We start from the raw sequence: 112858 nt of genomic DNA on the forward strand, positions 1-112858 counted from the left end.
GGTCGCTGGCTGACCATGGTCGGTCAGCATAACGGACCTATCCGTCCTCACTGACGTTTGTCCTGAAAGATCAGGAGAGCGCGATGACTAGTCCGCATGCCGAACCCCGCGACGTCTTCCATGAAGATGGCGAGGTCGTGATCGACGGGCCGGACGGGGCAGTCATCGCGATGACGCCCGAAGCGGCGTTGCGCACGGCGGGTCGGCTGGATGAGGCAGCGCTTGATGAACTTATCGCGCGGGCGCAGCGATCTGTCGCTGGCTGACCATGGTCGGTCAGCATAACGGACCTATCCGTCCTCACTGACGTTTGTCCTGAAAGATCAGGAGAGCGCGATGACTAGTCCGCATACCGAACCCCGCGACGTCTTCCATGAAGATGGCGAGGTCGTGATCGACGGGCCGGACGGGGCAGTCATCGCGATGACGCCCGAAGCGGCGTTGCGCACGGCGGGTCGGCTGGATGAGGCAGCGCTTGATGAACTTATCGCGCGGGCGCAGCGATCTGGTGATGCGGATTGAGCCGGTCGTTCGTGCCGGTCAGCGAGACGTAACAGCCAGTCGACCGTCTGAAGTGATCGTGGCGGTCACGTCCAGATAATCGTCTATCCGCGGATAACGCGTATCGAGCCGGTGGCTCGTTCCATGGGTCGCCGTGATCACCAGGACATCCGCACCCGCTGCCTCGCCGGCCGTGATGCCGGCAGGGGCATCTTCGAACACCAGGCAATCGCTCGCCGAGACGCCGAGTCGTTCGGCTGCGACCAGGAAACAGTCTGGTGCGGGCTTGCCGTTGGGGATGTCGTCGGCGGCAATCATCGTCGCGGGGATCGGCAGGCCGGCGGCCTTGAGGCGGACTTCCGCTAGCGCCCGAGGGGCAGACGTGACGATCGTCCAGCGCTCCGGGGGCAAGCTGGCTAGGAATGCGGCGGCACCGGCGATCGGCTCGACGTCTCCGACGTCGAGCATTTCGGCGGCGGTAATCGCGGCGGCCTCGGCGACCGGGTCGACGCCGGGGAGGTTGAGGCGCCGGACCGTCTCGACCGATTGCACGCCGTGGATCGTCGGCACGAACGTCGCGGCGTCGAGGCCGTGTGCGATCGCCCACTTCGTCCAGGTCCTCTCGGCGGATGCGATCGATGTGAGGATCGTGCCGTCCATGTCGAACAGGAATGCGGCGTAGCTGCGGGTCGGGAGAGTCATGCGGGTGCTCGTGAGGGAGGTTGGCGGGTTGGGCAAGGCGATTTGATTCGGCTCTCTGCACCACCCCGGCGAAGGCCGGGGCCCAACTGGCATGTCAGAGGTAACGACGCGCTGCCCTTAATGAGCATCGTTCCCCAATTGGGCCCCGGCCTTCGCCGGGGTGGAGGCAGTTCTGATAATGGCGGCAGCAAAAACCTATCACACAAAGAAAAGGCCGCCTCGGTTTCCCGAAGCGGCCTGTATTCCTGCATCAAGCTAAAGCTTAGATGTCGTCGCCGAGTGCGCCTTTGACGCTGCCCTTGACGTTCTGCGCAGTGCCCTTAGCCTGCTGCGCTTCGCCTTCGGCTACCAGCTTCTCGTTGTCGGTCGCCTTACCGACGGCTTCCTTGACGTTGCCTGCAACCTTGTTGCCTGCTGCTGCGACCTTGTCGGTGAACTCGCCCATCAGAGCCTCCACTTGCTTTGCGGGCCCGCCAACCGGGCCGCTTGAACTTGCTCTGGTATAACGGCCGTCTTTACCGAGGGTTCCGTGACGTTTGCGTCATGACCTGCTTTGCGATCAGGCGGGTCAAATCAACCCCGCCAGCGGGCTCGACGGATCGGCATAGCGGCGCTGGCCCATCCGCCCCGCGCGATACGCGAGCCGCCCCGATTCGACCGCCGCCTTCATCGCCGCCGCCATCATCAACGGGTCCTTCGCCTCGGCGATCGCGGTGTTCATCAGCACGCCGTCGCAGCCCAGCTCCATCGCCACCGCCGCATCCGACGCGGTGCCCACGCCGGCGTCGACCAGTACGGGCACCCCTGCCCCCTCGACGATCAGCCGGATCGTCACGCGGTTCTGGATGCCTAGCCCCGAACCGATCGGCGCGCCCAGCGGCATGATCGCGACCGCGCCGGCGTTCTCGAGGCGCTTGGTGGCGATCGGATCGTCGACGCAATAGACCATCGGCTTGAAGCCCTCGTTCGCCAGGATCTCGGTCGCGCGCAGTGTCTCGATCATGTCGGGATAGAGCGTCTTCGCCTCGCCGAGGACTTCGAGCTTCACCAACTCCCAGCCACCCGCCTCGCGCGCCAGTCGCAGCGTGCGAATCGCCGACTCGGCGTCGAAGCAGCCGGCGGTGTTGGGGAGGTAGGTGATCTTCTTCGGGTCGATGAAGTCGGTCAGCATCGGCGCGTTGCGATCTGACACGTTGACGCGGCGGACGGCGACCGTGACGATCTGCGCGCCAGACGCCTCGACCGCGGCGGCGTTCTGCGCGAAGTCCTTGTACTTGCCGGTGCCGACGATCAGCCGCGACTTGAAGGTCTGGCCGGCAACCGTCCAGCTGTCCTCATGGTCGCCACCACCGACGAAATGCACGATCTCGAGATCGTCGCCGTCCTCGACCATCACGTTGGCCAAGGTCGAGCGCGGCACGACTTCCATATTCCGCTCGACCGCGATCTTCTCGGGTACGAGGCCGAGTTCGGTCGCGAGTCCGGCCAGCGAGAGCCCGGCGGAGACGCGCTTGTGCTCGCCGTTGACGGTGATCGAGACGGTGCCATCGGAATGGGGCATGGTGCGTGATCCACTATATAGCGAAGGCGCGGCTCGACTTGTCGCGAGACGGGCCTGTAAGGAATGGCGTGACGCGCATATAGAGACCGCTCCGCAGCACCCGCAACCGACCCGTAACCGAAAGGCCGCCCTTGCCCGATACGATATTCGTCCTGAACGGCCCCAACCTCAACCTGCTGGGAACGCGCGAGCCGGAAATCTATGGCGACGAGACGCTCGACGACATCGCCGGGATGCTGGAGGACCGCGCCCGCGAGCTCGATCTGGAGATCGACATGCGCCAGTCGAATCACGAGGGGCACCTCGTCGACTGGATTCAGGAGGCGCAGGCGCGCGGTGCCAAGGCCGTGATCCTCAACGCGGGCGCATTCACGCACACCTCGGTTGCGGTGCACGACGCGATCAAGGGCGTGAAGACGCCGGTGATCGAAGTGCATCTTTCCAATCCCCACAAGCGTGAATCGTTCAGGCATGTGAGCCTGGTCGGTCAGGCGGCGAAGGGTACGATCGCGGGTTTCGGCGCGCTTTCGTATCTGCTCGCGCTTGAAGCCGTCGCACGGTTCTGACAGGAGGCCCCGCCATGAACGATACACCAGAAACAACAGGCGCCATGCAGGTCGATGTGACCCTGGTGCGCCAGCTCGCCGAACTGCTCGACACCACGCAGCTGACCGAGATCGAGGTCGAGGACGGCTCGCGCCGGATTCGCGTCGCGCGCAAGGCCGCCCAGGCTGCACCCGTCGCGCATTACGCGCCGCCCGCCCCGGCCCCCGTCTCGGCACCGCTGTCGATCCCGCAGGCCGAAGTCGGCGCGTCCGCCCCAGCGATCAGCGCGAGCGCGGTCAAATCCCCGATGGTCGGCACCGTCTATCTCGCCGCCAACCCCGAGGCGAAGCCGTTCTCGACCGTCGGCCAGAAGGTCGCGGCCGGCGACACGCTGCTGATCATCGAGGCGATGAAGGTGATGAACACGATCGTCGCGCCGTCGGCCGGCACCGTGACCGCGATCCTGGTCGAGAACGGCCAGCCGGTCGAGTTCGACCAGCCGCTGGTCGTGGTGGAATAATGCCGCAAATCAAGAAGCTGCTCATTGCGAATCGCGGCGAGATCGCGCTGCGGATTCACCGCGCCTGCCATGAGATGGGCATCAAGACGGTCGCGGTGCACTCGACCGCCGACGCCGACGCGATGCACGTGCGGCTCGCCGACGAGGCGATCTGCATCGGACCGCCGTCCGCCGCGGACAGCTATCTGAACATCCCGAACATCATCTCGGCCGCCGAAATCTCCGGCGCAGACGCGATTCATCCGGGCTACGGCTTCCTCAGCGAGAATGCGCAGTTTGCCGAGATCGTCGAACTGCACAACATCCTGTTCGTCGGGCCTAAGCCCGAGCACATCCGGACGATGGGCGACAAGGTCCAGGCCAAGCGCACCGCGGGCGCTCTCGGGCTGCCGCTCGTCCCCGGTTCGGACGGTGCGATCAGCGACATCGCCGAGGCGAAGCGCATCGCCGAGGACATCGGCTATCCGGTGATCATTAAGGCCGCTAGCGGCGGCGGCGGTCGCGGGATGAAGGTCGTCAACAACGCCGACGATCTCGAAACGCAGATGCAGCAGGCCGGCAGCGAGGCGAAGGCCGCGTTCGGCGACGCCACCGTCTACATGGAAAAATACCTCGGCAATCCGCGGCATATCGAATTCCAGATCTTTGGCGACGGCAACGGCAATGCGATCCATCTCGGTGAGCGCGATTGCTCGTTGCAGCGCCGCCACCAGAAGGTGCTTGAGGAAGCGCCCTCGCCGATCATCACCGCGGAAGAGCGCGAGCGGATGGGTGGGATCGTCGCCAAGGCGATGGCCGACATGGGCTATCGCGGCGCGGGGACGATCGAGTTCCTGTGGGAAGCGGGCGAATTCTACTTCATCGAGATGAACACCCGGCTCCAGGTCGAGCATCCGGTGACCGAGATGATCACCGGGCTGGACCTGGTTCGCGAGCAGATCCGGGTGGCCGAGGGTCATCCGCTGACGCTCCGCCAGGAAGACGTCCAGTTCCGCGGCCATGCCATCGAATGCCGCATCAACGCCGAGGACCCGCGCACGTTCGCGCCGTCGCCGGGGCTGGTGAAGGTGTATCACGCACCGGGCGGGATGCACGTGCGCGTCGATAGCGGGCTGTATGCCGGCTATCGCGTGCCGCCTTATTACGACTCGATGATCGCCAAGCTAATCGTTTACGGGACGACTCGGCAGGGCGCGCTGCGCCGGTTGCGGCGTGCGCTCGAGGAGATGGTGATCGAGGGCGTCACGACGACGATCCCGCTGCACCGTGCGCTGCTCGACGATCCTGAGTTCCAGGAAGGCGCGTACACGATCAAGTGGCTGGAAGAGTGGTTGGCCAAGCAGGGGGCGTAACTTCCCCACGGTACTAAGCTTGTTCTCCCGCGAAGGCTGGAGCCTAGACTGGGCTCCCGCCTTCGCGGGAGAACAAGAAGTGGGTAAGACCTCCGTCCAGGCCGGGGCTAGTTCGAGATGACGGAGCATTCGTGAAGGCGACGATCTACCACAACCCGCGTTGCTCCAAGTCCCGCGAGGCGCTCGCGCTGCTGCAAGAGGCAGGAGCGGACGTCACGATCGTCGAATACCTCAAGAACCCTCCATCCCGCGCGGAACTCGTCCGCCTGTACGACCGCGCGGGCATGACGCCGCGCCAGGGGCTTCGCATGGCCGAGGACGGCGCCAAGGCGGTCAAGCACGGCAACGCCGAGGCGATCCTCGATGCGATGATGATCGATCCGCTGTTGATCGAGCGCCCACTGGTCGAGACCGACAAGGGCGTCAGGCTCGGCCGCCCGATCGCGCGGCTGCACGAGATCCTGTGATCGGCTCGCCTGCCCTTACATTGCGCACGCACCGTCCAGGTGCCGCAATTTCGGGCAGTGAAATGAACGATATTCCGCGGTTGCCCGAGGGCGCCGCGGCTGGCACGCTTGGTGCAAGTCGCCCTTCAGGGCGGACGGCTCGCTCGCAAGGGCGAGGGTTTCAACAATCGGGGGCGTACCTGTGAAAAAGATCGAAGCCATCATCAAGCCGTTCAAGCTGGATGAGGTGAAGGAAGCGCTGCACGAGATCGGCGTGAGCGGCATCACCGTAACCGAGGCCAAGGGCTTCGGCCGGCAGAAGGGCCACACCGAACTGTATCGCGGCGCGGAATATGTCGTCGACTTCCTCCCGAAAGTGAAGCTCGAGGTCGTCGTCGAGGACGGCCTTGCTCAGCGCGTCGTCGAGGCGATCGCGGCCGCCGCGCAGACCGGCCGGATCGGCGACGGCAAGATCTTCGTCATCCCGGTAGAGAGCGCGCTTCGCATTCGCACCGGCGAGCGCGACGACGACGCAATATAGTTCTTACCCACGCATGAGGCGTTGACGACGAGTGACGACATCGTCATTTGACGCGACGCAACATTGTGTGGAAATCCCGTTCCATACCGCAATTAGATTCCCCGCATGACGCGGCGGAAATCTCAAAAACGAAGGGCAAGCATCATGGCGAATTCGGCCTCCGACGTTCTCAATATGATCAAGGACCAGGAGATCGAGTGGGTCGATCTGCGGTTCACCGATCCCAAGGGCAAGTGGCAGCATCTGACGATGGTCGCGAGCCTGATCGGCGAAGACGAGCTGACCGACGGCCTGATGTTCGACGGCTCGTCGATCGAGGGCTGGAAGGCGATCAACGAGAGCGACATGACGCTCAAGCCCGATCTCGACGCGGTCTATGTCGATCCGTTCTCGGCGACGCCGATGATGATCCTGATCTGCGACATCAGCGACCCGTCGACCGGCGAGCTCTACGCACGCGATCCGCGCTCGACCGCCAAGCGCGCCGAGGCGTATCTGCTGACCACCGGCGTCGGCGACACCGTGTATGTCGGCCCCGAAGCCGAATTCTTCATGTTCGACGACGTCCGCTTCGAGAACAGCTATTCGACCAGCTACTACAAGATCGACGACATCGAGCTGCCGGGCAATTCGGGTCGCGAATATGAGGGCGGCAACCTCGGCCACCGTCCGCGCGCCAAGGGTGGGTACTTCCCGGTCGCGCCGGTCGACAGCGCCGTCGACATCCGCGGCGAGATGGTTTCGACGATGATCGAGATGGGCCTGCCGTGCGACAAGCATCACCACGAAGTCGCCGCCGCACAGCATGAGCTGGGCCTGACGTTCGGCACGCTGACGCAGACCGCGGATCGCATGCAGATCTACAAGTATGTCGTCCACCAGGTCGCGCATGCGTACGGCAAGACGGCGACGTTCATGCCGAAGCCGATCAAGGAGGACAATGGTTCGGGGATGCACACGCATTTCTCGATCTGGGAAGGCAAGACGCCGCTTTTCGCCGGCAACGGCTATGCGGGCCTGAGCGACATGTGCCTGTATTTCATCGGCGGCATCATCAAGCACGCCAAGGCGGTCAACGCGTTCACCAACCCGTCGACCAACAGCTACAAGCGCCTCGTCCCCGGCTACGAAGCGCCGGTGCTGCTCGCTTACTCGGCGCGCAACCGCTCGGCATCGTGCCGCATTCCGTACGGCACCGGCCCCAAGGCGAAGCGCGTCGAAGTGCGCTTCCCCGACGCGCTGGCCAACCCGTATCTCGCTTACGCGGCGCTGATGATGGCGGGCATGGACGGCATCCTCAACAAGATCCATCCGGGCGAAGCGATGGACAAAAACCTGTACGACCTGCCGCCGGCGGAGCTCGCCCAGGTCCCGACCGTCGCGGGTTCGCTTCGCGAGGCGCTCGAATGCCTGCTGGCCGACCACGACTTCCTGCTGAAGGGCGACGTGTTCTCGAAGGACCAGATCGAGAGCTATGTCGAGATCAAGTACGCTGAGGTTGCGCGCTGGGAGATGACGCCTAGCCCGGTCGAGTATGACATGTACTACAGCGGCTGAGGCGCGACCACGCCCGCGCCGATCCGCGCAGCGGATATCCGCTGTCGGCCGGCGTCGTGTAGCGACGACCGACGGCGTGGCTTTGCCACGTCGCTGAATTGGAAGAGGGCGCGCGGAGCAATCCGGGCGCCCTTTTTCGTAAATTCTCCCCTTGCAGGGGAGGATCAAGTTTCGTGCGTCTGCGCCAAGCTTGTTTCCCCGCGAAGGCGGGGATCCAGTCTGGGCTCCCGCCTTCGCGGGAGAACAAGCTTTGCGGGAGAACAAGGGTAGCCTTGGTTAACTTGAGGGTGGGCTCAGATTGATCGACCGTGACCGCCACCCATATCCTTCCCGAGAGCTCTCCCGAAGAAACCCAAGGAACACCCGTGAGCGAAGACAGCGGCAACAGCGCCGGACGCGCGATCCCGAGTGGCCGCCTCGCCCGTCTCGGCGTCTTCGGCAAACTCGCGGGCGGTGTCGCCGGCGGAGTCGTGGCCGAAGGCGCCCGCCGTCTCGCCAACGGCGAACGCCCCAAGATCGGCGACCTTCTCCTCACCCCCGCCAACGCCACGCGCGTCGCCGACCAGCTCTCGCACCTTCGCGGTGCCGCGATGAAGCTGGGGCAGATGATCTCGATGGATGCGGGCGACATGCTCCCTCCCGAACTCGCCACCATCCTCGCGCGCCTGCGCAACAACGCGAACCACATGCCGCCGCAGCAACTCGACCGCGTGCTCGCCGCGGAATGGGGCAAGGACTGGCGCCGCCGCTTCGCACATTTCCAGGCGCACCCGGTCGCCGCCGCCTCGATCGGCCAGGTCCACCGCGCGCGCCTGCCCGACGGCACCGAACTGGCGATCAAGGTCCAGTATCCCGGCGTTAAGGAGAGCATCGACGCCGACGTCGACAACGTCGCGACACTGCTGCGGGTGTCCGGCATGCTCCCCAAGTCGCTCGACATCGCGCCGTTGCTCGCCGAGGCGAAGAAGCAGCTCCACGAGGAAGCCGATTACCTCCGCGAGGCGCAGATGCTGGTGCGCTACGGCGACCTGCTCGCCGATCAGTCGCAGTTCGTCGTGCCCGCGCTCTATTCGGAGCTGACCACGCCACGCGTTCTCGCGATGAGCTTCGTTACCGGCGTGCCCGTCGAGACGCTGGAGACCGCGCCGCAGGACATCCGCGACCGCGTGATGCACGACCTGATTTCGCTCGTGCTGCGCGAGTTGTTCGACTGGCGGCTGATGCAGACGGACCCCAACTTCGCCAACTACCGCTGGCAGCCCGAGACGGAAAAGCTCGTCTTGCTCGATTTTGGCGCTGCCCGCCCCCTCCCCGCCGAGACCGGAGAAGGCTATCGTCGCCTGCTTACCGCAGCCCTCGCCGGCGACCGTGACGCGGTGCGCGAAGCGGCCATTGCCGCCGGTTTCCTCGGCGAAGCGGCCGTTCTCCAGCACCGCGCACTCGTTGATCGGATGATCGACGTCATCCTCGCCGAGCTCGCCAAGCCCGGCCCATTCGACTTCGGCGACCGCGCGTTCGTCGGGGTCCTGCGCGAACAGGGTACCGAGATCGCGCGCGACCGCGATACCTGGCACCTGCCGCCGATCGACACGCTGTTCGTCCAGCGCAAGATCAGCGGCACCGCTTTGCTCGCTGCTCGCCTCAAGGCGCAGGTCGACATCCGCACGATGGTCGCCGCCTATTGCGACGGCGCGCCGTCGTGAGGATCAGCGCAGTTTGAGCGCGCGCTTCACGCCGGCCCAGCTGACGTATTTGAAGTTCTGCGTGGCCGGCGCATTGTCGCCGTCCTGAGCGACCAACAGGCCTTGGGGGTAGGCAGGGCCGAAGTTGCCGAGCATCAGTTCGATCCCGTCGGTATCGCTCGTACCGTCGATCGCGCCGCCGCCGATCCGGAAACGCCCGGCATAGGTGACGCTCGGCAGGCGGTAGAGCGTGTAGGCGTTGTCGCCTTGGCTCGACACGACGAGATAACCGCCGTTTCTACCCGACGGGGCGAGCGCTAGGCCCTCCGCGTCTGCGACCAGCGTCTTGCCGTCGACCTTGGCGATCGCGGTTGCAGTGACCGGCGCGGATGGGTCTGCGTCGAACCGCCAGAGGCCGACATCTTCCTCGGCGACGTAGAGCTGCCCGGTGCGATCGTCGACGACGCAGCCTTCGGACTGGGTGCCGAGCTTCATCGAGCGGACCGTCGTGACCTTGGGCGCTGCGCCGGAGAGGTCGATCGCGACCTGGTCGATGCGGCCGTCCTTCAACACGACGAAGCCGAACAGCGCGTGATCGCGCGCGCGGGTCCAGAGGCACATGCCGTAGGCCTCGCCCGGACCGACCGGGAAGCGGCCTAGCGGGACGAGCCTCGCCGCCGCCGTGTCGAGCGTGAACAGCGAGACATGTGCGGTGGCGATGTCGGCCCGGTCGCTGGCCGCGGCGATCACGCGCGTCCCCATATCGCGCAGGTCGACGTTGTTGAGCCGCGCGGCGGGGGTAAAGCTGAGGCGCTTGCCGGTCAGGCTGTAGACGTGGATGCCGGCCTTCTTGTCGGTGCCGATGACGAGACTCTTCGCCGGATCGCTCGCGTTGCGCCAGATCGCGGGATCGTCCGCGGCGTCGGCGGCGGTGTCGACCGGATCGGTCTCAGCGGTTGCCGCGACTGTCGGCGCCTCGACCGCCACCGGGACCGATGTCGTTGCACACCCCGCGAGCAGCAACGCAGCAAAGGGAAGCGCGCGCATCAGAACGTCACCCGCACGCCGCCGGTGTAGCGCCGGCCGAACGTCTCATGCTCGATCGTGTAGGCCGACGATCCGACATAGCGACGGCCCGGACCGTTCAGCAGGTTGGCGAAATCGCCGTAGATCTCGACATTGCCGTTGATCGCATAGCGGACGGACGCGTCGAGTTCGTTGTCCTTGGCCCAGTAGAAGTCACCGCCGTCGACGCCGCGGACCGTGCCGCCTACGTCCGCCACCGCACCGATCGCATCGAGCCACGCCGACCGGTTCTGGTAGGAGACGCGGGCCGAGAAACCGTATTTTTCGTAATAGGCGATCAGATTGTAGATCGCGTCCGATGCGCCGGGCAGGCGAACTTTCCGCGACGGGATCGCGCCGGTTGCCGGCGTATCGGCGCGGCTCTTGTTGATCGTCGCGTTGAGCTGGACGCCGAAGCCGCCCATCCAGTCGGGCAGGCCGAGATCGGCGGTGAAGGGGTCGAGCTGCTGCTGGATCGCGCCCTCGATCCCCATGATATAGCCTTTGCCGCCGTTGATGATGGTCGAGTAGACATAGCCCGACCGATCGACGCCAGCGGCGTTCAGGTTCGTCTGGCCGTAGGTCCGGGTCGAGTCGAACAGGACATCGGTGACGTCCTTGTAGTACGCGCCGATCGACAGGAAGCCGCGGGGCATCGTGTAATATTCGACGTAGAGATCGACGCCCTTGGCCTTTTCGGGCTTCGCGTCGGGGTTGCCGCCAGAGATGGTCGCATTCGCGTCGTTGATGCTCAGATTGGGGCGCAACTGATCGTAGTCCGGACGTGCGGCGCCGGTGTTGAACGACAGCCGCGCCTTCATCCGATCGTTGACGTCCCAGTTCACGTGCAGGCTTGGATAGACGAGCGTCTGGCTCGATTTCACGTCGATCAAGCCGAGCGACGAGAATGCACGGGCATCGTTGCGGATATGCTCGACGCGCGCGCCGCCAATGACGCTGCCCCAGTTGGTGGTGGTCGTCGCCATCGCATAGGCGGAATAGACCTTCTCGCCGACATCGTAGAAATTCGCGTCGGTGGACACGAACGGGCTGACCGCCTTGGCTTGCTCGACCAGCGCCAGGATCTTGTCCCGATCGAAATACTGGAAGGTGTAGCCGAGCGGGATCTCGCCCTGGAACCCGCCCGGCTTGGCGATGGCGGCGTACCCCGTCGGAATGCCCGCCGCGGCGAACTGGGTCGGCGTGCTCAGCTCGAGCAGATACTCGTTCGCGGTCTTGGTACGATCGTCGTAGCGGAGACCGGCCGCGAACACCGTCTGCGCGCCGAACACCGAGGCCTCGCGGCTGATGTCGAGCTTTGCGGTATAGGCCTCGGTAACGTCCTGCGCCTTCAGCGACCGCAAGCGGGCCAGCGTGCGCGGGAAGTCCTCGATCGAGGTTACCTGTGCGCCGCGCGAGAAGGTGCCGTCGGCGTTGCGGATCGTGCGGAACAGCTGAACCTTGGCGAGCTGCGGGTCGGTCAGGTCATAGCCGACGGTCAGGCGGTTGGCGGCGTTCGCGCCGTTGGTGCCGAACGACGGGCTGTCATAGTTCAGCTGTGCAGGCTGCGAGCGATCGTCGATCGAACGCGTGAAGTTACCACGCCATTTCACGTTCCAGGCGCCGAGTTCGTGATCGCCGCCGACCGTGTTGGTGAACACCGACTGCTTGTATTTGCGTACGGTGAAGTTCGAGTTGAGATCGATGCCGTAGACCGTGCCGAGCAGCGGCGTGTTGCCGGTGCACACGTCCGCGTAACCGGTCGTGCCGGTCGCGGGGCGCGCGTTGACGGTGCAGGCAGCGGTGCCGTTGGGCGTGCGCGACTGCTGATCGTCGAGATCGAAGATGTAGTTGTTGCGCTGTTCGTCGTCCTGGAACGCCGAGTAGATCGACTCCGCGAACAGCTTGTGGCCCGGCGCCGGGCGCCAGTCGAGCCGGGTCGACAGCGAGTAGTTCTTTCGCGTCAGCCGATACAGCTTGTTCTCGGTCTCGCGCGCCCAGTTGCGCGTCTCGAAGCCGGGGCGGCGATCGCGGTCGACCGCTTCGAAGTCGGTCTCGAAATTGTCTGTGACCATGCCGCGGCGATACAGGCTGGCGGACGAGACGATGCCGAACTCGCCGATACCGGTGTCGATCCGGTCGGAGATGACGAGCGAGCCCTCATATTCGGTCTTCTTGCCGAGTTCGACATGGCCCACGCCGCCCTTGGCCTGCACCTTCATGCCCGGATAGTCGAATGCCGAACGCGTGATGATGTCGACGTTGCCCGCGATCGTCTCGCCGGTCATGTCGGGGGTGACGGCCTTGCGCACGATGATCTGCGAGGCGATCGCCGAGGGAATGGAATCGAAGCGGGCGTCGCGGCCTTCGGGGCTGACGACGTTGATGCCGTCGATCGACAGCGTGGTCCAGTTGATCGGTGCGCCGCGCAGCGTGATGTAGCGCGCCTGGCCCTGGTCGCGCTGGACGCCGACGCCGGGGAGGCGGCTGACCGCCTGCGCGATGTTCTGGTCGGGGAGGCGACCGATCGAATCGGAGGCGATGACCGAAACGAGCGAAGGGCTGGTCCGCTGGATCTGGAGCGCAGCGGCTTCGGACTCCGCGATCGGGCGCGAACCGGAAACGACGATCTCGTCGCCCTCGCCCGGATTCGCGCCGACTTCGGTGGTCATCGCGACGTCGAGCGTCACGGCGGCATCGGCGACCGTCACGGTCCGGTGCGCGTCGGGGAAGCCGACATAGCGGATCACGAGTTCGTGCGTGCCGGCGGGGACGCCGACCAGCGAGAACCGTCCGGTGCGATCGACCACGGTCGACAGTTCGAGCGTCGGGATCGAGACCGATGCACCGTCGAGATAGTCGCCGCTGCCTGCCTGGGACACGGTACCGGTGATGCTCCCAAGCGCACGCGGCGCGCCGACCGGGGTCGCGGCGTCGGGACGCGCATAGGCGCTGGTGGCGGTCAGCGAAGTCAGCGCGCAGCCGGTGAGCAGCACATGCGCCAGGACGCGACCGCGGACGCGGGTAGACAGGTTCGATTTCATGGTATTCCCCCGGTGGTCCCGACTTCTTCAGCCGGCTTGGGAGGCGCGGTAGCGGCCGTGCATGGCACCGACGTTACTTTTGCATGACATTCACATGACAGCGACGTCATCTGAACTCGTCTCACGTACGCGCGAGGATAAACCCACATTAAACCAACGTTAAAATCGCCGGACACGCGATTCTTATATTCGTAACGGACGTGCCACGACCGCCGCCTATCGCGCCCTTCAAGGCAAAGACTGCCGAAAAAGGGAAACTCTCGATGTTGAATTCAGCAAGCCTGCGCTTGCGGCTGCTGGCCGGCGCCGCCCTGACGGTCGCGATCGCGGCGCCAGTGCTCGCAGCCCCCGCGCCGACCGCCGCCAAGGATACGGCGCCCGCTGCCACTGCCGCAGACCCCGTGATCGATCCGGCTCCCGCCACTGCGGAACCCGTCGACCAGACCGGTCTCGGCGAGATCGTCGTCACCGCGACCAAGCGCGAGACGAACCTGCAGAAGACGCCGATCGCGATCAACGTCCTGAGCAGCCAGGCGCTGACCGACCGCCACGTCCAGAGCCTGTATGATCTCGCCGACGGCGCAGTGCCGTCGTTGCGCGTCGCGACGTTCGAGGCGCGCCAGTCCGCGCTGACGATCGGTATCCGCGGCATCGTTCCGCTCGACGCCAACCAGCCCGCGCGCGAGCAGGGCGTCGGCGTCTACATCGACGGTGTCTATCTCGGTCGCCAGCACGGCCTGAACGCCGCGCTGTTCGACGTCGACCGGATCGAAGTGCTCAAGGGCCCGCAGGGCACACTGTTCGGTCGCAACACCGAAGGCGGCGCGCTCAGCATCGTCACCAAGGGCCCGAGCGGCAAATGGGGCGGCAGCGCGACCGGCGGGATCGCGAACTACGGCAGCTATAACGGTACGCTGCATGTCGACCTGCCCGAAACGTACGGCGTGTCGCTGAAGCTCGACGGCGTCATCCAGCACCAGGATGCGACCACCAAGAACCCGCTCGCGGACCAGACCGGCTTCAATTATTATCATCGCCGCGGCTTCAAGGCGACCGCACGCGTCCGCCCGATCTCGGGCATGACTGCCGATTTCAGCTACGATAACGGCTACGACTCGAACAGCCCGTTCTACAGCCAGTTGCTCAACGTGAACCCGAACGGGTGCAAGGCCGGTGCGCAATCCGCGTCCCCTGCTTGCGCGCTGCCGGGCACCAACTACACTTCGCTGACCGGCAGCGTGAAGCCGCTGCCCAGCCAGGTCGTCGTCAATGGCGACAGCCGGATGAAGGTCGCCGACATCGGCGTCCCGCAGCAGCCGAGCATCGACAAGACGCACGGCTTCACCTCGAACATCCGCTGGGACGTCGCGCCTGAGATCGAACTCCGCTCGATCACCGCGTGGCGCGGCGTGAACGCGACCCAGTATGACAACAGCGGCGGCTATCACCGCGTCCCCGTCGTTGCCGCCGGTTGCGTCGGCAGTGCGTGCAACTTCAGCCGCTACAGCCTTGCCGACCTCCACCAGAACCAGTTCAGCCAGGAATTCCAGGCAGTCGGTACGGTCGGCCAGTTCGACTACGTCGCCGGGCTGTATTACTTCAACGAGCACATCAGCGACGACGCGGCGACGCCGAACTCGCTGGCGTTCAATTCGGCGCTGACGACGATCTCGGTGCTCGATCCCTGCACCGGGTCGGGCGGGTTCGGCTCGCTCGTGGGCTGTCGCTCGATCGATCGTGCGTCCGAAGTGCATTCGAAGAGCTATGCCGGCTACGGCCAGGTCACCTGGAACGCGACCGACCGCGTTCACCTGACCGCCGGTGGCCGCTACACGCGCGACGAGAAGCAGGGCGTGCTGCATTTCTCGCGTAACCTGAACTACGACACGGCGACCCAGGCCCAGTTGACCGCGGCCGGCTATGCGCCGCTCGACGCCACCTGGAACCGCTTCAATCCGATGGCGACGCTCGCCTATGACGCCAGTGACTCGGTCCACGTCTATGCCAAGTACGCGACCGGCTACCGCGCCGGCGGTGCCAGCTCGCGGACGTCCAACTACCAGACGTTCAACCCCGAGGACGTGAAGTCGTACGAGATCGGCGCGAAGACCGATTTCTGGAACCACCGTGCGCGCCTGAACCTTGCCGGCTACATCATGGATCGCAAGAACAGCCAGGTCGACATCAGCTCGATCCAGACGACCGCGTCGGGCAGCTTCAACAACCTGGTGACGATCAATGCGCCCGGCATCACCAAGATCCGTGGGATCGAGGCCGACCTGACCGTGCAGCCGGTCGACGGCCTGACGCTGACCGCGGGCTATGCCTATACCTACACGAAGATCCCGCCCGTGCTGATCGCGTCGACCGGCGTGTACCAGAACTTCTACATCGTGTTCACGCCGCGCAATGCCGCCAACGGATCGGTCGACTACACGATGCCGGTCGGCGACATGGACCTGAAGTTCCACCTCGACGGCAACTACTCGCAGGCCACACAGACCTTCGACCAGTTCGCGACCAAGAACGACCCCGCGTTCATCGCCAACGCCCGCCTCGCATTGGCGAACATTCACGTCGGCGGCAGCAACGCGGTGACGATCTCGGCCTGGGTCCGCAACCTGTTCGACAAGCAGTACGTGTTCCGCCGCGACCCGTCGAACAGCCTGCCGGGCGCTCCGACGACCAACCTCACGTCGGGCAGCGTCAACAACGTGCTGGGCGACTACGGCAATTTCAACGCGCCGCGCACCTACGGCATGGAAGCTTCGGTCAAGTTCTGATTGCGGTGACCGTGTAGAAAGACGAACCCGGACCGGTGCCAAGCCTGTCCGGGTTTCGTCGTTTCAGCCCTTGGGTAGGGCGATGACGACGCGCAGTCCGGGCGCCGCGTCTTCGAGCAGGATGGTGCCGCGGTGAAGCCGGACTATCGCCTGGATCAGCGGCAGTCCGAGGCCGTGACCTTCGTCGTGGCGGCTGGCGTCGAGCCGCCCGAACCGCCGCAACGCCAGCTTGCGCTGATCCTCCGGAATGCCGGGGCCGGTATCGGTCACCGTGAGCGTGGCAGTCTTGCCGGTGGTCGTGACGCCGATCTCGATGCGGGTACCGGGTGGGGTGTGGCGGAGCCCGTTCTCGATAAGGTTCACGAGCATCTGGCCGAGCAGTTGGCGATCGCCGACGATCTCCGCCACGGGCGATGTTTCCAGCGTCAGCGTGCGGTCGACATCGACGACTACCGGCTGCATCATCGTCGCGATATCGTCGGCCAACGCCGCCAGATCGAGCGTCGCGAACGCCGCGCGCCGATCGCCGCCTTCGATCTCGGCGATCCGCAGCATCGCCGCGAACATCTCGAGCAGTTCGTCGCTCATCGCGATCGCGGTTTCGAGATCGTCGCGTTGGCCGTCCGTCTGGGCCCGACGCAACGCCAGCGCCAACTGGCTGCGCAAGCGTGCCAAGGGCGTGCGAAGATCGTGCGCGATATCGTTGGAGACGTTGCTGATGCCGACCATCAGCTCTGAGATACGGTCGAGCATGCGGTTGAAGGCCATCGCCTGATGCGCGAACTCGCCGCCCGATCGATCGACCGGTACGCGCCGCGACATGTCACCATCGATGATCGCGTCGACCGTCCGCCGGGTCTCGCCGATCCGCCGCCCGATCGTGATGACGAAGAACAACAGGCCACCGATGACGACCAGCAGGATCGATCCGAAACCAATGAGGTAGATCCGGACACGTGCCGCATTATAGTCGTCGAACGGTTCGGTCTCGGCGATCGTCACCAGCGTCATGCCGTGCCCGACGTCGCGGACCAGCGCACGCCCGGCGGACAGTCCCGCGATCTGGTCCTTCAGCGCGACCGTCGAGAACCCCGTCGGCAGGCGACGCGGCAAGGCGATGTTGCCGCCGAGCCTGCGACCGGTCGCATCCAGCAGCAGGAAGCCGATATCGCCGGTATCACGCTCTCGGGTCGCGGCGTTGATCCGCCGGACGAGTTCTTCGGGGCTGCGGTCGCCGGAGATGCCGGCGGCGGCATCGCTCACGACCAGGATACGGCGATCGACCAGTCGCTCGATCGTGCGCTGCGTCGCGGTGTAGATCGCGAACCCGGTGCCGAGCGTCGCGACGAGGAACGCGATCAGGAACGCCAGCGTCAATGCGCGCAGCGATCGCAGGCGGGTCATCCGCGCAGCATGTATCCGACGCCGCGCACCGTGCGGATGGGATCGTCGCCGCCCGCCGCGGTCAGTTTCACGCGCAAGTGGCGGACATAGACGTCGACGATGTTGGTGGTCGGTGCGAAGTCGTACCCCCAGACCCGCTCGACCAGCATCGCCCGCGTCAGCACCGCGTCGGCATTGGCGACGAACTCGGCCAGCAGCTTGAACTCGAGCTTGCCGAGATCGAGCGCGACGCCGTCGCGCCACGCGCGAAACTTGGTAGGGCTGACGACGATATCGCCGGCGTGGATCGTGTCGCCCGCGCTACCGGTCCAGCCGCGCCCGCGCATCAGCGCGAGCAACCGTGCGTTCAGTTCGACCGCCGCGGTCGGCTTGACCACATAGTCGTCGGCGCCGGCTTCCAGCCCCTCCACCTTTTCAACCGAGCGGCCGAGCGCGCTGAGCATGATGACCGGCATCGTGATGTTCGCGCTCCGCAGCCGCTCCAGCACGGAGATGCCGTCGATCTTCGGGAGCATCCGGTCGAGGATCACCGCGTCGAACGCCTGGCTGTCTACCGCTGCGAGTGCGTCGCGGCCATCGGGTGCGACGGTCACGCCGTGTTCGAACCCGCGCAGTTCCTCGGCCATCGCCTGCGCGAACACGGCATCGTCCTCGACCAGCAGAATGTTCAGGCTCATCACAGTCTCACTCGGGCAAGCACCTGTCCTATCGTGGATCGTCGCGCGTACAAGCGTCATGCGGGCTCAGCCGGAGGTTACAAACGCCGTCCGTCGCTTAGCGGAAGCGTCGTATTGATTCACGCGAAGGCGCGAAGGCGCAAAGAGATGAGAAGAATGGGTTCACGCGGAGACGCGAAGACGCGGAGAGTTCTCCGGGACCGACGGTCCCCTTCATCATCGCCGAAAGATGATGAACGAGACGCCCGTACCGCCCGCAACACCTCCGCGTCTCCGCGTCTCCGCGCGAACAAATCTTCTTTGCGCCTTCGCGCCTTCGCGTGAACACGCCTTTCGCTACCCGCCCTGAGTTACGGCAGCAGGATCGTGCTCCCCGAAGTCTCACCCGCCTCGATCGCGCGATGGGCGGCGGCAGCCTCTTCGAGCGGAAAGGTCCGGCCGATCTCCGGCGTGATCGCGCCGCTGTCGAGCATGGCGAACAAGCGAGCGATGCCGGCCTGCCTTTCCTCCGACGTGACGTAATAATCGAACAGCGTCGGCCGCGTTACGAAAAGCGAGCCTTTCCGCGCGAGGACGCCGATATTGACGCCGTCGACCACGCCGCCCGCATTGCCGTAGCTGACGATCAACCCGCGCTTAGCCGCGCTGTCGAGCGACGCGTCCCACGTCGCACGCCCGACACCGTCGAGAACAACCGGAACGCCCTTCCCGTTGGTGATCTCGCGGACCCGCGCGGCGATGTCCTCGGACTTGTGGAGGACGACGTGGTCGGCGCCGGCTTTCCGCGTGCGTGCCGCCTTGTCCTCGCTGCCGACGCTGGCGATGACGGTCGCGCCGATCGCCTTCAGCCAGCCGACGAGGATGTGCCCGACTCCGCCCGCCGCCGCGTGGACGAGGACGGTCTGGCCCGCCTGCACCTTGGCGCAGCGCTCGACCAGGAACTCGGCAGTGCAGCCCTTGAGCAGGATCGCCGCAGCGGTCTGGTCGTCGAGCGTGTCGGGGAGCTTGAACAGCTGGTTCGCGGGCACGTTGCGCTCGGTCGCATAGGCGCCGCGCGACGGGCCGAAGGTACCGACTCGGTCACCGGGCGCGAAATCGGTCACGCCCTCGCCGACCGCCATCACCACGCCCGCAGCTTCGCTACCGAGACCCGAGGGCAGGTCGACCGGGTACACGCCGCTGCGGTGGTAGGTGTCGATATAGTTCAGCCCGACCGCGGTGTTGCGCATCCACACCTCGCCCTTGCCCGGCGGGGGCAGCTCGACGTCGTGCCACTGGATGACCTCCGGGCCGCCGGTCTTCTCGATGAATGCCACTCTAGCCATGCCGGCCTCCTGATGAATTTCCCGATCAACCTACGGCATGCGTTTCGGGTTGCAACCGATCTCCGGCGAGCCCATTCCTTGGCAAGACAAGATGCGGAGAGGCACGATGAAAAGCTATTTGAAGCAGTATATTGAAGGCACTTGGGTCGATAGCGAGGGCGGCACCATCTATCAGGTGATCGACCCGTCGACCGAGCAGCCCTGCACCGAGATCACGCTCGGCACCGCCGCCGATGTCGACAAGGCCGTGGCCGCAGCGCGCACCGCGTTCGAAAGCTGGAGCCAGACGAGCGTGCAGGAGCGGCTCGACGTGCTCGGCCGGATCATGACCGAATACAAGGCGCGGATGCCCGATCTCGCCAAGGCGATGTCGCAGGAGATGGGCGCACCGATGGCGCTCGCGTCGATGGCGCAGGCGCCCACCGGGCTCGCGCATTTCTCGGCGACCGCGAAGGCGCTCGCGGCGTTTGAATTCTCCGAAACGATTGGCAAGGCGACCGTCGTGCACGAACCGCTCGGCGTCGTGGCGATGATCACGCCGTGGAACTGGCCGCTAAACCAAATCTGCGCGAAGGTCGCCCCTGCCCTCGCGGCGGGCGACACTATGATCCTGAAACCGTCCGAGGAAGCGCCCTCGTGCGCGGTCATCCTTGCGGAGATCATGCACGCGGCGGGCGTTCCGGCGGGTGTGTTCAACCTTATCAACGGTGACGGTCCGGGTGTCGGTGCGGCGCTGTGCGCGCACAAGGACGTCGACATGGTGAGCTTTACCGGCTCGACGCGCGCCGGCATTGCGGTTGCGCTGGCTGCCGCGCCGACGGTGAAGCGCGTGCATCAGGAGCTTGGCGGCAAGGCAGCGAATCTCGTGCTGGAAGGCTCCGATCTAGCTGCGGTCCTGCCGCCAACGGTCGCGGGCGTGCTCGCCAATTCAGGCCAGAGCTGCATCGCGCCGACCCGACTGCTGGTGCATGCGAGCCAGGTCGCCGAGGCGACGGCGATCGTTAAGTCGATGATGGAGCAGACCAAGGTCGGCGATCCTGCCGAGATGGGCCAGCACATCGGCCCGGTCGTCAACAAGGCGCAGTTCGACAAGATCCAGGGCCTGATCCAGTCGGCGATCGACGACGGCGCGACGCTGGTGACCGGCGGTGTTGGACGGCCGGACGGGCGCAACGCGGGCTATTACATCCAGCCCACGCTGTTCACCGACGTGCGTCCGGACATGCGGATCGCGCAGGAGGAAACGTTCGGCCCCGTCGCGACGATCACGTCGTACGCCGATCAGGATGAGGGCATCCGCATCGCCAACGCGACCGAATACGGGCTGTCGGCGACGATCTCGGGTGACCCGGCGGCGGCGGCGAAGGTCGCACCGAAGTTGCGCGCGGGGCTGGTGACGATCAACTCGTGGAGCCCGGACATCGGCGCACCGTTCGGGGGGTACAAGCAGTCGGGGAATGGCCGCGAGAACGGGCGCTATGGGTTGACCGACTTCATGGAGGTGAAGACGATCACCGGCCTCCCCGGCGACACGCGTCAAGGCAAACCAGCCGAAGCGGGGGCGTAACCCCCGTCCCTCCCTCTCCCGATGGGAGAGGGAGTTAGTCGAGGTTGGGGCGAAGCCAGCGTTCGGCGGTCTTCAGGTCCGCGCCACGGCGGGCGGCGTAATCCTCGAGCTGGTCGCGGCCGACGCGGGCGACGCCGAAATACTCCGCCTGCGGGTGGCCGAAATAGAAGCCCGATACCGCGGCGGTCGGGAACATCGCGAAGCTTTCGGTCAGTTCGAGGCCGGTCGCGGTCTCGGCGTCGAGGAGGTCGAACAGGATCGGCTTGAGGCTGTGGTCCGGGCACGCGGGGTAACCCGGCGCCGGACGAATGCCGCGATATTGCTCCTTGATCATCGCTTCGTTGGTGAGCTGTTCGTCGGGTGCGTAGCCCCACAGGTCGGTGCGGACGTGCTTGTGGAGGCGTTCGGCGAAGGCTTCGGCGAAGCGGTCGGCGAGCGCTTTCAGCAGGATGTCGTTATAGTCGTCGTTGTCCGCCTTGAAGCGGGCGATGTGGTCGTCGATCCCGTGGATGCCGACTGCGAAGCCGCCGAACCAGTCGTCCTGGGTGTCGACGAAATCGGCGAGACACATGTTGGCGCGGCCTTCGCGCTTGGCGATCTGCTGGCGAAGCATGGGGAGCCGCACCTCTTCCTGCTCCCTCTCCCCTGCGGGGAGAGGGCCGGGGTGAGGGGCTGTTCCGGGCGTCGCACTGCTTGGCTGCCCCTCACCCCAGCCCTCTCCCCGGAGGGGAGAGGGAGCAGTGACCACCACATCATCGCCCTCGCGGCGCGCTGGCCATAGGCCCGCGACACCGCGCGGGGTCAGCCATTTCTCCGCGACGATCGTGTCGAGCATCGCCTGCGCATCCGCATACAGCGAACTCGCGCTCTCGCCGACCACTTCATCCGTGAGGATCGCCGGGAAATTCCCTGCCAGCTCCCATGCGCGAAAGAACGGCGTCCAGTCGATATAGTCGCGCAGATCCGACAGATCCCAGTCCGCGAACACATGCACGCCAGGCTTCACCGGCGCAGGCGGTTTCAGCGCGAAGTCCGCCACGAACCCGCGCTCCCGCGCCGTCGCCAGTGGCAGCAACTCGCTCTGCCCCTTGTTCGCGCGCGAGATCCGCACCGCCTCATACTCGTTGGCAGTCTTGGTCACGAACTCGTCCCGGATCGTGTCCGACACCAACGTAGACGCGACACCCACGGCACGGCTCGCATCGAGCACATGCACCACCGGGCCATCATAGGCTGGCGCGATCCTGAGCGCGGTGTGCACCTTCGACGTCGTCGCGCCGCCGATCAACAGCGGCATCGTCATCCCCGCCCGCTTCATCTCCTCCGCGACAGTGACCATCTCGTCGAGCGACGGCGTAATCAGCCCTGAGAGCCCGATCATGTCCGCGTCATTCTCGTTCGCGGATTCGAGGATCTTCGACCAAGGCACCATCACGCCGAGATCGACCACGTCGAAGCCGTTGCACTGCAGCACCACGCCGACGATGTTCTTGCCGATATCGTGCACGTCGCCCTTGACGGTCGCCATGATGATCTTGCCCTTGCCGCGCGCGCCGGGCTCCTTCGCCGCCTCAATATACGGCAGCAGATGCGCGACCGCCTTCTTCATCACGCGCGCCGACTTCACGACCTGCGGCAGGAACATCTTGCCCGACCCGAACAGGTCGCCGACCACGTTCATGCCGTCCATCAGCGGCCCTTCGATGACCTCGATCGGGCGACCGCCGGCATCGGCGATGATCTGGCGCGCTTCCTCGGTATCCTCGACGACGTGCAGGTCGATGCCCTTGACCAGCGCATATTCGAGCCGCTTGTTGACCCCCAGCGAACGCCATTCCGCCGCCGCCTTCTCGGCGACCACGTCGGTGCCGCGATAGCGCTCGGCGAGCGCGACCAGCCGGTCGCCAGCCTCGGGATCGGTGTTGAGCACGACGTCCTCGACCGCCTTGCGCAGTTCGGGATCGATGTCGTCATAGATGTCGAGCTGGCCGGCGTTGACGATCGCCATGTCCATGCCCGCTGGGATCGCATAGTACAGGAACACGCTGTGCATCGCGCGGCGCACCGGCTCGTTGCCGCGGAACGAGAAGCTGAAGTTTGAGAGCCCGCCCGAGATGTGGACGTGCGGGCAGCGTGCCTTGATCTCCTTGCACGCCTCGATGAAGTCGACGCCGTAGTTGTTATGCTCCTCGATCCCCGTCGCGACCGCGAACACGTTGGGATCGAAGATGATGTCCTCAGGGGGAAAGCCGATCCCGACGAGCAGCTTGTACGCGCGCTCGCAGATCTCGACCTTGCGGTCCTTGGTATCCGCCTGCCCGACCTCGTCGAACGCCATGACGACCACCGCCGCGCCGTACGCCATGCACTTGCGCGCCTGGGCGAGGAACTGTTCCTCGCCCTCCTTCATGCTGATCGAGTTGACGATCGGCTTGCCGCTGACGCACTTCAGCCCGGCCTCGATCACGCTCCATTTCGAGCTGTCGACCATGAACGGGATACGCGCGATGTCGGGCTCGGCGGCGATCAGTTTCAGGAACGTCGTCATCGCGTGGTGCGCGTCGAGCAGCCCCTCGTCCATGTTGACGTCGAGCACCTGTGCGCCGCTCTCGACCTGCTGGCGCGCGACCTCGACCGCGGCGGGGTAATCGCCCGCCATGATCAGCTTCTTGAAGCGCGCCGATCCGGTGACGTTGGTGCGCTCGCCGATGTTGACGAAGGAGGTGGAGGAGGAGGTCGTGGTCATCGGTTTTCCAATTCCTCCCCGGTACGGGGAGGGGAACCGCTCGCGGAGCGGTGGAGGGGGCTCTCCACGAACGTTACGCCTGGTGGAGAGCCCCCTCCACCACGCCTTTCAGGCGCGGTCCCCCTCCCCGTGCCGGGGAGGATTTACGCAGCCATCGTGAACGGCTCTAGCCCGGCAAGCTTCGTCCGCACCTCCGGCCGCGCCACGACCCGCGGCTCAAGCCCGCGCACGCCATCCGCCATCGCCTTGATATGCGCCGGCGTCGACCCGCAGCAGCCGCCGAGCACGTTGACCTGCTTGGCCACCGCCCACTCGCCGACCAGCCCTGCCGTCGTCGCCGGCTGCTCGTCATACTCGCCGAGTTCGTTGGGAAGCCCCGCGTTCGGATACACCATGATCAGCGTATCCGCGATCGCGCTCAACGTCTTCACATGCGGCCGCAACTGCTCCGCGCCGAACGAGCAGTTCAGCCCGATCGTGATCGGCTTGGCGTGCCGGACCGCATGCCAGAACGCCTCGACCGTATGCCCCGACAGGTTGCGCCCCGAAAGATCGGTCAGCGTCATCGACATCATGATCGGCACGTCGCGCCCGAGCGCGTCGCCCGCCTCGATCGCCGCCATGATGCCCGCCTTGGCGTTGAGCGTATCGAACACCGTCTCGATCAGGATGAAGTCGACGCCGACCCCCTCGCCGCCCTCCAGCAATGCGTCGATCTGCTCGCGGTACACGCCTTTCAGATAATCGAAGTCGATCTCGCGGAAGCCGGGATCGTTGACGTCGGGCGACAGCGAGAGCGTCTTGTTGGTCGGCCCGATCGCGCCGGCGACGAAGCGGGGACGGCCGTCCTTCGCTTCGTATTCGGTCGCGAGCGCACGCGCGATCCGCGCGGACTCTACGTTGATCTCGCGCACCAGATGCTCGGCGCCGTAATCGGCCTGCGAGATGATGTTCGCGCTGAACGTGTTGGTCGAGACGATGTCCGACCCGGCCTCCAGATATTCGCGCGTGATCGTTTCGGGGACGTCCGGTTTGGTGATCGCCAGGATGTCGTTGTTGCCCTTCTGGTCGTGCGACAAGCCGAGCGACCCCGCATAGGCCGCCTCGTCGAGCTTCCAGTTCTGGATCTCGGTCCCGAACGCGCCGTCGGTGATCAGGATGCGCTTGGCGGCTTCCGCGTTGAATCGTTCACGTGGTGTCATCGTCGATCTCCTCCCCTCCCGCTGGCGGGAGGGGTCGGGGGAGGGAAGTGCCGCAAACGAGACGGTCGGATTGGGCCAGCCCCTCCCCTAACCCCTCCCGCAGGCGGGAGGGGAATTACGCCGCAGCGACCTTGTCGACCGGCTTCGCGCGAACACCCAGCATGTGGCAGATCGCATAGGCCAGTTCCGCGCGGTTGAGCGTGTAAAAGTGGAAATCCTTCACGCCGCCCGCATAGAGCCGCCGGCACATCTCGGCCGCGATCGTCGCCGCAACGAGCTGCCGAGCCGAGGGGTGATCGTCGAGCCCCTCGAACAGCCGGTCCATCCACGCCGGAATTTCCGCACCGCAGAGGCCCGCGAATTTCCGAGTCTGCGCGACGTTCGACACCGGCAGGATACCCGGCAGGATCTGCGCCGTGATCCCGGCGGCTGCAACCCGGTCGCGAAACCGGAAATACGCTTCGGGCGAGAAGAAGAACTGCGTGATAGCGCGGGTCGCACCGGCATCGATCTTGCGCTTCAGATTGTCGATATCCGCATCATGCCCGCCCGATTCCGGATGGCATTCGGGATACGCCGCGACCGAAATCTCGAACGGATGCAGTTTCCGCAAGCCAGCGACCAAGGCCGCCGCGTTCTCATACCCGCCCGGATGCGCCTGATAGGGCTGACCCAAGGTTGGCATATCGCCACGCAACGCGACGATGTGGCGCACGCCCGCTGCCCAGTATTCCTCAGCAACCTGGTCGATCTCGGCCTTGGTCGCCTCGACGCAGGTCAGGTGCGCGGCGGCGTTCATCGACGTCTCGCGCTGGATCCGCGCCACCGTCGCATGCGTCCGCTCACGCGTCGATCCGCCAGCGCCGTACGTGACCGACACGAAGTCCGGCTGGAGCGGCTCCAGCGTGCGGATCGCCTCCCAGAGTTGTGCGTCCATCCTCTCGCTCTTCGGCGGAAAGAACTCGAAGCTGATGCCGACATCGCCCGCGAGATCCGCGAACAGCGGTTCTTCAAGCGCGCGGCGCGCTTCGGCCAGTTGGGGGATCGATATGTTCGTCATGCCGCCTTCACCTCACGCAAGCTCGTGCCGATCTTCCGACCGAGCCATAATTTCACCGTCAACTCACCGCCCTCGAGCGTCTCGACGCGCGCCGTCTGCAAGCCAGCCGCCTCGAACCACGCCGCCATCTGCTCGTCCGCGAACCCGAGACGCGTATGCGCATCGCGCAACCGCAGTTCCTCGCGATCGTGGCTGGCGAAGTCGGCAATCAGTAACCGTCCGCCGGGCGCGAGCACGCGCGCCGCTTCACTCACCGCCGCGCCAGGCTGCTGCGCGAAGTGCAACACGTGATGCAGGATCGCGACGTCCGCTGCGGCATCCGCCATCGGCAACGCGTACAGATCGGCCTGGCGCAGTTCGGCGTGCGTCATGTCGTGCAGTTTGGCGCGCGCGAGCCGCAGCATCTCCGAACTGCGATCGATCCCGAGCGCGATCGTCGCGCGTCCGCCGAACAGTTCGAGCATCCGCCCGGTGCCCGTCCCGATATCGATCAGCGTGCCGACCGGCGCATCGCCGAGCACGGCCGCCATCGCCGCCTCGACCTCGCTATCGGCGACATGCAGCGACCGGATCGCGTCCCACTCGTCGGCATGCCCTTCGAACCACGCCGCAGCACTCGCCGCCCGGTCCGCACGCACGGCCGCAAGCCGTGCTGCATCCGCGACCGCCCAATGGTCCGGCTCGGTCTTTGCCCATACGTCGAGCGAACGCGCGACCGGCTCGACCACGTCCGCAGACCCCAGCGCGACGAACACCCAGCTGCCCTCCTTGCGACGCTCGGCAAGTCCGGCGTCGCACAGGATCTTCACATGGCGCGAGACGCGCGGCTGGCTCTGCCCGAGCACCTGGGCCAGTTCGCCGACGGACAGCTCCATCCGCCGCAACAGCGCGAGGATCCGCAACCGGGTCGCGTCCGCCAAAGCACGGAAGATTTCGAGCGCCATCGTCATACGAGGACATATAAAGAATTCTTTATATGAGGTCAACGCGGGCGTGTGCGTCTCGAACATTACCGATCGGCACCCGCGACTTATCGCATCGCGGCCGATCGTGACGGATCGGAAACGCTTCGTCCGCGTTCGATTGCGCTATGGGCTGGGCATTCCCCGGTCCACAAGACGACATCCACGGGAGTAGATACCTATGAAGAAGTTCCTGATCCCCGCCCTGGCGCTTACCGCCGGTCTCGCCGCCTGCAGCAACAATGCGCAGGACCAGACCGCACAGGCCGCCAACGCGATCGCCGCCGATGCCAGCGCGACCACCGCCAATGCCGTCGACGACGTCAGCGCCGCCAGCGATCGTGCGCTGGGCTCGGCCGAGCGTTCGCTCGACAACGCAGGTGCGCGCATCGACAACTCGACCGATCACCTCGACGCCAAGACCGACCGCGCCGGTGACCGGATCGAAGCCGGTGCAGATCGTGCAGGCGCGTCCATCAGCAACGGTGCGGACCGTGCGGCGGACGCGACCGGCAACGCGCTGACCCGCGCCGGCAATGCGATCAAGGACTAACATCTGAATGGACCGCCGTCCGCCTCCCCTCGTCATCCCAGTGAAAGCTGGGATCTCCCGCTTCGTGTCCCAGCGACCCAAGCGGACAGATGCCAGCGTTCGCCGGCATGGCGTGCTGGGCTGGGCGGCGGTCCTGTTCCCTGCTTTACTCGCGGCGTGCTCGCCTGCGAGCGAACCCGGCGCGGTCACCGCCGACGAAGCGCACCAGTTGAACGAAGCCGCCGCGATGCTCGACGCGAACAGTGTCGACCTGAACGCCGTCGCCGCCGCTCCTGAGGATGCCGCGCCCGATACCGAACTCCCCTCGAATCAAAGCGATCAGACCCGATGACTCTTCGCCGCCTCGGCTCGACCGATCTCAAGATCGCCCCCCTCGTCCTCGGCGGCAACGTATTCGGCTGGACTGCCGACCGCACCGCCAGCTTCGCCGTGCTCGATGCATTTGTCGCGGGCGGCGGCACGATGATCGACACCGCCGACGTCTATTCGGCCTGGGTCGACGGCCATCAGGGCGGCGAATCCGAGAGCATGATCGGCGAATGGCTGAAGGCTAGCGGCAAGCGTGACGACGTGTTGATCGCGACCAAGGTCGGCATGCTCCCCGGCGAAGGCGGCGAGAAGCTCGCCCCTGCGCGCATCGCCGCCGCTGCCGAAGCCTCGCTGAAGCGCCTCGGCACCGATCGCATCGACCTGTATTACGCACACCAGGACGACGACTCGCAGGCTCAGGAAGCTGTTCTCGAAGCGTTCGGCAAGCTCATCGATGCCGGCAAAGTCCGCGTGATCGGTGCATCCAACTTCCACGCCGCACGTCTCAAGTCCGCGGTCGAGGCTGCCAAGACCTCGGACCTGCCGCGCTATCATGTGCTACAGCCCGAATATAACCTCGTCAGCCGCACCAAATTCGAGGGCGAATTGCAGGATTACTGCGTCACCGAGAATATCGGCGTGCTGCCGTATTACGGGCTCGCCTCGGGTTTCCTCACCGGCAAGTACCGGACGAAGGACGATCTGGGCCAGAGCGTTCGCGGTGGTCGGATGGGCGAATTGCTCGAAGGTACCGGCAAGGCAGTTCTCGACGCGATGGACTCGGTCGTCGAAGTCACCGGCGCGACCCACGCGCAGGTAGCGCTGGCGTGGCTGATCGCACAGCCCGGCGTGACGGCGCCGATCGCAAGCGCCACGAGCGTGAAGCAGGTCGAGGACTTGTTGCCTGCGATGACGCTGGAATTGTCGAAGGATCAGTTGGACGCGCTGATGGTCGCTGGCGCCTGACCCCTCAATCCTCCCCCGCAAGGGGGAGGTGTCGCCGAAGGTGACGGAGGGGGAGGACAGGGGAACAGCGGTTTCGCTTTCCTCCCCCTCCGTCAGGCAAGCGCCTGCCACCTCCCCCTTGCGGGGGAGGATTGTTTAATCCCCGGCGAACGTCAGCGCGGACGTCTTTCGTTCCCGCTCATTGATCAGCAGCGCCCGCCCGGCCGGCGCGACAGACCGTTGCGGGCAATCGTTGCGGAAACAGGCGCGACAGCCGAGCCCGATCGGCATCGCCCTCCCCGCCAGATCGAAGCCACTCGCCGCCGCCAGCACGCCCGCCTGCGACGCCGCAACGCCGAGGCCGATCGCGAACTCGGCGTGCACTGCGCCAAATCGGCTTCCCTGCGGCGTCACAGTGCGCGCCATCGTCAGCCAGCGCGCGCCGTCCTCCAGCTCGACCAGCTGCACCATAAGGCTGCCCGGTCGGTCGAACGCATGATGTAGCCGCCACAGCGGACAGCGCCCGTCCGCCTCCACCAGCGCCGCACCGCTGGCGCCGGGATAGCGCTTCGACGCCTGCCCTGCGCGGTCGATGCGGATCATGAAGAACGGTAGCCCGCGTGCGCCGACGCGCTGCAACGTCGTCAGTCGGTGCGCGACCTGTTCGAAGCCCGCGCCGAACCGGCGTTGCAGCAACTCGATGTCGTACCCCGTCGTCTCGCAACCGCGAAGGAACCGGGCGTACGGCATCATCAGCGCGGCCGCGAAATACCCGAGGAGGTGGCGGCGATAGAGCCTTTCCGCCGCGCGATCGGTGAACCCGGCGCCTTTCGCCAGCGCATCGATCTCCGCCTTCGCCTCGATCTGGCCGAGCTGGAACGCAACCGCGAACGTGCGCGAGGCCGGGTCGAGCATCTCGCTCAACTGCAACTGGCGCGCGTGCAGGTCGAGGCGGCGCAATGTGTCGGGCAGCACGTCGGCGGGCAAGACCCGGATCGTCAGGCCGTGCTTGGCGCGCAACCGCTCGGCGATCGCGCCGTAGAGATCACCCGCACCGAGCCGCAATTCGTCGGCCAACGCTTCGGCCGCGGCGTCGAGGTCGGCGAAATGATTGCGCCAACGCTCGATCTCGCGACGGACCAGCGTCACCGGATCGTCGCGCGCCTCGACCACCGCGCCGCAGCCGATCCGGTCGAACACGCGGGCGAACGCCGCCGCACCGCCGGGGGCGCTGGCGAGCCACTCCTCGACTTCGTTGCGGTCGATCTCGAGGTCGGCAAACATCGGGTCGGCCAGCCGTCGCCGGATCGCATCCGCGCCGCCGCCCGGTTCGCCCGCCGCGAGCGATCGCGGATCGAAGTCGAAGCTCTCGGCGAGCTTGATCAGCAACGTCGCGGAGATCGGCCGTTGGTTGCGCTCGACGAGGTTAAGATAGCTCGGGCTGATCGCGAGCATGTCGGCCATCGCCGCCTGCGTCAGCCCCGCCCCACGCCGCAAGCGACGGATCGCATGCCCTGCCAGCAATTTCCGTTCCGCCATCGCAAACCCTCCTGTCACGATGTTTACAGAACGACACGTCTTCTACAAGCTGGACGGACACCACGACGTTGCGGCGGCTCGGGACGGCCTTCCAACGTGCCGGCCTCGAACGCTATTGCCTGTGCATCGCCTTTCTCGGCACACGATTGGTGTAAAGAGAGAGACAAAACGATCATCGAAGGAGGCAAGCCATGCAGACGACCACCGAACAACCCCGCGCCCGCGCCGTCTTCTCGACCAACGATTTCGCGCTGATGAAGGAAGTGCTCGGCGAGATGATCAGCAAGACCTCGATCGACGACGAACGACTGACGCGGATGAGTGCGCTGTACCACCGCCTCGGCCGGCTCGGGTAAACCGCTTCACACAGTTTCCTGGGGAGGAAAGGATCCCGCCGATGGCTCGTCCATCGGCGGGTATTCCTGTTTCTTCCGACTTCCCCCCTCCCTGAAAGGGAGGGGTTGGGGGTGGGTCGGCCCGCTCGTGTCGCACCAGGTCGAGAAATGCGGAAACCTACCCACCCCCGGCCCCTCCCTTCCAGGGAGGGGGGAAGGGGGATCCGCCTTGAAATTCTGTCTCTTTTCAACACGACCCCCTCGTGTAGGACGGCGCCATGGCCAAGACACTGACCGCTCGCATCAAGGACGACATCGTCCTCTACGGCGCCCTCGCCGCCAATCTCGGGATCGGCGTGGCGAAATTCGTCGCGGCCGGGATGACCGGATCGTCGTCGATGCTGACCGAGGGCTTCCACTCGGTGGTCGACAGCGGCAACCAGGTGCTGCTGCTCTACGGTCAGAAAAAGGCCAAGCGCCCCGCCGACGAAGCGCACCCGTTCGGCTATGGTCGCGAACTGTATTTCTGGGCGTTCGTCGTCGCGATCCTGATCTTCGCGATCGGCGCGGGCGTGTCGATCTTCGAAGGCTGGCGGCATATCCGGGAGCCCGAACCGCTTACCAGCCCGACCATAAACTACGTCGTCCTCGCAATCTCGTTCGCGCTTGAGGGTAGCAGCTGGACGATCGCGGTGCGTGAATTCTCGAAGTCGAAGGGCGACATGGGCTGGTGGCAGGCGATCCACCGGTCGAAGGACCCCGCCGGTTTCATCGTGCTGTTCGAGGATTCCGCGGCGCTGGCGGGACTCGTCATCGCCGGGATCGGCATCTGGGCGAGCCATGCGTTCAACGATCCGCGCATCGATGGCGCCGCCTCGATCGCGATCGGCTTGATCCTTGCGCTGGTCGCGGTGTTGCTCGCGCGCGAATCGAAGGGTTTGCTGATCGGCGAGCGCGCCGACCCGGCGGTGATCGCGACGATCCGCGAGATCGTCGCAGCCTATCCCGCGATCGTCTCGGTCAATCACGTCCGCACGATCCACACCGCACCCGAAAGCATCTTCGCCGCGATCAGCGCGGACTTCGACGATTCGGTGACGATGGGCGACGGCGAGACGCTGATCGAGGCGATGGAGACCGAGTTGCGTGCCGCCATCCCGATGCTCTCCTCGATCTATATCCGACCAGAGAAGCGCGAGAACGCGACGCTTGCCGCATCCGCTTTGCCTGCCCCGGCGACCGCAGAAAATACCACGCAAATCTGATCTAAATCAGACTCATCACACTGGTAAGGCTCGACATTCCAAAATAATATTGGGGATGAGACCGCTTCTTCGGCTGATCGCCCTGCTCTGCCTGTGCCTGGGATACGCGCTTCCCGCACAGGCGGCCGTCACCATCACCTTCTGGAGCCACGAGCTCGGCAACAGCTTCCCGCACGCGTTCTTCACGTTGCGCGGGATACCCGACGCCGGCGGCCCGCCGGTAGACGTGAATTACGGCTTTACCGCGAAATCGGTATCGCCGGCGCTGTTGATGGGCCCGGTGTCGGGCATGCTCGATATCGCGAAGCCGACCTACATCAACGGCAGCGACGCGCAATTCTCGGTGGTGATAACCGACGCGCAATATACGCAGGTGCTGAAGCTGATCGACGCGTGGAGCGAGGGCAAGTCGGATAGCGTATACCGGCTTGGCGATCATAACTGCGTCCACTTCGTCAAGGAAGCGGCACGGATCGTCGGGCTATCGGGGCTCGACCAGCCCAAGCTGATGAAGAAGCCGCGATCGTATCTAAAGGCGGTCGGTGCCGCGAACGTCGGCCGCGTGACCCCGGTCGGGCTGCACGGCAAGGAGTATCTCGCGGGACTTTCGCCGATCGTGCCCTTGGCCGCGACCGGTGCCGTAATCGCCGCCTCGTCTTCGCCGATACCGAGCTACCCGCGTTCGACCGTACCGCCTGCCCAATCGGCGGCCTTGCCACGCTAGTCAGCCGGTACCAGTTCGACGACGTCGAGTACCGACTCGAATTTGGGATATGGCAGCACCACGCGCCAGCGCTTGGTGCCGATCCGCTCGATCAGTCCGGCCATGTCACGGGTCGCATCGCGACCATAGCGCATCGGCCGCTTTTCATCACCGAGTTCCATGGTGCCGAGGAAGATCGCGCGCGCGTTGGTGTCGGCGAAGATGGTCCCGACCGGACGCTGCGATCCATCAAGTTTGGTAAGGCTGACCACGGAATTTCCACCCCCATCGACGTCGCCGCCATCGCCGCCGCCGCCGATCCTGCACGCGAACCATCCGGATGCCATGAAGGTCGGGCCGATCCCCGCGCGCGAACCGAGCTTGAACGTGCGACACCGATAGCTGCCGGTTGGGGGCAGCGGGTCGACGAGCGAGCGATCGGGATCGAACAGGACCGGCTCCTGCCTGATCTCGCGCGGATCGACTTGCGCCAGCGCGTCGACCCAGGCGCCCCGCCAGCCTCTCAGCCGACCGCGATCCGCGACGGTCGCGACCCGCCGCCAGTCCGTATCGCGGTCCTGTCGATCCAGCACCGGCGCGGCGCCCGCTGGCACGATCCCGGCGATCGCCGATACGCACGTCGCCAGCGTCATGCATGCGGCCGTCTTATGCCAAGTCCGCATCATCCTGAATCCCTCAAACTTTTCGCATGCTAAGCCTGCCGGGCCAGCGACGGCAATGGCTATTGCCCAACGCGAACGCCGCGCTCGATCACGCCGCCGTCCAGCCGCCGTCCATCGACAAATTGGCACCGGTGATCGCTTTGGCCTCGTCGCGGCACAGGAACAGCGCGAACGCCGCGACCTGTTCGGGGGTGACGAACTCCTTGGTGGGTTGCGCCGCCAATAGCACGTCGTTCATCACCTGATCGCGCGTCAGCCCGCGTGCCGCCATCGTGTCGGGGATCTGGTTCTCGACCAGCGGCGTCCAGACATAGCCGGGCGAGATGCAGTTGACGGTGATGCCGTCGGTCGCGGTTTCGAGCGCGATCGTCTTGGTAAGCCCGGCGATAGCGTGCTTCGCCATGACGTAGGCGGACTTGTTCGGGCTCGCGACCAGCGAGTGCGCGGACGCAGTCGAGATGATCCGCCCCCAGCCCTTGGCGCGCATATGCGGCACCGCGGCGCGCATCATGTGCCAGGCCGACGAGAGGTTGATCGCGATGATCGCGTCGAACTTGTCGATCGGGAAGTCGGCGATCCCGGCGACATGCTGGATGCCCGCGTTGTTGACGACGATGTCGACGCTGCCGGTCTCGGCCGCTGCCCGCTCGACCATTGCGGCGATCTGGTCGGGCTTGGTCATGTCGGCGGCGTCGTAGAGCGCGATCGCGCCGCTGACCTGCGCCAACGCTGCCCGTTCCCGTTCGATCGCATCGGCATCGCCAAACCCGTTGAGCACCACTGCTGCGCCTTCGGCTGCAAACGCCTTGGCGTAGGCGAGCCCGATTCCCGACGTGGATCCGGTGATGACCGCGGTCTTGCCCTTCAGGAACATGCATACTCCCCCATCTTGGCGCAGCGTATTCTGCCGCCGTGCAACCCTAGCGCCACCTTGCGCATTTCGTTCCCGAGAAGAAACGAAAAGGGGCATATCCATGCGGCTCGACGATTACGATCCGAACATCAACGTCGAGGACCAGCGCGGGTCGGGCGGCGGAGGCGGCAGTTTTGGCGGCGGCGGTGGCCTGCTGATGGGGTTGTTGCCGATGATCGGGAGCCGCTTCGGGTGCGGCGGAATCGTCGTGGTGCTGATCCTGATGGCAGTGTTCGGCGGCATGGGTGGCCTTGGCGGGCTGCTCGGTGGCGGACAGACTTCGGCACCGACGACGCAGAGCGGACCGCGCTCGGGCACCGATACCAAGTCGAGCTGTTCGCTGAACGCCGAAAGCAAGGCTGCCTGCAACGCCTTCAGCTCGGCCGACAACACCTGGGAGGCGATCTTCCAGAAGAACGGCCAGCGGTTCGAGGCGCCCAAGCTCGTGTTCTTCGACGGCAATGGCCGCTCGGGTTGCGGCGCCGCGCAGTCGGCGATGGGGCCATTCTATTGCCCGACCGACCAGGGCATCTACCTCGACACCAGCTTTTTCAACGAGCTGTCGACTCGCTTTAAAGCGAACGGCGACTTCGCGCAGGACTATGTGATCGCGCACGAGTTCGGCCATCACATCCAGAAGCTGCTCGGTACCAACGCGCAGGTCCAGCAGGCGCAGCGCCAGGCGAGCGAGACCGAGGGCAATGCTCTGTCGGTACGGCTCGAATTGCAGGCGGATTGCTACGCCGGCGTGTGGGCGGCGGCGAACAAGACGCGGCTCGAGGCTGGGGATATCCAGGAGGGCATGACTGCGGCGCAGGCGATTGGCGACGACACGTTGCAGAAGCAGTCGCAGGGCCGCGTCGTGCCGGACAGCTTCACGCACGGGACATCGGCGCAGCGCCAGTCGTGGCTGAAGCGCGGGCTGGAGAGCGGCGATCCACAACAGTGCGACACGTTCTCGGGCGCGATCTGAGCTGAGCCTCCGATCCTCCCCGCCAGGGGGAGGTGGCTGGCGCTTGCCAGACGGAGGGGAGGTAAGCGAAACGCCTGTTCCGTGTCCTCCCCCTCCGTCACCTTCGGCGACACCTCCCACTGACGGGGGAGGATTCAAAAAATGGCGCGCGCGTCCTTACGCGACGACGACGCCCTTCCAGAACGCATACCGTCCCTCGATCTCCGCCGCTGCGGACTTCGGCTCCGGATAATACCAGACCGCATCGACGTTGCGTTTCCCGTCGACGACCAGCGTTTTGTAGCTCGCCACACCCTTCCACGGGCAGTTCGAGTGCGTCGCGCTATCCTCCAGCAACGCCGGATCGACGCTGTCGGCGAGAAAGTAATGATTACCCTCTACCACGACGGTATCGTCCGATCGTGCGATCTCGTGGCCATTCCAACTTGCAACCGGCATGCTGATCTCCTTCAGGCGCGCCCCAGCCCCGCCGCCTCATACGCCTCGGGCTTGAACCCGACCAGCAGCGTCTCGCCGGTATCGAGCACCGGGCGCTTGATCATCGACGGTTGCGCCAGCATCAGCGCGGTGGCCTTCCCGGCATCGAGATCCGCTCGGTCCGCTTCCGGAAGTTTGCGGAACGTCGTCCCCCCGCGATTGAGCAACACCTCCCAGCCAACCCGGCCGATCCAGTCGTCCAGATGCGCGGCGTCGATTCCGGCGGTCTTATAGTCGTGGAACGCATAGTCCACGTCGTGCGCATCCAGCCATGTCCGCGCCTTCTTGATCGTGTCGCAATTCTTGATGCCGAACATCGTGATCGTCAAAATAGCCTCCGAAGCAAAACTGGAATCAGTCCAAGCGCAGCCGTTTGATAGCAAGCTACGGGACGCACACGCACCCGATCCAGGTCATGAAGCTCGCTCATACCGAAGAGGAGCGATCATGTCCTTCCGCGTTCAGGGGCTCGACCCCGACCAGTTTCGACACCTGTTCGGCGCCTCCGATGCCAGCCTCGCGCGAGCAGGCGCCCGGCGATACGTGGCCGACGCCAAGCCCGGCTTTCCCGATCGCATCGCAGTGCGCGATCTGGAGATCGGTGAGACGGCGATCCTGATCAACTACGAACATCAGCCGGCCGACACGCCTTACCGCTCGCGCCACGCGATCTTCGTATCCGAGGCGGAGACGGAACCGCTGGACCTGCTCGACGCGGTCCCCGAGGCGATCCGCAGCCGGCCGATATCCCTGCGCGCCTTTGGACCTGACGACGAGATGATCGACGCCGACCTGGTCGCAGGCACGGACCTGATCCCGCTGATCGAGCGGTTCCTCGCGGTGCCGGACGTGGCGTATCTCCAGGCCCACTACGCCAAGCGCGGATGTTATGCGGCGCGCATCGTTCGTGCCTGACCTGCGCAAGCCGGTGGCGTGACGCAGCGCGGGCGTTTATCGGTGCCCCATGACGCATCCATTCTACGCGATCCATAGTCACGGGCTGATCCGGGTTGCCGCCGCGATGCCGCGGGCTTCGGTGGGGCATACCGGGGCCAATGCCGAGGCTACGATCGCCTTGGCGCGCGAGGCGGATGCGAAGGGCGTCGACCTCGTCGTCTTCCCGGAGCTGAACCTCACCTCCTACGCGATCGACGACCTGCATCTCCAGACCGCGCAGCAGCGCGCGACGCTGACCGCGATCGCGACGGCGGTCGAGGCGAGTGTAACCTTGCGGCCGGTGCTGGTGGTCGGCGCAGCGCTCGTGCGGAACGGGCGGCTGTATAATTGCGCGCTGGCGATCGCACGCGGGCGCGTGCTCGGCGTGGTCCCGAAGACGTTCCTGCCGAATTATCGCGAGTTCTACGAGAAGCGGTGGTTCGCGAGTGGCGTAGGGATGACCGGACTGACGATCGAGCTTGGCGGCGAGGAGGTGCCGTTCGGGACCGACCTGATCTTCGCCGCGCGCGATCTGCCCGGCTTCGTGTTCCATGCCGAGATCTGCGAGGATTACTGGGCCCCTACCCCGCCCTCGACCGCGGGCGCACTCGCGGGGGCGCTGATCTGCTGCAACCTGTCGGCGTCGAACATCGTCATCGGCAAGGCGCGCGACCGGGCGATCCTGGCGGCGGCGCAATCGGCCCGCGCGGTCTGTGCGTATGTCTATTCCGCCGCAGGCCCCGGCGAGAGCACCACCGAGGTCGCCTGGGACGGCCAGGGACTGGTTCACGAACTCGGCGAACAGATCGCGGAGTCGGCGCGGTTCTCGACCGAGCCCGAACTGGTCGTCGCCGACGTCGACTGCGAACGGATCACGCAGGAACGCCTACGGACCGGCACGTTCAACGATGCGGCGATGTTCGCCGGCAACCCCGAAACACGATTCCGACGGATCGCGTTCGATCACGCGCCGGTACTTGAGGACAGTGGCCTCGAACGCGCCATCCGCCGTTTCCCGTTCGTCCCGAACGATCCGACGCGGCGCGACGACGATTGCTACGAGGCGTTCAACATCCAGGTGGAGGCGCTGTCGAAGCGGCTCGTCTCCGCGCACGCCGAGACGATCGTGATCGGCGTATCTGGCGGCCTCGACTCGACGCATGCGCTGATCGTCGCGGCCAAGGCGATGGACCGGCTTGGACGCCCGCGGACCAACATTCTCGGCTTCACAATGCCCGGCTTCGCGACCGGCGAAGGGACAAAGGCTAACGCTTGGGCACTCATGCGCGCGCTCGGCATCACCGCGGAAGAGATCGACATCCGCCCCGCCGCCACGCGGATGCTGGAGGACATCGGCCACCCGTTCAGCGAAGGCGAACCGGTCTACGACATCACCTTCGAGAACGTGCAGGCAGGCCTGCGCACCGACTACCTCTTCCGCCTCGCCAACCAGCGGCGCGGGATCGTGCTCGGCACCGGCGACCTGAGCGAGATGGCGCTCGGCTGGTGCACTTACGGCGTCGGCGACCAGATGAGCCATTACGCGGTGAATAGCGGCGTGCCCAAGACGCTGATCCAGTTCCTGATCCGCTGGTGTATCCGCACCGACCAGTATGACGCGGCGACCGACGACATCCTGGCGACGATCCTCGCGCAGGAGATTTCGCCCGAGCTCGTTCCGGCGGGCGCGGATGGCGCATTGCAGAGCACCGAGTCGATGATCGGCCCGTACGCGCTGAACGATTTCTTCGCGCATTACGTGATCCGCTATGGGCTCGCGCCATCAAAGATCGCCTTTCTCGCCTGGCACGCATGGCGCGATGCGAGCGTCGGCGCGTGGCCGGAGGACCTGCCGACAGACGCGCGCGTCGCCTACGACCTGCCGACGATCCGGTATTGGCTGGAAAAATTCCTCTATCGGTTCTTCACGACTAGCCAGTTCAAGCGGTCGGCGATGCCCAATGGGCCGAAGGTATCGGCGGGTGGCGCGCTATCGCCGCGTGGCGATTGGCGTGCGCCTTCGGACGGAATCGCAACCGCTTGGATCGCAGAATTGCGGTCAAGCGTTCCGTAGGGTTAGTTGCGCCGTCTTGCATAAATCGCGAGCCGGGCGCATTATGAAAATCCTATGACAGTGGCTCCACCGGATGGATCGCGCGATCGCCGGATCGAGATCCCATCTAATCTTTGGCTGATTCACCCGGCAGGCCGTGCGCTTTTGCCGCTTGCGTTGGCGCGTGGAATTTCGGCCAATTCGGTGTCGGTGGCAGGGCTTTGCCTCGGCGGAGCAGCCGCGCTCGCCTACACGCAGTGGGGAAACTGGGCACTCGCGCTGGTCGGCCTGGTGCTGTCGATGGGATGGCTTATCGCCGACGGACTCGACGGCATGGTCGCGCGCGCGACCAAGACCGCGAGCCCGCTCGGTCGCATGCTCGACGGGCTATGCGATCACGGCGTCTTCGCGCTGATCTACATCTCGCTCGCGCTGACGATCGACACGCCCGAGGGCTGGGTCCTCGCCTTCGCAGCCGGCGGCGCGCATGCGGTCCAGTCGAACATGTACGAGGGCGAGCGCTCGCGCTTCCATCGTCGCATCAAGGGCGTGGCGCTCGAAGCGCTTCCCGTTCCGACCGGCAACGCGCTGGTCCGCTTCTATGATGGCCTCGCGAGCAGCATCGACCGGATCGCCATGCCGTTCGAGCGCACGCTCGGTCAGTCGGCGGATCCGGTCGCGCTCGGGGCCCTGTACGGTGCCCGCGCCGTCGCGCCGTTGCGCTTCATGGCCTTGCTTACCGCGAATGTCCGGGTATGGGCGATCTTCGTCGCCTGCTTCGCGGGCAACCCACGCATCTTCTGGTGGTTCGAGATCGTCCCTTTGACGCTCGTGGCCATCGTCGGGCTCGTCTGGCACCGTCGTGTCGAGCGGGCTTTCGTTCGTAATACTTCCGCAACGCGACCAAAGACCGCGTCGCGCATGCATCTTTCGTAAGGAACAGGGTCAGTAATGAATAGCATTCGGATCGCCGTGGTCGGCATCGGCAACTGCGCGAGCTCGCTCGTCCAGGGCCTCGAGCATTATCGCGAGGGGGCAAACGACCAGGTTGGCCTGATGCATTTCGACATGGGTGGCTACAAGCCGAGCGACATCAAGGTCGTCGCAGCCTGGGACGTCGATCGTCGCAAGGTTGGCAAGGACGTCGCCGAGGCGATCTTCGCCAAGCCCAACTGCACCGCGGTGTTCGCGCCGAACGTCGGCAACACCGGCACGATCGTGAAGATGGGCAAGAAGCTGGACGGCGTCGCCGACCACATGGCCGACTTCAAGGACGACCGTACGTTCCTCGTCTCCGACGCCGCCGAGCCGACCCGTGAAGAGGTCATCGCCGAGCTGAAGGCATCGGGCGCCGACGTACTGATGAACTATTTGCCGGTCGGTTCGCAGGAAGCGACCGAATTCTACGCCGAGTGCGCGATCGAAGCGGGCGTGGCGTTCGTCAACAATATCCCCGTGTTCATCGCGTCGAACCCGGTCTGGGCGAAGAAGTTCGAGGACGCCGGCGTCGCGATCATCGGCGACGACATCAAGGCACAACTCGGCGCGACGATCGTCCACCGCGTGCTGACCGACCTGTTCGCCAAGCGCGGCGTGAAGCTGGATCGTACGTATCAGCTCAACACCGGCGGCAACACCGACTTCCTCAACATGTCGAACCATCGCCGGCTCGAGTCGAAGAAGATCTCGAAGACCGAAGCCGTGCAGTCGGTTGCGGCCGAGCGCATGGACGACGACAACGTCCATATCGGTCCGTCGGACTATGTGCCCTGGCAGAACGACAACAAGGTCTGCTTCCTGCGCATGGAAGGCCAGCTGTTCGGCGGCGTGCCGATGAACATCGAGCTGCGTCTCTCGGTCGAGGACAGCCCCAACTCGGCAGGCGTCGCGATCGACATGATCCGCTGCGCCAAGATCGCCAAGGATCGCGGCATCGCCGGCGTGATCGACCCTGCATCGGCGTATTTCTGCAAGCACCCGCGCACGCAGATGACCGACGATCTCGCACAGATCGAAGTCGAGCGGTTTATCAAGGCCGCCTGACATGATCGAGACGCCCCGGATTCAAACGGCGATCATCCTCGCCGCCGGGGAAGGCAGCCGCCTCCGCACCTCCGCCCCGTACAAGCCGCTCTGCGCGGTCGCGGGGCGGCCGTTGATCGCCCACGCGCTTGAGGGGCTGGCCGAGGCCGGCTTTGCGAGGGCGATTGTGACGGTGAGCTACGGGCGCGAGGCTATCGAAGCGTACCTCGCGAGCCGGCGTTGGCCGTTGAAGGTCGAGACGGTTCTCGCGGATCACCGCGAACCCAATGGCGTTTCGGTACTGGCGGCGCGAGATGCGCTCGGCGGTAGCGAAGCGATCCTCGCGATGTGCGACCACCTCGTCAGTTCCGAACTTTACGCCCGCATGGCAAGGGCCGGCGCTGGCGGTGGTCTGCGCCTCGGCATCGACCGGCGGCTCGGGCACGACTGGGTCGACCCGGAGGACGTCACCTGCGTCGCGACCGAAGGCGACCGCATCGTCGCGATCGGCAAGGGCCTGGAACCGCACGACTGCTACGACACCGGCGTCTTCGCGATCGGCCCTGCGCTGTCGGACGCGCTGGCGACGTTAGCAAGCCCGTCTTTGACGGAAGGCGTCCGCCTGCTGGCCGCACAGGGCCTGGCCCGGATCGTGGATTGCAGCGACATCGACTGGATCGACGTCGACGACGCCCCCGCGCTGGCAAAAGCCGAAGCGTGGATGGCGACCAAGGCGGATGCCGTGGCGGCCTAAAACTCCCGTTCTCCTGCGAACGCAGGAGCCCAGGGTCACGATTGTCACGCTTCATTACACTGGACTCCTGCGTTCGCAGGAGAACGATAGCACCCGTCATCCTGACGAAAGTCAGGATCCAGAGTTACGAGTGGTGCCCTTTGGGCTCTGGGTCCTGACTTTCGTCAGGATGACGGAGTGTCGTCAGGATGGCGAGGCTTCCTCCGCCCGCGGATCGGGCACGTCGAGCGTCGCGCACGTGCCAACCGCAGCGTTCTCGATCGTCACCGTCCCACGCAACTGCCGCGCGAGGCTGCCGATCATCCGCATCCCGAGGCTTTTACGCGACGCCGTCTTCAAGTCGAAGTCGGCTGGCAACCCGCCGCCCTCGTCCGACACCGTCAGCACAATGCGCCCGTCAGCACTCCGCACCGTGACCAGGATCACGCCACCATCGTCGCCATACGCATATTTGATCGCGTTGGTGACGAGCTCGGTGACCAGCAACCCCATCGGGATCGCCACGTCCGCGCTGATCAGGATCGCCTCGATATCGCAGTCGATCCGGTGGGTGAGCGATTGCTCCCCCAGCCCCGTCGCGATCCCGCAGACCAGATCGTTCAGCGCGACGATGCCAACCTGATCGCCACGCCAGAGCTGGTCGTGCGTCTGCGCGATCGCGGTGATCCGCGCCTGCGCATCGCCCAGCAGCCGGCGGATCCGCGGATCGTCATCCTCCTGCATCTGAAGGTTGAGCATCGCAGAGACGAGCGCGAGGCTGTTCTTGACCCGGTGGCTGGCCTCCCGCGTGAGCAGTTCCTGATGCTCCATCGCCTCGCTCAGCCGCTGCTCCGCCTGCTGCCGCTCGATCGCGACGCCGATGAGGTTGGCAAACCCCTGCATGAAGGCGAAGTCGGCCGGCTCGAACTTGCCCTCGTCCGGGCTGTCGACCTCAAGCACGCCGAAGCGCTTGCCCGACGTCTCCACCAGCACGTTGATAGCGCGGCGGATATTGTGCTGCGCCATGAACTCCGGCGTCCGGAAGCGCTGTTCGTTCTCAAGGTGGTTCGAGATCACCGGTAGCCCGGTCTCCAGCGCGAACCCTGCCGGCGAGCCGAGATCGGTCCGCATCTCGGTCGACCCGACAACCCCGGGCGCCCAGCCGATCCCGGCGCGGACCAACAAGGTGTTCTGTTCGGGACGGTATTCGAGGAACTTGCAGTATTGCGACCGCATCCCCTCGCCGCACAACTCGGTCGCGCGCTGCAACATCGGCTGCAGATCCCGCGCCCGCAGCGCCTCGATCCCGAAATCGGCAAGGATCGACTGCTGGCGAAGACGATATTCGAGTTCGCCTGCGCCAGGGGGCCGATCGCCGCCCGGAGATTGTTCGATAACCGTCATACTCACTCGATGTTACTGGCAATAAGTCTCGTCACGCCTGCCGCATCCAGCAGGCTCAATCGCCCACCCTGAAACCGCGGATCATGCGTGACCTCCGCGATTGCCCATTCGGGGCTGACGATCGACGTCAAAGCGGCGGCGTCGTCCTGCTCGATCTCGGCGAGTTCGAGCTCGGCGAGCGCTCCTTCGAACAGGTCGATGCCGAAGTCAGCACCCACCGGACACCGGCGTTTTCTCAAAGGTCGTGTCGGCAGTTTCGCTAGCAGGTCATACTCGTCCCGATCGAGATACGTCGTGACCGTCGGCCTGCTCAGCACATCGGCAACGTCGTATTTCTTGCCGATCTTCAGGACCACGCGTCCCGACACGCTATCGGTCATGGCGCGCAGCCTCAGCCGCGTGCCTTCGATGTGCCGGTCCTCGATCAGGATATACGGCGCGTCGGCCAGATCGGGCCAACGCGCAGGATCGACGAGAAACCGTCGCTCGCGCTCTACTTGCGCGTATTTGTGAGCGACCAGTTCCTCGTCGAGCCCCCGCAACATCGGGTCAGCGCGTCAGCTTCTTATAGGACAGCGCGGTAGGACGATCCGCCGCATCGCCCAGACGGCGGCGCTTGTCTTCTTCGTAGGATTCGAAATTGCCCTCGAACCATTCGACATGGCTGTTGCCCTCGAACGCCAGGATGTGCGTGGCGAGACGATCCAGGAAGAAGCGATCGTGGCTGATCACCACCGCGCACCCTGCGAAATTCTCGATCGCTTCCTCGAGCGCGCCCAAGGTCTCGACATCGAGATCGTTGGTGGGCTCGTCGAGCAGCAGCACGTTGCCGCCGCGCTTCAACATCTTGGCGATGTTGACGCGGTTGCGCTCGCCGCCCGACAGCTTGCCGACGTTCTTCTGCTGGTCCTGGCCCTTGAAGTTGAACGCCCCGACATAGGCGCGCGTCGACTGGTCGAACCCGTTGACCTTCATCGAGTCGAGGCCGTCGGAAATCTCCTCCCAGACGTTCTTCTTGTCGTCGAGATGATCGCGGCTCTGGTCGACATAGCCGAGCCGCACGGTCGAACCCTTGTCGATCGTGCCGCTGTCCGGCGTCTCCTGCCCAGTGATCAGCTTGAACAGCGTCGACTTGCCGGCGCCGTTGGGACCGATGACGCCAACGATACCGCCCGCGGGCAGCGTGAACGAGAGGTTCTCGAACAGCAGCTTGTCGCCGTAAGCCTTGGAGACGTTCTCGAGCTCGATGACCTTGCCGCCGAGACGCTCGGGCACCTGGATGACGATCTGCGCCTTGCCCGGCGAGCGGTTCTCCTGTGCGGAGACGAGGCGTTCGAAGTTGGCGATACGCGCCTTCGATTTCGTCTGCCGCGCCTTGGCACCCTGACGAATCCATTCGAGCTCGTTCTTGATCGCGGTCTGACGACCGGATTCCTCGCGGTCCTCCTGCTCGAGGCGCTTGGCCTTCTTCTCGAGATAGGTCGAGTAATTGCCCTCGTACGGGAAATACTTGCCGCGATCGAGTTCGAGCACCCAGCCAACGACGTTGTCGAGGAAATAGCGGTCATGGGTGATCATCAGCACCGCGCCCGCATAATCCTTCAGATGGTTCTCCAGCCACTGGACGCTTTCCGCGTCGAGATGGTTGGTGGGCTCGTCCAGCAGCAGGATACCCGGCTTCTGGATCAGCAGGCGGGTCAGCGCGACGCGGCGCTTCTCACCACCCGACAGCTTGTCGACCGGCCAGTCGCCCGGCGGGCAACGCAGCGCCTCCATCGCGACCTCGAGCTGGTTGTCGAGCGTCCAGCCGTCGATCGCGTCGATCTGCTCCTGAAGCGTCCCCATCTCCTCCAGCAGCGCGTCGAAGTCGGTGTCGTCCTGGGGATCGCCCATCTCGGCGGAGATCGCGTTGAAGCGATCCACCATGTCCGCGACACCGCGCGCGCCGTCCTTGACGTTCTCCAGCACGGTCTTGGTGGCGTCGAGCTGCGGCTCCTGCTCCAGATAGCCGACGGTAACGTTCTCGCCCGGCCAAGCCTCGCCGGTATAGTCCTTGTCGATGCCGGCCATGATCTTGATCAGCGTCGACTTGCCCGCGCCGTTGGGGCCTACGATGCCGATCTTGGCGCCATGATAGAATTGCAGATTGATGTTCGACAGCACCGGCTTGGGCGCGCCGGGGAAGGTCTTCGTCATGTCCTTCATGACATAGGCGTATTGGCCGGCCACGGGGGTCTCCGTTCGGGTGTTCGTGAGGGCGGGATTGATCTGCGCATGTAAGGGCAGCCGCGAAGGTTGGCAACGCGCGAGCTGGGACCTAACGAAGGAGGCCGACACCAAGGGGAATTGCTGATGACGCGTATCGCACCATTTCTGGCGGCCTGTGCCGCAATCACCGCCGTTCCTCTTGCCGCGCAGCGCACCGCTGCCCCGGCAACCGCGGTCGACGCGAAGGTCGCGGCGCTGCGCGACAAGGCGCTGACCGACGACACCGCCTACAAGATCGTCGAGGGGATCACGACCGAGGTCGGCCCGCGGATGACCGGCACCGAGGCGGCACCGCGGGCGCGCGCGTGGTCGGTCGCCAAGCTCAAGGCGCTCGGGTTCAAGAACGTGCGGATCGAGCCATACCAGCTGCCCGTCTGGTCGCGCGGCACGGAGAGTGGCGAGCTGGTCGCGCCCTATGCGCAAAAGCTGCACCTGGTCGGCCTCGGCAATTCGGGCGCGACGCCGCCGGGCGGGCTGACCCTGCCGATCGTGTATTTCCCGACGTACAACGACCTCGCGCTCGCCGCGGACGGCAGCCTGAAGGGCAAGATTGCCTTCGTGTCGAACGCGATGCAGCCGACGCAGGACGGGTCGAGCTATGGATCGCAGGGCACCGCGCGCTTCGTCGGACCGAACGTCGCCGCCAAGAAAGGCGCGGCGGCGATCGTGATCCGGTCGATCGGCACCGATCACGGCCGCGGGCCGCACGCGGGCAACACCAATTTCGACGCGGGCGTGACGCCGATCCCCGCCGCCGCGCTGTCGGTCGCGGACGCCGAGCATGTCGAGCGGCTGGTGAAGCTCGGCAAGCCGGTGACGCTGAAGCTGGTGCTGGAAGACAAGCAGGTCGGCATGCGCGAATCGGGCAACGTCGTCGCCGAGGTTCCGGGCACCGACCCCAAGGCCGGGATCGTGCTGGTCGGTGGCCATCTCGACAGCTGGGATCTCGGCACCGGCGCGATCGATGACGGGGCTGGCATCGCGATCACCGCAGCCGCCGCCAAGATCGTCATGGACGGCGGCCAGCGCCCCCGCCGCACGATCCGCGTCGTCTGGTTCGGCGACGAGGAGAGCGGCGGCTTTGGCGGAGCTGCCTACGCCAAGGCGCATGCCGGCGAACGCCATGCGACTGCCGCCGAATCGGATTTCGGTGCCGATCGCGTCTGGCGGTTCGAGAGCAGCCTGCCCGACGCCGCCAAGCCCATCGAGGATCGCCTGGCGGTCGCGCTCGCCCCGCTCGGGATCGTTCGCGGCGCCGACGCCCCGCACGGCGGCACCGATGTCGGCCCGGTGATCGCCACGGGGGTCGCCGGAATCGACCTCAACCAGTCGGGGCTGCGCTACTTCGATTACCACCATACGCCCGAGGATACCCTGGATCTGATCGACCCCGAACAGCTCCGCCAGAACGTCGCGGCGTGGACCACGGTGATCGCGACAGTGGCCAATGCGCCCGAGGAAATCGGGTCAATTGTGCCCCAGAAGTGACGAATTGCATGAACCAATCTGTCATCGTTCTGCCGCAAACCTTGCGGACAGATGAATTTAGCGGATTGACCGCCCGCCGGGGGCCGCTATTTGACGTGACTTCGCGACGGCAATCGGGTCGGCCGCGAGTGAAACTATGCTTGGGAGCATTCGAATGAAGAAGATCGTTCTGATCGCTGCTGCCGCCGGCCTGATGTCCGTCGCAGCCTGCAGCAAGTCGCCAGAAGCCGCCGCAGTTGAGAACAACGCGGACATGCTGGCTGACAACATGGAAATGCAGGCTGACAACATGGACGCCATGGCGGACAACACCTCGAACGCAGTCGCTACCGACGTGCTCGAGAACGCTGCTGACAACATGAACGCAGCTGCCGACAACGTCCGTGACGCTGCCGACGAGAAGACCGACAACATGAACTAAAACCCTGTCGGGCGTTCGCGCTCGATAGAGTATTAGTGTCGGAAAGGGCGTTCCTTCGGGAGCGCCCTTTTTCTTTGCCGTTTTGCTTGTGCGCCCTTTTGCGGGCCGATCGCTTGCGCTAACGCAGGCGCCGGTGGGGCCTGTAGCTCAACGGTTAGAGCTGGCCGCTCATAACGGCTAGGTTGCGGGTTCGATTCCTGCCGGGCCCACCAACCCCTTGCCCTGTTATCGAGCCAAGCGCTTGAAAAACCGATGTCGGGTTCGAGTGCTTCACGACGTGCAGTGCATGCCGACGTTGCCGAAACCGCAGAGCGCCGGTTAGTCCGGTACATCAGATTTCCGTCATCACGCCCTGATAGACAGGCTCTTCCATCGCGCGGCCCGCACCGATCGCGACGCAGGTCAGCGCGTTCTCGGCGACCGTGACGGGCAGCCCCGTCGCGTCCGACAATACTTCGTCGATCCGCGCGAGCAGCGATCCGCCGCCCGTCATGACGATGCCCTGATCGCAGATGTCGGCAGCCAGTTCCGGCTCGGTCTTCTCCAGCGCGGTCAGCACGGTTTCGACGATCTGGCCGATCAAATCCGCCAACGACGCCGCGATATCCGCCTGCGTCACCTCGATCTCGCGTGGCACCCCTGCACGCAGGTCGCGTCCCTTGACGCGCATGACCTCGCCGATCCCATCCTCCGGCATCCGTGCCATGCCTACCGCCAGCTTGACGCGCTCTGCGGTCGCTTCGCCGATCATGAGATTGTGCTTGCGACGAATCATCGAACTGATCGCTTCGTCCATCTTGTCGCCGCCGACCCGCGCCGACGTGCTGTAGGCAAGCCCTCGCAGCGACAGCACCGCCACTTCGGTCGTGCCACCGCCGATGTCGACGACCATCGCCCCGACCGGTTCGGTCACCGGCAGTCCGGCACCGATCGCCGCCGCCATCGGCTCTTCGATCAGATACACCTTGCGCGCGCCGGCGTTGGACGCCGCCTGGCGTATCGCGCGACGCTCGACCAGGGTCGCGCCGGACGGGATGCAGATCGCGATCTCGGGATGGCGTGGCAGTCGGCTGGGCCCGCCATGCGCCTTTTCGATGAAGAACTTGATCATCTGCTCGGCGACGTCGAGGTCGGCGATCACGCCGTCGCGCATCGGCCGGATGGTCTCGATCCCGTCGGGCGTCTTGCCCATCATCAATTTCGCTTCGGCACCCACCGCGCGCACCTGCTGGACGCCATTCCGCGTTTCAATCGCCACCACGGACGGTTCGTTCAGGACGATGCCCTGACCGCGCAGATAGACGACGGTGTTCACCGTTCCGAGATCGATCGCCATGTCGTTCGACGGGCGGCTGAACAGGCGAGGAAGACGCATGGGCTGTGACAATCTGAAAGCGTGCGCCCGTTACCGTGGCCACTGTATGAAACCATATGCTGTCGGCGTCGTGCGATCCGCGTCAATCGCTCTGCGCCCGGACGGGCGAACCCAACGACGATCACGACGGCATTCTCGATACGGCATCCCGAAAAGGGTCGGGGTAAGATCCGACGCCGTACTGCGCTGGCAAGACATGCCCTCGCCCCCCGTGCCGATGAACGGATCGACCACGGGATATGCGTTACGCGCACCCGCCTGCCATCATCCGATCGGCAGGTCGAACAGCAGTTCGCGGACGTAGCGCACTGGCGGCGAACCATGCGCGAGCAACGCGTCGTTGTAGCGCTTGAGATCGAACGCCGCGCCCTGCCGCTTCCTGGCCTCTTCCCGCAACGCCATGTGCTCCGAATAGCCGGTGAAATAGCTCAGCAACTGCGTCGAGCCGAGCGAGGCGCGGACCCATTTGCCCGCCGCCTCACGCTCCTGCTGGAACGCGGTGTGCGTCATCAGCTGCATCGCCTGTTCGCGCGTCATGCCCTCGGTGTGGATGCCGATGTCGAGCAGCGAGTTCGAGATCGACCGCAGCCGCATCTTGAGCACGGTGAGCTTGAACAGCGGATCGCCATTCAGATAGCCCTCGTCCGCCATCATGCCCTCGGCATAGACCGCCCAGCCCTCGACGAACGGCCCCGAGCCGAGCACCGCGCGCAACGTCGACTGAGTCGCGTTGGCGTGCGCGAGCTGGAGATAATGCCCCGGCATCGCCTCGTGCACCGCGAGGTCGTGGATCATGTAGTCGTTATATTCGCTGAGGAACGAGGTCGCCTGCGCCTCGGTCCAGTCGTCGGGGATCGGCGAGACGGCGAAGAACGTGCCGAGGTTCTTTTCCAGCGGGCCGGGGGAATCGCAGTACGCGACCGCGACGCCCTGCTGGAACTTGGGCATCGTGATGATCTTCACCGGGCTGTCGGGCATGCCGACCAACCCCTTGTCGCGGACGAAGGCGGTCGCCTGCGCCAGTGCCTTGGTCGAGGCGTCGATCATGCCATCGCGTGCCGGACGCTTGGCGTAGGTGAGTTCGAGCGCGAGCTGGATCGCGGCCTGTTGCTGCGCTTCGGACGGCTTGTCGGGAAGCAGCAGCGCGCCCTTCTTGGCGCCAAATATCTGGCGTGCGATCGCGTACATCTGCGTGCGCGTGTCGACGATCGCAGCCTGCGCGCGGCGCTTGATCTCGGCCCGGGTGAGGTCGGATTGAAGCGCGAAGCCGAGCTTCTTGTCGTAGAGCGCCGCGCCAAGGCGGAAGTCGCCCTTCGCGCCGGGGACGAGCGTCTTGTCGAGCCAGACCTGATGCTCGGCAACCGCCGCCTTCAATGTCACGAGCGCGGCATCGAACCGCTTGGCGTCCGCTGCGGACAATTCGCTCTTGTGCGGCGCGAGCATGCTCTCGGCGATGTCGACGATGCCGCTGTTCTGCTTCGCCACGGTCGTCGCGTAGATCGACGGCACGCGCGCCACCACGATGTTGGCGCGCGCCTGCGCCAGCAACGCGGGGAGCGCCGCCATCCGCGCGGTCGCCGCGTTCAGCCGCTGCGGCCACGGCGCGAAGTCCCGCGCGGCGAGCGAATAGAGCGAGCTGCCGGCGATGTCGTTATAGACCTGCGGATCCCACGCCCACCCGCCGAGCGTCTCGGTATCCCAGATGTCATAGCGAAGCGCATTGTCGAGCAGCGCCGCGTCGACCTGCTCCTCGCGCGACAGGGCCTTGCGGTCGATCCGCTGGAGATCGGCGAGCATCGCCTTCGAGAATGCCTCACGCCTGGCACGCCCTGCGGCGGACATGTCGGTGACCTGCGTGTCGAAGCGGTGATCGCCGAGCGATGTCGCCGACGACGGATTGAGGCGGGCAAGGCCGTCGACATAGCGCTTCGACAGCGACGCGAACGCGCTCGTTTCGGCTTGCGCGGCTAGCACGGGCGCCGGGATCGACCAAACGGGCAGCGCCAGCATCGCGGCGCCGAGCAACAGACGGAAATTACGCATCATGGATTCCTGACGATCAGCGTTGTGGCGCGAGTTGCGCGTTCAGATAGACGGTGACGAGCGCGGCGCGCTTGGCGTCCTCGATCTTGTCGGCGCCGGCCGCGTGGCCGCCTTCCGGGTTCTCGTAATAGAAGAACGGGTCGCCATAGGCCTCAAGCCGCGCGGCGAATTTGCGCGCGTGGCCGGGGTGGACACGGTCGTCTTCGGTCGAGGTGTAGATGAACGGCGTCGGGTATTGCACGCCGCGCTTCAAATTCTGGTAGGGCGAATATTTCGAGATGAACGCCCAGTCCGCGGGCTTGTCCGGGTCGCCATATTCGCCGATCCACGATGCGCCCGCCGACAGATGCGAATAGCGCTGCATGTCGAGCAGCGGCGATCCCATCACGATTGCGCCGTAGAGATCGGGACGTTGCTCCATCGCGACGCCAACGAGGAGGCCGCCGTTCGACCGCCCCGAGACGGCGATCTTGCGTTTTGCACTGACACCGGTCCGGACAAGATCGTCGCCGACCGCGTGGAGATCGTCATACGCCTTTTGCCGGTTCTCGCGCAGCGGCATCTGGTGCCAGCGCGGCCCGTATTCGCCGCCACCGCGGATGTTGGCGAGCACGAACGCGTTGCCCTCCTCGACCCAGAACAGCCCCGCAGGCCCCGAGCGATAGGGCTGGTCGACGAGGTAGGTCGGTGTCTGCGCGTTGCGGAACCCGCCGTATGCGTGGACCAGCGCGGGCACCGGCCCCGTCGTGCCTTTCTTCCGCACCAGGAAATACGGGATCTTCGTGCCATCCTTCGACGTCGCGAACCGCTGTTCGACCTGCATTGCGGAGGCATCGAACCGCGCTGGCAGCGTGTCGACGGTGACCGGCTTGGCATTGGGGCGGACGGCATAGAGCGCAGGAGGGCTGAGGAAGCTCTCGACAACCGCGAAGGCGACGTCGTCCTTGCCTGCGGTCGCCTCGAGGTGGATCGTCGATGCGGTCGGCAGCGTCGCGACGCCTTGCGTCCAGATGCCGTCCGCGCCGCGCGTCAGCGATACGAGCCGGCCTGATACGTCGTCGAGCATTTTCACCCACAGCACCGACTTGCTCGAATCGACCTGCTCCACCGCCTGCGTCGCGGTCGGTACCAGCACGCGCTCGATTGTCGGCGTGCGGCCCGCCAGCACGTCGGCGACGCTGTACGCCACGACCGACCCGCTCGGGATCCCCCTCCAGTCGGACGCCAGCGTCGCGATCAACCGGCCATCGAGGACGGCGTTGATCTCGGCATCGTCGGGCAACGGCGACGGCACCAGCCGGCCATTCTCGGCGATATGACTGCGCTTCGAATGAAAGAAATCGACGTTGCGGGAGACTAGCGCATAGCGGCGATCGCCATCGGAGAAGACGTTGGTCTCGATCCCGACATCGTCCGGGGTCGCGCTCGTGACGGTCGTTGCCGAGGCAAGCGGCGTGCCGCGCTGCCACCGCTTCACGGTGCGCGGATAGCCTGATTTTGTAAGGCTGCCAGCGCCGAAATCGGTCGCGACGTACAGCGCGTCCGGCCCGGCCCAGTTCAGCCCGGTCTTGAAGCTCGGCACGACGAAGCCGTCGGTCACGAACTTGCCCGTCGGGATGTCGAACTCGCGCTCCTCGACCGCATCGCCGCCGCCGTTCGACAGTGCCACCATGCAGCGGTCATAGGACGGCGAGCGGCACGTCGCGCCCTTCCACACCCAGCTCTTGCCGTCCGCCTTGCCGAGCGCATCGACGTCGATCAGCGTCCGCCACACCGGCTTGCCGCTGGTGAACGACGCGAGCGAGGCGACCCGCCACAGGCCGCGCACGTTCGTCTTGTCCTGCCACAGGTTCAGCACCTGATCGCCGAGGATCTGGTCGGGCGTCGCGATCTGGCGATCCGCCTGCAACAGGTCGAGCGCGCGCTGGCGGTAGCGCGCATAGCCGGGCTTGGCTTCGAGCGTGGCGAGCGACTGCGTGTTCCACCGCTTCACCGTATCGAGCGCACGCGCGCCGTGGATGTCCTCGAGATACGCGTTCGGATCGGCGGCGGGCGGCGGAGCCGACGTCTGGGCCAGCGCGGTCGTGGAAAGGGCCAGCAAGGCCAGGAACGGCAGGCGTCTTTGCATCATCACTCTCTTTCGTTCGATTATGCGACCTTAGGCAGCGTGGTCCGCTACGCCAGCCCCTTCTCTTCAGATCATTCAGCCTCGAGCGCGAGCAGCGCGAACGTCGCCAGCCAATGCTCGCCCATGTAGTCGTCCGCGAGATGCGGGAGCGCCTCTGCCAAATGCGCGTCGGCGATCGCGCGCGTGTCGGCAGGATCGGGCAGCGCGTCGGCGATCGTCCGCCAGCACCACGCGCGCGACAGGTTCACGCCGTCGAGATGCGCGAGGCGGCCGTCGGACCGGTCGCTGACGATCGCGGGAGAACGCAGGCACGCCGTCGCGGGGCCGAACGGATCGGGCAGGAACGCCGCCAACCACGGTGCGAACTCCACGCCGAGCACGTCCTTCATCAACGCCGCCTCGCAGAGCGTCGCCGACAGAAAATCCTCCCCGCTCGGCTCGAACGGGCGGCAGTCGCGATCGTCGCCGTACCATTCCCGCGCGCGCGTCTCGATCAGTGCGGCGAGCGACGCCTCGTGCGTCCGCGCCCAGCAAAGCGCATGGACCAAGGCGAACGCGGTGCAGTCATGCTTCCCGCTCCGCACCGGGTAGATCAGCTTCGGCAGATACGCCGCAAACCGCACCGCAAACGCGCGTGCCAACGGCTCGACCGCCGCCGCCCAGGGCCGATCTGGCCGCCGCGCCAACTCGTCATGCAGCGCCAACAGCCATCCCCAGCCATAAGGCCGCTCGAACCCGCCCGTACCCGGTCGATTGAGATACGCCACCTCGCCCGCGATTAGCGCGGGCACCAGCATCCGGTCCGCCAACGCCTCGACCGCAGCCGCCTCCGCCATGTCCGGATACAGCCTCGCGAGGCGCATCACCTGCCACCAGCCATGCACGCAGCTATGCCAGTCGAAACTGCCGTGAAACACCGGATGCAGCGTCTTCGGCAATGCCAGGTCACCGGGCCCGTCGAGCACCTGGTCGAGCTTGTACGGCCATTCGCGGGTTAGATGCCCGAGCGTCAGCCCGGCAAATCGCGCCGCGGTCGCGCGGTCGAGCCGCTGTGTCATCGTGTCATCCCACATCGTTCGTCGGACATTCAGCTGCTGTGATCCGAAATGATCTTCCACGCGCCGCCACGCCGTTCGAACACCAAAGTCGTCATGCCCGATTCGCTGGTCGACGCCCCGGTCAGCGTCCACCGTGCGAACAGCATCGCATGCGCCGGATCCAGAGCGCGCATCTCCAGGAACGCGAACGACAGCTTGCCGCGCGCATTGCCCGTGCCGCTGAAGCTGGACCGGTATTTGTCCGCAATCGCCGGTTTGCCGCGGAGCAGCCCCTTCGGCGTCACGAACACCGCGTCGTCCGCATAAATGTCCATGAACCGCGCGAGATCGCCCGCGCTCCAGCCCGCCGCGCTCGCTTCCATCCCCTTGCGGATCGCGATTTCGGCGGGCGTCTGCGCGATCGCGGGCGCCGCGATCGCCACGATCGCGAGGGATAGCATCAGGGTACGCATCATTCTCTCGCCATCAGTTCGAGCAACGCCGCCTCGCCCACCGGCTCGGACAGCAGGAAGCCTTGGTACAGGCTGCATCCACCCGCGGCGAGCAATTCGAGCTGCGACGGCCGTTCGACCCCCTCGGCGATCACCGCGAGCCCCAGCGAACGCGCCATGGTGATCGCGCCGGCGACCACCACGCGGTCGCGCGCGCTGCCGTCGATATCGCGGACCAGCGACTTGTCGATCTTGACGTAATCGAGCGGCAGCGACTTCAGATAGGCGAGGCTCGAATAGCCCGTGCCGAAATCGTCGATCGCCACCCGGCACCCTGCCCCACGCAGTTCCGCAAGCAACGCCGACGCCGCCGCCAGATCCTCGATCAACCCCGTCTCGGTAATCTCGACCGTCAGCCGCCCGCGCGGGAAGCCGCTCTCGTCGATACGCGCGAGGAACAGCGCGGCAAACCCCGGCCGGGTGATGTCAGCCGCCGTCAGGTTCAGCGACACGCGCAACGTTCCCAACACCGCCGGCCACGCGACCGCACGCGCCAGCACCAACCGCTGAATATGGTCGGAGAGCGCGATGCCCAGATCGGCACGATCGGCGGCATCGAACAGCGTATCCGCGCCCAGCGGCCCCAGCGCCCGGTGGTTCCAGCGCGCCAACGCCTCGACCCCCGTGATCTTGCCGCTCGCGATCTCGACTTGCGGCTGCCAACGCAAGTCGATCTCGTCGCGCTCGATCGCATGGTGCAGGTCGATCGCCAGCGCGTCGATCGGGGCGACGCCGTCGGGCAGCGCGACGTGCAGCACCGATCCGTCGCTCGCCTTCGCTTCCGCCAGCGCCTCGCTCGCGCGGCGCAGCAACGCCGCCGCATCGTCGCCCGGCTGGCGCTGCGCCACGCCGAAGCGACAACCGAGCACGGCGCGCGTATCGGCCACCGCGAACGGCCTCGCGAGCGCCGCATCCAGCGCGGTGATCGCCGCCGTCACCGCGGCCCCGGCCGCCTCGATCACCAGCACGAACTCCGACCCGCCGAGCCGCGCGACCATCGCATCCACGCCGATCGCCTGGCGCGCGACCGTCTCCGCGCGCAACACGGCCGCTTCGATCAGGCCATCCACCGCGGGACGGCCATGCGCCGCATTGACGATGTCGAGGCGCGACAGCGCGACCAGCACCACCGCCACCGGCCGCTCCTCCGCGATACGGCTGACGATCCAGCGCCGCGCTTCGCCGGTCTCCCTGTCATAGTGCGATGCGCCCGGTATGCCGCGCCGATCGATCGCGCCGCCGGATGCGCGGGCGGCGTGGCGCCCCGCGAACCGCAGCGCCTGGACGAGTTCGCCTTCGCTGGCCGGACTAGCCAGGAATTGCGTCGCGCCCGCATCGAAGAACTCGCCGATCGCCTCGACATCGCCGCGCGATACCAGCACCAGCAAGGCCGCACCGTTGGTGGCGACCAACCCGCCCAGCCTGCGCGTCGCCGAAAGTCCGTCGTCGAGCGCACCGCGCGCATCGATCAACGCGACTGCTGCGCCGCTTGCCAGGAACCGGCTCTCCAACCCTTCGGCATCGCCCACGACCGCCGCCTGCCACCCCGCACCGGCCCCTGCGCTTGCCAAAATCTCCGCGATTTCATCACGTTGACGGAACGATACCGCGAACAGCGTCGTTGCGATCTGCATGTCTTCCATATCCGTCGCACCTCGCTCGATCGGTGCGAGCCTAGCCGCCGTATCGCCGCGCGCCAATCCAATACCAGCCGATCCGGCCTTGTTAGTGGGACAGTCAGGTCTTAGCTCGGAGGAGATGACCATCGCGCCCACCCTCGAGCAAAAGCCGCTGCGCGATACGCATGGTCGCACGATCAAGTATCTGCGGATTTCGGTGACCGATCGCTGCGACCTGCGCTGTCGCTACTGCATGTCCGAAAAGATGACGTTCCTGCCGCGCAGCAAGCTGCTGAGCCTCGAAGAGATCGCGATCATCGCCGAGCGCTTCATCGCGCGCGGCGTGACGAAGATTCGCTTGTCTGGCGGCGAGCCGCTCGTCCGCCGCGACGTCGCCGAACTCGTCCAGCGTCTCGGTCACAACATCGGCTCGGGCCTGGAAGAGCTGACGATGACCACCAACGGCACGCGCCTCGCGCAGCATGCCGAGGCGATGGTCGATGCCGGCATCCGCCGCGTCAACGTCAGCATGGACAGCCGCGATCCCGAGCGCTTCCGCTACATCACCCGCCACGGCGACGTGTCGCAGGTGATCAGCGGGATCTACGCCGCACGCGACGCGGGGCTCGCGATCAAGATCAACATGGTCGCGCTGAAGGGCTTCAACGAGGACGAGATCGCATCGATGCTCGCCTGGTGTCGCGACGAGGGCTTCGACCTGTCGCTGATCGAGACGATGCCGCTCGGCGCGATCGACGAGGACCGTACCGACCGCTTCCTGCCGCTGACCAAGGTGTTCGAAGAGCTGAGCGAGCAGTTCACGCTCGCCCGCGACGCGCACAAGACCGGTGGCCCGGCGCGCTACTGGAACGTCGACGGTTCGCGCACGCGGCTCGGACTGATCTCGCCGCTGACCGCCAATTTCTGCGATGGCTGCAACCGGGTGCGCCTGACCACCGAGGGCAAGCTGTACATGTGCCTCGGTCACGACGACCAGGTCGACCTGAAGGCGGCCCTGCGCGAAGGCGGGACCGCAGGTCTCGACGAAGCGATCGACGCTGGTCTGTTCGCCAAGCCCAAGGCGCATGACTTCCGCATCGGCCAAGGTGAAGGCCCCGCGGTCGCCCGCCACATGAGCGTCACCGGCGGATGAGCCTATACGAGCGGCGGGCGCTGGTCGCGTCCAACACCCCGCCTGCTCGTGCCGCCGAAGCGGAGCTCGCGGATATGGGCGAGTGGGTGCCGGTTGAGGACGCGGACGTCATCATCGCGCTCGGCGGCGACGGGTTCATGCTCCAGACGCTGCACACGATGCTGGAGCGCCGCAAGCCGCCCGTCCCCGTGTTCGGCATGAACCTCGGCACCGTCGGGTTCCTGATGAACGAATGGCGCCACCACGGCCTCACCGACCGGCTGGAGCGCGCGAAACCATTCAAGGTCATCCCGCTCAGCATGACCGCGATCGGCGTCGATGGCCGCACCCACACGCTGCCCGCGATCAACGAAGTCTCGTTCCTGCGCGAGACCCGCCAGACCGCCAATCTCGAAGTGACGGTGAACGACCGCGTCGTCCTCGCCGAACTTGCCTGCGACGGCATCCTCGTCGCGACGCCGGCCGGCTCGACCGCGTACAACCTCTCCGCGCATGGCCCGATCCTGCCGCTCGGCTCCGGCATGGTCGCATTGACCCCGATCAGCCCGTTCCGCCCCCGGCGCTGGCGTGGCGCCATCCTGCCCGACAAGGCACGCATCCGCATCCGCGTGCTCGACCCCGGCAAGCGCCCCGTCTCCGCAGTCGCCGACCAGCGCGAGATCCGCGACGTCGCGCAGGTCGACATCTGCATGGACCGCGCCCGCGAACTCACGCTGCTGTTCGATCCGGAGCACGCGCTCGACGACCGCATCACCATGGAACAGTTCGTCGCCTGAACGCGGTTTATCGCCGACTTTGCATTTTTGCGGCGAAACCCGCTTGCATCGTCCGACCGGCCGTTTATAGAGCCGCCTCCGGCAACGTTCCCTGATAGCTCAGCGGTAGAGCTCTCGACTGTTAATCGAGTGGCCGTAGGTTCGAATCCTACTCAGGGAGCCATTTTCCAGCCGGACAATTCCTCGCTTCTTCGCGAGATGCCGGTAGGCCGGAACTCCCTTTGCAAATGTGCTCGGCCAGTTGCAGTCGTTCTTTCGACGGCGTCTGACCTGCCGCTCCCCCCAGGTGTCTAAAAGTCCAATCTCAAAGCCAATCCCGGGCGAGACACGTTCGCGATGGGCGGGATTTGACGGGTATCCGGGCAAATTCTTAGATTCTACCGACACTTAGGCCTTACGAACATTCTTTGATTTATGAAACTTATTTCATGTTAAGATACTTTGTGGTTTAGGATGAAGTCTTACTCAAACAGTGGAGATTTCATGTTTCTTAAGTCACTTACCACGGCATCGGCTGGCCTCATGCTGCTCGCCGCACCGGTTGCAGCGAACGCAGCTTCGGCCAACCCGGCATCCAGCCTCTCGACGATCAAGTCGGCACGCGCCGGCACGCCGACCGTCAAGAAGTCCAAGGTCGCCGACGGTGGTTTCATCATCATCGCTCTTGCCGCCGTTGCGGTCGGTGGTGGTCTGTATCTCGCGATCGACGATGGCGACGATTCCGACAGCAACTAATCTGTTGGACCGGTGTCACGCACCGGTCCAATCGACCTGGGCTTGGACGATGCCACGTCAAAACGTGTACTTGAGTGCTGCTGGTGCTCGAAATGCGCTGAACTACCAATAATCTCCGCGGAGTTACCGCGCATCCTGCCCAAACTGATGATGCTCCCAGATAGCTTTATTCGTGCGTCGCGCGCCGTTTTGATACTATGCGGTCCTGCACGCGGAAAACGGGGAGGAGGGTTCGGAATGGTCGATGCAGTGATAGTCCGCGCAGGCGACAGCGTCGCGACGCTGCTGCGCGACGGCGAAATCGGCGACCGGATCGATACCGGCGACGCCCTGCTCACCCTGACGCAGGCCGTTCCGCGCGGCCACAAGATCGCACTCGACGCGATCGCACCCGGGGCGGACGTGACGAAATACGGCTATTCGATCGGGCGGGCGACGGACACCATCGCACCGGGCGATCATGTCCACAGTCAGAACCTGTCGACCGGATTGGCCGGCACGCTCGATTACGGTTTCGCCCCAACGGACGAGCCGGTCGCGACATCCCCCCGCCATGCGACCTTTCGCGGTTTCGTTCGGCCCGACGGTCGGGTCGGCACGCGCAACGAGATCTGGATACTCCCCACCGTCGGCTGCGTAGCGCGGACCGCCGAGCGGATCGCCACCAGGGCCGGAGTGACCTTGGCCGGCAAGATCGACGGCGTCCACGCGTTCAGCCACCCGCACGGCTGTTCGCAACTCGGCTACGATCTCGACGGCACGCGCCAGATCCTCGCGAGCCTCGCCTGCCATCCCAATGCCGGCGGCGTACTGATCGTCGGGCTGGGCTGCGAGGAGAACCAGATCAATGCGCTGGTCGAGGCGATTCCCGCATGGCGACGCCCGGCGATCCGCACGCTGACGGCGCAGCTGAGCGTCGACGAGGTCGAGGAAGGCATCGCTCTGGTCGAGGAACTGGCGACGTTGGCGGCCTGCGAACGGCAGGAGGTTGGGCTCGATCGGCTCGTGCTCGGCGTGAAGTGCGGCGGGTCCGACGGCTTGTCGGGGCTGACCGCCAACCCGCTGGTGGGCCGGATGAGCGACGAGGTCGTCGGCGCCGGCGGCCGCGTGGTGTTCACCGAAATCCCCGAGATGTTCGGCGCGGAACAGGCGCTGATGAACCGCGCCGCCGACGTTTCGGTGTTCGACGCGATCGTCGGCGTCGTGAACGGCTTCAAGCAATATTTCATCGATCACGGCGAACCGGTGTCGGAGAACCCCTCCCCCGGCAACGTCGTCGGCGGAATCACGACGCTGGAGGAAAAGTCGCTGGGCGCGGTGCAGAAAGCCGGCCGCTCGCCGATCGTCGACGTCATCGGCTATGGCGCGCAGGCACGGACCGACGGGCTGACGATGCTGGAGGCGCCCGGCAACGATGCGGTATCCTCGACCGCCCTCGCCGCCGCCGGCGCGACCGTGATCCTGTTCACGACCGGACGCGGTACCCCGCTCGGGTTTCCCGTACCGACGATCAAGATCGCGTCGAACACTGACCTTGCCCAGCGCAAGCCAGGCTGGATCGATTTCGACGCCGGACAGGTCCTCGACCAGGGATTTGCCTCGGCCGAAACGGCGTTGCTCGACTGCATCGCCGCGATCGCATCGGGCCGCGAGACCGCCGCCGAGCGCAATGGCGAACGCGAGATCGCGATCTGGAAACGTGGAGTAACGCTTTGACCCGACTGACCCATGCGACGCTCGACCAGCTTGCAGCGACGATCGAGAGCCCGCGAGGCCGCCCCCTTCCCTCGATCGGCATCGTCCATTTCGGGCCGGGCGCATTCCACCGCGCGCATCAGGCGGCGTATATCGACGCGCTGCTGGACCATGATCCGCGCTGGGGCATCGCCGCAGTCTCGATGCGCAGCAAGCGGACGGTCGCAGCACTTGCCGAGCAGGACGGGCTCTACACGCTCGCGATCCGCGACGCCGAATCGTCGAACCGCGTGATCGGTGCGCATCGCCGGTTCCTCGGGCCCGACGACGCGACCGAAACGCACGCACTGCTCGCCGATCCCGCGGTCCGGCTGGTGACGTCGACCGTGACCGAGAAGGGCTATTGCCTCGCCGCCGACGGCACACTCGACCTGTCGCATGCCGATATCGTCCATGATCTTGCGGGGACCGACACGCCGCGCAGCCTGGTCGGATGGCTGGTCGCTGGCCTTGCCGCGCGTCGGACTGAGCGGATCGCGCCGTTCGTGCCGATGCCGTGCGACAATCTTGCCAGCAACGGCGCCAAGCTCCACGCCGCCCTGGTCGCCTTCGCCCGCGTGGGCGACACGGACCTGGCGGACTGGATCGCCGGCGAAGTGCGGGTGCCGTCGACGATGGTCGATTCGATCACGCCCGCGTCCGACGTTGCGCTCTACGATGACGTAGCCGAAGCGATCGGTCTCGAAGACCTCGCCGCCGTCCAACGCGAATCCTTCGTGCAGTGGGTGATCGAGGACATCGGCACGCCGCTCGGTCCCGATCTCGCGTCGGTCGGCGCCACGATCACAACCGATGTCGCCAGCTACGAGAAGGCGAAGCTGCGAATTCTCAACGGCGCGCATTCGACGCTCGCTTATGTCGGCCTGCTCCGCGGCGCGGCGAGCGTGGCGGACGCGATGAACGATGCGGCGCTCGCCGGGTTCGTCGACGCGATGATCCGCGACGACATCATGCCGATGCTGCCCAGCACCCCCGGCCTCGACCTGGATGCCTACCGCGCTGCCGTGCTCCAGCGGTTCCGCAACCCGGTCATCGTCCACCGGCTCGACCAGATCGCGCAGGACGGTTCGCAGAAGCTTCCTTACCGTTTGGGCGATACGCTCGTCGCCAACCGCCGTGTTGGTCGCATGCCCACCGGCGTCGTCACCGCGCTCGGCGCGTGGGTAGCGTTCCTGATGCACCGCACCTGCAACAATACCCCGATCGTCGATCCAGCCGGCGATCGCCTGGCGGACGCGGGACGCGACGGAACGCCGGCCGAGGTCGTAGCGCGCCTTATCGAGGCCGGACTGGGCTTCCCACCCGAACTCCGCGACGACGCAGCCGCCCGGTCCGCGATCGCTGATGCGGCGGAACGGATCAGCCGCGGCGACTGGTCGGGTGTGAACCTCTAGACCCCATAGGCCGCCCGGGCATTGCCGCCGAAGATCGCGTCCCGCGCCTCCGGGCAAGCGCGCGTGACGAACCCGTCGATCAGGTCGACGACCTGGCGATACTCGGCGGCAAGGCGGCAGACCGGCCAGTCGGAGCCGAAGATCAGGCGGTCAGGGCCGAAGCACGCAAGCAGGTGATCGAGATACCGCGCGATCTGGTCCGCCGTCCACGTCGCGTGATCCGCCTCCGTGACGAGCCCGGAAATCTTGCAATAGAGCGACGGCACCTGCGCCATGTCGGCGATCGCATCCGCCCAAGGCTGCCAACCACCGTGCGCGATGTCGGGCTTCGCACCATGATCAAGGATCAGCTGCGGCGCCGTCGAACGCCCCGCCGCAACCAGATCGCAGAAGCGACGGACATGGATCGCCTGGCGGGGTTTGACGAGAATGTCGTAGCTGAAACCGCGCTCGACCGTCGCCCGGACCCCGCGGACGAAGTCGGGCATCAGCAGGAAATCGTCGTCCGGCTCGTCCTGGACGATATGCCGAAAGCCAACGAGTTTGGAAGATCCCGACCGGGTCTCCAGCCGCTCGGCAATGTCGTCGGCCCGCAAATCGATCCAGCCGACCACACCCATGATCCGCGGATGCGCAGCCGCGAGCTCCAGCAGCCACTTGGTCTCGGCGTCGCTCTGTCTCGCCTGCACCGCGATACAACCATCGATCGCAGCGCCGTCCAGCAATGGCATTAGATCGGCAGGCGAAAAGTCGCGAGCGAGCACGCTGTCGGTATCGATCCAGTCGAATGCAGACGGCGAATAGGACCAGAAATGCTGGTGCGCGTCGATACGAGTCACGCGGCGATCCGCGGATGGACGGTCGGCTGTGTCTGCATCCGAAGAACGTACCGCGTGCACGCCAGCGCAGCAATCGGATCGACGTGTCGCTTTGACCGAACGCTACTTCGCGACGACCGCCGGCATGAAGATATAGCCGTTGCCGCGGACCGTCCGGATGATCTCCGTCGGATCGAACGCCAGCAGTTTCCGCCGCAACCGGCTGATATTGACGTCGATCGTGCGCCCACGTGCCATGCTTTCGGTCCGTCCCGAGCGGGCGATCATCGCGTCGCGCGAATGTACCACCTGCGGCTCCGATACGAATGCGACGAGCAGCTGATACTCGCCGTCGGTCAGTCGGATAGGCGTCCTGTCCGGTGCGTGGAGCACGCGCATCCGACAGTCGAGCGTCCACCCGGCGAACGCGAAAATATCGATCGCGCCCAAGTGCGCGCCCGCCACGACTGGGGGACTGTCCGGCACCGCTCCACCCATCCCCCGACGCCGCAACACCGAGCGGATCCGCGCCAGGATCTCGCGCGGGCTGGACGGCTTCGTCACGTAATCGTCGGCCCCCACTTCGAGCGCCACCACCCGGTCGATCTCGCCGCCGAGCGCGGAGAACATGATCACCCCGGGTGCGCCGGCGCCTTGCGGGAGCGTCCGCAGGATCGACAGCCCGTCCTCGCCCGGCATCATCATGTCCAGCACGATCAGGTCGCAAGGCGATCGCCCCAAACGGGTCCGCAGTGCCGCCCCGCTCTCGACGGCCTCCGCCTGAAGTCCATGATCGACCAGGAACTCGGTGAGCAGATCGCGCAAGCCCGGATCGTCGTCGACGATGACGATCCGGGCGCCTTCGGGTTGCGTGGTCTCGCTGGTAGCGGATGCATTCCCACCGGGAACGTACGAAGCAGGGCCAGGCAAGCCGTGATGGTTCGCGATCATGGCGGCCGCATGGACCCGGCGTTTGTCCGGTATGTTTCCGGATACCACCGCGATCGTCGAAGCGGTTCCCCGTCACGCTACGAGGTGGGATGGTTGTATGAAAGGCGAGTCGGCGCTAGCGGCATTCCCCATGTCGACGCCCGCCAAACCGCACGTTAAACCCTTGAACTGGCTCCAGCCTTTGGATGGCCTGCGGATCCTCAAGCGGGGCGACGTGCCAATCACGCGAGTCCAGGTTTACGGCCAGCGATGCAGCGGTACCAATCTCGTCACGCGCGCGATCGAGGCTAACATGCCGAGCGTGACGATCACCGAGGATTTCGGCTTCAAGCACTGGTTCGTGCCCCCGCAGACGTTGTTCGTGAAGGATACGCTGGTGCTGGTGGTCGCGCGCGACGCGTTCGACTGGACCCGTAGCCTTCACCGCCAGCCTTGGCACGCGCACCCGGACCTCAAGGCGGAGCCGTTCGACGTGTTCATCCGCAGCCAGTGGCATAGCTATTGGGACGATCATTTCGGTCCCATTGAGCCGGGGCATCCGATGCAGGGCGACGAGATGCTGCACGAGCGCGATCCGGAAACCGGCGAACGCTTCGCCAATTGCATCGCCAAGCGCACCGCGAAGCTGCGCCACTGGGCGTCGTTGACCAACCGGACGCACAACGTCGCGTTGCTGGGCTATGATGCGTTCGCGCGAGCGCCGTCGGCGTTCGTCGAGGCGTTGTCCGAGGCGACCGGGATCCCACGGCGCGAAGAATATGTGCCGATCACCAGCTACAAGGGGCAAGGCTATGCGCCCTATGTTCCGACGGCTTATCCCGAACTCGCCCCTGCTGATGCCGAACATATCGCCGCGTGGCTCGATCCCGAGGTCGAGGCTGCGTTCGGACTGAGCGCGAACTATGCTGATCGATATCAATCGCCTTCGGAGTCCGGATCGGTACAACGTTCGGCATGACCAAGCCGATCACGTTCTTCATCCATCACCAGGGTCGCGGCCATGCCAATCGCGCGATGGCGATCATCCGCGAGTTGCCGTCCGAGCGCGCGGTGACGATCCTGACCGCCAAGCCGTCGCTGTTCGACGGGTTCGAGCGGCCGATCACGATTGCCGCGCTGCCCGACATGATCGGTGCGCCGGTGCCGACGCCGGGACTGTTCGCGCAAGCGACGCCCGAGGTGATGCACTGCGTCCCGCTCGGCGTCGCGAAGACTCGCGCGACGATGCGGACGATCATCGTCCATCTCGACGACGTCGATCCGGCGCTGTTCGTGGTCGACGTCTCCGCCGAGATCGCGCTGCTGGCGCGGATCGCAAGCGTGCCCGCGATCAGCATCCGGATGCACGGCGACCGGCTCGATCCGGGTCATCTGGGCGCCTACCAGGCAAGCGTGGGCCTGCTCGCACCGTTCGGCGAGGCACTCGAACAGGCGGACACGCCGGACTGGGTCCGCGCCAACACGTGCTACGCAGGCGGCCTTTGCACGACCGTGGATCCCGTTCCGACCAAGGAAGAAGCGCGCGCCAAGCTCGGCCTCGATCCAACCAAGGAAATAATCGTCGTCCTTACCGGTGGCGGCGGCGCGGGCACGCCCTACGCGCCGCTGACGATGGCGGCGCGCGCGGTGCCGGATGCGTTGTGGCTGGTGCTCGGGCCGGTCCACCGCGAGGGGCATGAGACCGACTTCGGCAATCTCGTCGAGCTCGGCTGGGTCCCCGGCGTCACCGACCACATCGCCGCCGCCGACGTCGTCATCGCATCAGCTGGCGACAACACTGTGCACGAGATCGCACGCGTCGGTCGGCCTTATGTCTGCGCGCCCGAATGGCGGTATTTCGGCGAACAGACCCGCAAGGCGGAGCGTCTTGCGGAGCTTGGCGCCGCGGTCGCGCTGCCGTCATGGCCGGGGGCGCTGGCACCGTGGCGGGGGATACTCGACGCCGCGAAGGCGCTCGATCCTGTCGCGCTCGCCGACCTGTACGATGCGGATGCGGCCAAGGTCGCCGCGGACTATCTGGAAGGACTGGCGGTCTCGCTTTGGGCCGCAGGTTAGAATCGTGCCCTGTCGATCCTCCCCCGCCAGGGGGAGGTGGCTGGCACTTGCCAGACGGAGGGGGAGGTAAGCCAACCACCGTTTCGTGCCCTCCCCCTCCGTCACCTTCGGTGCCACCTCCCCCTGGCGGGGGAGGATGGAAATGTTGGAAGGTCATCTCGCAGGGCTTGGCTTACGAGCGCTTCCGCAGCATCTCAGCTAAACAAAACCTCCGGCGGCATCTTCGACGCGGCCACCTCTTTCGCAGTCGGGCCCCGCAGCACCGTAATCGTATCCGCATCCCAGGCGATCAGCCCCCGCTCGGAGAAATGCCCCAGCCAATAGTCCATGCACCACCGCCCCCAAGTCCCGCGAAACAACCGCGCATTGCGAACGATCGCGTCGAAATGTTGGTAGGCCGGCGTGTGGACGACATGATGCTGGTGATACGCCCGCGCACCGCCGACCCACCACATCGGCACCCCGGCGCGCTCGAGCCGTGCGGCGAAGTCGGTTTCCTCGCCGCCATAGCCGACATAGCGCTCGTCCATCCCCCCTGCCCGCGCCCAGTCCGCCGCGGGGATCGCGAACGACAGGCCCCACAGCTCGCCGTGGCTCGGCGTCGGCCGTATTTCATCGGGCGCGATCGGTGGCTTGGCCGGGTGACGCAGGCCGACCCGGTCGAGCTTGTCCCAGTCCAGCCCGGCGTCCAGCGCGCCGGCAGGGAGATACAGCACCTCGCCCAACCGAATACCGTCTGGCTCGATCGCCGTAGCCGCGTAGCGTTCGACCAACGTCGGCGCAGGAACGCAATCGACGTCCAGGAAGATCAGCTGATCCCCACGGGCAGCCGCCGCCGCACGGTTGCGCGCCGCCGCCAACGGCATCGCCTCCCCCGCGACGAACACCGCGCGCACCGGAAAGTCGGTCGGCGGGAGATCGGCGTGCGGCGCATCCTGCATGTACGCGATCACCAATTCGTCCGGCTTGCGCGTCGATGCGTTGAGACCGGCGATCAGGTTCACAAGATGCGCGCGGCGCCCGCGTACCAACGTCAGCACGCTTACCGTCGAGGACGTCACGATGCCTTCCTGATACCCTCGACGTCGATCCCGGCTGCCGCATCACGGAAGAACGCCACACCTTCGATCACGCCGCGAGCATGATGGCCGATCGCGACATAGCCGTGCGCCAAGTCCACGCGCGATCCCAGGCCGTCCGAATAATTGCCGACGATGATCGCGTGACGCGACGATCGCAGCATCTCGATATCGTTGCCGCTGTCGCCAGCGACGATCACCTGTCGCGGTTCGAGACCGAGGCGGCGGCGGACATGCTCGACCGCGGTACCCTTCGATGCGGCATGCGGAAGGATGTCGAGATAGCGACCGTGGCTCTGGATGATCGAACAGCTGTGGCCGTGTTCCGCGAGCAACGCCCGCACCCGCTCGGCCGCCGCCATATCGCCATCCGCGAAATAGCTGAGCTTGAACCGGCGTTGTTCGAGCGGGCTCTGCGGCGTCAGTCCGGCATGTTGCCCGATCAACGCGGCAACCGCCTCGCGGTCCCAGCCCGCGGCGATGATCCCGTCCCATTCGGTATCGCGGTCGTACACCGCCCCGCGCACCGTCCGGTAATAGATCTCCGAGCCGACCGAGGTGATCAGGATTTCGGGGCGCGGCGCATCATGCTGCCCGAGCACCGCCATCGCGCTGTGGAAGCTGCGCCCCGTCGCGATCGCGAACGCGACATCGGTCTGCGCGTCGTGCCACGCGGTGAAATCATCGACGCCTTTTGCACAGCCGAGCAGCGTTCCGTCGATATCCGACACCAACAGCAATTCCGGCTTCCGGTCCGTGACCGCAGGCGCGGCGTTCACGACCTCTGCGAGCAACCCGGTATAAAGCTGTACGTGCCGGTCCCAGTCATAGGCGCGGATCGCTACCGATCCTGCCGCTGAGTAGCGCGACCACAGCGCCGGATCGTCTAATATCTTCAGGATCGCATCGGTGATGGCGCTAGGCGAACGCGGATCGACGAGGATGCCGTTGCCGCAGGTCTCGACGATATCGTTCGGCCCACCGCTGTCGGTAGCGACCACGGGCAGGCCGCTCGCGGCCGCTTCGAGCAAGGTCAGCCCGAACGGTTCGTTGAGCGCCGGATTGACGAAAACGCCGCGCCGGGTGCGGGCATGAGCATAGACCGCGGCGATATCGTCGGGCCGGTGCTGCTTCGGATAGGCGACCTTGCCGTACAGGTCATAACGGTCGATCAACTGGAGCAGTTCGGCGATGTTGTCGCGAATCTCGGGCTCCAGCGTCGCACTGTCGTCACGCGTGCCCGCCAGGATCACGAGATTAGCCGCGGCCTGAAGCGCGGGTGACCGGCCATAAGCGTGGACGAGCGCAGCCAGGTTCTTCTTTGTCACCGGGCGAGCAATCGCGAGGATCACGGGCTTGGCGGGATCGTCGAGGAACCGATTGATCAGCGCATCGACGCGAGCATCGGTGCCGCAGTCCGCAAACTGCTTGAGATCGCTACCCGGCGCGAACACGCGGATCCGGCCGGGGTCATATGCATCATAGTTGGCATACTGGACTTCGGCCTCGTCACGCGACGACGCGATGATCGCGGCCGCCCCGGCGATGGCTTCTTCCTCGATCGCGATCCGGCGATCGAGACCCGCGGTTTCCGCGCACTCACGATCGAACGCGGCCAACTTCACCCGGCCGAGCGAATGCGCGGTGAAGACATAGGGGATGCCGGTCCGTGCAGACACACGCGCCGCGATCAGTCCGGCATCGGCATAGTGCGCGTGCATGACGTCGGGCGCGCGATCGAGCTTGGCGATATGCGCCACCAAAGCCTCGACCAAGCTGTCATGCTCGGTCCACAGGTCTTCCTTGACGAGATACGCATCGGACGCGGTCAGCAATCGGACGATACGCGTCGTGCCGTCGATCGTCTCGATCGGTTCGGCATAGCATTCGGCATACGCCGCATGATGGAATGCACGCGTAACGATTTCCATCCGGTCGATCGCCACATTGCGGCCGCTGGCAGCGACGAGATCGAGAAGGTACCGGATATGGCCCCCGGTATCCGCGGTGATTCCGTATTCGACGTCGGTTGCGCGTAAACACCCCTGCAACGCGATATGTAGTACGAACACCCTTCCCCCGTTCATCTGCAATTCACGTAAGGAACCGCTCATGGGGTTGCCGAGTTCCGGGCCGATGATACTTTACATGCCGGTATTGACGCAGGTTATCACGTTCCCTGCGGCGCCTCGTTCGCTCGGTGATCCATCGCTGTGAGGATCGCTCTACTCACTTGGGCCTATCCTCCTGAAAAGAGCGGACTTACTCGCGCCGCGCGTGAGATCGCGCAGTCATTGGCACAGTCTGGCAACGACGTCTGTGTCTTCACTATGGACCGGCGCGAAGACAGTCACGACGGCCGGGTTTCGGTCATCGGCTGTGGGTTGCGCGAGGGGTCGCTCGCCGCGCGCCTCCGCAAGATCGCCGGGATCGGGCATCTCGTCGCGCCGTTCGCGTTCCGGCGGGCAGTCGCACGCGAGCACCGTCGCGAGCCGTTCGACGTGGTCGAGGCGACCAACTGGTACGCCCCAGGGCTGGCGATCGCGCTTACCGGCCCCGCGCCGCTCGTGACGCGCAACTCGACCCCGGCAGCGACCTCGGCCGAGACGGTAACGAGTCTCCGCGACCGGTTCGATCGGCGCGTGGCGATGCTCGCGGAGCGGATCGCAGCGCGCTTCAACAAGGCGCTGATCTCCAACACGCAGCTTCACGGCGAGAAGATCGCGGCATTGTACGGTGTCGAGGCCCCCGGGCCGGTCGGGCGCCACGCAGTCATCGGCCTCAGCCTGCCGCCGGAGATCGTTGCGCGAGGAACTGCCGCAGCCTATCCCGACGATGTCCCTGAGGACCAGCCGATCGAACTGCTGTTCGTCGGACGTGACGAGCACCGCAAGGGGTTCGATGCCCTGATCATGGCTCTAAGGATCCTCTCCCGACGTGCGGATGCCGGGATGCGCGATTTCCGACTCACGATCGTCGGCGTCCATGCCGACGATTTGAAGGCGCTCCCGTCCACCGCGCGAGCGCGGCTGCGATGCCATCACCGCGTCGACGAACCGGCGTTGCACGACCTGATGAGCGCGGCGCACGTCATCGTCGCACCCTCGCGCTACGAGAGTTTCGGGCTCGTGTACCAGGAGGCGATGATGTTCGGCCGGCCGGTCGTCGCCTGCGCTGAGGACCCAAGCGCCCGGCTATTCATCGGCGAGAGCGGCGCCGGATTACTGGCTAAGGCCTGCACCGGCGACGACCTGGCCACGCAGATCCAGCGGCTGATCGAAGACCCGGCCTTGCGTGCGGAGTACGCCGCGGCGAGCCGGCGTGCGTCGGGGATGTTCACGCGCGATACCCTGTCCGCGGAGACCACCGCGGTCTATCGCACCGCGATCGGGTCGAAGGAGACGAGCAGCAACGCCTCGTCCTCCGGCCTACCCGCGCCGGTCGACATAGCCTCGTAGATCCGCGTCCGCTCGCGCACCCGGTCGCCATCGAGCCGGTGTTCGAGAGCACCGGCCAGCGCCAGCGAACTCTCGACGAACGGTACGATCGGGCGCTCGTGAACGCGGCCGGCGAAGCGGATATCGCTACGGTTGAGGCGGTACTGGATGTCCGGATAGGACGCAGACGGTACCCCGTCGACGAGGTTGCGGCGCGGCAGGCCCAGCGAGCGCAAGCCGTCGCGATCTGCCGCGGCGACGAGCCAGCCGAGCGCGTCGAGCAACGCGCCGTCGGGGCGCTCGTCGGTATCGATCTGCAACACCCAGCGGGTTTGCATTGCGTCTTGGAGGCGATTGCGTTGCGCGGCGAAATCGCCTGCGAGGGGGTGATGGGCGACCTCGACCCAGGGAAGACGCGCTGCAAGTTCGGAGGCTTCGTCAGCCGTGCCGTCGAGCAGGACGACGATCCGGGCAAACGCGGTGCGATAATCGGTCGCGATCTCGACGATGTCGTTGGCGTCGGCGGGCCGCGCCATGATGCCGAGGCCTATCGCGTGCGGCACAGTCGTCGCGGGAGCCGAGTGCGCTTGCGCTGAGCGATAATCAGGGAGAAAGCGGACATCGCCCCGCGCAACGGCGATCGGTTCCACCTCGAACCCAAACCGCCACGCCGCGTTCCGCAAACCGGCTGGGTCGAGCATCCAGCGCTCCGCAGGATCGCGCTGTAGGTCAACAAGCCCGCTTCCCAACCGAGCGACGATCTCGTCGGCAACCGCACCGACCTCGCTCACATCGCGAACAAGCAGGCGGCAGTGGCTACACTCGAACCAGTCCTCGCGCACGAGCCAGTCCCAGTTCCCACAGATCGAGCATCGTAATCGCATGGTCCCGGCAACCCGCGGCGCGAGGGAGCGGTTCCGCCGCTGGGACCGGCACCCTTCCGATCCAACCTACCGCCGTCATCCCGACTTTCGTCAGGATGACGGCCGAGCCGCTCAATACCCGAAACTATGCGCCAGCGTCAGCAGCAGCCAGTACAGGCCACCCGACAGCAGCATAGCCACCGGCAGAGTCATCACCCACGCCAGCGCCATGTTCATCACAGTCCGTCGCTGCAACCCAGCGCCGTTGGCAACGCTCGCACCCGCGACACCCGACGACAGGATATGCGTGGTCGACACCGGCATGCCGTATTTTACCGCCAGCAGGATTGTCGCCGCCGCGACCAGTTCGGCCGACGCGCCCATGCCGTAGGTCAGGTGCGTCTTGCCGATCCGCTCGCCGACGGTGACGACGATCCGCTTCCACCCGACCATCGTCCCGAGGCCCAGCGCCAGCGCGACGGTAACCTTCACCCAGGTCGGGATATAGCGCGTGCCTTGCTCGAGCCCGCTATTGTAGCTCTTGAGCGTCGTGATCTCCTGCGCGGTGAAGCGGCTCTGCGCGGACTTGTCCTCGGCGATCAGCTTGGTCGTATCAAGCACGAGGTACATGTCGTTGCGCAGGTTCGGCGTCGCCGCGGCAGGCACCTTGCCGAGCGAGCCATAGCTTTCGATCCGGCTCGACACGTCGTCCGACAGCGTCGCCAGCGCGCCATAGATGACCGGGTCGGCGACATGCTTGCTCTTCAGCGCCTTGGTGACCTGCGCACGCGACGTAGCGACGTCGGCGGGCGCACCATCGGCATGCGCGCGGTAAGCGGCCGATGCCGCCTGCGCGCTATGCACGAACGCCGGCATCGCGCTCTCAGGCATCGTCCGGTTCAGTGCGTAGGCCGTCGGCGCGCAGCCGATCAGGATGAGCATGATCAGCCCCATCCCCTTCTGCCCGTCATTGCTGCCATGCGCGAAGCTGACCGCGGTGCAGGTGCCGATCAGCAGCGCACGGATGCCGCGCGGCGGCGGCGTTTGTCCCTGGGGCGCCTCGTACAGCTTCTTGTCGCGGAGGAAGCGCTTCATCACAAGCAGCAGCAGCAGCGCGCCGACGAACCCGACGATCGGGCTGAACGCCAGCGCAGAGAGAACCTTCCACACCTGCACCATGTCGACGCCCGACGTGCCGTCCGCGCCGCCGCCGTTGATGAGTTGGTTGGCAAGGCCGACGCCGAGGATCGAGCCGATCAGCGCATGGCTCGACGAATTGGGCAGCCCGACCGCCCAGGTCGCGAGGTTCCACAGGATCGCCGCAAGCAGCAGCGCGAAGATCATAGCGAACCCGCCGACGCTGCCGACGTTCAGGATCAGGTCGACCGGCAACAACGTGACGATCGAATACGCCACGGCGCCCGACGACAGCATCACGCCGAGGAAATTGAAGAACCCCGACCAGACGACCGCGAGCGGCGCGGGCATCGAATGCGTATAAATGACGGTGGCGACCGCGTTGGCGGTGTCGTGGAACCCGTTCACGAACTCGAACCCGAGCGCGATCAGCAGCGCGAGCGCGAGGAACGCGAACGCCCCGCCCGCCAGGCTCTCGCCGACCTGCGCGGTATCGAAGGCGATGCTGAACCCCGCATAGGCAAGCCCGCCGATCAGCACGGCGAGGAATATCCAGCGCCCGGACGGATGCAGCGAATGATCGAGCTTGGGACCGGTATGCGGCGCAGCGGTAGCGCTCGAATCAGCCGTCACCGCATCGGGTGCAAATGTGGAGGTTGCCATAGGAATGTGCAGTCGGCCCTTACGATGACAATCTTATGACAGATGTAAATCAAGCGATCGTTCGACCCTATTTGGGACGTCGCCCCCTACAATCCTCCCCCGCCAGGGGGAGGTGGCTGGCCCTCGCCAGACGGAGGGGGAGGCAGAGGACAACGTGCGTTCCGTGTCCTCCCCCTCCGTCGCCTTCGGCGCCACCTCCCCCCTGCGGGGGAGGATGTTCGGAACCGACCTCCTCGACCTTAATCAGCGAGTTAATTCACCGAGCTTCACCGATGCTCGCGAGCTGCATGCCATTGCGGCCGAACAAAGTGGCCATCTTCACGTCCGCATCCGCAGTCATTTCCTTGCGGCACTGCTGCGCGTCGGCGAGCGCCGCGAGGCCGGCGCCGTGCGATTGGCAGGCGCCGACGATCGCCGAACGCAGCCGGCGCTGGAACGCCGTGCGCCCGACATCGCTGGTCAGGTCGAGCCCGGCGCGCGACACGCGCACCGATACCGGGTCACGCCCGGAACTCGCGGAAGCACCCGTGGAAAACAGGCAAGCGCCGACGATCGCCGCCGAAGCGACGCTGATGAAAAGCTTCATGATGATGTTCCTCAAATGGTCCTGCGGTCCGCGAGGCTATGCCTGCGGGCGACGGCGCCAGCGCGTCGGGACACCTTTCTAAGTGCGGCATCTCCGACCACGAACCACGTCGCTGCGCATCCCCTACCCGTGGTTCGTTACGCTCGCGCGACGGTTTGACGACGGTCCGACGACGCGCCGAAACTCTAGATGAGGCGTTAGGTCACATCCCCGGATATCGCTCGAACGCAGGCAGAGCGGCCACATTCGCCATCCACGCCAATCGGTCGGCCACCTGGATATGCGTACCCGGCGCGACCGCCTCGGGATCGTCCAGCGTACAGGATTGCACGTCGATGATCCCCGGCAGATACTCGGCATTGGTATAGAACAGTCCCGTCCCGCACCGTCCGCAGAATTGACGCCGACCGCTCGCCGACGATTCATACGTCACCGGATCGCCCGAGATGGTCACCTGCTCGGACCTGAATGCGATCCAGCCTACCATCGGCGCACCCGCGCTTCGCCGGCAATCGCCGCAATGGCACAGCGCGTGATGCTCGGGCTCGCCCTCCGCGACATAGCTGATAGCTCCGCAATGACATCGTCCCGCCAGCATGCCCGCCTCCCTCTATGTTCTCAACTTGTTCCACGTATCGTCGAACCGCGCAAGCCATACCCGCTTGCCCCATCGCCCCCCGTTCCCTACCTGTTCACCGGTGAACCAGATCGCCCAAACGTCCGCGCCGCAAGCAGAGCCTCCCTATCTGCGCGGTCTCAACCCGCCGCAGCGCGAGGCGGTGCTGACCACCGACGGGCCCGTCCTGATCATCGCCGGCGCCGGCACCGGCAAGACTGCGGCGCTCACCGCACGCCTCGCGCATCTGATCTTCACGAAGAAGGCATGGCCGTCCGAGATCCTCAGCGTCACCTTCACCAACAAGGCCGCGCGCGAGATGCGGGAGCGGGTCGGTCGTCTGGTCGGCGACGCGGTCGAGGGGATGCCGTGGCTCGGTACCTTCCACGCGATCGCCGCGAAGATGCTGCGCCGCCACGCCGAACTGGTCGGGCTGCAATCGAACTTCACGATCCTCGATACCGACGACCAGTTGCGGTTGTTGAAGCAACTGATCCTCGCCGCCGACATCGACGAGAAGCGCTTTCCGACGCGCAGCCTCGCCGGGCTGATCGACCAGTGGAAGAACAAGGGCCTCGTCCCTGCCGACATCGATGCGGGCGAGAGCGAGCGTTACGCCAACGGTCGCGGTGGCGAGCTGTACCAGCAATACCAGGCGCGGTTGATCGCGCTCAACGCGTGCGATTTCGGCGACCTGCTGCTCCACATGCTGGTCATCCTGAAAACGCACCGCGACGTGCTCGCGCAGTATCAGCAGCGTTTCAAATACATCATGGTCGACGAGTATCAGGACACCAACTCGTCGCAATATCTCTGGCTGCGGCTGCTCGCGCAGGAGCGCAAGAACATCGCCTGCGTCGGCGACGACGACCAGTCGATCTATTCGTGGCGCGGTGCGCAGGTCGAGAACATCCTGAAGTTCGAGCGCGACTTTCCCGGCGCGAAGGTCATCCGCCTCGAACAGAATTACCGCAGCACGCCGCACATCCTCGGCGCGGCGTCGGGCGTGATCGCCAACAATGGCGGGCGGCTCGGCAAGCAGCTCTGGACCGAGCGCGACGTCGGCGAGAAGGTCAAGGTCATCGGCGTCTGGGACGGCCCCGAGGAAGCGCGCCGCGTCGGCGAGGAGATCGACATCGTCCGCCGCTCCGGCAAGAGCCTCGACGAGGTCGCGATCCTGGTGCGCGCGCAGCACCAGACCCGCGAGTTCGAGGACCGCTTCATCGCGATCGGCATGCCGTACAAGATCGTCGGCGGCTTCCGCTTCTACGAACGCGCCGAGATCCGCGATGCGCTGGCGTATCTCCGCGTCGTCAACCAGCCGGCGGACGATCTCGCCTTCGAACGCATCGTCAACGTCCCAAAGCGCGGCCTCGGCGACAAGGCGGTCGCGCGCATCCACCAGCTCGCGCGCGCCACCGGCACGCCGCTGACCACCGCCGCCGCGCGCATCCTCGACACCGACGAACTGACCGGGGCGGCGAAGAAATCGCTCGGCCGCCTGGTCGGCGACATCGCCCGCTGGCGCGACATGGCAACCAGCCTGCCGCACGCCGAACTCGCGCGTCAGTTGCTCGACGAGAGCGGCTATACCGCGATGTACCAGGCCGAGAAATCGGTCGAGGCGACCGGCCGCCTCGAGAACCTGAGCGAACTCGTCCGCGCGATGGAGGAATACGACTCGCTCGGCGCATTCCTCGAACACGTCAGTCTCGTGATGGACAACGAGGGCGGCGCGCAGGATCCGCAGGTCACGATCATGACCATCCACGCCGCCAAGGGCCTCGAATACGACACGGTGTTCCTGGTCGGCTGGGAGGAAGGCCTGTTCCCGTCGCAGCGCTCGCTCGACGAAGGCGGCGTGAAGAGCCTCGAAGAGGAACGCCGCCTCGCCTATGTCGCGATCACGCGCGCACGCCGACTTGCGGTCATCATCCACGCTGCCAATCGCCGCATCTACGGCCAGTGGAATTCCTCGATTCCGAGCCGTTTCGTCGCCGAACTCCCCGCCGAACATATCGACACCGAAACCACGATGTCGGGCGGCGCGAGCCTATGGCAAGCCAACTGGTCCGACCGCGCCGACCCGTTCGCCGACGTCGCCCGCGGCACCGGTCGCGGTCCCGGCTGGCAGCGCGCGTCGGGCACCGGCAGCACCTTCTCCACCAAACCCGCACGCGTCGTCGAAAGCCGGTCCAGCGCGATCAGCCTCGGCAACAAGGGCCGCGACGACCTGTCGCTCGGCATGCGCGTGTTCCACCAGAAATTCGGCTACGGGCTGATCGCCGAGATCGAAGGCAACAAGCTGGAGATCGACTTCGAACAGTCCGGCCGCAAGCGCGTGATGGACAGCTTCGTGACACTCACGCCGTAACGGCATCAGACACGAGAAGGATCAGCCGGCGGTCTGATCCGCAAGCGAGAAGATCCGCTCCATCACCGCCCATTTCGGCCCGTCCGCAGCGATCGGCTTCTGATACACGTCCATCGCCGTCTCCCAGGACGCGACGACCGGCTGCAACGCCGGGTCGGCCGCGCGTGGAAAATCGTCCTCGACCTCGGCAATCATCACGAGCCGGTCGGCGACCTGCCAGATCTCCATCTCTCGATACCCCCGCTGGACGATGTCGCGCACGACCTCGGGCCACACGGCGCCCGGCGCGTGTCGTTCACGGTAGGCGGCGATCAGGGCTGCGTCGTCGACGAGGTCCAGCGCGGTCACGATGCGATACGTCACGGAAATTCCTTCGATACGGCGTACTCCCGCGACAATAGCGCCGCCGCCCCTTTTCAAAAGTCACTTTGACTAATAAAACCACCGAAACGCACAACGACGCGCAGGAGATGGAATGAGACTGTCCGGCAAGACCGCGGTAGTGACCGCGGCGGCACAAGGCATCGGCCGCGCCACCGCAGAACGCTTCCGCGACGAGGGCGCACGGGTCTTCGCGCTCGATCGTGATGGCGATACGCTGCAGGCGATCGACGGCGTCGAACGTCTGGTCGTCGACCTGCTCGACGCCAGCGCGATTGCCGCGCTGCCCGCCACGATCGGCGACATCGACATTCTCGCCAACGTCGCCGGCTTCGTCGCGGCGGGCGATATCCTGCAAGGCAGCGACGACGACTGGATGCTGTCGTTCGACCTCAACGTCCACGCGATGCACCGCATGACCCGCGCGTTCCTGCCCGGCATGCTCGCACGCGGCGGCGGCGCGATCGTCAACATGAGCAGCATCGCGTCGAGCGTGAAGGGCATCCCCAACCGCTACGCCTACGGCGCATCGAAGGCGGCGGTGGTCGGGCTGACTAAAGCGATCGCAGCCGATTTCGTCGGCCGCGGAATCCGCTGCAACTGCGTGTGCCCAGGCACGATCGAGACCCCGTCCTTGCGCGAACGCATCGTCTCGCAAGCAGGGACTCAGGGCATTTCGGTCAGCGAGGCCGACGCCGCGTTCGTCGCGCGCCAGCCGATGGGCCGGCTCGGCCGCGCCGAGGAGATCGCAGCGCTGTTCCTGTATCTCGCCAGCGACGAATCGAGCTTCACCACCGGCGCGGTCCACGTGATCGACGGCGGCTGGGTCAACTAAGGATCATCCCATGAAATTATTGCGTTACGGCCCGCGCGGCCAGGAAAAGCCCGGTATCCTCGATGAGGACGGCATCATCCGCACGCTTCCCGCGGACCTCGGCGATATCGCTGGCGACCTGCTCTCGCCTGAGGGGCTCGCGAAGATCGCCGCGCTCGACGTGACGACCTTGCCCAAGGTCGACGGTGCGCCGCGGATCGGGCCGTGCGTCACGCGGACCGGCAAGTTCATCTGCATCGGCCTGAATTATTCGGACCACGCCGCCGAGAGCAACATGGCCCTCCCCGCCGAGCCGGTCGTGTTCGGTAAGTGGACCAGCGCGATCCAGGGCCCGAACGACGATGTCGAGATCCCGCGCGGCTCCGAAAAGACCGATTGGGAGGTCGAACTCGGCGTCGTCATCGGTACGCCCGGCCGCCACATTGCGAAGGAAGACGCGCTGTCGCATGTCGCCGGCTATTGCGTCGTCCACGACGTGTCCGAGCGTGCGTTCCAACTCGAGCGTGGCGGCACGTGGGACAAGGGCAAGGGCTGTGACACGTTCGGGCCGATCGGTCCCTGGCTCGTCACCGCGGACGAGGTCGGCGATCCCCAAAAGCTGGGCCTGTGGCTCGAAGTCGACGGCCATCGCTATCAGGACGGAACGACCGCCAACATGATCTTCGACGTCGCGACGATCGTGTCCTACCTCAGCGACTTCTGCACGCTGGAGGCGGGCGACATCATCTCGACCGGTACGCCCAAGGGCGTCGGTCTCGGCCAGAAGCCGCCGGTATATCTGCGTGCAGGCCAGACGGTCCGCCTCGGCATCGATGGCCTCGGCGAGCAGACGCAGACGATGGTCGCCGCCGCGTGACGACCATCACCGGCCTGCGCACGATCGACCTTCGTTTCCCGACCAGCGCGGGGCTCGACGGGTCGGACGCGATGAACCCCGATCCGGATTATTCGGCCGCCTATGTCGTGCTGGAGACGGATACGGACGGTCTCGAAGGCCACGGCCTGACCTTCACGATCGGCCGCGGCAACGACATTTGCGTCGCGGCGATCGAGGCGATGCGGCATCTCGTCATCGGGCTCGACCTCGACTGGATCATCGAGAATCCGGGTCGGATGTGGCGGCACCTGACCGGCGACAGTCAGTTGCGCTGGATCGGCCCCGACAAGGGCGCGATCCACCTCGCGACCGGCGCTGTCGTGAACGCGATCTGGGACCTGTGGGCGAAGGCGGTCGGCAAGCCCGTCTGGCGCCTCGTCGCCGACATGACCCCGGAGGAACTGGTCCGGACGATCGACTTCCGATACCTGACCGACGCGATCACCCCGGAAGACGCGCTCACGTTGCTGACGAACCGCGCGGAGGGCAAGGCCGCGCGGATCGCCGATCTCGAGGCGACCGGTTTCCCTTGCTACACCACGTCGGCCGGCTGGCTCGGCTATCCCGACGAGAAACTGCGTCGGCTCGCGCAGGAGGCGGTCGATGCCGGCTTCGACTATATCAAGCTGAAGGTCGGTCGCGATCTCGATGACGATATCCGTCGCCTGACGATCGCGCGCGAAGTGCTCGGCCCTGACCGCAAGCTGATGATCGATGCGAACCAGGTGTGGGACGTTCCGCAGGCGATCGAATGGGTGAACGCGCTCGCCTTCGCCAAACCGTGGTTCATCGAGGAACCGACCAGCCCCGACGATATCCTCGGCCACCAGGCGATCCGCAACGCGATCGGCGAGGTGAAGGTCGCGACCGGCGAGATGTGCCAGAACCGGATCATGTTCAAACAGTTCATGGCGGCGGGCGCGATCGACGTCGTGCAGATCGACAGCTGCCGTCTGGGCGGCGTCAACGAGGTGCTCGCGGTGCTGTTGCTGGCGGCCCGGTACGACCTGCCGGTGTGTCCGCATGCGGGCGGCGTCGGGCTGTGCGAATATGTCCAGCATCTCTCGATGATCGACTATCTCTGCTTCTCCGGGACCAAGGAGGGGCGCGTGATCGAGTATGTCGACCATCTCCACAAGCATTTCGTCGACCCCTGCGTGATCCGCGACGCGGCCTATATGCCGCCGAGTCTGCCGGGCTATTCGATCGAGATGAAGCCGCAGTCGCTGATCGACTATCGGTTCGCCGGATGAAGCTCGGTCTCGACGGCAAGGTCGTGATCGTCACGGGTGGCGGGGCCGGCATCGGCCTCGCCATCGCGCGGGGGTTGGCCGAGGAAGGCGCGATCCCCGTGATCGTGTCGCGGAGCGCGCCGGAGGACTTCACGGCCGAGCATCTGTTCGTCGCGACCGAATTGTCCGACGACGCTGCGTGCGCGGCGGCGGTCGAGGCGGCGGTCGCACGCTATGGCCGGATCGACGGGTTGGTGAATAACGCGGGCGCCAACGACAATATCGGGCTTGGCCGGACGCCTGCGGAGTTCCGCGCGTCGCTCGACCAGAACCTCGTGCATTATTTCGCGATGGCGCATCACGCGGTGCCGCATCTGCGCAAGACCGGCGGCGCGATCGTCAACATTTCGTCGAAGACCGCGATTACCGGGCAAGGCGACACCAGCGCCTATGCCGCTGCCAAGGGGGCGCAACTGGCGCTGACCCGTGAATGGGCGGTGGCGCTGCGCGGCGATGGGATCCGCGTCAACGCGGTGATCCCCGCCGAGGTGATGACGCCGCTCTACCAGCGCTGGATCGACAGTTTCGACGATCCGCAGGCGAAGCTGGGCGGCATCGTATCGCGCATCCCTCTAGGCCACCGCATGACAGAGGATCGCGAGATCGCCGACACAGTGGTCTTCCTGCTGTCCGACCGGGCGAGCCACACCACCGGACAATGGCTCTACGTCGATGGCGGCTATACCCATCTCGACCGCGCGATAGACTGACGAACAAGAACATAATCAGGAGTGGATCATGAGCGGAACGACCGCCGACAGGAAATATGTGCCGGCGATCGTGCTGACGGTCGCGCTGTTCTTCCTCTGGGGGATGGCGAACAACCTCAACGACATCCTGATCGCGCAGTTCAAGAAGGCGTTCACGCTCACCGACTTCCAGACGAGCTTCGTCCAGCAGGCCTTCTACATGGGCTATTTCCTGCTCGCAATGCCGGCGGCGCTGGTGACGCGGGCGAAGGGCTACAAGACCGCGATCGTCACCGGGCTGGTGCTGTATGCGGCGGGGGCGCTGCTCTTCTATCCCGCCGCGCATTACGGGGAGTATCTGTATTTCCTCGCCGCGCTGTTCGTGATCGCGTGCGGGCTGGCGTTCCTCGAAACGTCGGCGAACCCGCTGATGACAGAGCTGGGCGACCCGACGACGGCGGCCAAGCGGTTGAACTGGGCGCAGGCGGCGAACCCGGTCGGTACCGTCGCCGGCGTGCTGATCGGCAAGTATTTCATCCTGTCGGCGATCGTCCACGACGAGGCGACGGTCGCGGCGATGAGCCCGGCGGCACGCGAGGCATTCTATCGCAGCGAAGTCGTCGCGGTGCAGACGCCCTATCTCGTGATCGGCCTCGTCGTGCTCCTGTTCGCGGTCGCCGCCGCGGTGATCCGCTTTCCAGAGCACCGTGCTGAAGAGACCGTCGGCGCGCCATCGCGGTTCGTCGACGTGTTCCGCCACCCGCGGCTGATCTTCGCAACGGTGACGCAATTCTTCTACGTCGGCGCGCAGGTCGGCATCTGGAGCTATACGATCCGTTACGCGCAGGCGAACGTGCCCGGCATGGCCGAGCACGATGCCGCGGATTACCTGTTCGCGAGCCTCGTACTGTTCGGGATCGGCCGCTTCGCCGGTACCGCGCTGATGGGCAAAATCGCGCCCCCTCGCCTGCTCGCGATCTTCGCGCTGGTAAGCGCCGTGCTCGCCGCCGTTGCAGGTCTAGTCGGCGGACAGATCGGACTATACGCGCTGGTCCTCGCCAGCCTGTTCATGTCGATCCAGTTCCCAACGATCTTCGCGCTCGGCATGGACGGGCTCGGCCCGCTCCGTCGCGCGGGCGCCTCGCTGATCATCATGGCGATCATCGGCGGCGCGGTGCTGACCGGGCTGATGGGGCATATCTCCGACCTCGCCGGGATCGACACCGCGATGCTCGTGCCGGCGGTGTGCTTCCTGGTGGTGCTGGCGTTCGCGGTGAAGGCCGGGCGGACGCTGTCGGGTGAAGAGCTTCAGCCGACGATCCACTGAGCAACCTGGCGCGCCACCCACTTCCTTGTTCTCCCGCGAAGGCGGGAGCCCAGTCTGGGTCCCCGCCTTCGCGGGGAAACATGCTTCCTTCGGGAGGAAAGGTGCGTGAAACCTAAACCAGAATACCCCGATCGATCTCGGCAATCGACCGCACCCCCGTCAGCGCCATGGCCACGCGCATCTCCCGCTCGATCAGCGTCAGCAACTGGGTCACGCCAGCTTCCCCCCGCGCCGCCAGCGCATACAGCCACGCCCGCCCCAGCAACACGCCATCCGCCCCCAACGCCAGCATCCGCACCACGTCCAGCCCCGACCGCACGCCCGAATCCGCCAGCACGGTAAGCTGCCCCTTCACCGCCTCCGCGATCGCCGGCAGCGCCGCCGCGCTCGACAGCACGCCATCGAGCTGCCGCCCGCCATGGTTCGACACGACGATCCCGTCCGCACCGATCGCCGCCGCCTCGCGCGCGTCGTCGGGGTCAAGGATGCCCTTGATGATCAGCGGCCCGTCCCAGCCTTCGCGGATCCATTCGAGGTCCTTCCACGCGATCGACGGATCAAAGTTGTTGCCAAGCCAGCCCATGTAATCATTCAGCCCACTCGCCTTGCCCAGCACCGGCTCGAGGTTGCCGAGTTGGTGCGGCCGCCCGTGCAAGCCCACGTCCCACGCCCAGCCGGGCCGCCCCATCGCCTGCAACATCCGGCGCAGCGGCGCGCGCGGCCCCGACATTCCCGAATGCTGATCGCGGTAGCGCGCACCCGGCACCGGCATGTCGACCGTGAACACCAGCGCCTTCGCACCTTCCGCCTTCGCCGTGGCGAGCAAATCACGCATGAACGCGCGGTCGCGAATGACGTAGAGCTGGAACCAGGTCGGCCCGGTCGGCGCCGCCTTCACCACCTCGCCAAGCGAACAGAGCGACACCGTCGACAGGCAGAACGGCACGCCCGCGGCATGCGCAGCCCGCGCCGCCTGCGTCTCGCCGCGCCGATGGTACATCCCCGCGATGCCGACCGGCCCGAGCCCGACCGGCAACGCCTGATGCTGGCCGAACAGCGTCGTCGACAGATCGAGATCCGAAACATCGCGCAACACTCGCTGGCGCAGCGCGATCCCCGACAGATCGCTGACGTTACGCGCGAGCGTCGCCTCCGCATAGGAGCCGCCATCGGCATACTCGAACAGGAACCGCGGCAGTCGCTTACGCGCGGCTTCGCGGAAATCGAGCGTCGAGGCGATCGTCATGCGGCATCTCCCATATTATGCGCATCGATCCCGGAATCGCGGCGTGCAATGTCCCCTAGCAAGCCAACACCTCCGCCAGCAACTTTCAGATATGAAGGATTGTTGTTTCGACACTGCGCGCTTGCGGCATAAGGATCGCGCCTGCAATCACGATAGCTTCGACCATGCCGCTACCCTCGCCGCCGCCTCCGCCAGACACCAACAGCGCAAATCCGCGCGTCTATTCCGCACCCGCGCTGGAAAAGGCGATCGACATCATCGAACTGCTCGCGCGCGAACCGAACGGCCTGACGGTCAGCGAAATCGCCACCCGCCTGTCGCGGTCGATCAGCGAACTTTTCCGCGTGATCGTCGTGCTCGACCGGCGCGGCTGGCTACACAAGGATCCCGGCAGCGATCGCTACCGCGTGACCTACAAGCTCCTCGAAACGGCGCACCGAGCGACCCCTGCGCAGGAACTGACGCACGTCGCCGCGCCGCTGATGCAGACCTTGGCGGCGACCGCGATGCAATCCTGCCATCTCGTCGTCGTCAACGGCACGTCCGGGCTGATCATCCTTCGACAGGAAAGCCCCGGCCCGACCGGTTTCGCCGTCCGTCTCGGCACCAGCATAGCCTTGGCGACAAACTGCTCGGGGCACGTCCTGCTCGCCTTCATGGCCGACGAGGCCCGATCCGCGATACTCGACCAAACGATGGACCCGGCGGCCCGCGACGCGCTCGATGCCGCCTTCGCCGCAATCCGCGAACGCGGCTATGAATCGATCCGCAGCGCGCGGATGGGCGGCGTTTCCGACATAAGCTGCCCGATCTTCGGCTTTGACGGCCACGTCGTTGCCGCGCTGACCATCCCGTTCCTCGAGGTCATCGACGAGACTCCGCATATCTCCGCGGACGAAGCACTGGTCGCGCTGAAGCGCACCGCAACGCAGATTTCGCAAGCGCTCGGCTGGTATGCGCCGACCGTGACGTCCGCCTGACGGTCCGCCACGTCGTTTACGCGAGCCAGTACTGGCGAGTGGCGCAAGGCACGCGTCATCGTTCGCATCGATGCGGTACCGCTCAACCTCTTCGTTCTGCCATAGTGCCGCACTCCCTCGTTTGAGCTCTGTTAACCGTTCGGTTGTAAAGACTCGGGACCACCATGAGGGGCCGAAAGTGCGCATCGATCAACTTCAGCCTACTCCCAGCATGGCAGAACCGCTTGAGATCCCCGCGGAGTTGTTGGCCAGCGTACAGCGTCACCAGACGCATCTTGCCGAACTGATCGTCAGCCTGCGGGCGGTGGGACTCGGCGAGGACGTCGTCGATGCGAGCATCCGCACTCTGGTCGACAGCTATGCCGACGATCTCACCGTAGCAATCCGCGCGATGATGAAGGCGCCGGATCATGGATAACGCCCTGCTGCTCGACGACGACGATGGCCGGGTTGCAGCCTTGCGTCGCCTCGACGTGCTCGACACCGCGGTCGAAGAGCCGTTCGAAAAGATCGTCACGCTCGTCCGCACCGTGCTCGCGGTACCCGTAGCGACCGTCACGCTCGTCGATCGTGATCGGCAATGGTTCAAGGCGCGGCGCGGCATGGAGCAGAGCGAAACGCCCCGCGCGGTATCTTTCTGCACGCATACCATCCAGCAGCGCGACCCGTTGATCATCGAAAACGCGCTGGCCGACCCGAGGTTCGCCGATAGTCCGCTAGTCGTGGGCCCGCCCTATGTGCGCAGCTACGCGGGCATCCCCCTGCGCACGCCCGAAGGATATAATGTCGGGGCGCTGTGCGCGATGGATACCCGGCCGAGACGGTTCAGCCCTGCGGACATCGCCATCCTCAGTAATTTCGCCAACATCGTTTGCGACGAACTCGAACTGCGGCTGATCGCACAGGTCGATCATCTGACTGGCGCGCTGACCCGACGTGGCTTCGTGGATCAGGCGCAACGGGAAATGGAGCGTACGCTTCGCTACGGGCGGGCAAGTTCGCTGATCATGATCGACGTCGACCATTTCAAGCGGGTGAACGATACTTACGGCCACTCGATCGGCGATCAGGTCCTGAAGCAGATCGCCAGCCTTGCCGAAACCACGTTACGCCCTTGCGACCTGTTCGGTCGTCTCGGCGGCGAGGAATTTGCCCTTCTGATGCCGGAAACCAGCGGCGCGGCAGCTCTCGTCGTCGCGGAGCGACTTCGGAATACCATCGCCGAACATCCGATGACGCTCCATGGCGGCGGTACGATCCACGTAACCGCGAGCTTCGGCGTGGCTGAACTGTCCGCATCCTTCAGCACGCTTACCGCTTGGCTCGAACGTGCCGACACGATGCTCTACGCAGCGAAGTCCGGCGGCAGGAACCGTACGCAACTTGCGGAGCCGATGTAGAACGGTGGCCATCGGCGGCCGCGGAACGGCGACGTTCATAATTTCAGCGAAAACGTGGAGCGGGTGAAGGGAATCGAACCCTCGTCACTTGCTTGGGAAGCAAAAGCTCTACCATTGAGCTACACCCGCGAACGGCGATCTACGCCTGTCGGTCCGGGTCTTGCACCGGCTCTCGATGACCGGCCGAGTGCCACAGTCCTTGCGCCGACGTCAACGCCAAATCGTCCCGCGTGAGCCGACTAGCCGCGCAGGCCGAACACCTGCGAACGGTCCGCCTCCGGCACCAGTCCTTCGAGCACCGCCCAGAACCCCGATACCGCGCTTTGCCCGGCACTCGCATACGCCTCGGCCATCCGGATCCGCGCGGCCTCGAACAATTCGCGCTCCATCTTCGAGCCCTCGACCGTAAGCCGGAGCAACCGCTGCCGTCGGTCACGCTCGCCCGGCCGCGTCTCGACCAGCTTTCGGTCGGCGAGTTCGTTCAGCACCCGCCCCAGCGATTGCTTGGTGATCGCCAGCAGCGACAACAGCTCGCTCACCGTCATGTCGGGCTTTCGCGCGATGAAATACAGTGCGCGGTGGTGTGCCCGCCCTAGCCCCTCCTCGGCAAGACCCTGGTCGATCGACCGGGTCAGGTGGCTATAGCCGAAGTACAGCAGCTCCATGCCGCGGCGGAGTTCGGGTTCGCGAAGGAACAGGGGTGAGGCGGACGAAGCTGTGGCAGACATGTTGACCGGTTTAGACATCGCCCGTAGTCGTCGGCAACCCGCAACGAGAGAGATTTTCGATGTCCGTTCCAGCTTTTACGCCGTCTTCCGCCTTCCGCCATGAGCCGAACGCGACTCCGGTCGAGGCGAACGAGCGGGCGAAGCGGCTGATCGATCCCGGATTCGGGCGGGTCTTCACCGATCACATGGCGATGATCCGCTACAGCGAGACCGAGGGCTGGCATGACGCGCGGATCACCGCACGCGCGCCGCTGACGATCGATCCGGCGTCGTCGGTGCTGCATTACGCGCAGGAGATCTTCGAGGGGATGAAGGCGTATCGACTCGCCGATGGGGGCACCGCGCTGTTCCGCCCCGAGGCGAATGCGCGCCGTTTCCAGGATTCGGCACGGCGCCTCGCGATGCCCGAACTGCCGACCGAGCTGTTCCTCGAATCGGTCGAGCGCCTCGTGAAGACCGACGCGAACTGGATCCCGGAGAGCGACGGCGGCGCGCTGTACCTGCGGCCGTTCATGTTCGCGAGCGAAGTGTTCCTCGGCGTGAAGCCGTCGGCCGAGTATCTCTACATGGTGCTCGCCTCGTCGGTCGGCGCCTATTTCAAGGGCGGCGCCCCCACCGTGTCGATCTGGGTGAGCCAGCAATACACGCGCGCTGCTCAGGGCGGCACTGGTGCTGCCAAGTGCGGCGGCAACTACGCCGCCAGCCTGCTCGCGCAGTCCGAGGCGATCCGCAACGGTTGCGACCAGGTGGTCTTCCTCGATGCCGCCGAGCGGCGCTGGGTCGAGGAACTCGGCGGCATGAACATCTTCTTCGTGTTCGACGACGGCAGCATGGCGACCCCTGCCCTCACCGGCACGATCCTGCCCGGCATCACCCGCGACTCGATCCTGACGCTCGCCCGCGCGAACGGCATTACGGTCCGCGAGGAAGGCTACACGATCGACCAGTGGCGCGCAGACGCGGCGAGCGGTCGCTTGGTCGAAGCATTCGCCTGCGGTACTGCGGCGGTCGTAACGCCGATCGGCACGGTCGCGAGCCCCGAGGGCCGCTTCACGATCGGCGACGGTGCTCCGGGCGCACTGACGATGCGGATGCGCGACGCGCTCGTCTCGATCCAGCGCGGCACTGCGCCCGACGAGAACAACTGGCTGCACCATCTCGCGGATTGACGTCCGCAAGGGCTTTTCACACGCCGCTGCCCCGCTATAAGGCCGCCTCTGTTGGGGCGTCGCCAAGTGGTAAGGCAGCGGCTTTTGATGCCGCCATGCGCAGGTTCGAACCCTGCCGCCCCAGCCATCATCGCCAAGGCCTTGATGGCTCAAGATAAATTCTCAAATCTGCCGGATTGGGCCGGTGGGTGTGACGACTCCCTGTGGAGTATGCCATGCCGGCCATCCAGAACGTCGAGCGTCGCGGCGCGGTCTACTACTGGCGCAGGACGCTGCGTTTTCAGGATGGTAAGTCTCTAACGTTACGAATCAGCCTTCGAACGACCGACCAGTCGGTGGCCCGCCGTATGGCGTGCGCCATGACGACGAAGAGCGAGACGCTGAGAATGACGCTGAACGACGGTGGACGAACGGCAACGCTGACGATCGATCAGAAGGCCGACATCTTCCGCAAGGCCATGTCCGAGATGCGGGACCAGCTCGACCGAAACCATGTCGAGTATCAACGCACCGATCCCGACGATGCGACCTATCTGATCGAAGGTCTGGTCGGCATCTATGAAACGATGCTTCGTGAATTCGCCATCCACGGGCTGCCGCCCAAGGCCGGCTCGCGTGCGCATGTCGAGGAACGCTTCGCCGACCTCACGGAAGACCAGCGGGAAAGCATCCTTGGAATGTTCGAGATGAAGCCGAACTACCGCGAGCACATGAGCGCGAAGGCTGCGAAGGAAGTCGACCGTGTGGGTGCTCTCCCAGCCGACGACGCGGTTGCGATCGCACGCAAGGTCATGTTCGAGGGTGGCCTCGCCGCCGCGATGGAATTTCGTCGACGGATGCGCGACCCCATGGCGCTATGGGCGAATGTCGATCTGGTTCCGCGTCAGGCGGCGCCGCCGCTGGCGATGGTCGCGGCCGAGCCCGTGGCGAAGGAGCCTTGGGCATCGATGACGCCGGTACAGGCCGCGGAGCGGTATGTCGTCGACCAGCCGAAGATCCTCGGTGATGCCCAGCGCAAGGCACGGTGGACAGACAAGACGCGCTCGCAGTTCGTCACGTCGGTGCGCCTTCTGGAAAAGAGCTACGGCGCCAGACCTCTATGGCGACTGACCCAGGAAGACGTCCTTCGGCTCAACGCGCACTTCTCGCGTCTCCCAAAAAGCCACCACAAATCGTCCCGGCATGATCCGTTGTCGCTGGAGGAAATCTGTCTGGAGGCCGCGCGCGAGGTCGAGGAGGGGAAGCTGCTCCCCGAACGCGTCGGGCTCGGAGTCAGCACGACAAACCGCCACTTCCTCTTCCTGAAGGATCTGGTCGCGTGGTTTCAGAGACATGTGCCTCCAATGGCGGAAATCCTGTGGAAGGACGTGATCTACGAAGATGACCGGGACGCTCGGCAGCAACGCGAAGCCTACACTGAGGACGAAGGCCGCGAGATGTTTCTCCTTCCCATCTGGACGGGGTCGCTGTCGCTTTCCAGACGTCTGAGCGAGGGCTCTCAGATCTGGCATGACGCAGGATACTGGGTCGTTCTCATCGCATGGTACACCGGTCTCCGCCGCGAGGAGATATGCCAGCTGGGGCTGGCCGACGTGCTGATCGAGCATGGCATATGGCATTTCAAGGTGCACGAGGGCGGCGGGGGCCGGATCAAGACGAGGGCGTCAAAGCGTGACGTGCCGATGGCCGGCGAACTGGTCCGGCTAGGTCTACCTGATTACGTACAGGCCCTGCGCGCTGCCGGTGAGATGCAGTTATTTCCCGAGCTGCGTACCGAAAGCGGCAAGCAGGGCTATGGCGACGTCTTCTACAAGAACTGGTGGGAGAAGATCGCCGCTCGGCTGCCCTTCGTCGAGAAGGGGCAGGCGCTACATTCGTTTCGACACATGGTCACGACGGAACTCAAGGACCAGCATGTGTTCCTCGAGGATCGGGCGGATCTTGTCGGGCACGCCATCCCGGGGGAGACTGCCGGTCGATACTCGAAACAGGCTCGGCTCATCCGTTTGAAGGAGGCTGTCGATCAAATACCCGTCGTGACGGATCACCTAATCGCGATGCCGATCACGTTGCTGCCTGCGGAGCAGCGAGCGCCGCGGAAGGCCCGTCGTGCAAATTCTAGGAGGATTGGCCCCTAAGTACTTATAGGACGTCAAGATTTTGATCTAGACCCTGAGTGACGTCCTGATCCATCGGGTCTGCTCCGCAAGCGAAAACATAACACCCGCTATGGTCTGGAAAAACTTGTCAGCGGCTACGTGCGTCATCACCGAAGCCGAAGTCGAGAATGCCGTCCCTTACGTCGGTGCCGGGCACGAAGCCGAGCGAATTGAAGCCGGCGCAACCGAAGTGCTCGAACGTGTTCTCAAGTCCCAGTGAATCTTGCCCATCTCCTCGCGCTGGATGATAACGCGAAAGGTGGATCAGCCAGTAGTCGCCGAAGGACAATTATCTGGTCCGGCAAGGCAGCGAAAAACTGGTTCAGGTGCACTTGATCAAGAAGCTGACCAATCGCCGTCCGCGGCGGGGCAGCATGGAGGCGAAGTTATTCGTCTGCCTCATGTAACATCGCCGCAGACAGCAGTATGACCGTCAACCGCCGCGTCTCGCAACAATTCTCGCAGCCCAGGCCTCGTTCATGCGCCCGACGTCGATAGCCTCTCGCATGCGACGCACCGCGTTGTCGGAATAGCTCGGCACCCGGGTGCCGTCGAACTCGAAAACATGATGGCACGTGGGATCATCGTCGATCCCAAGCAGATCCCGCATGGCCTTGGCCTTGGTCGTACTGATACCCAGTCGGTCGGCCAGGCTTTTTGGGCGTAGATGGAAGCGCTTTTGCAAGTCCACCTCGCGTATCGCGGCCGCGGCCGCAGGATCGTCGCCGCCGACGAAGCGCACCGGCGCACCTTCCTCCTTCGAGAATTTAACCGCGAAGGTCGTGCCTTCACCTTCCGTGCTCGTCCCAATCGTCGTTAAACGCGGGAAAACGTCTGCGATCGCCTGCTTTGCTCGCACCGCTTTTTCAATTCGGTCGATGTCACGTTCCGACACTTCCACATGATCAGCGACCATCGCTTCCATTGCCAGCATTGAGCGAATACGACCCCGTCCTTCGTCGCGTTTCCGCCGGCCGGGCTCCAACAGTTCGCCGATGAGCTGGTATTCCCGATCGATCAGGAAGTCGAAATCCCCAGGCGGCTTGGTCGAGACGGGAAGGACGCGCGGCGGAATATGGGAGTAGAGATCCGTCTCGAAGGCTCGCTTCAGGTAGGCATCGAAGGCGGTGATCAGCGCACGGGTGTGGAGGTACAGCAGATCCTCCGAATGGAATAGGAACCAGTGCTGTGCGGCGTTCCGCAAACTGTCGACCGTCCGCATGATGCCGGCCTCATTCGAGAGGAGTCCGTGGTCGGACGAACAGAGCCTGACGCATCGGTCAAAGCTGATCGACATGCCGCTTTCGCGGTCGAATACCTTCACCTTCCGCTGAACGAGTACCGCCTTTAGCAGCATCTCACATGCATGCTGAAGGTGCATCAGCACCATCGTAACGCGCCCTTCGTCGTCGTAGCTGTTGAAGGCCGTCATCGCGGTCTTCAGCGAGCTGATAGATTTTCCCTTCAGTGTGCGGGCATCCCGAAAGAGCTTCAAATTCAAATCTCCCGGCGTGCCTCAGGTTTGGTCCTGACGATCGCGATGAGGGTAGCGAGCGACCCAGCCATGACAAGCCGCATCATGATCTGTTCCCTAACTGTTCTCTTCGTCCTACAACGTGGCATGACCTTGGCGAGAACGATGATGCTGACGCTCTACGAAGTGCCGTTCGAACTGGTGCCCACCGAGGCGCGGATGCTCGTCGAGACGACGCCCGCTGGTTTTCCGTCGCCTGCGCAGGACGACATGGATGAGCCGATTGATCTCGCAGCATGGCTAATCGATCATCCTGCGGCGAGCTATGTGATGCGTGTAGCAGGCCATTCCATGGTGGATGCTGGCATATCCGATGGTGACCTCGTCGTAGTCAGCCGTGCAGTTGAGGCGCGGCCCGGCGACATCGTGGTAGCGCTTGTCGACGGCAGCCGGACGATGAAGCGGCTCCGGCGAACGGCCGGTCGTCTATGGCTGGTTCCAGAGGCGGAGGGCTACGATCGGATCATCGTCGACGAGACGGTCGAGATCTGGGGCGTCGTCGTGGCGTTGGCCAGGCGATACCGCAGGTGAGCACGATCGCGCTCATCGACTGCAACAACTATTACGTCAGTTGCGAGCGTGCCTTCGACGCCAGTCTGACGGGCGTACCGGTCGTCGTCGCGAGCAACAACGACGGCTGCGCGATCGCGCGATCCAGCGAAGCGAAGGCCTTGGGCGTGAAGATGGGGGACCCCATCCACCTCATCCGCGACCGTCTGACGAAGCACGGCGTGGTCGTACGGTCGTCGAACTACACGTTGTATGGCGACATGCAGCGCCGGGTCGTGGCGGCCGTCGAGGATTTCGCCAGCGAGGTTGAAATCTACTCGATCGACGAGACATTCCTTGATCTCGAACCGTTCGCCGGCCGCAATCTCGTCGAGCATGCGAACGCCATGCGCGACCAGGTACAGCGCTGGACTACGATCCCGACGTGCGTGGGCATTGCGCCAACCAAGACGCTGGCCAAGCTCGCGAACGCAGCAGCGAAGAAGAACCCCCTGTTCGACGGCGTCGCCGATCTGCGCGATCCCGTGCTGCGGTCGTGGGTTCTCGATCGTTTTCCGGCTGCTGACGTCTGGGGCGTCGGCCGTGCGACGGCGACGAAGCTCGCCGAGCTCGGGGTCACTACCGCCGGCCAGATCCGGGACATGCAGATGAAGCAGGCTCGTAGCCTCGGCACCGTCGTGCTGGAACGCCTCGTCGCCGAACTGCAGGGCGTTCCGGCCAGCGCTGTCGAGATGATCGAGCCGCAGCGCAAGGGCATGGCGGTGACGCGGAGCTTCGGGACGCCCGTGCACGACATCGAGACGCTGATGGGCGCCGTCGCCCAGTATGCCATGCGGGCAGGAGAGAAGCTGCGTCAGCATGGTCTGGTCGCCGGTCAGTTGACCGTCTTCTTCCATACCAATCGTTTCAAGACCGGGGCCGGTCAGTATCAGGGTGCCAGGCGTATGGCGCTCCACCCTATGACGGCGGACTCGCTCGAGCTGCTGGCGGCCGCCCGGCGAGGCGTCGAGGCGGCTTGGCGTGACGGCTACGCCTACACCAAGGCGGGCATCATGCTCGACGACCTGATCGCTGCAGAGCTACGACCGCGGACCTTGTTCGAAGGCGATACGGACCGACGCGATCGGCTGATGACGGCGCTCGACGAGGTGAACGGGAAGTTCGGCAAGTTCACCGCCGTGCCGGCGGCGCAGGGGTTCAGGCGCGACTGGAAGATGCGGGCGGAGAACCGATCCCCGGCATGGACGACGCGCATCGACGAAGTGCCGCTTGTCCGAGCGGACTGATCGTACTGGTCGCGTTCAGGAAACCGTACTATTAGAGGGGCATGACGCTGCGTCGCATCATCCGCGCATCGGCGCTCCTCATGCTCGCCATGATGATTTTGGTACGCATGGGCCCGCTGTGCGAGTCGATGGCCATGGCAGCGACGCCGGCCTCCGGACACGTTACCATGTCCGACTGCGACCGACCGGTGCCGGTCCGTCGAACCGAAGGGAAGGCGACCATCGGCGCTTGTGCTGGCGCGTGCCTGGCAATCGAGGTGGATCGCCAATCCATCGTCGCCGAACCGATGTCTCGATCAGCCCGACCCGTGCCGGCGTCGTATGCTCAGCTGGAAGGTTTGTCCGGCGCTCCGTCTCCGCCTCCTCCGCGAACCGCGTGATCGATTGACGACATCGACGATCACGTAATTCAAGGAATGCCTATATGAAGACGATCAAGTTCATCGGTGCGGCCATCGCGCTCGCACTCGTCCCTGCAACCGCGTTCGCGGCAGCCGACTGCTGCGCCGACAAGACGTGCTGCAAAGACGGCGCGGACTGCTGCAAGGACGGCAAGGGCGACTGCTGCAAGGACATGAAGGGTGGCGACAATGCCGGCCACGACATGTCGGGCATGAAGATGCCATCCAAGTGATGCTGCCGGCGGAGGCTGGTGCCTCCGCCGCTCAGCCCTGAGCGTCCGGGACGGTACCGCCGTTAATACGCCAAGGCCTGTTCCGTCCCGGCAGTCTCAGACGAAGCGACGCCGCTCGGCCGCGGATGCCGTCTACCGTACGATTCAGCCCCCGCGCGATGTCACTGATCTCCTGACGGGCGGCGATGCGCCGGCGTAGATCGTCGTCATCCTCGTCCGACCAACGTCGGGGCGGCCTTCGTCCCGGCGGCGCGTCTTCAGACATGGACCTCATGCCCGTCTCCGCAGGGTTCGCCCGGCGCCTCGGTCTGCACAGTGACGTGCGAGATGTCGAAGCGCTGGTCCAGCATGGCCGTCACGCCGAGGCGAACGGGATCCGGATCGCAGCCCTGTCCCAGCGTCACGTGTACCGTGCAGCTGACGTCGTCGTTCGACATCGACCAGATGTGTAGGTCGTGGAGCCCGGCCACTCCCGGCACCGCCGCGATGGCGGAGCGAACCTCGGTCAGCCGCAGACTGGATGGAACGCCCTCGAGCAGCACGTTGGTGGTATCGCGAAGTAGGATCCAGGTGCGCGGCAGCACCCAGAGGCCGATCGCCACCGCAACCAGGGGATCGATCCAGGCCCAGCCTGTGAAGTGGATCGCCGCGGCGCCTGCGATGACTCCGATCGAGCCGATCATATCGGCCCAGACTTCGAGATACGCGCCCTTCACGTTGAAGCTCGCATCTTTGCCGGCGGTCAGCAGCCGCATTGATATGAGGTTCACGACCAGACCGATCGCCGCGACGATCATCATGCCCCAGGACTGGATCTCCTGTGGTTCGGTGAACCGCCGGATCGCCTCCACGAATACGTAGATCGCGATGCCGAACAGCAGCACCGCGTTGAAGGCGGCAGCGAGGATCTCGAAGCGTCGGTAGCCGAACGTCCGCTTCTCGTCCGGCGCCTTGCGTCCCAGTCTGATCGCCAGCAACGCGATCACCAGCGCCGCGACGTCGGTCATCATGTGGGCGGCGTCGGAAAGAAGGGCGAGGCTGTTGAAGACGATGCCGCCGATCACCTCCGCCACGAGATAGGTGGAGGTCAGGGCGAGTGCCCAGCCGAGCATCTTGGCGTTGGCTCCTGCCGTGTGATCGTGCGAGTGTCCGGCTTGGCCGTGGTCATGCGCCATGATGCGCCTCCTCGTATGTGGTTGCGGGTATCGTGTCGGCGCGCCGCCACCCACCGAAGCGGGCGTAGAGCGTCGGCAGGACGAACAGGGTCAGCAGCGTCGCCGAAATCAACCCGCCGATGACGACCGTTGCCAGCGGCTTCTGCACCTCCGCGCCCGCACCGTGGCCGAGCGCCATCGGCACGAAGCCGAGGCTGGCGACTAGCGCGGTCATGGCGACCGGTCGCAGACGGGCGAGTGCCCCATCATGGGCGGCTTGCACCCGGTCCATGCCGCGCGCCATCAGGTCGTGGATGGACGACACCATGACGAGGCCGTTGAGGACGGCTATGCCGGAGAGCGCGATGAAGCCGACGGCCGCCGAGACCGAGAACGGCATTCCCCGCAGCGTCAGCGCCAGCACGCCACCGACCAGCGCCAGCGGAACGCCGGTGAAGACGATCACCGCATCGCGCACTGAGCCAAGCGCCCCGTACAGCAGCAGCATGATGACCGCGAAGCAGACGGGAACGACAAGCAACAGCCGGTCGCGTGCCGAGGCGAGGTTCTCGAACTGCCCGCCCCATTCGACATACGTGCCCGGGGGCATCTTCACCTTCGCGTCGATCGCGGCACGGGCGTCCGCCACCACGCCGGCGACGTCGCGATCGCGGACGTTCGCCTGCACGACGACGCGGCGCTTGCCGTTCTCGCGGCTGATCTGGTTCGGTCCGTCGACGACCGCGATGTCGGCGACGGTGGACAGCGGCACGAAGCCGCCGGCGGAGGTCGGTACCGGCACCTGAGCCACCTCGGTCAGGTCCGACCGCGATGCCTCCGACAGGCGGATGACCACGGGGAAGCGGCGATCGCCCTCGAAGATGACACCGGCCTGGCGACCGCCGATAGCCGCCGCGACCGTGTCCTGCACGTCACCGGCGGTGACGCCGATCCGCGACATCGCCATGCGGTTCGGGCGGATGTCGAGCATCGGCAGCCCTTCGGTCTGCTCGACCCGTACGTCGACGGCACCGCGGGTGTTGCGCAGGATGTCGGCAATGCGGCCGGCGGCGGCGTTCATGCCGCCGAAGTCGTCACCGAACACCTTCACGGCGATGTCGCCCCGGACGCCCGCGATCAGCTCGTTGAAGCGCATCTGGATCGGCTGAGTGATCTCGTAGGCGTTGCCGGGCAGCGTCGAGAGCCTCTTTTCCATCCGCTCCACCAATTCCTCCTTGCTCAGGCCAGGGTCGGGCCACTCGGCACGCGGCTTCAGGATGACGAAGGTGTCGGTAGCGTTGGGCGGCATCGGGTCGGACGCGATTTCCGACGTCCCCGTGCGCGAGAAGGCGAAGCGCACCTCAGGCTGCCGGGCGAGCATCTTCTCGACCTGGAACTGCATCGCCTGGCTCTGGTCGACAGAGGTCCCGGGAATGCGGACGGCCTGGACGAGGATGTTGCCCTCGTCGAGCTGCGGCAGGAACTCCTGCCCCAGCGTCGTGAACGCGATGCCGGCAAGTGCCAGTGCACCGACCGCGACGCCTAGCGTGACGCTCGGCCGCCTCATCGCCTTTCCGAGACCTGGTTCGTAGCGGCGACGGAGCCAGCCGATGATCCGGCTCTCCTTCTCGTCGACGGATCGGCTCAGCCAAATGGCGATCGCGGCGGGCACGAACGTCATCGACAGGATGAAGGCGAACACCAGCGCGATGATGACGGTCAGCGCCATCGGCTCGAACATCTTGCCCTCGACACCGGTGAAGGTGAGCAGTGGCGCATAGACTAGGATGATGATCGCCTGGCCGTAGACGGACGGGCGGATCATCTCGCGCGTCGATGCCGCGACCATATCGAGGCGTTGCCGGATCGGCAGCGGTTCGGTGCGGCCGTGCTGGGCATCGCCGAGCCGCCGCAATGCGTTCTCGACGATGATTACGGCACCATCGACGATCAGGCCGAAGTCGAGTGCGCCGAGGCTCATCAGGTTGGCCGAGACACCGGCACGCAACATGCCTACGCTGGTCAGCAGCATCGTGATCGGGATCACGAGCGCCGCTATCAGCGCCGCGCGGAAGTTGCCGAGCAGCGCGAACAGCACGATGATCACGAGCAGAGCGCCTTCCGCGAGATTGCGGGCGACGGTGGCGATGGTGGAGTTGACTAGCTCGGTGCGGTTGAGCACCGGCTTGACCACTACGTCGACCGGCAGCGCGCGGCCAATTTCCTTCAGCCGTTCGCCGACGCCTGTGGACACGGTGCGGCTGTTCTCACCGATCCGCATGACCGCGGTGCCGACGACGACCTCGTGGCCGTTCTCGGATGCCGAGCCCATGCGCAGCGCCTGTCCGGTGCGGACCGTGGCGATCTGGCTGAGCAGGATCGGCACGCTCTCGCGCGTGGCCACCACCGTCCGCGCCAGTTCGTCGGCGTTGCGCACGCGGCCATCCGCCCGAACGGCAAGCCCTTCGCCGTTGCGGTTGACGACGCCAGCACCGGCGCTCGTGTTGTTGCGCTCCAACGCGGTGGCGAGATCCTGCAGCGTGATCTTCATCGCCGCCATGCGCTGGATGTCGGGGACGACCAGATACTGCTTGGTGTAGCCGCCGAGGCTGTCGACGCCCGCGAGGCCTGCGCTGCTCTTCAGCTGCGGCGTGACGATCCAGTCCTGAACGGTGCGAAGGTAGGTCGCCTTGTCGGCGGCATCTACGAGATGGTCGCCCTCCGGGGTGATGTAGCTGCCGTCCTTCTGCAGGCCGGGCTCACCGTTGCGGTGGTTGACCTGGTCAAGCTCGCGGTATTCGACCGTCCACATGAAGATGTCGCCGAGTCCGGTGGCGATCGGCCCCATCTCCGGGTTCACGTCCTCGGGCAGGCTTTCCTCCGCCGTGCGAAGCCGTTCAGCGACCTGAGCCCTCGCGAAGTATATGTCGGTCTTCTCGTCGAAGACGGCGGTGATCTGAGCGAAGCCGTTCCGGCTGAGTGAACGCGTGTATTCGAGGCCAGGGATGCCGGCGAGCGCGGTCTCCACGGTGAAGGCGACCTGCTTCTCGATCTGGTCGGGCGAGAGCGCAGGCGCGACGACGTTGATCTGCACCTGGTTGTTGGTGATGTCGGGCACGGCGTCGATCGGCAGCCGTTGGATTGCGAACACCCCGGCGAGTGCCGCGGCGATCGTCAGCAGCAGGACGAGCCATCGCTTCTCGACGGCGAAGGTTACGATGCGGGCGAGCATGGCCTAGTCCTCGTCCTTCGCTTCGCCCTTGCCGAGTTCGGCCTTGAGCGTGAACGAGTTGGTGGATGCGATGCGCTCCTCACCGGTCAGGCCTGCGGTGACGCTGACCGAACCGCCGTTTGTCCGGCCGAGCGTCACGGGTGTAGCCTTGAAGCCCGACGGCGTGCGGACGAAGACATGCGGCTTGTCGCCGATCATCTGAACGGCGGCCGATGGCACGGCGACGCTGCGATCGCCGGTGGCGGGCAGCAGCACCGAAACGCCGACGTTCTCGCCGACCCGCCATGTGCCGCCGGCGTTGTCGATGGTGGCGATCACCGGCACGAGACGGGTAGTTTCGTCCAGGATCGGGGAAACGAAGGTCACGCGACCCTCCTGTCGACGCCCCGCCGACGTCACCTCGACGCGTGCGCCAGGCCTGACGCGGCCGGCATCCGCCGGAACCAGCGACATCGTCACCGACACCTTCGCAAGGTTCGCGACCCGGAAGATCTCGGCGTCCGCAGCGATCTGCTGGCCGAGTGTTGCTGACCGGGCGATCACCTGACCGGCGATGGGCGAGCGGACCGTAATGCGGTTGAGGGCGCCGCCGCCGCCGCCGGTTGCCGAAAGCTGTTGACGGGCGAGACGCAGCGCGATGTTCGCCTCCGTCGCGGCGGTCCGCGCCGCGACGAGGTCCTGTTCGGGCGAGACGCGCTCGGCGTACAGGCGTTGCTCGCGGCGCAGGTTCGATTGGGCCAGCGCGGAGCGAGCGCGGGCGGCTTCCACCTCCGCGTTCAGGCTTGCGGCTTCACGGCTTTCGATCATGGCGAGCGTATCGCCTCGCCGGACCGGCTGGCCGAGATTGCGCGTGAGCGAGACGAGGCGTCCCCCGATGGCAGCCGAGACCACCTGCACGCCCTGAGGATCACCCTCGATGGTGGCGGGAAGCTCGATGGCGCCGGCGACGCCGCCGACGGTTGGACGGGTGACCTCGATGCCCGCATCGGCGATCTGCTGGGCGGTGAGCTTGGCGGTCGTTGGATCGCCGGTGGCGGCCTCCTTGCTCTCGTTGGCCTCGCCGGCATTGTCGGCCGGTGCCTCCGAGCGGCCGCAGCCGGCGATGGCGAGAGCAAGGACGGCCGGCATGGCGACCTTCAGTATGCGTTTCATCGTTGATCGTCCTTGGGGAGCGGTGCGGCGGCGGTCAGCCGTTCCAGGCGTGCCTGCGCATCGTGGTGGGCGGCCAGCGCGTCGATCGCGGCCGTCCGGGTTTCGAGCAGCGTGCGTTCGGCATCGAGTAGATCGAGTTGCCCGAACTTGCCTTCGCGGTAGCCGATCCGGGCGATCCGTGCCGCCTCGGTGGCGGCGGCGAGCGCCGGTCCGGTGGCGTTGCGCGCAGTGGTCGCGGCGTTGTCAGCATCGGCTAGAGCCGTCGCCACGTCCTGGTCGGCGTCGAGCATCGCGACCCGTCGCAGAGCATCCGACTGCTCGCGTTGCGCCTCGGCTACGGCCATGTTCGCGCGCCCGTTGTTGAAGACGTTGAGGGGGATGGAGATGCCGAATACTGCGGCGACGTCGTTGGTCTGCTCCAGACGCCGTGCGCTTGCGCTGACCGTGAGGTCGGGCACCCTCTGGCTGCGCGCCAGACGCACTTGCGCGGTCGCCGTGTCGAGGTCGGCGCGCGCCGCTGCGACCGTGAGGGTTCCAGAGGTCGCGATCGGTCGCATCGCGCCAGTCGAAGGGACCGCGTCGAACCAGCTGCGATCGAGCTGGCCCACCGGCATGTCGAGCAGCCGGGCAAGATTGCCGGAGGCCGCTTCTGCCGAGCGGCGTGCCCGTTCAAGCGCACCTTCAGCTGCAATGCGCGCGACGTCGGCGCGCTGCTCCTCGAGCGGCGATGCGCGGCCGGCCTGAACCCTCACGTGGGCCCCGCGAAGCACTTCGGCAGCGATACCGACCTGATCCTGTGCGATTGCCATCCGGCGCTGCGCGGCTGCGGCGGCATTGTAGGTCTGTGTGACTCTCAGCCGCAGGTCGGCGCGAACGATCTCTGACTGGAGACCGGCGCGTCCGATCTGTGCCTCGGCGACGGCGATGCGCGCTCCGCGCTTGCCGCCGAGTTCGAGCGGCAGGGCGAGGCCGAGCGTCGTCTCCGACGATCGCAGTCCTTGATAGATGCCGGTGCCTGCGACGTTCTCAGCCTCGCCGACGATCGACGGGTTGGGGCGAAGACCGGCGACGCGGCGCTGGGCCTCGGCGGCACGGATGCCGGCCGCAGCCGCATCCTGAAAGGGCGATGAGGCACCCGCTCGGTCGAGCGCTTCGGCGAGCGTGAGGACCGGCGACGAGGTCGCGGTCCGGGCCTGCAGCGACGATGCGCAGGCGCCTGCGGCCAGGACGGCCGCGATGATGCGATACATGGAGTGCTCCTGACGATGGTGACCCGGACGCGCGTCGGCGCGCGCCCGATCGACGCGTCAGGCTTGGGGAGGTCGGAGGGCTGCTTCCGTGACGTGACCGCTCAACGTGGGACTGGGCGGTGCCAGCGGCATCGCCGATGTCGCGACGGCCGCGCCTATGGTCGTCCGGATCATCGGTGTGTTCACGTGGTGCTCGTGGCAGCTCGCGTGGTGGTGCGGGTAGCCTTTGTCCGCGTCCGCAGGAACTTCGTCGCCATCGCCCGGGGCGTGCGCGGCCATCTCGGTCCGGCTCATCTCGACGCCGCGTGCTTCCGCGGCATGAGCCATGCCGGCCCACGTCGTGAGGACCAGCATCAGGCACGCCAGGAAGGGCACGAGCTTGCGCATGCCGTTCCCTATCATTCCGCCGGCACCGTGTAACCCCGTCCATTCGGGACGAGTTCGGATCGCGCCTGCATGATGATCTGCACGCCGCCGCTGATGCCGAGAACGGCCATGACGCCCGCTACGATCAGGTCTGGCCAGGCGGTTCCGGTCCCGAACACGCCGACTGCGGCGAGCACCACTGCCACGTTGCCGATCGCGTCGTTGCGCGAGCAGATCCAGACCGAACGCATGTTCGCGTCACCGGTGCGATAGCTATATAGCATCAGCGAGACGCCCGCGTTCGCCACCAACGCAATCACGCCGACCACGCCCATGATCCCGGCCTGCGGCGTGCCCCCGTGCCAGACACTCCACAGTGCCGATGCCAGGACGTACACGCCGAGGATCGCGAGCGTGGCTCCTTTCAGCAGCGCCGCCCTTGCACGCCAGGCGAGGGCCATGCCGGCCACTCCGAGACTGATCGCGTAGTTGGCGCTGTCGCCGAGAAAGTCGAGTGCGTCCGCCTGCAGCGCCTTCGATCCCCCGGCTACGCCGGCGACGATCTCGGCGGCGAACATCGCGCCGTTCACGCCGAGCGCGATCCAGAGCGCTCGCCTCCACCCGGGATCGGCGGACGTCCCCTTGCTGGACGATGCGCAGCAGCTGCCGCAGGTCATGGTCGTCGCCCTTCGTGTTCTTCGTGCGACGCCCTATATGCACCCTGTAGCTGCTACAGGGTCAAGAGATGAATGCGCTGACGATCGGCAAGCTGGCGGAAGCGACCGGCACCAAGGTGGAGACGGTGCGCTACTACGAGCGCGCGGGACTGATCGCCCCTCCGGCTCGAACGGCAGGCAACTACCGTTCGTATCGACTGGAGGATCTGGAGCGGCTGCGGTTCATCCGACGCACGCGCGATCTCGGCTTCTCGCTGGACGAGGTGCGCGCGCTGCTCGACATGGCGGTGCAGCGGGACCGGGACTGTGGTACTGTCGACGAGCTCGCCAACAGGCACCTGGGGGAGATCGACCGCAAGATCGCCGACCTGACAGCACTTCGGCGCGAACTTGCCGGGGTCATTTCGAGCTGCGCCGGTGGCACGATGGCGGAGTGTCGCATCCTCGAGGCATTCGCCCCGGGTGGCCGCTGATGAATGCCGAGGCCATGTACCGTTCGGCCCGAGCGGATTTCGGCAAGCTCGTATCGGCAGCGGAGATCTTGTCTGTTGGAGCTAGTGGAATATCTAGCCCCACGGCGCAGCACTATTGGGCATCTGTGCTCTTCACCCGGCTGGTGGTGACGGCCAAGAGCATTCAGGTTTTGACGCCGACGCTTGGCCCAAACACGCATGTCGACTTCGGTGCGGTCGCCTCGATCGTCCGCAATTTGGCCGAGTGCTACCTATTCTTCTTCTTCCTATGCATCGACGACGTGCCTCAGGATCAGAAGGACGCGCGCATAATTCTCCTGAACCTTCACGATGACGGATCGAGGGCTAAACTATTTGCCGAACTTGGCGAGAAGGAGCTTGATGAGGAGACCCGTGCCCTTCGAAACGTGGTCAGGACCGACTTGGAAACGAAATTTGCTGCCAATACCTATCTCGCAGCGCTCCCCGAGAAGAGACAACGGGAACTCCTGAAGGGGGAAAAGACGCCCTTCGTTCAGGACGACGTGATCGACCGGACCGACCTCGGCAAAAAAGACTTCCGCTTCTTCTATCGGTTCCTGAGCAACCACACGCATACCGGCCCGGTCGCCTTCTACCGCATGAGCGAGCATGGTCGCGGTTCAGGGTTCCGGAACGAGAAGGACACCTTCTACATGGCGTCTGCTCTGGAGTTCGCAGCGACCCTCATGACCCGGGCCATACGTGATATGTCGGGTCTGTTTCCCGGTGCCGTCGAGAGAGGGCGTAAAATGCGTTCGACTGAGATCAGAAAGCCGGCGAAGGCAAATGTTCGCCAACGTTGATGACGGCGGCAGGAGATCATCGTACGATGGCGATCGCGGAGTGGTCCATGGATGGATCGATCGGCACGCCGCGTTCCTTGCGTTCTGAATATCGGTCGACCAACTTGCCCGAGTGGGGTCGCAGAAGCACTGTGAACCTCACCAGCTCCTCCATCACGTCGACGATACGGTCGTAGTAGCTGGAGGCCCGCATGCGGTCGTCTTCGCCGAATTCCTTGTAGGCCATCGCCACCGACGACTGATTCGGGATCGTGAACATGCGCATCCATCGGCCGAGGAGGCGCAGCGTATTGACGCTGTTGAACGACTGGGATCCTGCCGACACCTGCATCACAGCCAGCGTGCGTCCCTGCGTCGGCCGCATGCCGCCCATCGAAAGCGGCAGATGGTCGATCTGCGTCTTCATGACGCCGGTAATCTGCCCGTGCCGCTCGGGACTGCACCATACGTGCCCCTCCGACCACATCGACAGCTCGCGCAGTTCGTGCACCGCCGGGTGGTCGTCGCCGGCGACCTGGTCGGGCAGCGGCAGGTCGTGGGGGTCGAAGATGCGAGTCTCGGCGCCGAACAACTGCAGCAACCGTGCCGCCTCTTCAACGCAGAGGCGCGAGAACGAGCGCTCGCGGAGCGACCCGTAAAGCAGAAGGATGCGTGGCGGCGACTGATCCGTCCCGAGACCAAGCGCCAGCTGATCGATGACGAAAGATCGGTCGAGTGCCGGGGTGTGCGTCGGGTCGGCAAGCGTGCGGAGAGGCATGAAGATAGCTCCAGGATAGGTGTTCGCCGTCAGGCTGTTCGCGGTGCAAGCAGGATCACGCAGGTGCCTACCAGGCACAGAGCAGCTCCACCGACGTCCCATCGGTCCGGTCGAACACCCTCGACGCTCCAGAGCCAGAGTAGCGAGGCGCAGATGTAGATGCCGCCATATGCAGCATACGCTCGACCTGCCGCGTCGCTGTCCACTCGGGTGAGCAGCCATGCGAACAGGATGAGCGATACGATGCCCGGGGCGAGCCAGATGGGTGACTTTCCCATCCGGAGCCACGCCCAGAAGGCGAAGCACCCGGCGATCTCGGCGACCGCGGCGGCGATGTAGACGATGGCGGTCATGCGATGGAGAGCCTCAGGGCAAGGGCGGCGAGCGTGATGAGCAGCACCGGCACGGTCAGCGTCATGCCGACCTTGAAATAGTAGCCCCAGCCGATCTTCACGCCCTTCTGGTCGAGCACGTGCAGCCACAGGAGCGTGGCCAGCGACCCGATAGGCGTCAGCTTGGGCCCAAGGTCGCAACCGATGACGTTGGCGTAGATCATGGCGTCCCTGACCGTACCAGTCGCGTGCGATGCGTCGATGGACAGTGCGCCCACCAGCACGGTCGGCATGTTGTTCATCACCGACGACAGTACGGCCGCGATGATTCCGGTGCCGAACGCCGCACCCCAGACGCCACCCTCGGCGGTCCTATCGAGCAGTGTCGAGAGGTGCGTGGTGAGGCCGGCGTTCCGCAGGCCGTAGACGACGAGATACATGCCGAGCGAGAAGATCACGACTTGCCATGGGGCGTCGCGGATCACCTTGCGCGTCTCGATGACTTTTCCTCGTCCGGCCACTGCAAGCAGCAGAATCGCCCCGACCGCGGCGACCGCGCTGACCGGTACGCCGAGTGGATCAAGCACGAAGAAGCCGATCAGCAGCAGGGCCAGAACGATCCAGCCGGTGCGGAAGGTCGCAGGGTCGCGAATGGCGTCCGCCGGCATCCGGAGCTGCCCGACGTCGTATTTCGCGGGGATGTCTCGCCGGAAGTAGAGCGTCAGAACGAGCAGAGTGGCCGCGATCGCCGCGAGATCGACAGGTACCATGATCAGCGCATACTCGCCGAAGCCGAGGCGGAAGAAGTCGGCGGACACGATGTTGACCAGATTGGACACGACCAGCGGCAGGCTGGCGGTATCGGCGATGAACCCGGCGGCCATGACGAAGGCGAGCGTCGGCTTCGGACCATAGCCGAGCGCACGCAGCATTGCGATGACGATCGGCGTGAGGATGAGCGCCGCACCGTCGTTCGCGAACAGCGCGGAGACGGCAGCACCCAGCAGGACGACCATCGCGAAGAGGCGACGGCCGTGCCCGCCGGCCCATCGGGCGACATGGAGCGCGGCCCATTCGAAGAAACCGGCGGCGTCGAGCAGCAGGCTGACGATGATGATCGCGACGAAGGTCGCGGTCGCGTTCCAGACGATGTCCCACACCACCGGGATGTCGGCGACGGTAACGACGCCAGCGATTAGCGCCACCGCGGCGCCGCCCATCGCGCTCCATCCGATGCCGAGGCCGCGAGGCTGCCAGATGACGAGCGTGATGGTAACGACGAAGATGAGTAGCGCGGCAATCATCCCGGCACGCGGTTCCCGTCTGCATCGACGACCTTCTCGCCGTCCTCCTTGGCGAAGGCGCCGCGTTGCGGCTCAGGCAGGATGTCCAGTACCGCCTCGGATGGACGGCAGAGCCGCACGCCCAGCGGCGTGACGACTAGGGGGCGGTTGATGAGCACGGGATGGGCCATCATCGCGTCGATCAATCCTTCGTCGCTGATTGCCTCGTCGTCGAGGCCAAGCTCGGCGTAGGGTGTGCCCTTCTCTCGTAGGAGTTGGCGTGGTGTGATGTCGGCGCGTCCGATCAGCTGCACGAGGAGCGTCCGCGACGGTGGCGTCTTGAGGTACTCGATCACGTGCGGCTCGACGCCGGAGTTGCGGATCAGCTCGAGCGCGTTGCGCGACGTCCCGCAGGCGGGATTATGGTAGATCACGATGTCTGTCATGTCGTTGCTCCGCGTCAGCAGCAGGTGAGTTCGGCGACGAGCGGCTCGCACAGTTCGGCGCGCCCTTGGCAGCAGTCCTTGACGAGAAAGACCATCAGCCCTTTCAGCGCACCCACCTCGGCACGCTGGATGACGTTGCGGCCACGCTTTTCCGCTCGCACCAGACCGGCCTTGGCGAGGACGGCGAGGTGCGTCGAGAAGGTGCTCTGCGTCAGTTCTAACGCTTCGACGAGCTGGCCCGTGGAGAGGCCGTCGGGCTCGTGCCGCACCAGCGTCCGGAACGTGGCGAGCCGCGTCGGATGTGCGAGTGCGGAGAGAGCGGCAAGTGCCTCGTCGTCGGTCATTCATCGGCAATAACCGATGGATTTTACCGACACAAGATGCATCGGGAATTCCCGATGCCTAATAACGCAGGGCGAAGCTGATGCGCGGAACGATCAGATACAGGCAGGTCCCGAGGCCCGGCTTCGCGTCATTGAGCGTCCTCATGTACCGGATCTTCAGAGGAAGGGCATTCAGGAGAGGGTCCAGTTCCAGGATCGCGAGGCCGCCATCGTCGGTCGCCGGCATTTCGAGGCCGAAGGCATGCAGCGCATCGAGCGGATGATGATACCATTTATCCTTTCCGATACGGACCACACACCGCAGTCCCTCGGGGGCCAGATGCGCCTGAATGTCGATCTCCCCGTCGGCGGATCTGATCGACTCGGCCTGCCAGATCGATTCTCGCTGAAGCCGTTCGAGAAACCGGTCGACGCCGGTTCCGGTCTCTTCGAGCGCTGCGACCAGGATGATAGGCAGCTCAATTCGATCCTCTTCGAAACGGCGAACGGGTCGGCGATCCGGTCCGGGCGTTACCGCAGCGACCGGGCGGTCGCGGCGGTCGCCCTTGATGCGACGGATCATAGTACTTGCGCCATCACGAGCGGTTGGGGATCGCGAGGTGCGTCCCAGTCGGCCGGTCGCCGGACGTCGGAGGCCCTGATGGCGCGCTGGCGTTGAGGAGCTCCAGCAGGAGTTGCGTCAGGGAATGCGGCCCCTTTTGGAGGACCAGTTCGCCCCAGGCCGACCATCTATCGCTCCGGTCGTGCATCCACAGGTGCAACCGATCACGACTGCCGGCGTCGGAGCACACGACGGTCCAGATCGTGCGCACCATGGGAATCGGGTCGCTGAGGTCACGGTGGAGCATTTCGACCATATGCTGGCCGAAAAGGTCCTCGCGGATCACTGCAAATCGGAAACGCCGCAGCGCGGCTTCCGCAGCGTCGAACCGTTCGCGGTCGCATTCCGTCGTTGATCCCTGCGTGCCGAACAGTGCCATCGCGTCCTTGCCGATCGCGATGTCGGCAAGTTCGGGCGGCCTCGTCGCGACAAGCATTCTGATGACTGATGCGCCCTCGTGAGTGACCGTTGCCTCAAAAGGAGTGCGCATTCGACCCGCTTCGGCCAGCCCCGTCGACACAAGCCAGTACGTCCAAAGACGGTAGAAGCGAGGATCGCCCCCGAAGAGCGCCGCTCCCGTCTCGACTGGACCGACGATGTCACGCGACCGGGAAGCGAGCATTGCCAGCAGCAGTTCGAGGCCTTCGTTAACGACGGCCTCACTGTCGAGGCTCATGCCGAGCCTGCCGGCCCAGAAGGCCTGACGAACGCTTTGCCATTCGCGTCCGTCCTCGTCGACGATGACGACGCCCCAGCCGGGGCTACTGACGGTCCGCAACCACCATCCCCATGCCAGGTTCGCATCGTGCCTGATCGAAGAGCCGATCATGCGGTCTGTCCTTCACCCGCAAGGGATTTCAGACGGGACGCCAGATCCGTACAGCGGCCGAACAGTTCGCCGACGTCGCGATACGCCTGCGCGATGCCGCGCCGCCGCGCCTCAGTGGCGTGCTCGCCATCGTCGGGGATCAGGTCCGTGATGCGGTCGCAGTTAGTCCCGAGCCACCAGAGGTCGTCATGTTTCGACGCTTCCGCGATGTGACAGATCGACCGATCCTCAGGACCTCCCTCATCGCATGCTGCGGAATAGTCGAGGCCGCCTGGGACGTCGACCAGGCCTGCTGGGATTGCCTTCGCAGTCCAGCCGAACAGCTGATGCGCTCGTGGCAGCCCAACGTAGTATGCGAGATGCCCACCGCGTCCTTCTCGGCGAATGATGCAGGGATAGCCAGAATGCGGATCGGTCCAGGCGATCTTGTCGGCCTCGATCCGCCATGGGCCCGCTGCCTTCGGCTGCAGCTCCGGAACCCGATACGCGACGTCGATCGGCTGCTTGCACAGGATCAGATCCGTTCTGGCGGTCGTCCCTCGCGGCAACGGTCTCACGGTGGGCTTAGCCATGGACGCCTCCTGCCACTGCGAAAGCGACCCATAGCCCGGCGACTACGATGCCGATGTTGACCAGCATCATGAAACCCATCGCACAGAGCAGGCCGGAACCGCCGATCGTTCCGCGCGGTATCGAGAGGACTTCGCGACAAGCGCGCCACGTCGTCCCGAGCCCGCCGAAGCCGGCCAGAGCCGTTCCCATGCCGAACAGGCAAAGCGGATCCATCATGCCTCTCCCGCCAGTAGTGGCAGCTGGTATCCTCGGGCGGTCTGCCACCAGTCGATGCTCGAAAGCGTCGTCTGGTTGAGCAGGGTACCTCGTTCGGCCAGCCATGAGCCCGCGACGTATATCCGGGTTTCGGGATCGAGCATGATGTAGGGCTCGGACAGCGCCTTCAGCAGCAGTATGGAGCCTAATGGATCTACCTGCCGCGCCGATAGCGCAGCGCAACTTCCGCCGATCTCGTAGCACAGGCCAAGGCTCATCGAGTCCATGGAGAAAAAATTGACTGCCAGGTCGTTCCACGTCGGCGCCAGTTCGTCATCGGGGATGGCCGCGATCTCGGAGATCAGCGCCGGGGGCGCCAGCCGGCTCACCGAGATGATCGAGATGACGGCGGTCTCGACGACCCTCGCGTCGGCTATGAAGCTGGAGCAGGATAGCGTGCGCCACCAGCTCAGGGGTCCCGATCCCCGGTCGCGCAGGGCGTCGAGCTGGTCTTCGAGTGCGATGTTCCTCATGTGGTCTAACTCCGTCCGAGGCGCCGGATTCGAGGCGCCGTCATTTCAGGATGGGATGTCTCATCCAGAAACTGCAGAACGTAGCGGGAACGATTTGGACTCGCCGATGTAGGAATAATTATTTCGACTCCGGTCAGTGCTTCTCCGCCAGCCACTTCCCGTCGGCATGTATCACGAGGCCGCCCGTGTCCCTCAGCTTGGCGAGCAGGGGTGAAAGCGTCGTGCGAGGAATCCGTTCGCCGAAACGTCGCTCCACCGCGCTGATGATCGCCGCGACGCCGAGCGGGATCGGAGACTCCCGAAGTACCTGAAGGGCCATTTCCCGGTCGGTGGGGACGTCGGGCGACGTCTTGCCCTGTCGCCTGTTTATCCTGCCTTGGCCTGGCCTGTAGAGGTCGGCGCGAAGGCTGACGTCGCCAGCGAGCAGATATGGTCTCAAGGACGATTCCAAGACGACGGAGGGAACCTCTATCCCCGTCGCCTTTGTGACTTCAGCACTGAGCGACTTGGCGGCGATGCCGTTCTTGCCGGCCTTTGCGATGATCGCGATGGCGGCGTCGATCGCGGCAGGTTCCAAGCTGGGGGATGTGCCGCCAAGGTCCGCCTCTGATAGTCTGCAGAGCTCGATGGTTGCAGCGTGCCGATCGCTGATCAGTGTTCTCGCATTTTCGATGACGGCGTCGATCTGCCGAGTGAGCTCGATGACGCGCGTCGCCTCGGCCACGATCCGCGAGGATCGCTCCGTGTCATGAATTATCATGCTGCTACTTCCTTTTCGGGAGCCTGTCTTAACTTTACGCACTGGAGGATCATTTGACAATGCGGTGCGCGATCGTCATGGTCGCGGAATGACCGAATCACCCTCGTCCCCGCCGGCCCGCCTGGTCACCTTCGATCTCGACGACCTCTATCGTCAGCGGGCGGAGGCGGCGGATCAGCTTGCCCGGTTGGTAGCTCAGAGTGATCTGACGGCACGCAAGCATGCTGAACTGGATGGCGCGATCCATCTGATGGAGCAGATGCTCGGATTGGCGTCGCCTCGTGATGCGTTGGAGCGGCCGACGAAGGCGAAGGCGTCGGCACGGCGACCGTCGCAGCGGGCCATGCTGATCGCCGCAATGATCGAAGCCGATCAGCCGCTGGGCGTGCGTGGGCTGATCGATCGAGTGAAGATGCGCTTCGGCGTGACGATCCATAGAACGAGCGTCTCGCCCTTGCTGCGCAAGCTGGCAGCGGAGGGCGAGGTCGTGCACGATCCAGATGGAGCCAGCTGGACGTTGGGCAACGTCGACCGGGCCTCCATCGAGAGGGAGGTCCGGGGCGAGATCGTCAGGTTCCGTGGCCCGAAGACCGCGAGGCGCGAGGCGGCATGATGGCCGCCCGCGAAGGTTCGCAGACCCCAGGTTTCTAGATTTGTCCCGGAGGAGGTGCGGGGCCACCGTAGCAGCGGCAGGCCCCGCGAACCGCTCTTCCGGACCCCACCAGCAGAGGAGACGGATATGACGCCGATCTAGAGGAAGACCCCCATACGACGTCCGGACGAAGCGGCTTCGAGATGAATCTCATGCCTCGTCCCGGACGTCAACACTCGGCACGCCGCGCTGCACTGGCCCGTTTTCTGGATGGGACGGGAACTGTTCACGTTGTGTTCGGTTATCAGCCGACTCAAGTGCGGCCGTTGGAGGACCGTGGAGGCTTATCGGCTTCTGCGATCGATGTTGGCCGCCTCCTCGATCGGAGCGGCAACCCATGCAGCACGACGATGCCGAAGAAACGGCCGATGGTTCTGCGGTCGTACGACCGCAGCTGCCGGACTGGCCAAGACTGATGCCGCTGCGACTTGCCTGCGCCTATTTTGGCGTGTGCGACCGAACATTCCGTAAGCTCGGCATCGCGCCGAGGCGGATCGGACGGCGAGTGCTCTGGGACCGGCATGATCTCGATCGCTTCGCGGACGGGATGGCCGGGATGCCCCATCGGTCCTCGGACCCGATGGCGGGGACACGGGCGATGGAGAAGCGGTTTTTCGCGAGGTTGAAAAATGGACAAGAAAGAGCGACCGGCAGGTAGACCCGCCTACACTTATATCGCCAAAGGCAAGTACTGGCGGTTCCGTTACAGGGGGTTTGATGCACCGCTACCGAGCCAGCCTGGAGCCCCTGACTTCGAAGCGAAGTATGTCGAGTGCCTGGCGCTGACGATCAAACCTGCGCCGATTGCCGCCAAGCCGATGAAGGGTACGTTCGATTTCGTGATGGGGAAGTTCTACGAGGACGTGGAGTTTCGAGCGCTGGCCACCCGGACGCAGGCCAACTACCTTCAGTTCGGCAAGCGGGTTTCGAAATATCTCGGCGACTGCATGATGCAGCTGACCACGATGGAGATGCTGGCCGGCGTCAGGAATACCATGAAGATCGGCTACGCCGAGGTGATCAGGCTATTCATCAGCCGACTCTACGTCTTCGCTGGCGACCGAGGGTACGTCCTGCAGGGGCTCAACCCGGCCCTGCGTATGCGCCGGATCAAGAGCAAGGGCCCAGGGCACGAGCCGTGGAGTCACGAGGAGATCGCTCTGCTGTTCCAGCATGCGACCGGCGGGATCCGGACGCTGATCATCATTGCGCTTTGCACTGGCCAGCGCCCAGGCGATGTCGCGCGCATGACTTGGTCCCAGGTTCTTGCAGACTTCGTCCGCGTGCGGCAGCGCAAGACGAACGAGCTTCTGACGATTCCCATGCATCCGGTGCTGCGCGCGGAACTCGATAGGCTGCGGGCCCAGGGTCCGGTTTCAGGCGCGATCGTCAGGAAACGTAGCGGCGGACCGATCGGGGAAGAGGGCTTCGGGTACCGAATGAAGATCTTGGTCCGGAACATTCCCGACATGCCGTGGCGGACGCCACATGGGAGTCGCTATGCTACCGCGGCGATCTTGCGCGATGCGGGCTGCGACGTGGACCAGATCTGTTCGATCATCGGTCATCGCACGTATGAGATGGCCATGAAGTACCTGAAGCGGCGAAAGCTCGCGATCGAGGCCATGGCGATGATGGTCCGACACTCGGCGCTGCCGGCCCTGCCGCCTCCTCTTGCCTTGGCCGCGCCAGTTTCGCCTGCGCGACCCGTAACTGCCGGAACCACGTGCAAGGCGGATGCGGCCGAAGTGATCTGCCGGTTTCAGCCCTCCGCATTCGCGGAGGAGCGGTCCCTCGCGTTCATTGCCGGCTGACGATCGGTTCGAGCACGATTTCTTCGAAGGGCTGGCACCGCGAGGCGCCGGCCCTTTTCTCTGTCCGATGACCGTTTCAGGATGGCTTGTCAGGCTGCGAACTTTTCGCGAACTTCCGCACGGTCCCGCGGTCACCTTCGCTTTTGCGCATTTTGCCCAAAAAAGGGGTTTTGCCCGAAAACAGCCGAAGTTCGCAGGGAGGTTTGTCGTATCCAGAAACTGAGAGGGAATACAGATCCGTTCTCGACTGCGAGAATCGCGTACAGCGTGTAAGGCGTTGTGGCGCAACCTGCCCGCAAGTTTCAACAGGGGTTAGACGAGTGATGGGTAAGACATCAGCCATCATCCGGATCGCAGTCACTGTAGCCCTGACCGTGATGTCCGCTACTGCCAAGTCGCAGGTGTTCGTACCGCCATCCGGCTACAGCGGTGCGCCCGGTCCTGAGGTTGCCGTAGAACCGGAGCTAGGCGCCCCGGCTCTGACCCCGATCTTGGCCGCGTCTCTTTCGGATCGCTTCAACGTCGACCCAGGCTATCGTCGCGCCGCGTCAGCGAGCGTGAAGATCATCGGAGCCTACACGATTGCCGATCGCGACGGCGCGCACCTCATAGATGCCTGGTCGGCGGGTTATCTGCCCGTAACGCTGCGGTTCAGCGATGACCGGTGCTTCGTGCTGTCCGCGGACTATAATGGTCCGAAGCTTTCGAACGCGCGCATCGCCACAGCGGCGAATTGCGATCGACCGAGCGCCTACGATTGGAAGAGGCCGCCGGCGCCGCCCGAGAGCCCGCTCAAGTTCATCGGCACCTCGTGGGGCTTTACGGCCTGGTCCGATCCGAAGTGGGGGAACACGGTCGTTTCGTCCCCGCAGGGTACGGCGTTCGAACAGCTATACAGCATCCGGATGCCGGTGACTGCCATAATGGCGATGAACAGTCCCGACAGTCCGACTGGCAACATCACGGTGGTTGGTCGCGTCGATGGCCGGCTCACGATCGTGACGCTCCAAGTTTCATACTAAGCGGCGCCGATACCAATTCGTAGCCCCTTGCAGGCAGCCTCGATTTCGCTTCGACGCGAGCACGGCACGCTCTGTTTCTGGATGGGTTGCGTGGGACAGGTCCCTGCGCATAATGGCGCCGGAGCCGTCGAATTTACCTTCGGGCGCAGGTCGCAGAGTGGTCACACTCAATC

Annotated in this window: 110 protein-coding genes and 4 tRNA genes; 57 read left to right on the plus strand and 57 right to left on the minus strand. The window is 65.3% G+C overall.

Annotation, left to right across the window (positions count from 1 at the left end; genetic code table 11):
- Window positions 1-83: 83 nt before the first annotated feature.
- Window positions 84-266, plus strand: a complete 183-nt coding sequence (locus C8J39_RS01150; RefSeq protein ID WP_120298980.1) for a hypothetical protein — start codon at window positions 84-86, stop codon at window positions 264-266.
- 70 nt (window positions 267-336) lie between these two features.
- Window positions 337-522 (plus strand): hypothetical protein, encoded by a 186-nt coding sequence (locus C8J39_RS01155; protein WP_120298981.1) that lies wholly within the window; start codon window positions 337-339, stop codon window positions 520-522.
- An 18-nt stretch (window positions 523-540) separates the two neighbouring features.
- Here the strand turns inward: C8J39_RS01155 and C8J39_RS01160 are convergent, their stop codons facing one another.
- From C8J39_RS01160 to thiS, 3 genes are all read right to left on the minus strand, one after another.
- On the minus strand, window positions 541-1203 hold the full coding sequence (locus tag C8J39_RS01160; protein WP_120298982.1) for an HAD-IA family hydrolase: 663 nt from the start codon (window positions 1201-1203) through the stop codon (window positions 541-543).
- A gap of 262 nt (window positions 1204-1465) precedes the next feature.
- The gene (locus C8J39_RS01165; RefSeq protein ID WP_056050734.1) at window positions 1466-1648 is read right to left on the minus strand and encodes a CsbD family protein; all 183 of its coding nucleotides are present in this window, start codon (window positions 1646-1648) and stop codon (window positions 1466-1468) included.
- 123 nt (window positions 1649-1771) lie between these two features.
- Window positions 1772-2764: a sulfur carrier protein ThiS gene (gene thiS, locus C8J39_RS01170; protein WP_120298983.1), complete on the minus strand. Its 993-nt coding sequence runs from the start codon at window positions 2762-2764 to the stop codon at window positions 1772-1774.
- A gap of 131 nt (window positions 2765-2895) precedes the next feature.
- Here thiS and aroQ point away from each other — a divergent pair, with 131 nt between their 5' ends.
- The 7 genes from aroQ (at window position 2896) to C8J39_RS01205 (ending at window position 9429) form a co-directional block, all read left to right on the plus strand.
- On the plus strand, window positions 2896-3330 hold the full coding sequence (aroQ, locus tag C8J39_RS01175) for a type II 3-dehydroquinate dehydratase (protein WP_056062978.1): 435 nt from the start codon (window positions 2896-2898) through the stop codon (window positions 3328-3330).
- 14 nt (window positions 3331-3344) lie between these two features.
- Window positions 3345-3830 carry an acetyl-CoA carboxylase biotin carboxyl carrier protein gene (accB, locus tag C8J39_RS01180; RefSeq protein ID WP_120298984.1) on the plus strand — a complete coding sequence of 162 codons (486 nt, stop codon included), beginning with the start codon at window positions 3345-3347 and terminating at the stop codon, window positions 3828-3830.
- Window positions 3830-5182, plus strand: coding sequence for an acetyl-CoA carboxylase biotin carboxylase subunit (gene accC, locus C8J39_RS01185; RefSeq protein ID WP_120298985.1), 1353 nt, complete (start codon window positions 3830-3832; stop codon window positions 5180-5182). The genes accB and accC overlap by 1 nt, the downstream gene beginning before the upstream one ends.
- 131 nt (window positions 5183-5313) lie before the next feature.
- The gene (locus tag C8J39_RS01190) at window positions 5314-5649 is read left to right on the plus strand and encodes an arsenate reductase family protein (RefSeq protein ID WP_120298986.1); all 336 of its coding nucleotides are present in this window, start codon (window positions 5314-5316) and stop codon (window positions 5647-5649) included.
- 181 nt (window positions 5650-5830) lie between these two features.
- Complete coding sequence (locus tag C8J39_RS01195) at window positions 5831-6169, plus strand: P-II family nitrogen regulator (RefSeq protein ID WP_055875939.1); 339 nt, start codon at window positions 5831-5833, stop codon at window positions 6167-6169.
- Between the two features lie 144 nt (window positions 6170-6313).
- Complete coding sequence (glnA, locus tag C8J39_RS01200; protein ID WP_056062965.1) at window positions 6314-7726, plus strand: type I glutamate--ammonia ligase; 1413 nt, start codon at window positions 6314-6316, stop codon at window positions 7724-7726.
- Window positions 7727-8091: 365 nt separating this feature from the next.
- Window positions 8092-9429, plus strand: coding sequence for an AarF/ABC1/UbiB kinase family protein (locus C8J39_RS01205; RefSeq protein ID WP_120298987.1), 1338 nt, complete (start codon window positions 8092-8094; stop codon window positions 9427-9429).
- Window positions 9430-9432: 3 nt separating this feature from the next.
- Here the strand turns inward: C8J39_RS01205 and C8J39_RS01210 are convergent, their stop codons facing one another.
- Entirely contained in the window at window positions 9433-10455 is a 1023-nt protein-coding gene (locus C8J39_RS01210; protein ID WP_120298988.1) for a phytase, read from the minus strand.
- Window positions 10455-13517, minus strand: coding sequence for a TonB-dependent receptor (locus C8J39_RS01215; RefSeq protein WP_120298989.1), 3063 nt, complete (start codon window positions 13515-13517; stop codon window positions 10455-10457). Before C8J39_RS01215 ends, C8J39_RS01210 begins: the two co-directional genes overlap by 1 nt.
- A gap of 263 nt (window positions 13518-13780) precedes the next feature.
- On the opposite strand from C8J39_RS01215, the gene C8J39_RS01220 reads away from it, so the two are divergent.
- The gene (locus tag C8J39_RS01220; protein WP_120299652.1) at window positions 13781-16300 is read left to right on the plus strand and encodes a TonB-dependent receptor; all 2520 of its coding nucleotides are present in this window, start codon (window positions 13781-13783) and stop codon (window positions 16298-16300) included.
- Between the two features lie 63 nt (window positions 16301-16363).
- Here the strand turns inward: C8J39_RS01220 and C8J39_RS01225 are convergent, their stop codons facing one another.
- The 3 genes from C8J39_RS01225 to C8J39_RS01235 all read right to left on the minus strand — a co-directional run bounded on the left by C8J39_RS01225 (window position 16364) and on the right by C8J39_RS01235 (window position 19706).
- Window positions 16364-17704 (minus strand): ATP-binding protein, encoded by a 1341-nt coding sequence (locus tag C8J39_RS01225; RefSeq protein ID WP_120298990.1) that lies wholly within the window; start codon window positions 17702-17704, stop codon window positions 16364-16366.
- Window positions 17701-18381: a response regulator transcription factor gene (locus C8J39_RS01230; RefSeq protein ID WP_183037920.1), complete on the minus strand. Its 681-nt coding sequence runs from the start codon at window positions 18379-18381 to the stop codon at window positions 17701-17703. The genes C8J39_RS01225 and C8J39_RS01230 overlap by 4 nt, the downstream gene beginning before the upstream one ends.
- A 350-nt stretch (window positions 18382-18731) precedes the next feature.
- Window positions 18732-19706 carry a quinone oxidoreductase gene (locus C8J39_RS01235; protein WP_120298991.1) on the minus strand — a complete coding sequence of 325 codons (975 nt, stop codon included), beginning with the start codon at window positions 19704-19706 and terminating at the stop codon, window positions 18732-18734.
- A gap of 106 nt (window positions 19707-19812) precedes the next feature.
- Here C8J39_RS01235 and C8J39_RS01240 point away from each other — a divergent pair, with 106 nt between their 5' ends.
- Window positions 19813-21273: an aldehyde dehydrogenase family protein gene (locus C8J39_RS01240; RefSeq protein WP_120298992.1), complete on the plus strand. Its 1461-nt coding sequence runs from the start codon at window positions 19813-19815 to the stop codon at window positions 21271-21273.
- 34 nt (window positions 21274-21307) lie between these two features.
- On the opposite strand, the gene metH is transcribed toward C8J39_RS01240, so the two are convergent.
- From metH to C8J39_RS01260, 4 genes are all read right to left on the minus strand, one after another.
- Entirely contained in the window at window positions 21308-24019 is a 2712-nt protein-coding gene (gene metH, locus C8J39_RS01245; protein ID WP_120298993.1) for a methionine synthase, read from the minus strand.
- 143 nt (window positions 24020-24162) lie between these two features.
- On the minus strand, window positions 24163-25221 hold the full coding sequence (locus C8J39_RS01250) for a homocysteine S-methyltransferase family protein (RefSeq protein ID WP_120298994.1): 1059 nt from the start codon (window positions 25219-25221) through the stop codon (window positions 24163-24165).
- Window positions 25222-25336: 115 nt separating this feature from the next.
- A complete protein-coding gene (gene metF / locus C8J39_RS01255; RefSeq protein WP_120298995.1) occupies window positions 25337-26281 on the minus strand; it encodes a methylenetetrahydrofolate reductase in 945 nt (314 codons plus the stop codon).
- The gene (locus C8J39_RS01260) at window positions 26278-27231 is read right to left on the minus strand and encodes a metalloregulator ArsR/SmtB family transcription factor (RefSeq protein ID WP_120298996.1); all 954 of its coding nucleotides are present in this window, start codon (window positions 27229-27231) and stop codon (window positions 26278-26280) included. The genes metF and C8J39_RS01260 overlap by 4 nt, the downstream gene beginning before the upstream one ends.
- A gap of 193 nt (window positions 27232-27424) precedes the next feature.
- Here C8J39_RS01260 and C8J39_RS01265 point away from each other — a divergent pair, with 193 nt between their 5' ends.
- The 3 genes from C8J39_RS01265 (at window position 27425) to C8J39_RS01275 (ending at window position 29071) form a co-directional block, all read left to right on the plus strand.
- Complete coding sequence (locus C8J39_RS01265) at window positions 27425-27796, plus strand: hypothetical protein (RefSeq protein WP_056490632.1); 372 nt, start codon at window positions 27425-27427, stop codon at window positions 27794-27796.
- Between the two features lie 64 nt (window positions 27797-27860).
- Window positions 27861-28127 carry a hypothetical protein gene (locus tag C8J39_RS01270; protein ID WP_243649676.1) on the plus strand — a complete coding sequence of 89 codons (267 nt, stop codon included), beginning with the start codon at window positions 27861-27863 and terminating at the stop codon, window positions 28125-28127.
- Window positions 28124-29071 carry an aldo/keto reductase gene (locus C8J39_RS01275; RefSeq protein ID WP_120298998.1) on the plus strand — a complete coding sequence of 316 codons (948 nt, stop codon included), beginning with the start codon at window positions 28124-28126 and terminating at the stop codon, window positions 29069-29071. The genes C8J39_RS01270 and C8J39_RS01275 overlap by 4 nt, the downstream gene beginning before the upstream one ends.
- Before the next feature lie 135 nt (window positions 29072-29206).
- Here C8J39_RS01275 and C8J39_RS01280 read toward each other — a convergent pair whose 3' ends face one another.
- On the minus strand, window positions 29207-30589 hold the full coding sequence (locus tag C8J39_RS01280) for a short-chain fatty acyl-CoA regulator family protein (RefSeq protein WP_120298999.1): 1383 nt from the start codon (window positions 30587-30589) through the stop codon (window positions 29207-29209).
- A 191-nt stretch (window positions 30590-30780) separates the two neighbouring features.
- On the opposite strand from C8J39_RS01280, the gene C8J39_RS18600 reads away from it, so the two are divergent.
- From C8J39_RS18600 to C8J39_RS01290, 3 genes are all read left to right on the plus strand, one after another.
- The gene (locus C8J39_RS18600) at window positions 30781-30945 is read left to right on the plus strand and encodes a hypothetical protein (RefSeq protein ID WP_164913371.1); all 165 of its coding nucleotides are present in this window, start codon (window positions 30781-30783) and stop codon (window positions 30943-30945) included.
- Between the two features lie 257 nt (window positions 30946-31202).
- On the plus strand, window positions 31203-32189 hold the full coding sequence (locus C8J39_RS01285; protein WP_120299000.1) for a cation diffusion facilitator family transporter: 987 nt from the start codon (window positions 31203-31205) through the stop codon (window positions 32187-32189).
- Between the two features lie 55 nt (window positions 32190-32244).
- A complete protein-coding gene (locus C8J39_RS01290) occupies window positions 32245-32913 on the plus strand; it encodes a hypothetical protein (RefSeq protein WP_120299001.1) in 669 nt (222 codons plus the stop codon).
- Here the strand turns inward: C8J39_RS01290 and C8J39_RS01295 are convergent.
- Entirely contained in the window at window positions 32910-33575 is a 666-nt protein-coding gene (locus C8J39_RS01295; RefSeq protein ID WP_243649677.1) for a DUF4893 domain-containing protein, read from the minus strand. The genes C8J39_RS01290 and C8J39_RS01295 overlap by 4 nt on opposite strands.
- 88 nt (window positions 33576-33663) lie before the next feature.
- Window positions 33664-34449, minus strand: a complete 786-nt coding sequence (locus tag C8J39_RS01300; protein ID WP_120299002.1) for a 3-hydroxybutyrate dehydrogenase — start codon at window positions 34447-34449, stop codon at window positions 33664-33666.
- Window positions 34450-34549: 100 nt separating this feature from the next.
- Between C8J39_RS01300 and C8J39_RS01305 the strand changes: the two genes are divergently transcribed.
- On the plus strand, window positions 34550-35461 hold the full coding sequence (locus tag C8J39_RS01305; RefSeq protein WP_120299003.1) for a neutral zinc metallopeptidase: 912 nt from the start codon (window positions 34550-34552) through the stop codon (window positions 35459-35461).
- Between the two features lie 156 nt (window positions 35462-35617).
- On the opposite strand, the gene C8J39_RS01310 is transcribed toward C8J39_RS01305, so the two are convergent.
- Window positions 35618-35899: a DUF427 domain-containing protein gene (locus tag C8J39_RS01310; RefSeq protein ID WP_120299004.1), complete on the minus strand. Its 282-nt coding sequence runs from the start codon at window positions 35897-35899 to the stop codon at window positions 35618-35620.
- A gap of 11 nt (window positions 35900-35910) precedes the next feature.
- A complete protein-coding gene (locus C8J39_RS01315) occupies window positions 35911-36267 on the minus strand; it encodes an ArsC family reductase (RefSeq protein ID WP_120299005.1) in 357 nt (118 codons plus the stop codon).
- A gap of 118 nt (window positions 36268-36385) precedes the next feature.
- Here C8J39_RS01315 and C8J39_RS01320 point away from each other — a divergent pair, with 118 nt between their 5' ends.
- The 5 genes from C8J39_RS01320 to C8J39_RS01340 are packed head-to-tail and all read left to right on the plus strand — an operon-like array spanning window position 36386 to window position 41703.
- The gene (locus C8J39_RS01320) at window positions 36386-36853 is read left to right on the plus strand and encodes a DUF1203 domain-containing protein (RefSeq protein ID WP_120299006.1); all 468 of its coding nucleotides are present in this window, start codon (window positions 36386-36388) and stop codon (window positions 36851-36853) included.
- Window positions 36854-36902: 49 nt separating this feature from the next.
- Window positions 36903-38948 (plus strand): NAD(+) synthase, encoded by a 2046-nt coding sequence (locus tag C8J39_RS01325; RefSeq protein ID WP_120299007.1) that lies wholly within the window; start codon window positions 36903-36905, stop codon window positions 38946-38948.
- Between the two features lie 54 nt (window positions 38949-39002).
- Complete coding sequence (locus C8J39_RS01330; protein ID WP_120299008.1) at window positions 39003-39863, plus strand: CDP-alcohol phosphatidyltransferase family protein; 861 nt, start codon at window positions 39003-39005, stop codon at window positions 39861-39863.
- Between the two features lie 15 nt (window positions 39864-39878).
- The gene (locus C8J39_RS01335; protein WP_056050788.1) at window positions 39879-40970 is read left to right on the plus strand and encodes an inositol-3-phosphate synthase; all 1092 of its coding nucleotides are present in this window, start codon (window positions 39879-39881) and stop codon (window positions 40968-40970) included.
- 1 nt (window position 40971) lies between these two features.
- Window positions 40972-41703: an NTP transferase domain-containing protein gene (locus C8J39_RS01340; RefSeq protein WP_120299009.1), complete on the plus strand. Its 732-nt coding sequence runs from the start codon at window positions 40972-40974 to the stop codon at window positions 41701-41703.
- A 183-nt stretch (window positions 41704-41886) separates the two neighbouring features.
- On the opposite strand, the gene C8J39_RS01345 is transcribed toward C8J39_RS01340, so the two are convergent.
- The 3 genes from C8J39_RS01345 to ettA are packed head-to-tail and all read right to left on the minus strand — an operon-like array spanning window position 41887 to window position 45315.
- Window positions 41887-43086 (minus strand): sensor histidine kinase, encoded by a 1200-nt coding sequence (locus C8J39_RS01345; RefSeq protein WP_120299010.1) that lies wholly within the window; start codon window positions 43084-43086, stop codon window positions 41887-41889.
- A 2-nt stretch (window positions 43087-43088) separates the two neighbouring features.
- Window positions 43089-43631 carry a hypothetical protein gene (locus tag C8J39_RS01350; RefSeq protein WP_120299011.1) on the minus strand — a complete coding sequence of 181 codons (543 nt, stop codon included), beginning with the start codon at window positions 43629-43631 and terminating at the stop codon, window positions 43089-43091.
- Window positions 43632-43635: 4 nt separating this feature from the next.
- Window positions 43636-45315, minus strand: a complete 1680-nt coding sequence (gene ettA, locus C8J39_RS01355; RefSeq protein WP_056062887.1) for an energy-dependent translational throttle protein EttA — start codon at window positions 45313-45315, stop codon at window positions 43636-43638.
- A gap of 123 nt (window positions 45316-45438) precedes the next feature.
- Between ettA and C8J39_RS01360 the strand changes: the two genes are divergently transcribed.
- From C8J39_RS01360 to C8J39_RS01370, 3 genes are all read left to right on the plus strand, one after another.
- On the plus strand, window positions 45439-46842 hold the full coding sequence (locus tag C8J39_RS01360) for a M20/M25/M40 family metallo-hydrolase (RefSeq protein WP_120299012.1): 1404 nt from the start codon (window positions 45439-45441) through the stop codon (window positions 46840-46842).
- Window positions 46843-46996: 154 nt separating this feature from the next.
- Window positions 46997-47263: a hypothetical protein gene (locus tag C8J39_RS01365; RefSeq protein WP_031393308.1), complete on the plus strand. Its 267-nt coding sequence runs from the start codon at window positions 46997-46999 to the stop codon at window positions 47261-47263.
- 136 nt (window positions 47264-47399) lie between these two features.
- A tRNA-Ile gene (locus C8J39_RS01370) sits at window positions 47400-47475 on the plus strand.
- A gap of 119 nt (window positions 47476-47594) precedes the next feature.
- On the opposite strand, the gene C8J39_RS01375 is transcribed toward C8J39_RS01370, so the two are convergent.
- The 6 genes from C8J39_RS01375 to C8J39_RS01400 all read right to left on the minus strand — a co-directional run bounded on the left by C8J39_RS01375 (window position 47595) and on the right by C8J39_RS01400 (window position 55992).
- Window positions 47595-48638 (minus strand): rod shape-determining protein, encoded by a 1044-nt coding sequence (locus tag C8J39_RS01375; RefSeq protein ID WP_056490679.1) that lies wholly within the window; start codon window positions 48636-48638, stop codon window positions 47595-47597.
- Between the two features lie 264 nt (window positions 48639-48902).
- Complete coding sequence (locus tag C8J39_RS01380; RefSeq protein WP_120299655.1) at window positions 48903-50681, minus strand: DUF885 domain-containing protein; 1779 nt, start codon at window positions 50679-50681, stop codon at window positions 48903-48905.
- Between the two features lie 16 nt (window positions 50682-50697).
- Entirely contained in the window at window positions 50698-52812 is a 2115-nt protein-coding gene (locus C8J39_RS01385) for a prolyl oligopeptidase family protein (protein ID WP_259457487.1), read from the minus strand.
- A 68-nt stretch (window positions 52813-52880) separates the two neighbouring features.
- On the minus strand, window positions 52881-53867 hold the full coding sequence (locus C8J39_RS01390; RefSeq protein ID WP_120299657.1) for a DUF2891 domain-containing protein: 987 nt from the start codon (window positions 53865-53867) through the stop codon (window positions 52881-52883).
- A 29-nt stretch (window positions 53868-53896) separates the two neighbouring features.
- Window positions 53897-54322: an SgcJ/EcaC family oxidoreductase gene (locus C8J39_RS01395; RefSeq protein ID WP_243649678.1), complete on the minus strand. Its 426-nt coding sequence runs from the start codon at window positions 54320-54322 to the stop codon at window positions 53897-53899.
- A complete protein-coding gene (locus tag C8J39_RS01400) occupies window positions 54319-55992 on the minus strand; it encodes an EAL domain-containing response regulator (protein ID WP_243649679.1) in 1674 nt (557 codons plus the stop codon). The genes C8J39_RS01395 and C8J39_RS01400 overlap by 4 nt, the downstream gene beginning before the upstream one ends.
- A gap of 124 nt (window positions 55993-56116) precedes the next feature.
- Between C8J39_RS01400 and moaA the strand changes: the two genes are divergently transcribed.
- From moaA to C8J39_RS01430, 6 genes are all read left to right on the plus strand, one after another.
- Window positions 56117-57130: a GTP 3',8-cyclase MoaA gene (gene moaA, locus C8J39_RS01405; protein WP_120299013.1), complete on the plus strand. Its 1014-nt coding sequence runs from the start codon at window positions 56117-56119 to the stop codon at window positions 57128-57130.
- Entirely contained in the window at window positions 57127-57906 is a 780-nt protein-coding gene (locus tag C8J39_RS01410) for an NAD kinase (protein ID WP_120299014.1), read from the plus strand. The genes moaA and C8J39_RS01410 overlap by 4 nt, the downstream gene beginning before the upstream one ends.
- Before the next feature lie 88 nt (window positions 57907-57994).
- A tRNA-Asn gene (locus tag C8J39_RS01415) sits at window positions 57995-58069 on the plus strand.
- 320 nt (window positions 58070-58389) lie between these two features.
- Complete coding sequence (locus C8J39_RS01420; RefSeq protein WP_243649680.1) at window positions 58390-58641, plus strand: hypothetical protein; 252 nt, start codon at window positions 58390-58392, stop codon at window positions 58639-58641.
- Between the two features lie 237 nt (window positions 58642-58878).
- The gene (locus C8J39_RS01425) at window positions 58879-60357 is read left to right on the plus strand and encodes a UxaA family hydrolase (protein ID WP_120299016.1); all 1479 of its coding nucleotides are present in this window, start codon (window positions 58879-58881) and stop codon (window positions 60355-60357) included.
- Window positions 60354-61790 (plus strand): mannitol dehydrogenase family protein, encoded by a 1437-nt coding sequence (locus C8J39_RS01430; RefSeq protein WP_120299017.1) that lies wholly within the window; start codon window positions 60354-60356, stop codon window positions 61788-61790. Before C8J39_RS01425 ends, C8J39_RS01430 begins: the two co-directional genes overlap by 4 nt.
- On the opposite strand, the gene C8J39_RS01435 is transcribed toward C8J39_RS01430, so the two are convergent.
- Together C8J39_RS01435 and C8J39_RS01440 are read right to left on the minus strand one after the other, a co-directional pair.
- Entirely contained in the window at window positions 61787-62629 is an 843-nt protein-coding gene (locus C8J39_RS01435; protein WP_120299018.1) for an amidohydrolase, read from the minus strand. The genes C8J39_RS01430 and C8J39_RS01435 overlap by 4 nt on opposite strands.
- Window positions 62630-62731: 102 nt before the next feature.
- A complete protein-coding gene (locus C8J39_RS01440) occupies window positions 62732-63559 on the minus strand; it encodes a response regulator (protein ID WP_120299019.1) in 828 nt (275 codons plus the stop codon).
- Between the two features lie 130 nt (window positions 63560-63689).
- Here C8J39_RS01440 and C8J39_RS01445 point away from each other — a divergent pair, with 130 nt between their 5' ends.
- Together C8J39_RS01445 and C8J39_RS01450 are read left to right on the plus strand one after the other, a co-directional pair.
- Window positions 63690-64517, plus strand: coding sequence for a KilA-N domain-containing protein (locus tag C8J39_RS01445; protein ID WP_147420647.1), 828 nt, complete (start codon window positions 63690-63692; stop codon window positions 64515-64517).
- Window positions 64514-65614, plus strand: a complete 1101-nt coding sequence (locus C8J39_RS01450; RefSeq protein WP_120299021.1) for a glycosyltransferase — start codon at window positions 64514-64516, stop codon at window positions 65612-65614. The genes C8J39_RS01445 and C8J39_RS01450 overlap by 4 nt, the downstream gene beginning before the upstream one ends.
- 194 nt (window positions 65615-65808) lie before the next feature.
- Here C8J39_RS01450 and C8J39_RS01455 read toward each other — a convergent pair whose 3' ends face one another.
- Both C8J39_RS01455 and C8J39_RS01460 read right to left on the minus strand, forming a co-directional pair.
- A complete protein-coding gene (locus C8J39_RS01455; RefSeq protein WP_120299022.1) occupies window positions 65809-66675 on the minus strand; it encodes a glycosyltransferase family 2 protein in 867 nt (288 codons plus the stop codon).
- Window positions 66672-68765 carry an HAD-IIB family hydrolase gene (locus tag C8J39_RS01460; RefSeq protein WP_120299023.1) on the minus strand — a complete coding sequence of 698 codons (2094 nt, stop codon included), beginning with the start codon at window positions 68763-68765 and terminating at the stop codon, window positions 66672-66674. The genes C8J39_RS01455 and C8J39_RS01460 overlap by 4 nt, the downstream gene beginning before the upstream one ends.
- A 141-nt stretch (window positions 68766-68906) precedes the next feature.
- On the opposite strand from C8J39_RS01460, the gene C8J39_RS01465 reads away from it, so the two are divergent.
- Entirely contained in the window at window positions 68907-70151 is a 1245-nt protein-coding gene (locus C8J39_RS01465) for a glycosyltransferase family 4 protein (RefSeq protein WP_120299024.1), read from the plus strand.
- Here the strand turns inward: C8J39_RS01465 and C8J39_RS01470 are convergent.
- From C8J39_RS01470 to C8J39_RS01485, 4 genes are all read right to left on the minus strand, one after another.
- The gene (locus C8J39_RS01470) at window positions 70067-71014 is read right to left on the minus strand and encodes a hypothetical protein (RefSeq protein ID WP_120299025.1); all 948 of its coding nucleotides are present in this window, start codon (window positions 71012-71014) and stop codon (window positions 70067-70069) included. The genes C8J39_RS01465 and C8J39_RS01470 overlap by 85 nt on opposite strands.
- 111 nt (window positions 71015-71125) lie before the next feature.
- Window positions 71126-72793, minus strand: a complete 1668-nt coding sequence (locus C8J39_RS01475; protein WP_120299026.1) for an inorganic phosphate transporter — start codon at window positions 72791-72793, stop codon at window positions 71126-71128.
- A gap of 256 nt (window positions 72794-73049) precedes the next feature.
- On the minus strand, window positions 73050-73379 hold the full coding sequence (locus tag C8J39_RS01480) for a UrcA family protein (protein WP_120299027.1): 330 nt from the start codon (window positions 73377-73379) through the stop codon (window positions 73050-73052).
- 202 nt (window positions 73380-73581) lie between these two features.
- On the minus strand, window positions 73582-73977 hold the full coding sequence (locus C8J39_RS01485; RefSeq protein WP_120299028.1) for a GFA family protein: 396 nt from the start codon (window positions 73975-73977) through the stop codon (window positions 73582-73584).
- Window positions 73978-74086: 109 nt separating this feature from the next.
- Here C8J39_RS01485 and C8J39_RS01490 point away from each other — a divergent pair, with 109 nt between their 5' ends.
- Window positions 74087-76369 carry an ATP-dependent helicase gene (locus C8J39_RS01490; RefSeq protein ID WP_120299660.1) on the plus strand — a complete coding sequence of 761 codons (2283 nt, stop codon included), beginning with the start codon at window positions 74087-74089 and terminating at the stop codon, window positions 76367-76369.
- A gap of 21 nt (window positions 76370-76390) precedes the next feature.
- Here the strand turns inward: C8J39_RS01490 and C8J39_RS01495 are convergent, their stop codons facing one another.
- Window positions 76391-76732 carry an L-rhamnose mutarotase gene (locus C8J39_RS01495; protein WP_120299029.1) on the minus strand — a complete coding sequence of 114 codons (342 nt, stop codon included), beginning with the start codon at window positions 76730-76732 and terminating at the stop codon, window positions 76391-76393.
- A gap of 112 nt (window positions 76733-76844) precedes the next feature.
- Here C8J39_RS01495 and C8J39_RS01500 point away from each other — a divergent pair, with 112 nt between their 5' ends.
- From C8J39_RS01500 to fucP, 5 genes are read left to right on the plus strand one after another with little or no spacing between them, the layout of a single operon-like run.
- Window positions 76845-77585, plus strand: coding sequence for an SDR family oxidoreductase (locus tag C8J39_RS01500; protein WP_120299030.1), 741 nt, complete (start codon window positions 76845-76847; stop codon window positions 77583-77585).
- A gap of 10 nt (window positions 77586-77595) precedes the next feature.
- Window positions 77596-78441 carry a fumarylacetoacetate hydrolase family protein gene (locus tag C8J39_RS01505; protein WP_120299031.1) on the plus strand — a complete coding sequence of 282 codons (846 nt, stop codon included), beginning with the start codon at window positions 77596-77598 and terminating at the stop codon, window positions 78439-78441.
- A complete protein-coding gene (locus C8J39_RS01510; protein WP_120299032.1) occupies window positions 78438-79715 on the plus strand; it encodes an L-fuconate dehydratase in 1278 nt (425 codons plus the stop codon). The genes C8J39_RS01505 and C8J39_RS01510 overlap by 4 nt, the downstream gene beginning before the upstream one ends.
- Window positions 79712-80464 carry an SDR family oxidoreductase gene (locus C8J39_RS01515; RefSeq protein WP_120299033.1) on the plus strand — a complete coding sequence of 251 codons (753 nt, stop codon included), beginning with the start codon at window positions 79712-79714 and terminating at the stop codon, window positions 80462-80464. The genes C8J39_RS01510 and C8J39_RS01515 overlap by 4 nt, the downstream gene beginning before the upstream one ends.
- A 28-nt stretch (window positions 80465-80492) precedes the next feature.
- Window positions 80493-81770, plus strand: a complete 1278-nt coding sequence (gene fucP, locus C8J39_RS01520; RefSeq protein WP_120299034.1) for an L-fucose:H+ symporter permease — start codon at window positions 80493-80495, stop codon at window positions 81768-81770.
- A gap of 112 nt (window positions 81771-81882) precedes the next feature.
- Here the strand turns inward: fucP and lldD are convergent, their stop codons facing one another.
- On the minus strand, window positions 81883-83016 hold the full coding sequence (gene lldD, locus C8J39_RS01525) for an FMN-dependent L-lactate dehydrogenase LldD (RefSeq protein WP_120299035.1): 1134 nt from the start codon (window positions 83014-83016) through the stop codon (window positions 81883-81885).
- A 164-nt stretch (window positions 83017-83180) separates the two neighbouring features.
- Between lldD and C8J39_RS01530 the strand changes: the two genes are divergently transcribed.
- The 3 genes from C8J39_RS01530 to C8J39_RS01540 all read left to right on the plus strand — a co-directional run bounded on the left by C8J39_RS01530 (window position 83181) and on the right by C8J39_RS01540 (window position 85396).
- The gene (locus tag C8J39_RS01530) at window positions 83181-83996 is read left to right on the plus strand and encodes an IclR family transcriptional regulator (RefSeq protein ID WP_120299036.1); all 816 of its coding nucleotides are present in this window, start codon (window positions 83181-83183) and stop codon (window positions 83994-83996) included.
- Window positions 83997-84207: 211 nt separating this feature from the next.
- The gene (locus tag C8J39_RS01535) at window positions 84208-84414 is read left to right on the plus strand and encodes a hypothetical protein (RefSeq protein ID WP_120299037.1); all 207 of its coding nucleotides are present in this window, start codon (window positions 84208-84210) and stop codon (window positions 84412-84414) included.
- Window positions 84407-85396, plus strand: coding sequence for a diguanylate cyclase (locus tag C8J39_RS01540; protein ID WP_120299038.1), 990 nt, complete (start codon window positions 84407-84409; stop codon window positions 85394-85396). The genes C8J39_RS01535 and C8J39_RS01540 overlap by 8 nt, the downstream gene beginning before the upstream one ends.
- A 55-nt stretch (window positions 85397-85451) precedes the next feature.
- On the opposite strand, the gene C8J39_RS01545 is transcribed toward C8J39_RS01540, so the two are convergent.
- Together C8J39_RS01545 and C8J39_RS01550 are read right to left on the minus strand one after the other, a co-directional pair.
- A tRNA-Gly gene (locus C8J39_RS01545) sits at window positions 85452-85525 on the minus strand.
- A 110-nt stretch (window positions 85526-85635) separates the two neighbouring features.
- Window positions 85636-86124: a helix-turn-helix domain-containing protein gene (locus tag C8J39_RS01550; protein WP_120299039.1), complete on the minus strand. Its 489-nt coding sequence runs from the start codon at window positions 86122-86124 to the stop codon at window positions 85636-85638.
- Between the two features lie 59 nt (window positions 86125-86183).
- Between C8J39_RS01550 and C8J39_RS01555 the strand changes: the two genes are divergently transcribed.
- The 3 genes from C8J39_RS01555 to C8J39_RS01565 all read left to right on the plus strand — a co-directional run bounded on the left by C8J39_RS01555 (window position 86184) and on the right by C8J39_RS01565 (window position 89431).
- Window positions 86184-87293, plus strand: a complete 1110-nt coding sequence (locus C8J39_RS01555) for a branched-chain amino acid aminotransferase (protein WP_056062788.1) — start codon at window positions 86184-86186, stop codon at window positions 87291-87293.
- Between the two features lie 52 nt (window positions 87294-87345).
- Window positions 87346-87420: transfer RNA gene (locus C8J39_RS01560), tRNA-Gln, on the plus strand.
- A gap of 88 nt (window positions 87421-87508) precedes the next feature.
- Window positions 87509-89431, plus strand: a complete 1923-nt coding sequence (locus C8J39_RS01565; RefSeq protein ID WP_132833276.1) for a site-specific integrase — start codon at window positions 87509-87511, stop codon at window positions 89429-89431.
- Between the two features lie 109 nt (window positions 89432-89540).
- Here C8J39_RS01565 and C8J39_RS01570 read toward each other — a convergent pair whose 3' ends face one another.
- Together C8J39_RS01570 and C8J39_RS01575 are read right to left on the minus strand one after the other, a co-directional pair.
- Window positions 89541-89741: a hypothetical protein gene (locus tag C8J39_RS01570; protein WP_120299041.1), complete on the minus strand. Its 201-nt coding sequence runs from the start codon at window positions 89739-89741 to the stop codon at window positions 89541-89543.
- Window positions 89742-89885: 144 nt separating this feature from the next.
- The gene (locus C8J39_RS01575; RefSeq protein WP_120299661.1) at window positions 89886-90947 is read right to left on the minus strand and encodes a DUF3644 domain-containing protein; all 1062 of its coding nucleotides are present in this window, start codon (window positions 90945-90947) and stop codon (window positions 89886-89888) included.
- Between the two features lie 126 nt (window positions 90948-91073).
- On the opposite strand from C8J39_RS01575, the gene C8J39_RS01580 reads away from it, so the two are divergent.
- Genes C8J39_RS01580 through C8J39_RS01595 form a run of 4 tightly spaced genes read left to right on the plus strand, consistent with a single transcriptional unit; the run spans window position 91074 to window position 93416 of the window.
- Window positions 91074-91517 (plus strand): LexA family transcriptional regulator, encoded by a 444-nt coding sequence (locus C8J39_RS01580; protein WP_243649681.1) that lies wholly within the window; start codon window positions 91074-91076, stop codon window positions 91515-91517.
- Entirely contained in the window at window positions 91514-92782 is a 1269-nt protein-coding gene (locus tag C8J39_RS01585; protein ID WP_243649682.1) for a Y-family DNA polymerase, read from the plus strand. The genes C8J39_RS01580 and C8J39_RS01585 overlap by 4 nt, the downstream gene beginning before the upstream one ends.
- Before the next feature lie 41 nt (window positions 92783-92823).
- Entirely contained in the window at window positions 92824-93162 is a 339-nt protein-coding gene (locus C8J39_RS18425) for a hypothetical protein (RefSeq protein WP_132833278.1), read from the plus strand.
- A 44-nt stretch (window positions 93163-93206) separates the two neighbouring features.
- Window positions 93207-93416, plus strand: a complete 210-nt coding sequence (locus C8J39_RS01595; protein ID WP_056475053.1) for a hypothetical protein — start codon at window positions 93207-93209, stop codon at window positions 93414-93416.
- 257 nt (window positions 93417-93673) lie between these two features.
- Here the strand turns inward: C8J39_RS01595 and C8J39_RS01600 are convergent, their stop codons facing one another.
- From C8J39_RS01600 to C8J39_RS01625, 6 genes are read right to left on the minus strand one after another with little or no spacing between them, the layout of a single operon-like run.
- Window positions 93674-94591 carry a cation diffusion facilitator family transporter gene (locus tag C8J39_RS01600; protein ID WP_056475057.1) on the minus strand — a complete coding sequence of 306 codons (918 nt, stop codon included), beginning with the start codon at window positions 94589-94591 and terminating at the stop codon, window positions 93674-93676.
- Window positions 94581-97802, minus strand: a complete 3222-nt coding sequence (locus C8J39_RS01605) for an efflux RND transporter permease subunit (protein WP_120299044.1) — start codon at window positions 97800-97802, stop codon at window positions 94581-94583. The genes C8J39_RS01600 and C8J39_RS01605 overlap by 11 nt, the downstream gene beginning before the upstream one ends.
- Window positions 97803-97805: 3 nt before the next feature.
- Window positions 97806-98954 carry an efflux RND transporter periplasmic adaptor subunit gene (locus C8J39_RS01610; RefSeq protein WP_120299045.1) on the minus strand — a complete coding sequence of 383 codons (1149 nt, stop codon included), beginning with the start codon at window positions 98952-98954 and terminating at the stop codon, window positions 97806-97808.
- A complete protein-coding gene (locus tag C8J39_RS01615) occupies window positions 98951-100204 on the minus strand; it encodes a TolC family protein (protein ID WP_120299046.1) in 1254 nt (417 codons plus the stop codon). The genes C8J39_RS01610 and C8J39_RS01615 overlap by 4 nt, the downstream gene beginning before the upstream one ends.
- A 57-nt stretch (window positions 100205-100261) precedes the next feature.
- On the minus strand, window positions 100262-100591 hold the full coding sequence (locus C8J39_RS01620) for a hypothetical protein (RefSeq protein WP_132833279.1): 330 nt from the start codon (window positions 100589-100591) through the stop codon (window positions 100262-100264).
- 11 nt (window positions 100592-100602) lie between these two features.
- Window positions 100603-101247, minus strand: a complete 645-nt coding sequence (locus C8J39_RS01625; protein ID WP_120299048.1) for a cation transporter — start codon at window positions 101245-101247, stop codon at window positions 100603-100605.
- Between the two features lie 68 nt (window positions 101248-101315).
- Between C8J39_RS01625 and C8J39_RS01630 the strand changes: the two genes are divergently transcribed.
- Together C8J39_RS01630 and C8J39_RS01635 are read left to right on the plus strand one after the other, a co-directional pair.
- Entirely contained in the window at window positions 101316-101720 is a 405-nt protein-coding gene (locus C8J39_RS01630) for a helix-turn-helix domain-containing protein (RefSeq protein ID WP_120299049.1), read from the plus strand.
- A complete protein-coding gene (locus C8J39_RS01635; RefSeq protein WP_120299050.1) occupies window positions 101720-102544 on the plus strand; it encodes a DUF5677 domain-containing protein in 825 nt (274 codons plus the stop codon). The genes C8J39_RS01630 and C8J39_RS01635 overlap by 1 nt, the downstream gene beginning before the upstream one ends.
- Before the next feature lie 16 nt (window positions 102545-102560).
- Here C8J39_RS01635 and arsH read toward each other — a convergent pair whose 3' ends face one another.
- The 11 genes from arsH to C8J39_RS01690 form a co-directional block, all read right to left on the minus strand.
- Window positions 102561-103301 (minus strand): arsenical resistance protein ArsH, encoded by a 741-nt coding sequence (arsH, locus tag C8J39_RS01640; protein WP_120299051.1) that lies wholly within the window; start codon window positions 103299-103301, stop codon window positions 102561-102563.
- A 29-nt stretch (window positions 103302-103330) separates the two neighbouring features.
- Window positions 103331-103654: a YnfA family protein gene (locus C8J39_RS01645; RefSeq protein WP_056475088.1), complete on the minus strand. Its 324-nt coding sequence runs from the start codon at window positions 103652-103654 to the stop codon at window positions 103331-103333.
- Window positions 103651-104937 (minus strand): arsenic transporter, encoded by a 1287-nt coding sequence (locus C8J39_RS01650; protein ID WP_120299052.1) that lies wholly within the window; start codon window positions 104935-104937, stop codon window positions 103651-103653. The genes C8J39_RS01645 and C8J39_RS01650 overlap by 4 nt, the downstream gene beginning before the upstream one ends.
- Window positions 104934-105362 carry an arsenate reductase (glutaredoxin) gene (gene arsC, locus C8J39_RS01655; RefSeq protein ID WP_120299053.1) on the minus strand — a complete coding sequence of 143 codons (429 nt, stop codon included), beginning with the start codon at window positions 105360-105362 and terminating at the stop codon, window positions 104934-104936. The genes C8J39_RS01650 and arsC overlap by 4 nt, the downstream gene beginning before the upstream one ends.
- Window positions 105363-105376: 14 nt before the next feature.
- On the minus strand, window positions 105377-105706 hold the full coding sequence (locus tag C8J39_RS01660; protein ID WP_120299054.1) for a helix-turn-helix transcriptional regulator: 330 nt from the start codon (window positions 105704-105706) through the stop codon (window positions 105377-105379).
- A 58-nt stretch (window positions 105707-105764) separates the two neighbouring features.
- Window positions 105765-106268 carry a hypothetical protein gene (locus tag C8J39_RS01665; RefSeq protein WP_120299055.1) on the minus strand — a complete coding sequence of 168 codons (504 nt, stop codon included), beginning with the start codon at window positions 106266-106268 and terminating at the stop codon, window positions 105765-105767.
- Window positions 106269-106281: 13 nt separating this feature from the next.
- Window positions 106282-107136 (minus strand): hypothetical protein, encoded by an 855-nt coding sequence (locus C8J39_RS01670; RefSeq protein WP_120299056.1) that lies wholly within the window; start codon window positions 107134-107136, stop codon window positions 106282-106284.
- Window positions 107133-107708: a hypothetical protein gene (locus C8J39_RS01675; protein ID WP_120299057.1), complete on the minus strand. Its 576-nt coding sequence runs from the start codon at window positions 107706-107708 to the stop codon at window positions 107133-107135. Before C8J39_RS01675 ends, C8J39_RS01670 begins: the two co-directional genes overlap by 4 nt.
- Complete coding sequence (locus C8J39_RS01680; RefSeq protein ID WP_132833281.1) at window positions 107701-107925, minus strand: hypothetical protein; 225 nt, start codon at window positions 107923-107925, stop codon at window positions 107701-107703. Before C8J39_RS01680 ends, C8J39_RS01675 begins: the two co-directional genes overlap by 8 nt.
- Entirely contained in the window at window positions 107922-108437 is a 516-nt protein-coding gene (locus tag C8J39_RS01685) for a hypothetical protein (protein ID WP_120299059.1), read from the minus strand. Before C8J39_RS01685 ends, C8J39_RS01680 begins: the two co-directional genes overlap by 4 nt.
- 133 nt (window positions 108438-108570) lie before the next feature.
- Window positions 108571-109197, minus strand: a complete 627-nt coding sequence (locus C8J39_RS01690; RefSeq protein WP_120299060.1) for a hypothetical protein — start codon at window positions 109195-109197, stop codon at window positions 108571-108573.
- 88 nt (window positions 109198-109285) lie between these two features.
- On the opposite strand from C8J39_RS01690, the gene C8J39_RS01695 reads away from it, so the two are divergent.
- The 4 genes from C8J39_RS01695 (at window position 109286) to C8J39_RS01710 (ending at window position 112685) form a co-directional block, all read left to right on the plus strand.
- Window positions 109286-109810, plus strand: a complete 525-nt coding sequence (locus tag C8J39_RS01695) for a hypothetical protein (protein ID WP_120299061.1) — start codon at window positions 109286-109288, stop codon at window positions 109808-109810.
- Window positions 109811-110186: 376 nt separating this feature from the next.
- Window positions 110187-110507: a helix-turn-helix domain-containing protein gene (locus tag C8J39_RS01700; RefSeq protein ID WP_120299062.1), complete on the plus strand. Its 321-nt coding sequence runs from the start codon at window positions 110187-110189 to the stop codon at window positions 110505-110507.
- On the plus strand, window positions 110479-111663 hold the full coding sequence (locus C8J39_RS01705; protein WP_120299063.1) for a tyrosine-type recombinase/integrase: 1185 nt from the start codon (window positions 110479-110481) through the stop codon (window positions 111661-111663). The genes C8J39_RS01700 and C8J39_RS01705 overlap by 29 nt, the downstream gene beginning before the upstream one ends.
- A 323-nt stretch (window positions 111664-111986) precedes the next feature.
- The gene (locus tag C8J39_RS01710) at window positions 111987-112685 is read left to right on the plus strand and encodes a hypothetical protein (RefSeq protein ID WP_132833283.1); all 699 of its coding nucleotides are present in this window, start codon (window positions 111987-111989) and stop codon (window positions 112683-112685) included.
- Window positions 112686-112858 lie beyond the last annotated feature (173 nt).

The organism is Sphingomonas sp. PP-CC-1A-547, from assembly GCF_003610375.1.
Taxonomy (GTDB): Bacteria; Pseudomonadota; Alphaproteobacteria; order Sphingomonadales; family Sphingomonadaceae; genus Sphingomonas.

Excerpts from the sequence above, each read along its gene's own strand:
- C8J39_RS01450 (WP_120299021.1), top strand. The coding sequence starts at position 64,514 with ATGACCAAGCCGATCACGTTCTTCATCCATCACCAGGGTCGCGGCCAT.
- C8J39_RS01475 (WP_120299026.1), bottom strand. The coding sequence starts at position 72,793 with ATGGCAACCTCCACATTTGCACCCGATGCGGTGACGGCTGATTCGAGC.
- metF (WP_120298995.1), bottom strand. The coding sequence starts at position 26,281 with ATGACGAACATATCGATCCCCCAACTGGCCGAAGCGCGCCGCGCGCTT.
- C8J39_RS01550 (WP_120299039.1), bottom strand. The coding sequence starts at position 86,124 with ATGTCTGCCACAGCTTCGTCCGCCTCACCCCTGTTCCTTCGCGAACCC.
- C8J39_RS01635 (WP_120299050.1), top strand. The coding sequence starts at position 101,720 with ATGAATGCCGAGGCCATGTACCGTTCGGCCCGAGCGGATTTCGGCAAG.
- C8J39_RS01690 (WP_120299060.1), bottom strand. The coding sequence starts at position 109,197 with ATGATAATTCATGACACGGAGCGATCCTCGCGGATCGTGGCCGAGGCG.
- C8J39_RS01595 (WP_056475053.1), top strand. The coding sequence starts at position 93,207 with ATGAAGACGATCAAGTTCATCGGTGCGGCCATCGCGCTCGCACTCGTC.
- C8J39_RS01365 (WP_031393308.1), top strand. The coding sequence starts at position 46,997 with ATGAAGAAGATCGTTCTGATCGCTGCTGCCGCCGGCCTGATGTCCGTC.
- glnA (WP_056062965.1), top strand. The coding sequence starts at position 6,314 with ATGGCGAATTCGGCCTCCGACGTTCTCAATATGATCAAGGACCAGGAG.
- C8J39_RS01330 (WP_120299008.1), top strand. The coding sequence starts at position 39,003 with ATGACAGTGGCTCCACCGGATGGATCGCGCGATCGCCGGATCGAGATC.
- accC (WP_120298985.1), top strand. The coding sequence starts at position 3,830 with ATGCCGCAAATCAAGAAGCTGCTCATTGCGAATCGCGGCGAGATCGCG.
- C8J39_RS01165 (WP_056050734.1), bottom strand. The coding sequence starts at position 1,648 with ATGGGCGAGTTCACCGACAAGGTCGCAGCAGCAGGCAACAAGGTTGCA.
- C8J39_RS01650 (WP_120299052.1), bottom strand. The coding sequence starts at position 104,937 with ATGATTGCCGCGCTACTCATCTTCGTCGTTACCATCACGCTCGTCATC.
- accB (WP_120298984.1), top strand. The coding sequence starts at position 3,345 with ATGAACGATACACCAGAAACAACAGGCGCCATGCAGGTCGATGTGACC.
- C8J39_RS01630 (WP_120299049.1), top strand. The coding sequence starts at position 101,316 with ATGAATGCGCTGACGATCGGCAAGCTGGCGGAAGCGACCGGCACCAAG.
- C8J39_RS01600 (WP_056475057.1), bottom strand. The coding sequence starts at position 94,591 with ATGGCGCATGACCACGGCCAAGCCGGACACTCGCACGATCACACGGCA.
- C8J39_RS01400 (WP_243649679.1), bottom strand. The coding sequence starts at position 55,992 with ATGCAGATCGCAACGACGCTGTTCGCGGTATCGTTCCGTCAACGTGAT.
- C8J39_RS01485 (WP_120299028.1), bottom strand. The coding sequence starts at position 73,977 with ATGCTGGCGGGACGATGTCATTGCGGAGCTATCAGCTATGTCGCGGAG.
- C8J39_RS01230 (WP_183037920.1), bottom strand. The coding sequence starts at position 18,381 with ATGAGCCTGAACATTCTGCTGGTCGAGGACGATGCCGTGTTCGCGCAG.
- C8J39_RS01530 (WP_120299036.1), top strand. The coding sequence starts at position 83,181 with ATGCCGCTACCCTCGCCGCCGCCTCCGCCAGACACCAACAGCGCAAAT.
- C8J39_RS01425 (WP_120299016.1), top strand. The coding sequence starts at position 58,879 with ATGGTCGATGCAGTGATAGTCCGCGCAGGCGACAGCGTCGCGACGCTG.
- C8J39_RS01215 (WP_120298989.1), bottom strand. The coding sequence starts at position 13,517 with ATGAAATCGAACCTGTCTACCCGCGTCCGCGGTCGCGTCCTGGCGCAT.
- C8J39_RS01250 (WP_120298994.1), bottom strand. The coding sequence starts at position 25,221 with ATGACACCACGTGAACGATTCAACGCGGAAGCCGCCAAGCGCATCCTG.
- C8J39_RS01565 (WP_132833276.1), top strand. The coding sequence starts at position 87,509 with ATGCCGGCCATCCAGAACGTCGAGCGTCGCGGCGCGGTCTACTACTGG.
- arsC (WP_120299053.1), bottom strand. The coding sequence starts at position 105,362 with ATGACAGACATCGTGATCTACCATAATCCCGCCTGCGGGACGTCGCGC.
- C8J39_RS18425 (WP_132833278.1), top strand. The coding sequence starts at position 92,824 with ATGACGCTGCGTCGCATCATCCGCGCATCGGCGCTCCTCATGCTCGCC.
- C8J39_RS01420 (WP_243649680.1), top strand. The coding sequence starts at position 58,390 with ATGTTTCTTAAGTCACTTACCACGGCATCGGCTGGCCTCATGCTGCTC.
- C8J39_RS01665 (WP_120299055.1), bottom strand. The coding sequence starts at position 106,268 with ATGATCCGTCGCATCAAGGGCGACCGCCGCGACCGCCCGGTCGCTGCG.
- C8J39_RS01390 (WP_120299657.1), bottom strand. The coding sequence starts at position 53,867 with ATGACACAGCGGCTCGACCGCGCGACCGCGGCGCGATTTGCCGGGCTG.
- C8J39_RS01265 (WP_056490632.1), top strand. The coding sequence starts at position 27,425 with ATGAAGAAGTTCCTGATCCCCGCCCTGGCGCTTACCGCCGGTCTCGCC.
- C8J39_RS01625 (WP_120299048.1), bottom strand. The coding sequence starts at position 101,247 with ATGACCTGCGGCAGCTGCTGCGCATCGTCCAGCAAGGGGACGTCCGCC.
- metH (WP_120298993.1), bottom strand. The coding sequence starts at position 24,019 with ATGACCACGACCTCCTCCTCCACCTCCTTCGTCAACATCGGCGAGCGC.
- C8J39_RS01710 (WP_132833283.1), top strand. The coding sequence starts at position 111,987 with ATGGGTAAGACATCAGCCATCATCCGGATCGCAGTCACTGTAGCCCTG.
- C8J39_RS01610 (WP_120299045.1), bottom strand. The coding sequence starts at position 98,954 with ATGAAACGCATACTGAAGGTCGCCATGCCGGCCGTCCTTGCTCTCGCC.
- C8J39_RS01605 (WP_120299044.1), bottom strand. The coding sequence starts at position 97,802 with ATGCTCGCCCGCATCGTAACCTTCGCCGTCGAGAAGCGATGGCTCGTC.
- C8J39_RS01685 (WP_120299059.1), bottom strand. The coding sequence starts at position 108,437 with ATGAGGAACATCGCACTCGAAGACCAGCTCGACGCCCTGCGCGACCGG.
- C8J39_RS01660 (WP_120299054.1), bottom strand. The coding sequence starts at position 105,706 with ATGACCGACGACGAGGCACTTGCCGCTCTCTCCGCACTCGCACATCCG.
- C8J39_RS01325 (WP_120299007.1), top strand. The coding sequence starts at position 36,903 with ATGACGCATCCATTCTACGCGATCCATAGTCACGGGCTGATCCGGGTT.
- C8J39_RS01240 (WP_120298992.1), top strand. The coding sequence starts at position 19,813 with ATGAAAAGCTATTTGAAGCAGTATATTGAAGGCACTTGGGTCGATAGC.
- C8J39_RS01375 (WP_056490679.1), bottom strand. The coding sequence starts at position 48,638 with ATGCGTCTTCCTCGCCTGTTCAGCCGCCCGTCGAACGACATGGCGATC.
- C8J39_RS01220 (WP_120299652.1), top strand. The coding sequence starts at position 13,781 with ATGTTGAATTCAGCAAGCCTGCGCTTGCGGCTGCTGGCCGGCGCCGCC.
- C8J39_RS01670 (WP_120299056.1), bottom strand. The coding sequence starts at position 107,136 with ATGATCGGCTCTTCGATCAGGCACGATGCGAACCTGGCATGGGGATGG.
- C8J39_RS01335 (WP_056050788.1), top strand. The coding sequence starts at position 39,879 with ATGAATAGCATTCGGATCGCCGTGGTCGGCATCGGCAACTGCGCGAGC.
- arsH (WP_120299051.1), bottom strand. The coding sequence starts at position 103,301 with ATGCCTCTCCGCACGCTTGCCGACCCGACGCACACCCCGGCACTCGAC.
- C8J39_RS01440 (WP_120299019.1), bottom strand. The coding sequence starts at position 63,559 with ATGATCGCGAACCATCACGGCTTGCCTGGCCCTGCTTCGTACGTTCCC.
- C8J39_RS01505 (WP_120299031.1), top strand. The coding sequence starts at position 77,596 with ATGAAATTATTGCGTTACGGCCCGCGCGGCCAGGAAAAGCCCGGTATC.
- C8J39_RS01555 (WP_056062788.1), top strand. The coding sequence starts at position 86,184 with ATGTCCGTTCCAGCTTTTACGCCGTCTTCCGCCTTCCGCCATGAGCCG.
- C8J39_RS01290 (WP_120299001.1), top strand. The coding sequence starts at position 32,245 with ATGAGACCGCTTCTTCGGCTGATCGCCCTGCTCTGCCTGTGCCTGGGA.
- C8J39_RS01380 (WP_120299655.1), bottom strand. The coding sequence starts at position 50,681 with ATGCGTAATTTCCGTCTGTTGCTCGGCGCCGCGATGCTGGCGCTGCCC.
- C8J39_RS01385 (WP_259457487.1), bottom strand. The coding sequence starts at position 52,812 with ATGATGCAAAGACGCCTGCCGTTCCTGGCCTTGCTGGCCCTTTCCACG.
- thiS (WP_120298983.1), bottom strand. The coding sequence starts at position 2,764 with ATGCCCCATTCCGATGGCACCGTCTCGATCACCGTCAACGGCGAGCAC.
- lldD (WP_120299035.1), bottom strand. The coding sequence starts at position 83,016 with ATGACGATCGCCTCGACGCTCGATTTCCGCGAAGCCGCGCGTAAGCGA.
- C8J39_RS01225 (WP_120298990.1), bottom strand. The coding sequence starts at position 17,704 with ATGACCCGCCTGCGATCGCTGCGCGCATTGACGCTGGCGTTCCTGATC.
- C8J39_RS01210 (WP_120298988.1), bottom strand. The coding sequence starts at position 10,455 with ATGCGCGCGCTTCCCTTTGCTGCGTTGCTGCTCGCGGGGTGTGCAACG.
- C8J39_RS01300 (WP_120299002.1), bottom strand. The coding sequence starts at position 34,449 with ATGTTCCTGAAGGGCAAGACCGCGGTCATCACCGGATCCACGTCGGGA.
- fucP (WP_120299034.1), top strand. The coding sequence starts at position 80,493 with ATGAGCGGAACGACCGCCGACAGGAAATATGTGCCGGCGATCGTGCTG.
- C8J39_RS01155 (WP_120298981.1), top strand. The coding sequence starts at position 337 with ATGACTAGTCCGCATACCGAACCCCGCGACGTCTTCCATGAAGATGGC.
- C8J39_RS01410 (WP_120299014.1), top strand. The coding sequence starts at position 57,127 with ATGAGCCTATACGAGCGGCGGGCGCTGGTCGCGTCCAACACCCCGCCT.
- C8J39_RS01280 (WP_120298999.1), bottom strand. The coding sequence starts at position 30,589 with ATGGCGGAACGGAAATTGCTGGCAGGGCATGCGATCCGTCGCTTGCGG.
- C8J39_RS01615 (WP_120299046.1), bottom strand. The coding sequence starts at position 100,204 with ATGTATCGCATCATCGCGGCCGTCCTGGCCGCAGGCGCCTGCGCATCG.
- C8J39_RS01535 (WP_120299037.1), top strand. The coding sequence starts at position 84,208 with ATGGCAGAACCGCTTGAGATCCCCGCGGAGTTGTTGGCCAGCGTACAG.
- C8J39_RS01705 (WP_120299063.1), top strand. The coding sequence starts at position 110,479 with ATGGACAAGAAAGAGCGACCGGCAGGTAGACCCGCCTACACTTATATC.
- C8J39_RS01345 (WP_120299010.1), bottom strand. The coding sequence starts at position 43,086 with ATGACGGTTATCGAACAATCTCCGGGCGGCGATCGGCCCCCTGGCGCA.
- C8J39_RS01445 (WP_147420647.1), top strand. The coding sequence starts at position 63,690 with ATGTCGACGCCCGCCAAACCGCACGTTAAACCCTTGAACTGGCTCCAG.
- C8J39_RS01515 (WP_120299033.1), top strand. The coding sequence starts at position 79,712 with ATGAAGCTCGGTCTCGACGGCAAGGTCGTGATCGTCACGGGTGGCGGG.
- C8J39_RS01395 (WP_243649678.1), bottom strand. The coding sequence starts at position 54,322 with ATGATGCGTACCCTGATGCTATCCCTCGCGATCGTGGCGATCGCGGCG.
- C8J39_RS01150 (WP_120298980.1), top strand. The coding sequence starts at position 84 with ATGACTAGTCCGCATGCCGAACCCCGCGACGTCTTCCATGAAGATGGC.
- C8J39_RS01540 (WP_120299038.1), top strand. The coding sequence starts at position 84,407 with ATGGATAACGCCCTGCTGCTCGACGACGACGATGGCCGGGTTGCAGCC.
- C8J39_RS01320 (WP_120299006.1), top strand. The coding sequence starts at position 36,386 with ATGTCCTTCCGCGTTCAGGGGCTCGACCCCGACCAGTTTCGACACCTG.
- C8J39_RS01470 (WP_120299025.1), bottom strand. The coding sequence starts at position 71,014 with ATGCGATTACGATGCTCGATCTGTGGGAACTGGGACTGGCTCGTGCGC.
- moaA (WP_120299013.1), top strand. The coding sequence starts at position 56,117 with ATGACCATCGCGCCCACCCTCGAGCAAAAGCCGCTGCGCGATACGCAT.
- C8J39_RS01260 (WP_120298996.1), bottom strand. The coding sequence starts at position 27,231 with ATGACGATGGCGCTCGAAATCTTCCGTGCTTTGGCGGACGCGACCCGG.
- C8J39_RS01695 (WP_120299061.1), top strand. The coding sequence starts at position 109,286 with ATGACCGAATCACCCTCGTCCCCGCCGGCCCGCCTGGTCACCTTCGAT.
- C8J39_RS01500 (WP_120299030.1), top strand. The coding sequence starts at position 76,845 with ATGAGACTGTCCGGCAAGACCGCGGTAGTGACCGCGGCGGCACAAGGC.
- C8J39_RS01620 (WP_132833279.1), bottom strand. The coding sequence starts at position 100,591 with ATGCGCAAGCTCGTGCCCTTCCTGGCGTGCCTGATGCTGGTCCTCACG.
- C8J39_RS01340 (WP_120299009.1), top strand. The coding sequence starts at position 40,972 with ATGATCGAGACGCCCCGGATTCAAACGGCGATCATCCTCGCCGCCGGG.
- C8J39_RS01310 (WP_120299004.1), bottom strand. The coding sequence starts at position 35,899 with ATGCCGGTTGCAAGTTGGAATGGCCACGAGATCGCACGATCGGACGAT.
- C8J39_RS01680 (WP_132833281.1), bottom strand. The coding sequence starts at position 107,925 with ATGATGGATCCGCTTTGCCTGTTCGGCATGGGAACGGCTCTGGCCGGC.
- C8J39_RS01160 (WP_120298982.1), bottom strand. The coding sequence starts at position 1,203 with ATGACTCTCCCGACCCGCAGCTACGCCGCATTCCTGTTCGACATGGAC.
- C8J39_RS01580 (WP_243649681.1), top strand. The coding sequence starts at position 91,074 with ATGACCTTGGCGAGAACGATGATGCTGACGCTCTACGAAGTGCCGTTC.
- C8J39_RS01675 (WP_120299057.1), bottom strand. The coding sequence starts at position 107,708 with ATGGCTAAGCCCACCGTGAGACCGTTGCCGCGAGGGACGACCGCCAGA.
- C8J39_RS01350 (WP_120299011.1), bottom strand. The coding sequence starts at position 43,631 with ATGTTGCGGGGGCTCGACGAGGAACTGGTCGCTCACAAATACGCGCAA.
- C8J39_RS01235 (WP_120298991.1), bottom strand. The coding sequence starts at position 19,706 with ATGGCTAGAGTGGCATTCATCGAGAAGACCGGCGGCCCGGAGGTCATC.
- C8J39_RS01360 (WP_120299012.1), top strand. The coding sequence starts at position 45,439 with ATGACGCGTATCGCACCATTTCTGGCGGCCTGTGCCGCAATCACCGCC.
- C8J39_RS01700 (WP_120299062.1), top strand. The coding sequence starts at position 110,187 with ATGCAGCACGACGATGCCGAAGAAACGGCCGATGGTTCTGCGGTCGTA.
- C8J39_RS18600 (WP_164913371.1), top strand. The coding sequence starts at position 30,781 with ATGCAGACGACCACCGAACAACCCCGCGCCCGCGCCGTCTTCTCGACC.
- C8J39_RS01645 (WP_056475088.1), bottom strand. The coding sequence starts at position 103,654 with ATGACCGCCATCGTCTACATCGCCGCCGCGGTCGCCGAGATCGCCGGG.
- C8J39_RS01275 (WP_120298998.1), top strand. The coding sequence starts at position 28,124 with ATGACTCTTCGCCGCCTCGGCTCGACCGATCTCAAGATCGCCCCCCTC.
- C8J39_RS01305 (WP_120299003.1), top strand. The coding sequence starts at position 34,550 with ATGCGGCTCGACGATTACGATCCGAACATCAACGTCGAGGACCAGCGC.
- C8J39_RS01285 (WP_120299000.1), top strand. The coding sequence starts at position 31,203 with ATGGCCAAGACACTGACCGCTCGCATCAAGGACGACATCGTCCTCTAC.
- C8J39_RS01295 (WP_243649677.1), bottom strand. The coding sequence starts at position 33,575 with ATGCGGACTTGGCATAAGACGGCCGCATGCATGACGCTGGCGACGTGC.
- C8J39_RS01480 (WP_120299027.1), bottom strand. The coding sequence starts at position 73,379 with ATGAAGCTTTTCATCAGCGTCGCTTCGGCGGCGATCGTCGGCGCTTGC.